General features: G+C 70.5%; 110 protein-coding genes, 1 tRNA gene and 1 riboswitch (2 of these 112 running past the window's edge). Of the genes, 55 read left to right on the top strand and 56 right to left on the bottom strand.

Annotated elements, in window-relative coordinates; translation table 11 throughout:
* Together ACQPXB_RS46205 and ACQPXB_RS46200 are read left to right on the top strand one after the other, a co-directional pair.
* A protein-coding gene (locus ACQPXB_RS46205) for an FAD-dependent monooxygenase (RefSeq protein ID WP_432848337.1) crosses the window boundary here: on the top strand, nucleotides 1–554 show its 3' portion. It extends 634 nt beyond the left edge of the window; only the last 554 of its 1,188 coding nucleotides appear in the window; its start codon lies off the left edge, out of view; the stop codon is at nucleotides 552–554.
* 28 nt (nucleotides 555–582) lie between these two features.
* Nucleotides 583–1,986, top strand: coding sequence for an AAA family ATPase (locus tag ACQPXB_RS46200; protein WP_432848335.1), 1,404 nt, complete (start codon nucleotides 583–585; stop codon nucleotides 1,984–1,986).
* On the opposite strand, the gene ACQPXB_RS46195 is transcribed toward ACQPXB_RS46200, so the two are convergent.
* On the bottom strand, nucleotides 1,962–3,380 hold the full coding sequence (locus ACQPXB_RS46195) for a M1 family metallopeptidase (protein ID WP_432848333.1): 1,419 nt from the start codon (nucleotides 3,378–3,380) through the stop codon (nucleotides 1,962–1,964). The genes ACQPXB_RS46200 and ACQPXB_RS46195 overlap by 25 nt on opposite strands.
* A gap of 70 nt (nucleotides 3,381–3,450) precedes the next feature.
* Between ACQPXB_RS46195 and ACQPXB_RS46190 the strand changes: the two genes are divergently transcribed.
* On the top strand, nucleotides 3,451–4,191 hold the full coding sequence (locus tag ACQPXB_RS46190) for an alpha/beta fold hydrolase (protein WP_432857119.1): 741 nt from the start codon (nucleotides 3,451–3,453) through the stop codon (nucleotides 4,189–4,191).
* 53 nt (nucleotides 4,192–4,244) lie between these two features.
* Here the strand turns inward: ACQPXB_RS46190 and ACQPXB_RS46185 are convergent, their stop codons facing one another.
* From ACQPXB_RS46185 to ACQPXB_RS46170, 4 genes are all read right to left on the bottom strand, one after another.
* Complete coding sequence (locus ACQPXB_RS46185; protein WP_432848331.1) at nucleotides 4,245–5,198, bottom strand: peptidoglycan recognition protein family protein; 954 nt, start codon at nucleotides 5,196–5,198, stop codon at nucleotides 4,245–4,247.
* Between the two features lie 115 nt (nucleotides 5,199–5,313).
* Nucleotides 5,314–6,189, bottom strand: a complete 876-nt coding sequence (locus ACQPXB_RS46180; protein WP_432848329.1) for an A/G-specific adenine glycosylase — start codon at nucleotides 6,187–6,189, stop codon at nucleotides 5,314–5,316.
* A 24-nt stretch (nucleotides 6,190–6,213) separates the two neighbouring features.
* Nucleotides 6,214–6,705 carry a beta-class carbonic anhydrase gene (locus ACQPXB_RS46175; protein ID WP_220244776.1) on the bottom strand — a complete coding sequence of 164 codons (492 nt, stop codon included), beginning with the start codon at nucleotides 6,703–6,705 and terminating at the stop codon, nucleotides 6,214–6,216.
* A 112-nt stretch (nucleotides 6,706–6,817) separates the two neighbouring features.
* Entirely contained in the window at nucleotides 6,818–7,918 is a 1,101-nt protein-coding gene (locus tag ACQPXB_RS46170; protein ID WP_364049900.1) for a LacI family DNA-binding transcriptional regulator, read from the bottom strand.
* 196 nt (nucleotides 7,919–8,114) lie between these two features.
* On the opposite strand from ACQPXB_RS46170, the gene ACQPXB_RS46165 reads away from it, so the two are divergent.
* Genes ACQPXB_RS46165 through ACQPXB_RS46155 form a run of 3 tightly spaced genes read left to right on the top strand, consistent with a single transcriptional unit; the run spans nucleotide 8,115 to nucleotide 10,765 of the window.
* Complete coding sequence (locus ACQPXB_RS46165; protein WP_366582538.1) at nucleotides 8,115–9,032, top strand: metal ABC transporter solute-binding protein, Zn/Mn family; 918 nt, start codon at nucleotides 8,115–8,117, stop codon at nucleotides 9,030–9,032.
* Nucleotides 9,032–9,868 carry a metal ABC transporter ATP-binding protein gene (locus tag ACQPXB_RS46160; protein WP_220244774.1) on the top strand — a complete coding sequence of 279 codons (837 nt, stop codon included), beginning with the start codon at nucleotides 9,032–9,034 and terminating at the stop codon, nucleotides 9,866–9,868. The genes ACQPXB_RS46165 and ACQPXB_RS46160 overlap by 1 nt, the downstream gene beginning before the upstream one ends.
* A 3-nt stretch (nucleotides 9,869–9,871) precedes the next feature.
* Nucleotides 9,872–10,765, top strand: a complete 894-nt coding sequence (locus ACQPXB_RS46155) for a metal ABC transporter permease (RefSeq protein ID WP_366582358.1) — start codon at nucleotides 9,872–9,874, stop codon at nucleotides 10,763–10,765.
* A gap of 1 nt (nucleotide 10,766) precedes the next feature.
* On the opposite strand, the gene ACQPXB_RS46150 is transcribed toward ACQPXB_RS46155, so the two are convergent.
* From ACQPXB_RS46150 to ACQPXB_RS46135, 4 genes are read right to left on the bottom strand one after another with little or no spacing between them, the layout of a single operon-like run.
* Complete coding sequence (locus ACQPXB_RS46150; protein ID WP_432848326.1) at nucleotides 10,767–11,141, bottom strand: hypothetical protein; 375 nt, start codon at nucleotides 11,139–11,141, stop codon at nucleotides 10,767–10,769.
* 58 nt (nucleotides 11,142–11,199) lie between these two features.
* Nucleotides 11,200–12,519: an alginate O-acetyltransferase AlgX-related protein gene (locus ACQPXB_RS46145; RefSeq protein ID WP_432848324.1), complete on the bottom strand. Its 1,320-nt coding sequence runs from the start codon at nucleotides 12,517–12,519 to the stop codon at nucleotides 11,200–11,202.
* A gap of 52 nt (nucleotides 12,520–12,571) precedes the next feature.
* Nucleotides 12,572–13,795, bottom strand: coding sequence for a DUF445 domain-containing protein (locus tag ACQPXB_RS46140; RefSeq protein WP_366582361.1), 1,224 nt, complete (start codon nucleotides 13,793–13,795; stop codon nucleotides 12,572–12,574).
* 42 nt (nucleotides 13,796–13,837) lie between these two features.
* Nucleotides 13,838–15,013, bottom strand: coding sequence for a DUF445 domain-containing protein (locus ACQPXB_RS46135; RefSeq protein WP_432857115.1), 1,176 nt, complete (start codon nucleotides 15,011–15,013; stop codon nucleotides 13,838–13,840).
* 384 nt (nucleotides 15,014–15,397) lie between these two features.
* Between ACQPXB_RS46135 and ACQPXB_RS46130 the strand changes: the two genes are divergently transcribed.
* From ACQPXB_RS46130 to ACQPXB_RS46120, 3 genes are all read left to right on the top strand, one after another.
* A complete protein-coding gene (locus ACQPXB_RS46130) occupies nucleotides 15,398–16,576 on the top strand; it encodes a hypothetical protein (RefSeq protein ID WP_432848322.1) in 1,179 nt (392 codons plus the stop codon).
* A gap of 121 nt (nucleotides 16,577–16,697) precedes the next feature.
* The gene (locus ACQPXB_RS46125) at nucleotides 16,698–17,348 is read left to right on the top strand and encodes a class II aldolase/adducin family protein (protein WP_366582363.1); all 651 of its coding nucleotides are present in this window, start codon (nucleotides 16,698–16,700) and stop codon (nucleotides 17,346–17,348) included.
* A 44-nt stretch (nucleotides 17,349–17,392) separates the two neighbouring features.
* Entirely contained in the window at nucleotides 17,393–17,698 is a 306-nt protein-coding gene (locus ACQPXB_RS46120) for a DUF6966 domain-containing protein (RefSeq protein WP_432848320.1), read from the top strand.
* A gap of 19 nt (nucleotides 17,699–17,717) precedes the next feature.
* Here ACQPXB_RS46120 and ACQPXB_RS46115 read toward each other — a convergent pair whose 3' ends face one another.
* The 7 genes from ACQPXB_RS46115 to ACQPXB_RS46085 form a co-directional block, all read right to left on the bottom strand.
* Nucleotides 17,718–19,151: an MBOAT family O-acyltransferase gene (locus ACQPXB_RS46115; RefSeq protein ID WP_432848318.1), complete on the bottom strand. Its 1,434-nt coding sequence runs from the start codon at nucleotides 19,149–19,151 to the stop codon at nucleotides 17,718–17,720.
* Between the two features lie 183 nt (nucleotides 19,152–19,334).
* Nucleotides 19,335–20,294: a 23S rRNA (guanosine(2251)-2'-O)-methyltransferase RlmB gene (gene rlmB, locus ACQPXB_RS46110; RefSeq protein WP_432848316.1), complete on the bottom strand. Its 960-nt coding sequence runs from the start codon at nucleotides 20,292–20,294 to the stop codon at nucleotides 19,335–19,337.
* A gap of 37 nt (nucleotides 20,295–20,331) precedes the next feature.
* Complete coding sequence (cysS, locus tag ACQPXB_RS46105; RefSeq protein WP_366582366.1) at nucleotides 20,332–21,720, bottom strand: cysteine--tRNA ligase; 1,389 nt, start codon at nucleotides 21,718–21,720, stop codon at nucleotides 20,332–20,334.
* A gap of 42 nt (nucleotides 21,721–21,762) precedes the next feature.
* Entirely contained in the window at nucleotides 21,763–22,449 is a 687-nt protein-coding gene (locus ACQPXB_RS46100; RefSeq protein ID WP_432848314.1) for an HAD family hydrolase, read from the bottom strand.
* Nucleotides 22,450–22,929: 480 nt separating this feature from the next.
* A complete protein-coding gene (ispF, locus tag ACQPXB_RS46095; RefSeq protein ID WP_432857112.1) occupies nucleotides 22,930–23,394 on the bottom strand; it encodes a 2-C-methyl-D-erythritol 2,4-cyclodiphosphate synthase in 465 nt (154 codons plus the stop codon).
* Nucleotides 23,395–23,399: 5 nt separating this feature from the next.
* A complete protein-coding gene (locus ACQPXB_RS46090; protein ID WP_432848312.1) occupies nucleotides 23,400–24,071 on the bottom strand; it encodes an IspD/TarI family cytidylyltransferase in 672 nt (223 codons plus the stop codon).
* 63 nt (nucleotides 24,072–24,134) lie between these two features.
* Nucleotides 24,135–24,626, bottom strand: a complete 492-nt coding sequence (locus ACQPXB_RS46085) for a CarD family transcriptional regulator (protein ID WP_033294400.1) — start codon at nucleotides 24,624–24,626, stop codon at nucleotides 24,135–24,137.
* A gap of 286 nt (nucleotides 24,627–24,912) precedes the next feature.
* Between ACQPXB_RS46085 and ACQPXB_RS46080 the strand changes: the two genes are divergently transcribed.
* On the top strand, nucleotides 24,913–25,551 hold the full coding sequence (locus ACQPXB_RS46080; protein ID WP_366582369.1) for a hypothetical protein: 639 nt from the start codon (nucleotides 24,913–24,915) through the stop codon (nucleotides 25,549–25,551).
* Nucleotides 25,552–25,586: 35 nt separating this feature from the next.
* The gene (radA, locus tag ACQPXB_RS46075; RefSeq protein ID WP_366582370.1) at nucleotides 25,587–26,948 is read left to right on the top strand and encodes a DNA repair protein RadA; all 1,362 of its coding nucleotides are present in this window, start codon (nucleotides 25,587–25,589) and stop codon (nucleotides 26,946–26,948) included.
* Here the strand turns inward: radA and ACQPXB_RS46070 are convergent, their stop codons facing one another.
* The 6 genes from ACQPXB_RS46070 to ACQPXB_RS46045 all read right to left on the bottom strand — a co-directional run bounded on the left by ACQPXB_RS46070 (nucleotide 26,949) and on the right by ACQPXB_RS46045 (nucleotide 35,063).
* Nucleotides 26,949–28,097 (bottom strand): hypothetical protein, encoded by a 1,149-nt coding sequence (locus ACQPXB_RS46070; protein WP_432848309.1) that lies wholly within the window; start codon nucleotides 28,095–28,097, stop codon nucleotides 26,949–26,951.
* Complete coding sequence (locus ACQPXB_RS46065) at nucleotides 28,094–28,714, bottom strand: RNA polymerase sigma factor (protein ID WP_386950562.1); 621 nt, start codon at nucleotides 28,712–28,714, stop codon at nucleotides 28,094–28,096. The genes ACQPXB_RS46070 and ACQPXB_RS46065 overlap by 4 nt, the downstream gene beginning before the upstream one ends.
* A 60-nt stretch (nucleotides 28,715–28,774) precedes the next feature.
* Nucleotides 28,775–29,305 (bottom strand): hypothetical protein, encoded by a 531-nt coding sequence (locus ACQPXB_RS46060; RefSeq protein ID WP_432848307.1) that lies wholly within the window; start codon nucleotides 29,303–29,305, stop codon nucleotides 28,775–28,777.
* Nucleotides 29,306–29,457: 152 nt separating this feature from the next.
* Nucleotides 29,458–31,992: a trehalose-phosphatase gene (gene otsB / locus ACQPXB_RS46055; protein WP_432848305.1), complete on the bottom strand. Its 2,535-nt coding sequence runs from the start codon at nucleotides 31,990–31,992 to the stop codon at nucleotides 29,458–29,460.
* Between the two features lie 39 nt (nucleotides 31,993–32,031).
* The gene (locus tag ACQPXB_RS46050; protein ID WP_366582375.1) at nucleotides 32,032–33,474 is read right to left on the bottom strand and encodes an alpha,alpha-trehalose-phosphate synthase (UDP-forming); all 1,443 of its coding nucleotides are present in this window, start codon (nucleotides 33,472–33,474) and stop codon (nucleotides 32,032–32,034) included.
* Between the two features lie 83 nt (nucleotides 33,475–33,557).
* Nucleotides 33,558–35,063, bottom strand: a complete 1,506-nt coding sequence (locus ACQPXB_RS46045; RefSeq protein WP_366582541.1) for a threonine/serine ThrE exporter family protein — start codon at nucleotides 35,061–35,063, stop codon at nucleotides 33,558–33,560.
* 525 nt (nucleotides 35,064–35,588) lie between these two features.
* Between ACQPXB_RS46045 and ACQPXB_RS46040 the strand changes: the two genes are divergently transcribed.
* Together ACQPXB_RS46040 and ACQPXB_RS46035 are read left to right on the top strand one after the other, a co-directional pair.
* Nucleotides 35,589–36,116 (top strand): NlpC/P60 family protein, encoded by a 528-nt coding sequence (locus ACQPXB_RS46040; RefSeq protein ID WP_432848303.1) that lies wholly within the window; start codon nucleotides 35,589–35,591, stop codon nucleotides 36,114–36,116.
* A 121-nt stretch (nucleotides 36,117–36,237) separates the two neighbouring features.
* Nucleotides 36,238–36,310 (top strand) — tRNA-Thr (locus ACQPXB_RS46035).
* 665 nt (nucleotides 36,311–36,975) lie between these two features.
* Here the strand turns inward: ACQPXB_RS46035 and ACQPXB_RS46030 are convergent.
* A complete protein-coding gene (locus ACQPXB_RS46030) occupies nucleotides 36,976–37,227 on the bottom strand; it encodes a hypothetical protein (protein ID WP_366582377.1) in 252 nt (83 codons plus the stop codon).
* 128 nt (nucleotides 37,228–37,355) lie between these two features.
* On the opposite strand from ACQPXB_RS46030, the gene ACQPXB_RS46025 reads away from it, so the two are divergent.
* Nucleotides 37,356–37,907: a hypothetical protein gene (locus ACQPXB_RS46025; protein ID WP_432848301.1), complete on the top strand. Its 552-nt coding sequence runs from the start codon at nucleotides 37,356–37,358 to the stop codon at nucleotides 37,905–37,907.
* On the opposite strand, the gene ACQPXB_RS46020 is transcribed toward ACQPXB_RS46025, so the two are convergent.
* The gene (locus ACQPXB_RS46020) at nucleotides 37,876–38,697 is read right to left on the bottom strand and encodes an acyl-CoA thioesterase (protein WP_366582379.1); all 822 of its coding nucleotides are present in this window, start codon (nucleotides 38,695–38,697) and stop codon (nucleotides 37,876–37,878) included. The genes ACQPXB_RS46025 and ACQPXB_RS46020 overlap by 32 nt on opposite strands.
* Before the next feature lie 20 nt (nucleotides 38,698–38,717).
* The gene (locus tag ACQPXB_RS46015; protein WP_366582380.1) at nucleotides 38,718–39,455 is read right to left on the bottom strand and encodes an alpha/beta fold hydrolase; all 738 of its coding nucleotides are present in this window, start codon (nucleotides 39,453–39,455) and stop codon (nucleotides 38,718–38,720) included.
* A gap of 48 nt (nucleotides 39,456–39,503) precedes the next feature.
* Between ACQPXB_RS46015 and ACQPXB_RS46010 the strand changes: the two genes are divergently transcribed.
* Nucleotides 39,504–40,775, top strand: coding sequence for a cytochrome P450 (locus ACQPXB_RS46010; RefSeq protein ID WP_432848298.1), 1,272 nt, complete (start codon nucleotides 39,504–39,506; stop codon nucleotides 40,773–40,775).
* Nucleotides 40,776–40,787: 12 nt separating this feature from the next.
* Here the strand turns inward: ACQPXB_RS46010 and ACQPXB_RS46005 are convergent, their stop codons facing one another.
* Together ACQPXB_RS46005 and ACQPXB_RS46000 are read right to left on the bottom strand one after the other, a co-directional pair.
* Nucleotides 40,788–40,988 carry a hypothetical protein gene (locus ACQPXB_RS46005; RefSeq protein WP_366582382.1) on the bottom strand — a complete coding sequence of 67 codons (201 nt, stop codon included), beginning with the start codon at nucleotides 40,986–40,988 and terminating at the stop codon, nucleotides 40,788–40,790.
* Nucleotides 40,989–40,990: 2 nt separating this feature from the next.
* Nucleotides 40,991–42,670, bottom strand: coding sequence for an alpha/beta fold hydrolase (locus tag ACQPXB_RS46000; protein ID WP_432848296.1), 1,680 nt, complete (start codon nucleotides 42,668–42,670; stop codon nucleotides 40,991–40,993).
* A 156-nt stretch (nucleotides 42,671–42,826) separates the two neighbouring features.
* Between ACQPXB_RS46000 and ACQPXB_RS45995 the strand changes: the two genes are divergently transcribed.
* A complete protein-coding gene (locus ACQPXB_RS45995; RefSeq protein WP_366582384.1) occupies nucleotides 42,827–43,390 on the top strand; it encodes an RDD family protein in 564 nt (187 codons plus the stop codon).
* Here the strand turns inward: ACQPXB_RS45995 and ACQPXB_RS45990 are convergent.
* The 6 genes from ACQPXB_RS45990 to ACQPXB_RS45965 form a co-directional block, all read right to left on the bottom strand.
* On the bottom strand, nucleotides 43,271–43,921 hold the full coding sequence (locus tag ACQPXB_RS45990) for a response regulator (protein WP_432848294.1): 651 nt from the start codon (nucleotides 43,919–43,921) through the stop codon (nucleotides 43,271–43,273). The two genes, ACQPXB_RS45995 and ACQPXB_RS45990, sit on opposite strands and share 120 nt — an antisense overlap.
* A gap of 28 nt (nucleotides 43,922–43,949) precedes the next feature.
* Nucleotides 43,950–45,110, bottom strand: a complete 1,161-nt coding sequence (locus ACQPXB_RS45985) for a sensor histidine kinase (RefSeq protein WP_432848293.1) — start codon at nucleotides 45,108–45,110, stop codon at nucleotides 43,950–43,952.
* Between the two features lie 83 nt (nucleotides 45,111–45,193).
* On the bottom strand, nucleotides 45,194–45,952 hold the full coding sequence (locus ACQPXB_RS45980; RefSeq protein ID WP_432848291.1) for a maleylpyruvate isomerase family mycothiol-dependent enzyme: 759 nt from the start codon (nucleotides 45,950–45,952) through the stop codon (nucleotides 45,194–45,196).
* A 66-nt stretch (nucleotides 45,953–46,018) separates the two neighbouring features.
* Complete coding sequence (locus tag ACQPXB_RS45975) at nucleotides 46,019–46,870, bottom strand: SDR family NAD(P)-dependent oxidoreductase (RefSeq protein WP_432848289.1); 852 nt, start codon at nucleotides 46,868–46,870, stop codon at nucleotides 46,019–46,021.
* A gap of 191 nt (nucleotides 46,871–47,061) precedes the next feature.
* Nucleotides 47,062–47,634 carry a dihydrofolate reductase family protein gene (locus ACQPXB_RS45970; protein ID WP_366582389.1) on the bottom strand — a complete coding sequence of 191 codons (573 nt, stop codon included), beginning with the start codon at nucleotides 47,632–47,634 and terminating at the stop codon, nucleotides 47,062–47,064.
* 4 nt (nucleotides 47,635–47,638) lie between these two features.
* The gene (locus ACQPXB_RS45965) at nucleotides 47,639–48,679 is read right to left on the bottom strand and encodes a small ribosomal subunit Rsm22 family protein (protein WP_432848287.1); all 1,041 of its coding nucleotides are present in this window, start codon (nucleotides 48,677–48,679) and stop codon (nucleotides 47,639–47,641) included.
* 154 nt (nucleotides 48,680–48,833) lie between these two features.
* On the opposite strand from ACQPXB_RS45965, the gene ACQPXB_RS45960 reads away from it, so the two are divergent.
* The 3 genes from ACQPXB_RS45960 to ACQPXB_RS45950 are packed head-to-tail and all read left to right on the top strand — an operon-like array spanning nucleotide 48,834 to nucleotide 50,918.
* Nucleotides 48,834–49,262, top strand: a complete 429-nt coding sequence (locus tag ACQPXB_RS45960) for a YciI family protein (protein ID WP_366582391.1) — start codon at nucleotides 48,834–48,836, stop codon at nucleotides 49,260–49,262.
* Complete coding sequence (locus ACQPXB_RS45955) at nucleotides 49,262–49,612, top strand: YciI family protein (protein ID WP_366582392.1); 351 nt, start codon at nucleotides 49,262–49,264, stop codon at nucleotides 49,610–49,612. Before ACQPXB_RS45960 ends, ACQPXB_RS45955 begins: the two co-directional genes overlap by 1 nt.
* A 46-nt stretch (nucleotides 49,613–49,658) precedes the next feature.
* Complete coding sequence (locus ACQPXB_RS45950; protein ID WP_432848284.1) at nucleotides 49,659–50,918, top strand: RNA polymerase sigma factor; 1,260 nt, start codon at nucleotides 49,659–49,661, stop codon at nucleotides 50,916–50,918.
* A 7-nt stretch (nucleotides 50,919–50,925) separates the two neighbouring features.
* Here ACQPXB_RS45950 and ACQPXB_RS45945 read toward each other — a convergent pair whose 3' ends face one another.
* The 3 genes from ACQPXB_RS45945 to ACQPXB_RS45935 form a co-directional block, all read right to left on the bottom strand.
* On the bottom strand, nucleotides 50,926–51,795 hold the full coding sequence (locus ACQPXB_RS45945; RefSeq protein ID WP_386950599.1) for a thermonuclease family protein: 870 nt from the start codon (nucleotides 51,793–51,795) through the stop codon (nucleotides 50,926–50,928).
* 110 nt (nucleotides 51,796–51,905) lie between these two features.
* Entirely contained in the window at nucleotides 51,906–53,591 is a 1,686-nt protein-coding gene (locus tag ACQPXB_RS45940) for an L-lactate permease (protein WP_432848282.1), read from the bottom strand.
* 249 nt (nucleotides 53,592–53,840) lie between these two features.
* The gene (locus ACQPXB_RS45935) at nucleotides 53,841–54,614 is read right to left on the bottom strand and encodes an IclR family transcriptional regulator (protein WP_366582396.1); all 774 of its coding nucleotides are present in this window, start codon (nucleotides 54,612–54,614) and stop codon (nucleotides 53,841–53,843) included.
* Between the two features lie 313 nt (nucleotides 54,615–54,927).
* Between ACQPXB_RS45935 and ACQPXB_RS45930 the strand changes: the two genes are divergently transcribed.
* From ACQPXB_RS45930 to ACQPXB_RS45915, 4 genes are all read left to right on the top strand, one after another.
* Nucleotides 54,928–56,307 (top strand): ATP-binding protein, encoded by a 1,380-nt coding sequence (locus ACQPXB_RS45930; protein WP_432848280.1) that lies wholly within the window; start codon nucleotides 54,928–54,930, stop codon nucleotides 56,305–56,307.
* A 2-nt stretch (nucleotides 56,308–56,309) separates the two neighbouring features.
* A complete protein-coding gene (locus ACQPXB_RS45925; RefSeq protein WP_432848278.1) occupies nucleotides 56,310–56,978 on the top strand; it encodes a response regulator transcription factor in 669 nt (222 codons plus the stop codon).
* Between the two features lie 68 nt (nucleotides 56,979–57,046).
* Complete coding sequence (locus ACQPXB_RS45920) at nucleotides 57,047–58,189, top strand: NHL repeat-containing protein (RefSeq protein WP_386950609.1); 1,143 nt, start codon at nucleotides 57,047–57,049, stop codon at nucleotides 58,187–58,189.
* Nucleotides 58,186–59,592: a phosphocholine-specific phospholipase C gene (locus ACQPXB_RS45915; RefSeq protein WP_432848276.1), complete on the top strand. Its 1,407-nt coding sequence runs from the start codon at nucleotides 58,186–58,188 to the stop codon at nucleotides 59,590–59,592. Before ACQPXB_RS45920 ends, ACQPXB_RS45915 begins: the two co-directional genes overlap by 4 nt.
* An 8-nt stretch (nucleotides 59,593–59,600) precedes the next feature.
* Here the strand turns inward: ACQPXB_RS45915 and ACQPXB_RS45910 are convergent, their stop codons facing one another.
* From ACQPXB_RS45910 to ACQPXB_RS45900, 3 genes are all read right to left on the bottom strand, one after another.
* The gene (locus ACQPXB_RS45910; RefSeq protein WP_432848274.1) at nucleotides 59,601–60,158 is read right to left on the bottom strand and encodes an NUDIX domain-containing protein; all 558 of its coding nucleotides are present in this window, start codon (nucleotides 60,156–60,158) and stop codon (nucleotides 59,601–59,603) included.
* Nucleotides 60,159–60,233: 75 nt separating this feature from the next.
* The gene (locus tag ACQPXB_RS45905; protein WP_386950616.1) at nucleotides 60,234–60,635 is read right to left on the bottom strand and encodes a CoA-binding protein; all 402 of its coding nucleotides are present in this window, start codon (nucleotides 60,633–60,635) and stop codon (nucleotides 60,234–60,236) included.
* 37 nt (nucleotides 60,636–60,672) lie between these two features.
* The gene (locus ACQPXB_RS45900) at nucleotides 60,673–61,176 is read right to left on the bottom strand and encodes a VOC family protein (protein WP_366582401.1); all 504 of its coding nucleotides are present in this window, start codon (nucleotides 61,174–61,176) and stop codon (nucleotides 60,673–60,675) included.
* A gap of 182 nt (nucleotides 61,177–61,358) precedes the next feature.
* Between ACQPXB_RS45900 and ACQPXB_RS45895 the strand changes: the two genes are divergently transcribed.
* Complete coding sequence (locus ACQPXB_RS45895; RefSeq protein ID WP_432857109.1) at nucleotides 61,359–62,114, top strand: 2-keto-4-pentenoate hydratase; 756 nt, start codon at nucleotides 61,359–61,361, stop codon at nucleotides 62,112–62,114.
* Nucleotides 62,105–62,521: a hypothetical protein gene (locus ACQPXB_RS45890; RefSeq protein ID WP_432848271.1), complete on the top strand. Its 417-nt coding sequence runs from the start codon at nucleotides 62,105–62,107 to the stop codon at nucleotides 62,519–62,521. Before ACQPXB_RS45895 ends, ACQPXB_RS45890 begins: the two co-directional genes overlap by 10 nt.
* Here the strand turns inward: ACQPXB_RS45890 and ACQPXB_RS45885 are convergent.
* Complete coding sequence (locus ACQPXB_RS45885) at nucleotides 62,511–63,371, bottom strand: alpha/beta fold hydrolase (RefSeq protein WP_366582403.1); 861 nt, start codon at nucleotides 63,369–63,371, stop codon at nucleotides 62,511–62,513. The genes ACQPXB_RS45890 and ACQPXB_RS45885 overlap by 11 nt on opposite strands.
* Nucleotides 63,372–63,483: 112 nt before the next feature.
* Nucleotides 63,484–63,948 carry a DUF1579 family protein gene (locus tag ACQPXB_RS45880; RefSeq protein WP_432848269.1) on the bottom strand — a complete coding sequence of 155 codons (465 nt, stop codon included), beginning with the start codon at nucleotides 63,946–63,948 and terminating at the stop codon, nucleotides 63,484–63,486.
* Nucleotides 63,949–63,994: 46 nt separating this feature from the next.
* Here ACQPXB_RS45880 and ACQPXB_RS45875 point away from each other — a divergent pair, with 46 nt between their 5' ends.
* From ACQPXB_RS45875 to ACQPXB_RS45835, 9 genes are all read left to right on the top strand, one after another.
* Complete coding sequence (locus ACQPXB_RS45875) at nucleotides 63,995–64,432, top strand: MarR family winged helix-turn-helix transcriptional regulator (RefSeq protein WP_432848267.1); 438 nt, start codon at nucleotides 63,995–63,997, stop codon at nucleotides 64,430–64,432.
* Nucleotides 64,429–65,313 (top strand): aminoglycoside phosphotransferase family protein, encoded by an 885-nt coding sequence (locus ACQPXB_RS45870; RefSeq protein ID WP_432848265.1) that lies wholly within the window; start codon nucleotides 64,429–64,431, stop codon nucleotides 65,311–65,313. The genes ACQPXB_RS45875 and ACQPXB_RS45870 overlap by 4 nt, the downstream gene beginning before the upstream one ends.
* Nucleotides 65,314–65,477: 164 nt before the next feature.
* Nucleotides 65,478–66,380, top strand: a complete 903-nt coding sequence (locus ACQPXB_RS45865) for a GNAT family N-acetyltransferase (RefSeq protein WP_432848263.1) — start codon at nucleotides 65,478–65,480, stop codon at nucleotides 66,378–66,380.
* 65 nt (nucleotides 66,381–66,445) lie between these two features.
* Nucleotides 66,446–66,874, top strand: a complete 429-nt coding sequence (locus ACQPXB_RS45860) for a hypothetical protein (RefSeq protein WP_432848262.1) — start codon at nucleotides 66,446–66,448, stop codon at nucleotides 66,872–66,874.
* Nucleotides 66,875–66,905: 31 nt separating this feature from the next.
* Nucleotides 66,906–68,558, top strand: coding sequence for a 2,3-epoxybenzoyl-CoA dihydrolase (gene boxC, locus ACQPXB_RS45855; protein ID WP_432848260.1), 1,653 nt, complete (start codon nucleotides 66,906–66,908; stop codon nucleotides 68,556–68,558).
* Nucleotides 68,559–68,562: 4 nt separating this feature from the next.
* On the top strand, nucleotides 68,563–69,984 hold the full coding sequence (boxB, locus tag ACQPXB_RS45850; RefSeq protein WP_366582410.1) for a benzoyl-CoA 2,3-epoxidase subunit BoxB: 1,422 nt from the start codon (nucleotides 68,563–68,565) through the stop codon (nucleotides 69,982–69,984).
* A 10-nt stretch (nucleotides 69,985–69,994) separates the two neighbouring features.
* On the top strand, nucleotides 69,995–71,557 hold the full coding sequence (locus tag ACQPXB_RS45845; protein WP_432848258.1) for a benzoate-CoA ligase family protein: 1,563 nt from the start codon (nucleotides 69,995–69,997) through the stop codon (nucleotides 71,555–71,557).
* Between the two features lie 13 nt (nucleotides 71,558–71,570).
* On the top strand, nucleotides 71,571–72,425 hold the full coding sequence (locus ACQPXB_RS45840) for an amidohydrolase family protein (RefSeq protein WP_432848256.1): 855 nt from the start codon (nucleotides 71,571–71,573) through the stop codon (nucleotides 72,423–72,425).
* A gap of 124 nt (nucleotides 72,426–72,549) precedes the next feature.
* Nucleotides 72,550–73,050 (top strand): RNA polymerase sigma factor, encoded by a 501-nt coding sequence (locus ACQPXB_RS45835; protein ID WP_432848254.1) that lies wholly within the window; start codon nucleotides 72,550–72,552, stop codon nucleotides 73,048–73,050.
* 14 nt (nucleotides 73,051–73,064) lie between these two features.
* On the opposite strand, the gene ACQPXB_RS45830 is transcribed toward ACQPXB_RS45835, so the two are convergent.
* Together ACQPXB_RS45830 and ACQPXB_RS45825 are read right to left on the bottom strand one after the other, a co-directional pair.
* Nucleotides 73,065–73,445 (bottom strand): VOC family protein, encoded by a 381-nt coding sequence (locus tag ACQPXB_RS45830; RefSeq protein WP_366582414.1) that lies wholly within the window; start codon nucleotides 73,443–73,445, stop codon nucleotides 73,065–73,067.
* Between the two features lie 47 nt (nucleotides 73,446–73,492).
* The gene (locus ACQPXB_RS45825) at nucleotides 73,493–73,945 is read right to left on the bottom strand and encodes a MarR family winged helix-turn-helix transcriptional regulator (RefSeq protein ID WP_366582415.1); all 453 of its coding nucleotides are present in this window, start codon (nucleotides 73,943–73,945) and stop codon (nucleotides 73,493–73,495) included.
* 94 nt (nucleotides 73,946–74,039) lie between these two features.
* Here ACQPXB_RS45825 and ACQPXB_RS45820 point away from each other — a divergent pair, with 94 nt between their 5' ends.
* The 4 genes from ACQPXB_RS45820 to ACQPXB_RS45805 all read left to right on the top strand — a co-directional run bounded on the left by ACQPXB_RS45820 (nucleotide 74,040) and on the right by ACQPXB_RS45805 (nucleotide 77,198).
* Nucleotides 74,040–75,005, top strand: a complete 966-nt coding sequence (locus ACQPXB_RS45820) for a ring-cleaving dioxygenase (RefSeq protein ID WP_366582416.1) — start codon at nucleotides 74,040–74,042, stop codon at nucleotides 75,003–75,005.
* Nucleotides 75,002–75,607 carry an alpha/beta hydrolase gene (locus ACQPXB_RS45815; protein WP_386950653.1) on the top strand — a complete coding sequence of 202 codons (606 nt, stop codon included), beginning with the start codon at nucleotides 75,002–75,004 and terminating at the stop codon, nucleotides 75,605–75,607. The genes ACQPXB_RS45820 and ACQPXB_RS45815 overlap by 4 nt, the downstream gene beginning before the upstream one ends.
* A gap of 10 nt (nucleotides 75,608–75,617) precedes the next feature.
* Entirely contained in the window at nucleotides 75,618–76,751 is a 1,134-nt protein-coding gene (locus ACQPXB_RS45810; protein ID WP_366582418.1) for a dipeptidase, read from the top strand.
* A gap of 81 nt (nucleotides 76,752–76,832) precedes the next feature.
* A complete protein-coding gene (locus tag ACQPXB_RS45805; protein ID WP_366582419.1) occupies nucleotides 76,833–77,198 on the top strand; it encodes a LapA family protein in 366 nt (121 codons plus the stop codon).
* Nucleotides 77,199–77,252: 54 nt separating this feature from the next.
* Here ACQPXB_RS45805 and ACQPXB_RS45800 read toward each other — a convergent pair whose 3' ends face one another.
* Entirely contained in the window at nucleotides 77,253–78,092 is an 840-nt protein-coding gene (locus tag ACQPXB_RS45800) for a maleylpyruvate isomerase family mycothiol-dependent enzyme (RefSeq protein ID WP_432848251.1), read from the bottom strand.
* Nucleotides 78,093–78,177: 85 nt separating this feature from the next.
* On the opposite strand from ACQPXB_RS45800, the gene ACQPXB_RS45795 reads away from it, so the two are divergent.
* The 8 genes from ACQPXB_RS45795 (at nucleotide 78,178) to ACQPXB_RS45760 (ending at nucleotide 90,629) form a co-directional block, all read left to right on the top strand.
* Nucleotides 78,178–78,969 carry an Abi-alpha family protein gene (locus ACQPXB_RS45795; RefSeq protein ID WP_432848249.1) on the top strand — a complete coding sequence of 264 codons (792 nt, stop codon included), beginning with the start codon at nucleotides 78,178–78,180 and terminating at the stop codon, nucleotides 78,967–78,969.
* A gap of 1 nt (nucleotide 78,970) precedes the next feature.
* Nucleotides 78,971–80,215 (top strand): DUF445 domain-containing protein, encoded by a 1,245-nt coding sequence (locus tag ACQPXB_RS45790; protein ID WP_432848248.1) that lies wholly within the window; start codon nucleotides 78,971–78,973, stop codon nucleotides 80,213–80,215.
* A 49-nt stretch (nucleotides 80,216–80,264) separates the two neighbouring features.
* Nucleotides 80,265–83,945: a DUF3376 domain-containing protein gene (locus ACQPXB_RS45785; protein WP_432848247.1), complete on the top strand. Its 3,681-nt coding sequence runs from the start codon at nucleotides 80,265–80,267 to the stop codon at nucleotides 83,943–83,945.
* A gap of 256 nt (nucleotides 83,946–84,201) precedes the next feature.
* The gene (gene ectA / locus ACQPXB_RS45780) at nucleotides 84,202–84,705 is read left to right on the top strand and encodes a diaminobutyrate acetyltransferase (protein WP_366582424.1); all 504 of its coding nucleotides are present in this window, start codon (nucleotides 84,202–84,204) and stop codon (nucleotides 84,703–84,705) included.
* Nucleotides 84,706–84,743: 38 nt separating this feature from the next.
* Entirely contained in the window at nucleotides 84,744–85,997 is a 1,254-nt protein-coding gene (ectB, locus tag ACQPXB_RS45775) for a diaminobutyrate--2-oxoglutarate transaminase (protein ID WP_366582425.1), read from the top strand.
* 27 nt (nucleotides 85,998–86,024) lie between these two features.
* Nucleotides 86,025–86,420 (top strand): ectoine synthase, encoded by a 396-nt coding sequence (locus ACQPXB_RS45770; protein ID WP_364049755.1) that lies wholly within the window; start codon nucleotides 86,025–86,027, stop codon nucleotides 86,418–86,420.
* 66 nt (nucleotides 86,421–86,486) lie between these two features.
* The gene (gene thpD, locus ACQPXB_RS45765; protein WP_366582426.1) at nucleotides 86,487–87,389 is read left to right on the top strand and encodes an ectoine hydroxylase; all 903 of its coding nucleotides are present in this window, start codon (nucleotides 86,487–86,489) and stop codon (nucleotides 87,387–87,389) included.
* A gap of 477 nt (nucleotides 87,390–87,866) precedes the next feature.
* Entirely contained in the window at nucleotides 87,867–90,629 is a 2,763-nt protein-coding gene (locus ACQPXB_RS45760) for a BTAD domain-containing putative transcriptional regulator (protein ID WP_432848244.1), read from the top strand.
* 1,803 nt (nucleotides 90,630–92,432) lie between these two features.
* On the opposite strand, the gene ACQPXB_RS45755 is transcribed toward ACQPXB_RS45760, so the two are convergent.
* The 6 genes from ACQPXB_RS45755 to ACQPXB_RS45730 all read right to left on the bottom strand — a co-directional run bounded on the left by ACQPXB_RS45755 (nucleotide 92,433) and on the right by ACQPXB_RS45730 (nucleotide 97,261).
* Entirely contained in the window at nucleotides 92,433–93,083 is a 651-nt protein-coding gene (locus ACQPXB_RS45755) for a DUF4190 domain-containing protein (RefSeq protein WP_432848243.1), read from the bottom strand.
* Between the two features lie 627 nt (nucleotides 93,084–93,710).
* Nucleotides 93,711–94,595, bottom strand: a complete 885-nt coding sequence (locus tag ACQPXB_RS45750; protein ID WP_220244693.1) for a hypothetical protein — start codon at nucleotides 94,593–94,595, stop codon at nucleotides 93,711–93,713.
* A complete protein-coding gene (locus ACQPXB_RS45745) occupies nucleotides 94,592–95,068 on the bottom strand; it encodes a DUF6932 family protein (RefSeq protein ID WP_386950678.1) in 477 nt (158 codons plus the stop codon). The genes ACQPXB_RS45750 and ACQPXB_RS45745 overlap by 4 nt, the downstream gene beginning before the upstream one ends.
* Nucleotides 95,069–95,161: 93 nt before the next feature.
* Nucleotides 95,162–95,605: a LapA family protein gene (locus ACQPXB_RS45740; RefSeq protein WP_432848241.1), complete on the bottom strand. Its 444-nt coding sequence runs from the start codon at nucleotides 95,603–95,605 to the stop codon at nucleotides 95,162–95,164.
* A 6-nt stretch (nucleotides 95,606–95,611) separates the two neighbouring features.
* A complete protein-coding gene (locus ACQPXB_RS45735; RefSeq protein WP_386950684.1) occupies nucleotides 95,612–96,349 on the bottom strand; it encodes an OmpA family protein in 738 nt (245 codons plus the stop codon).
* Nucleotides 96,350–96,433: 84 nt separating this feature from the next.
* Nucleotides 96,434–97,261, bottom strand: a complete 828-nt coding sequence (locus ACQPXB_RS45730; RefSeq protein ID WP_432848238.1) for an SGNH/GDSL hydrolase family protein — start codon at nucleotides 97,259–97,261, stop codon at nucleotides 96,434–96,436.
* A gap of 276 nt (nucleotides 97,262–97,537) precedes the next feature.
* On the opposite strand from ACQPXB_RS45730, the gene ACQPXB_RS45725 reads away from it, so the two are divergent.
* Nucleotides 97,538–98,206, top strand: coding sequence for a DUF3159 domain-containing protein (locus tag ACQPXB_RS45725; protein WP_432848236.1), 669 nt, complete (start codon nucleotides 97,538–97,540; stop codon nucleotides 98,204–98,206).
* A gap of 107 nt (nucleotides 98,207–98,313) precedes the next feature.
* On the opposite strand, the gene ACQPXB_RS45720 is transcribed toward ACQPXB_RS45725, so the two are convergent.
* Together ACQPXB_RS45720 and ACQPXB_RS45715 are read right to left on the bottom strand one after the other, a co-directional pair.
* Nucleotides 98,314–99,315, bottom strand: a complete 1,002-nt coding sequence (locus ACQPXB_RS45720; protein WP_432848234.1) for an N-acetylglucosamine kinase — start codon at nucleotides 99,313–99,315, stop codon at nucleotides 98,314–98,316.
* A complete protein-coding gene (locus ACQPXB_RS45715; RefSeq protein ID WP_366582435.1) occupies nucleotides 99,312–100,355 on the bottom strand; it encodes an SIS domain-containing protein in 1,044 nt (347 codons plus the stop codon). Before ACQPXB_RS45715 ends, ACQPXB_RS45720 begins: the two co-directional genes overlap by 4 nt.
* 155 nt (nucleotides 100,356–100,510) lie before the next feature.
* On the opposite strand from ACQPXB_RS45715, the gene ACQPXB_RS45710 reads away from it, so the two are divergent.
* Both ACQPXB_RS45710 and ACQPXB_RS45705 read left to right on the top strand, forming a co-directional pair.
* A complete protein-coding gene (locus ACQPXB_RS45710; protein WP_364049734.1) occupies nucleotides 100,511–101,266 on the top strand; it encodes a GntR family transcriptional regulator in 756 nt (251 codons plus the stop codon).
* Between the two features lie 113 nt (nucleotides 101,267–101,379).
* Nucleotides 101,380–102,936: an MFS transporter gene (locus tag ACQPXB_RS45705; protein WP_432848231.1), complete on the top strand. Its 1,557-nt coding sequence runs from the start codon at nucleotides 101,380–101,382 to the stop codon at nucleotides 102,934–102,936.
* Nucleotides 102,937–102,939: 3 nt separating this feature from the next.
* On the opposite strand, the gene ACQPXB_RS45700 is transcribed toward ACQPXB_RS45705, so the two are convergent.
* Nucleotides 102,940–103,884, bottom strand: a complete 945-nt coding sequence (locus ACQPXB_RS45700) for a threonine ammonia-lyase (RefSeq protein WP_432848229.1) — start codon at nucleotides 103,882–103,884, stop codon at nucleotides 102,940–102,942.
* A gap of 154 nt (nucleotides 103,885–104,038) precedes the next feature.
* Here ACQPXB_RS45700 and ACQPXB_RS45695 point away from each other — a divergent pair, with 154 nt between their 5' ends.
* Entirely contained in the window at nucleotides 104,039–104,830 is a 792-nt protein-coding gene (locus ACQPXB_RS45695) for a hypothetical protein (protein ID WP_432848227.1), read from the top strand.
* Here the strand turns inward: ACQPXB_RS45695 and thiE are convergent.
* Nucleotides 104,827–105,492, bottom strand: a complete 666-nt coding sequence (thiE, locus tag ACQPXB_RS45690) for a thiamine phosphate synthase (RefSeq protein WP_432848225.1) — start codon at nucleotides 105,490–105,492, stop codon at nucleotides 104,827–104,829. The two genes, ACQPXB_RS45695 and thiE, sit on opposite strands and share 4 nt — an antisense overlap.
* A gap of 30 nt (nucleotides 105,493–105,522) precedes the next feature.
* A riboswitch (TPP riboswitch) is annotated at nucleotides 105,523–105,628 on the top strand.
* Here thiE and thiO point away from each other — a divergent pair.
* The 4 genes from thiO to ACQPXB_RS45670 all read left to right on the top strand — a co-directional run bounded on the left by thiO (nucleotide 105,623) and on the right by ACQPXB_RS45670 (nucleotide 108,280).
* A complete protein-coding gene (thiO, locus tag ACQPXB_RS45685) occupies nucleotides 105,623–106,708 on the top strand; it encodes a glycine oxidase ThiO (protein ID WP_432848223.1) in 1,086 nt (361 codons plus the stop codon). Its footprint overlaps the riboswitch before it by 6 nt.
* Nucleotides 106,708–106,908: a sulfur carrier protein ThiS gene (gene thiS / locus ACQPXB_RS45680; RefSeq protein ID WP_285972039.1), complete on the top strand. Its 201-nt coding sequence runs from the start codon at nucleotides 106,708–106,710 to the stop codon at nucleotides 106,906–106,908. The genes thiO and thiS overlap by 1 nt, the downstream gene beginning before the upstream one ends.
* Before the next feature lie 2 nt (nucleotides 106,909–106,910).
* The gene (locus ACQPXB_RS45675; protein WP_220244680.1) at nucleotides 106,911–107,666 is read left to right on the top strand and encodes a thiazole synthase; all 756 of its coding nucleotides are present in this window, start codon (nucleotides 106,911–106,913) and stop codon (nucleotides 107,664–107,666) included.
* Nucleotides 107,667–107,848: 182 nt separating this feature from the next.
* A complete protein-coding gene (locus tag ACQPXB_RS45670) occupies nucleotides 107,849–108,280 on the top strand; it encodes a MarR family winged helix-turn-helix transcriptional regulator (protein WP_285972041.1) in 432 nt (143 codons plus the stop codon).
* Nucleotides 108,281–108,342: 62 nt separating this feature from the next.
* Here ACQPXB_RS45670 and thiD read toward each other — a convergent pair whose 3' ends face one another.
* Nucleotides 108,343–109,176 (bottom strand): bifunctional hydroxymethylpyrimidine kinase/phosphomethylpyrimidine kinase, encoded by an 834-nt coding sequence (gene thiD, locus ACQPXB_RS45665; protein WP_366582443.1) that lies wholly within the window; start codon nucleotides 109,174–109,176, stop codon nucleotides 108,343–108,345.
* Between the two features lie 113 nt (nucleotides 109,177–109,289).
* Between thiD and ACQPXB_RS45660 the strand changes: the two genes are divergently transcribed.
* Nucleotides 109,290–110,309, top strand: a complete 1,020-nt coding sequence (locus ACQPXB_RS45660) for a phosphatidylinositol-specific phospholipase C domain-containing protein (protein ID WP_432848219.1) — start codon at nucleotides 109,290–109,292, stop codon at nucleotides 110,307–110,309.
* 60 nt (nucleotides 110,310–110,369) lie between these two features.
* Here ACQPXB_RS45660 and ACQPXB_RS45655 read toward each other — a convergent pair whose 3' ends face one another.
* Nucleotides 110,370–111,122: the 3' portion of an NADP-dependent oxidoreductase gene (locus tag ACQPXB_RS45655; protein WP_432848217.1), read on the bottom strand. Its footprint extends 171 nt past the window's final position; the window shows 753 of its 924 coding nt (coding positions 172–924); its start codon lies beyond the right edge, outside the window — the gene reads right to left on this strand; it ends in the stop codon at nucleotides 110,370–110,372.

The following is a 111,122-nucleotide window of genomic DNA, read 5'->3' as shown; positions in this document are numbered from 1 at the left end:
TGGCCTTCGCGTCGTTCCACGCCGACGACTTGCACCACGACCACCGCGACATCGGTTGGCAGAAATCCTTGGTGCGCTCGCGGCTGTCGGGTCTCGGCTGGGAGACCGCGGAACTGGTGTCGCAGATCGACGACGCTCCCGACTTCTACTTCGACTCCGTCAGCCAGGTCCACCTCCCGTCGTGGTCCCGCGGCCGCGTCGGTCTGCTCGGGGACGCCGCCTTCTGCGCCTCGCCGTCGTCCGGGCAGGGAACCAGCCTCGCCCTGGTCGGGGCTTACGTCCTGGCTGGGGAACTCGCGGCCGCGCCGGATGTGCCGGCCGGGTTGCCTGCGTACGAAAGCCGTCTCCGGCCGTGGGTGTTGGCCAACCAGAAGATGGGCCGGACCAACGCTCGTGCCAGTTCACCGTCGAGCGCTCTCGGCGTTCGCCTTCAGCAGCTCGGCATGCGGCTGCTGCCGCACCTGCCGCAACGCCTGCTGTTCGCCTCGATGCTGGCGGTGCTGAACGGCTTCGAGTTGCCGGACTATTCGCGGTACCTGACGTCAGTGGCCTGACTGGGCGTTTCATGCCACTCTGGGGCACATGGGGGAAGATCACGAAGCACTCGCACGCGACCTTCAGCGCATCATCAAAGCCACGGCCGACGCGGTCGGCTTGCGGCAGGCCAACGAGCTGGTCGAGCGCGTCACCGGGCATCTGGAGGTGCCGCTGACGCAGGCGTTGGTGGTGACGCGCAACTACGAGGACTGGGAGCACGCCAACATCCAGGCGGGCGTCGACGCGTACCTGGCCGAGCACGGCGTCGGCACGGACTGGTTCGGGATCGCGGGCGGGCAGCGCGGCCACGAGGACCTGGTGGGCATGCTGTTCGCCGCGCGGAATCACCAGTTGTACGAGCTGGGGGCGGTCGACTACACGACCGCGACGGTCGGGCCGGACGCGGCGGCGGAGGTCGTGCAGCTGGGGCTGGTGGGGACGGCCGCGCCCGATGGCACGCCGGTGATCGTCGGCGTGCGGGGGACGAACCAGCAGTACGGGCAGATGTACTGCCGCCTGGAGGTGATCGCCGGGGAGCGCGCCGCGGCGACGGCCACGCGCGACCGCATCGAGCAGCTGATCGCGGAGCGCGACGTGTTGCGCGGCCACGTGCTGGCGTTCGGCGTGAGCGAGCACCGCGGCAACGAGCTGCTCACCTTCCTGCCGCGGCCCGCGATCGAGCCGGAAGAGGTGGTGCTGCCCGACGGAGTGCTCGACGCGGTCGAACGCCACACGCTCGGCATCGCGGAACACGGCGAACGCCTGCTGGCGGCCGGCCAGCACCTCAAGCGCGGGGTGCTGCTGCACGGCCCGCCCGGCACCGGCAAGACGCACACCGTGCGCTACCTCATGGGCCGGCTGCCCGGCAGCACGGTCGTCATCCTCACCGGCTCGGCGATGCGGTTCGTCTCCAAGGCCGCCACGCTCGCGCGCCGCCTGCAGCCGAGCGTCGTCGTGCTGGAGGACGTCGACCTCATCGCCGAGGACCGCGACCACTCCCGCGGCGGCACACCCCTGCTGTTCAGCCTGCTCGACGCGATGGACGGCGTCGGCGGAGACGCCGACGTCACGTTCCTCCTCACCACCAACCGCGCCGGTGACCTGGAGAAAGCCCTGGCCGACCGGCCGGGCCGCGTGGACCTCGCGGTCGAGATCCCGCTGCCGGACGCCGCCGGCCGCGCCGCGCTGCTGGAGCTGTACTCCCGCGGCCTCAAGGTCACGGCCGACCTCGCCCCGATCGTCGACGCCACCGAAGGGGTCACGGCGTCCTTCGTGAAGGAACTCCTCCGCCGCGCGACCCTGCGCAGCCTCGCCGCCAACCCCGACGCCGAGGTCGTGGTCGGAGACACCGAACTGGGCGGCGCCTTGGCGGAGATGGCGGACGCGCGCAATGCGCTCACCAGGTCGCTGCTCGGCGCCTCGGCTCAGCGGCGGAGTGTGCCCGGGTAGAGGTCCGCGTCCGACGGGAGTTTCGCGGTGCGGAACCAGTCGTCCAGGAACGGGTCGAGGTTCTGGCCCGCCAGGCGGTTCACGAGTTTCGTGAAGTCGGCCCAGGTGGCGTTGGCGTGGCGGTGCTCGGTGGGCCAGTCGCGCAGCAGGGTGGAGAACGGGCCGTCGCCCATGCGGCGGCGGAGGGCGTGCAGGGCGAGGATGCCCTTGTCGTACACGGCTTCGAACTCGTGACCGGGGCCCGGGTCGACGAGTTTGCGGTTCCAGAAGTCGGTGCTGGCGTGGGTGATCTCGAGGGCCGCGCGGTAGCGGTCGTCGAGGTTCTGGCCTTCGCGTTCGGACCAGAGCCACTGCGCGTACGACGCGAAGCACTCGTTGAGGCAGACGTCTGACCACGAGTCGAGGGACACCGAGTCGCCGAACCACTGGTGGGCGTTCTCGTGCACCAGGGTGAGGATGTCGGCCCACTTCGCGTACGTCGGGCGCGTCTGCGTCTCCAGCGAGAAGTGGATGTCCTCCGCGAGGTAGATACCGCCGGCGGCGCTCTGCGGGTACGGGCCGAACTTGCTGCTCAGGAACGCCAGGATGTCCGGCAGCCGGTCGCCGCTGGCCTCGAGCGGCTCGGCGCCCGGCGCGTACGCCGACACCACGGGCGTGCCGTCGGGCAGCGAAGAGCGCTTCACGGTGAATTTGTCGATGGCGATCGTCGTGAGGTAGCTGGCGATGGGGTTCGGCTCGGTCCACGTGGTGGTGGTCTTGCCGCCGGCCGAGGAACTGCTCTGCTCACGACCGTTGGAAATCACGGTCCAGCCGTCCGGTACGTGCGCGGTCACGCTGAACGTCGCCTTGTCCCGCGGGGTTTCGTTCACCGGGTACCAGAACGCCGCCGAATGCGGCTCACCCACCATGAACGCGCCGCCGTCGGCCGAGCGGCTCCAGCCGGTCTCGCTGCCGCCGTCGTGCTCGGTCTTCGTCGGATCGCCGGAGTACCGCACGCGCGTGCGATAAGTCGAGCCCGCCCGCAACGGCTGCGGCGGCGTGATCACCAGCTCGGAATCCTTCTCCCGGCTGAACTTCGCGGGTTTCCCGTCGACCTCGACCGACGCGACGTCAAGCCCCCGCAGGTCCAGGTTGAACCGGCTGAGGTCCTGCGTGGCCTTCGCGGTGACGGTCGTGTCGCCGTCGAGGTGGCCGCTCGCGGGGTCGTAGCCGACGTCGACGTGGTAGTCGAGCGCGTCGTAACCGCCGTTGCCGTCTTCGGGGTAATAGGGATCGCCGGCGCCGGCCGCTCCCGCGGACGGATGCAGCGGTGCGGTGTCCGGATTGTCCGCACTGCACGCGGACAGCGCGAGCACACCGGCGAGGGCGAAGACGGCGGTCCGGTGGCGGCGCATCGTTTCACCCTAAGGGCTCGGGTGTGATTGGCTACCGGACGAAACAGCGGGAGGCGCGGTGCGACCTGGGCTGATCCACTTCGGCGGCGCCGACACCACGGGCGTGTCGGTGCTCCTGCTGCACGGGTTGATGGGCCGCGCCCGCACGTGGTGGCCGGTCGCCCAATGGCTCGAGCGCTACGGCTCCGTCCACGCCCTCGACGCTCGCGGGCACGGCCGCGCGCCGCACACCGGCCCGTGGACCACCGAACAGTTCGCCGAGGACATCGCCGGGGTGCTGGGTGAGATCGGCCCCTCCGTGCTGATCGGCCACTCCATGGGCGGCCTCCACGCCTGGGCCACGGCGGCCAAGTACCCGGAACTGGTCCGCGGGGTCGTCAGCGAGGACTTCGCGCCCGACCAGCGCGGCCGCACCGTCGAGACCTGGCGCGGCTACTTCGACAGCTGGCCGGTGCCGTTCGAATCCCTCGCCCACGTCCGCGAATTCTTCGGCACCGCGGGCGACTACTTCACCGAATGCGTCGAGGAACGCGAAGACGGCTACCACCTGATCGCCAACCTGGAGAACCTCTACGAGATCGCCGCCGAATGGGGCCGCCGCGACTACTGGTCCATTGTGGACTCGTTGAGCTGCCCCCTGCTCCTCGTCGAGGGCGAACACACGGCCATGCCGGCCGGCCAGCAAGCCCAAGTGGCCGAACGGGTGCCGGGCGCGAAACACGTCGTCGTCCCCGGCTCGGCGCACCTGCCCCACGCCGAGGCACCCGAGATCTACCGCGGCGCCGTCGAAGCGTTCCTCGCCGGTCTCTGAGAAACCGGCGGATCACGCGTACCGCCCTCGCCGGCACGCGTGACCCGCCGGGGTCAGTGGGCGAGCTCGACCCGCCACGCGGCGGCGGACCTGCCCGACGGCACGATCAGCGGCCACACGTCCGAGCCGAGGAACCCCGACTCGTCCGCGGCCCGCGCCGCCGTGCAGCTGTCGCGGGACAGCCCATGGGCAGACGCCAGTGCAGCCACCGCGTCCGTTGTGGACTGTCCGAACACGCCATCGGTCGGCACGCCGTAACCCGCGGCGCGCAAGAACCGTTGCGCCGTAAGCACCCTGGGCCCCACGTCGCCCGGCTTCAGCAACGGCCATTCGGGCACCTCTGCCCGCGAAGCCGCGACGCCGAGCACTCGCGAAACGGCTGTCCGCAGCTCCGGAAGCCGGTCGTACAGCACCTGACCGCAGCACTCCGTGGAATTGAAATCCCGGTGGCCCTTGATGAAACTCGGCGAAATCCCGTACTGGTCGGCGATGTAGGCGACCAGTGACACCAGCGAATTCCACAGCGCCACCGGCACGTCGACCGTGCTGTACAGGCCCTCGTTCTCGATCCCGAGGCATTCGCTGTTGTGGTTGCCGACGTTCGCGCCCTGCACGTGCTGCGTGCCGCCGCGCAGGATTTCCAGGCTGCGGTGCCGGCCTTCCGTCACGTAGCCGCCGCGGCTGTTCGTGAACTGCTGGCCCGTGTCGATCCAGCCGCGGGTGTCCATGTGGAAGTTCTGGATGTCGCGCGAGATCTGCAACGCGTGGGCCAGCGAATAGTCGGTGTTGTTGCCCGGGTCGACGGTGTGGTGCACCACGATGTACGTCGGCTTGTGGTTCTCCACCACGATCGCGCCCGTCGCGGGTCGCGCGTTCCACTCGGACGTCGGGTGGATCTTCGGCGCGGTGACCGCCGCAGCGGATCGCGCCGTGACCAGGCCGAACGCGCTCGCCGCGGTGACCGTGAGCCCGCCCTTGAGCACGGCACGGCGAGTGGCTTCCCCCATGCGAATCCCCCTCGCCGGAAACGGTGCCGGAACAGCGTCGGGGAAAAGCTAACCCGCCAGGGAGATCATGACAACTTTTTGCCGACTTTCGTCGTACCCCGTGAGAACCAGCCCGTCAGTGCTCACCCGGCAGCGCGAACAGCCCGCTGTCCGTCTGCTCCAGCAACCCGTCGACCAGCAGCGAGTCGAGGCACCGGTCGCGCTGCCCGGCCTCGTGCCACACGATGTCCAGCCGTGCCTTATCCACGGGCCCCTCGCTGCCGCGCAGCACATCGAGCAGCAGGCCGCGCACCTGCCGGTCGGTGCCCGCGAACTTCTGCACGGGCTTGGCCGGCCCCGCGTACTCCGGCCGGCCGTTGTGCTGCCACGTGCAGGTGTCGTACACCGGGCAGTCAGCACAACGCGGCGCCCGCGCGGTGCAGATCAGCGCACCGAGCTCCATCAACGCCGCGGACAGCTTGGCCGCCGGCGCGTCCTCGGCCGGCAGCAGTGCCTCGACGTCGGCCATGTCGCGCGTGTTCGACGCTGGACCCGCGTCGCCGGCGCCGTGCACGGCCCGCGCGACCACGCGCCGCACGTTCGTGTCGACGACCGGCGCCCGCTTGCCGTAGGCGAAGGCCGCCACGGCCCGCGCGGTGTACGCGCCGATGCCGGGCAGCGCGAGCAGGGTGTCCACATCGGACGGCACGACGTCGCCGTGCTCGGCCGCGATCACCGTCGCCGCCGCGTGCAGCCGCAGGGCGCGACGCGGATAACCGAGCTTGCCCCACGCCCGCACGACCTCGCCGGTCGTCTCCGCGGCCAGCGCCGACGGCACGGGCCAGCGCGCCATCCACTCGAGCCAGATCGGCTGCACACGCGCGACCGGCGTCTGCTGCAGCATGATCTCGCTCACCAGCACGCCCCACGCGGAGCACTCCGGCTCCCGCCACGGCAGGTCTCGCCCGTGCGTGTCGAACCAGTCGATCAGAACGTCCGCGTCCACAGCCACGCCGACCATTGAAACCGACGCGCGTCAGACCACCTCGGTCAGGCTCCCGGTCTTCACGTCGTAGACGAATCCGCGCACGTTGTCGGTGTGCGGCAGGAAGTCGCTGCGGCGCACGCGCTCCATCGACACACGCACGCTGTCCTCGACGTTGCGGAACGCCTCCACCGACCAGGTCGGCCGCAGGCCCGTGGCCTGTTCGAGCTCGTCCTTGAAGTCGTCTTCGGTCACCGTCGACAGGCCGCAGTTGGTGTGCTGCACGATCAGGACCTCGCGCGTGCCGAGCTTGCGCTGGCTGAGCGCGAGGGAGCGGATCATGTCGTCGGTGACCACGCCGCCCGCGTTGCGCAACACGTGGGACTCGCCTTGGATGAGGCCGAAGATCTCGAACACGCGCACGCGCGCGTCCATGCAGGTCAGGATGGCCACGTGCAACGAGGGCTTGGGCGACGAGCGGTCACCCGGTACGACGTTGCCGAGTTCCTCGTTGCGCTTGAGAAGAACGTCGATGGAGGTCATGGTCACCTTTCGGCCACGCTTCCCCGACTATGCGGGCGGTCCCTCCCATGGAACCCGCCCGGAGCGTCCGTTACAACGGGATAGGTCCGAAGTCACGGGAAAACAGGGGTGCTCAGCCCCCGAACCACGGCTCCTCGACGGTCCGCGGCGGCGCCGACGTGCGCCCGATCCGCAGCTCGGTGGGCAGCGTGATCACCTTCGGGCCCACGCGCTCGGCCGAGCCGAGCAGCAGCCGCCCCGCGACCTTGCCCTTCTCGAGCACGGGCTGGTGCACGGTGGTGAGCCCCAGGCGCTCGGCCTCGGCGATGCCGTCGAAGCCGGTCACGGTGAGGTCGAGCGGCACGCGCAGGCCGCGGCGTTCGGCTTCGGCCAGCGCGCCGAGCGCGAGGATGTCCGACGTGCAGATCACGGCCGTGACCTGCGGGTACGCGTCGAGCAACTGGCGCGCGCCCGAAGCACCGTCGTCGACGGTGTGGTCGAAACGCTCGACCACGGGCACGGTGGCCCAGTCGACACCGGCCGCGGAGAACGCCGTGGCCAGGGCTTCGAGGCGGATGCGCTGCACGTGGAAGTGGGCGCTGCTCTGGCGCTGCGCGGTCACGAAGTCGTCGTTGCGCTCGCGCGCCAGGCGCATGCACAGCACGCCGACCTGCCGGTGGCCGAGCGAGACGAGGTGCTCGGCCAGGCGCGTGACGGCCGCCGCGTCGTCCGGGCCGACGCGGTCCACGCCTTCGATGCGCGGCTGGTCGATGATCACCGTGGGGACGGGCCGCTCCAGCACCGCGGCCAGGTGCGGGTCGTCGTCGGGCACGGAGTAAACGACAAAACCGTCGACGCCGGCGCGGTGCACGGCGGCGACGTCTTCGCGGCCGGGGCTCGCGGGCACCAGATGCAATCCGACCCCGGCGTCCTCGCAGGCGAGGGCGAGGCCTTCGAGCACACCGACCGCGGCCGGGTCACGGAACGCGTACGACAGGTTCTCGGTGAGCAGCAGCCCGACGGCGCCCGCCTTGCGGGTGCGCAACGAGCGGGCGACCGGGTCCGGGCCGGGGTAACCGAGGCGGCGCGCGGTCTCGAGGATGCGCCGCCGCAGTTCGGGAGACAGCTGGTCGGGGCGGTTGTAAGCGTTGGACACGGTGGTCCTGGACACCCCGAGCTCCGCCGCCAGCGACGCCAGTGTCGCCTGCCTCCGGGTGCGAATAGGACGGCCCATCCGCAAACCGTAACGGTTCAGATCGTTTTCCAGAAGCGACACCCCTGTGGTGAGTGTCTCGATCCGCTGAGTGACGGACGGGCCTTCTGCCACCCGGTGGAGCGGGCCTTGTCATGCGGATGGGGTAAAGTGAATCTGACAACGATTTCCATTAGCTGATCGGTTCGACCCAGGAGAGTCTTCGATGAGTTCCCGCCTGAGTACCCGCCGCGCCCGCGGCGTGCTCGCCGCCGCTTCGGCTCTGACCGTGTTCGCACTCAGCGCGTGCTCCAGCACCGATTCGGGTGCGACCGGCGCCGGTTCCGGTTCCTCGACCTCGGGGCAGATCAACGTCGTCGCGGCCACGGACGTGTGGGGCAGCGTTGTCACGGCCGTCGGCGGTGACAAGGTGGCAGTCAAATCGATCATCCACGACCCGACGGCCGACCCGCACTCGTACGAGTCCACCGCCGACGACGCGCTGGCGGCGAAGAACGCGCAGCTCACGCTCGCCAACGGCGGCGGCTACGACGACTTCTTCGGCAAGCTGGCGGACCAGGCGTCGGGCGCGAAGAAGCTCGTGGCCTACGACATCGCCGCGACCGGCGACGAGAACGAGCACGTCTGGTTCGACCTGCCCGGTGTGGAGAAGGTGGCCGACCAGGTCGCCTCGGCGCTCAGCGCGATCCAGCCGTCGTCGAAGCAGACCTTCGACGACAACGCCGCGAAGTTCAAGGGCCAGGTCGACGCGCTGGTCAAGAAGACCGAAGCACTCGGCGCCGCGCACCCGGGCACCAAGGTCGTGGTGACCGAGCCCGTCGCCCACTACCTGCTCGAGACCGCGAAGATCACCGACGCGACCCCGAAGGCCTTCTCCGACGCGGTCGAGAACGAGACCGACGTGCCCGCCACGGCCGTCAACGACTTCACCCAGCTCATCAAGAACAAGCAGGTCAAGGCCCTGATCAACAACGTCCAGACGGTCACCCCGCTGACCCAGCAGGTGGTGTCGGACGCGAAGGCGTCGAACGTCGCCGTGGTCGACGTGGCCGAGACGCTGCCCGCCGACGTCACGGGTTACATTGACTGGATGACCAAGGAAGTGGACTCGCTGTCCGGGGCTCTGAACAGCTGATGTCCGCCGCGCTCTCGACGGTTCGCCCCGCGGTTCGCGTCCGCGGGGCGGGCCTGGCCTTCGGCAGCCGCACCCTCTGGTCCGGGCTCGACCTCGATGTCGAGCAGGGCGAGTTCCTCGCGATCCTCGGCCCCAACGGATCCGGCAAGAGCAGCCTGCTCAAGGCGTTGCTCGGCATGCAGAGCCTCTCGGCCGGCAGCGTCGAGATCGCCGGCGGCCGCCCGGGCGGTGCCAACCGCAAGGTCGGCTACATCCCGCAGCAGCGCGCGATCGACGACGGCCTGACCCTGCGCGGCGTCGACCTCGTGGGCCTCGGCCTCGACGGGCACCGCTGGGGGACCGGCGTGTTCGGCATGCGAGACCGACGGCGTCGCGTCGCCGAGGCGATCGAGGCGGTCGGTGGCACGGCGTACGCGAAGCAGCCGATCGGGCGGCTTTCCGGCGGCGAGCAGCAACGCCTTCGGGTGGCGCAGTCGCTGGTCGGTGACCCGTCCGTATTGCTGTGCGACGAACCGCTGCTGTCGCTCGACCTCGCGCACCAGCGCGCCGTGAGCGAGCTGATCGACCGGCGCCGGCGTACGGCGGACACGGCCGTGCTGTTCGTGACACACGAGATCAACCCGGTGCTGCAGTTCGTCGACCGCGTGTTGTACCTGGTCAACGGCTCGTTCCGCGTCGGCAAGCCCGACGAGGTGATGAATTCCGAGACGCTGTCCGAGCTGTACGGCACGCGCGTCGAGGTGCTGCGCGTCGGCGGGCAGATCCACATCGCGGGTTCGCAGAGCTCCCTGTGCGAAGACCAACCGCACCACCACGAGCAGGAAGCAGTGGGCTGAGCCTTGGACGGCATGTTCGACTTCGCCAAGACGTGGGAGCTGATCACCGAGCTGCCCGGCGTCCAGACGGCCCTCATCGCGGCCGCCGTGCTCGGGCTGCTCGCCGGCATCCTCGGCCCGCTGATCGTGATGCGCCGCATGTCCTTCGCGGTGCACGGCACGTCGGAGCTGGCCTTCACCGGCGCGGCGGGCGCGCTGCTGATCGGCGTCGGCGTCGAGTACGGCGCACTGCTCGGTGCCGTGGCCGCCGCGCTGCTGCTGGGCATCCTCGGCACCCGCGACGCCGACCGCGACTCCGTGATCGGCGTGATCCTTTCGTTCGGCCTCGGCATGGGCGTGCTGCTGCTGTCGTTCTACAAGGGACGGTCGGCCAACAAGTTCGGCATTCTCACGGGCCAGATCATCACCGTGGACTCGACGAACCTGACGTCACTGGTGGTCTCGGCCATCGCCGTGCTGGCCGTCCTGGCGTGCGTCTACCGGCCGCTGCTGTTCGCCAGCGTGGACCGCAACGTCGCCGTCGCGCGCGGCGTGCCGGTGAAGACGCTGACGGTGGTGTTCTCCCTGCTCGTCGGTGTCGCCACGGCGCTGAGCGTGCAGATCGTCGGCTCGCTGCTGGTGGTCGCCCTGATGGTGACTCCCGCCGCGGCCGCCGCCCGCGTCACGGCGAGCCCGTTGCGCGCCACCGTGCTTTCGGTGATCTTCGCCGAGGTCGCGGCCCTGGGCGGCATCATCCTGTCGCTGGCCCCGGGCAAACCGGTGAGCGCCTTCGTCACGGCCATCTCGTTCCTGATCTACCTGGTCTGCCGCGCCATCTCCTGGGCGCGCGACCGCCGCACCGGCGTCCGCACAACACCGGCGGCTCGGCAACCGGCGCCTCCGGTGGCGGTGGGCTGAGTCAGTAGCCCTGCACCCAGGCCGTGCAGACGACTCCCTGGTTGTACGTGATCGGGTTCTGGAACCACGCGCACGCCCGGTAGCGCAGGCCGCCGTTGGGCGGGCGGTACTCCGTGTAGCCCTGGCCGACGGCCAGGTGGTTCGCCTGGTTGCTGTCGATCCACACGTCAGCCGGCTGGCTCTTGGCGGCTTTGACGATCCCGGGGTACGCGGTGACGCTCACGAAACCGCCGTTCGCGTCGGTGCGGCAGTTGCGGTAACCGCCGTGGTCGCTGCAGCCCTGCAACGCGGAAGCACCGGGCGCGGCGAGAGCGGCGGCGCCGAGGAAGGCACCGGCGATGGCGAGCGTGGCTGCGATCGTGCTCGGCTTCTTCATGTAGTTGATCATGACATCGCGAAGGTGCCGGTGTGAGCGCTTTGCCTGGATCGGGTGATCAGCCCACCGGGTGCGCCGCCATCGCCGTCTTCACCGCCGCGATGAAGCCGTCGTTCGTGAACGGCACGAGGCCGCCGACGACGTTGCGTTCCACGGCCTGCAGCACGACCACCCGCGAGTTCACCAATTCGCTGACCGCGGCCGCCTGGGGCGTCTTGTCGGTGGAGTAGGCGAGGTAGGTCAGGTTCGTGAAGGCCGCGGAGAGGTAGCGCGAGGACGCGAGGCTGAACGAGTCTCCGTAGACCAGCGTGGGCTCGGCGATCGTGCCGGGCAGGGGCGCCGAGGTGCGATGCACCGGAGTGTCGATGTTGGAGATGAAGCCGGCCGCGCGGTCGGTGACGCCGTCGGGCTCGAGGGTGTACTGCGTGTTCGACTTGGTGCCTGTCTTGCCGATCAGCAGCGGCAGGTCGGCAACGCCGTCGTACACGCCGTCCGGAGTGGACTGCCAGCTCTGGGTGACCCCGGGCTGCGCAGCCTCGGCGAGGGCCCGGGCGAGGGCGACGCCGCCTTCGTCGCGCCAGTGCGTGTCGTTCGGGGCGTAGATCGGGTGGCCCACATGGGCGGCGGACGCGGCCAGAGCCGGGCGCAGATCCAAGGAGTGGCCGACGGTGGTCATCTTGTACCAGTCGTTCGGCGCGGCGGCCTGCGAGCACTCCTTGCCCGGGTAGCTGTCGGGCAGGAACTGGGGCACCATCGTCGTCTTGTCCGGCGTCACGACGAAGATGAACTTGCGCCCGGACGCCTCGACGGCGGTGCGTAGCTCGTTGACCTTCTTGAGCGTCGTGTCGATGTCCTGGGTGGGCGTGCACTTCGCCTCGGCGTCGTAGCCGTAGTACAGCCAGCCGTCGAGGCCCTGTACGACCTTGCGGTAGCCGGCCTGGTTGCTGCCCGGCAGGCTCGGCGTGGCCGGACCCTGGTTGGGCGCGCCCGGCTGTTGCAGCGGCGGCGCCGGGATGGGGCCCGAGTCCGACGACGAACCCTGGTCCAGCGGCGCGTCCTCACGGAAGACCCCGCGGCTGATGCCGTCGGCCGCGTTGATGGCGCTCGCGCGGAAGGACAGCTGGTCGACGGCCCACGTCGGCAGGCCGGTGAAGAAGCCGAAGCCGTCGGTGATGCTGGGGAACCCCGCGAGCTTGTGGTTCTCGATCTCGGTCGGGCGCACCCCGAACACCCACAGCAGCGTGGGCGTGGTGAAGAACAGCAGCGCGCAGATCAGCGCCGTGAGCTGCCGCTTGCCGTGCCGCGGACGATGCAGCGCGTGCTCGCGGGGCAGGTACGCCTCGTGGACGGCTGGCAGCTGAGGGGGTTGGGACGCCACTCGATCACGGTAGCCACTTCGGGTGAACGAGGTGTGGGCAACCACCGAAAACTCAGCCGAGCATGAGCAGGACCTGCAGCTCACCGACGATGAACCCGATCACGCCACCCACCGCGATCAGCTTCCACTCGTCCTGGCGGAAGGCCGGCCGCAGCAGCCCCTCGAACTCCACCGGCGTCATCGCGAGCATGCGCTGCTCGATGACCTTGGCGACGTCCATGGCCTGCGTGAGGTAGCCCTCGGCGTAGCGGACGGTCTGCGGCAGCTCCGCCAACGCCCGCCGCGCGGCTTCGTGCTTCATCTCCTGCAGCCGGCGCCCGCCGACGGCCAGGGTGAGCACGGGCTTCGCGAGGCTGGCCTGCTCGTCGACGGCGTGGCCCACCGCGCGTTCGACCATCGCCACGAGCCGGTCGGACTTCGGGCCGCGCAGCAGGGCTTCGAGCAGGTTCGCCGTGGTCAGGACTTCGTTGGCGATCAGCTCGCCGTACTGCCGGGCGACCTCGGCGCGGCGGCGCTGGAACTTGCCCTGCAGGATCACGCGGCCCACGCGCACGGGCTCGCGGGGCAGGAAGATCATCTTGATCGCGAGCCAGTCGGTGAACAGGCCGATGCAGCCGCCGAAGATCGGCAGCACGAGCGGCTGGCGCGTCAACGCCCACACGACCGCCTGCACGACACCCAGGCCGAAGCCGAAGAAGATGCCGGCGCGGGCGATGAACGCCATCTCCGGGCGCGAGGTCTCGCGGATCAGCCGCACGAGCAGGGCCTTGTCGCGGGTGAGGCTTTCGACGGTCATGTGCCGCACGTCGAGCACTTCGTCGAGGTTGTCGCGCACGTCCTCCAGGAACTCGCGCACGAGCCGCGGCGCGTTGGCCTGGACCTGCTTGATCAGCAGCTCCTGCGCGAGCGTCGGTAGCACTTCCCACAGCCTGGGGTGGTGCTCCTCCAGCACGTCGCGCGCGATCGCGTCGACGGCCCGCAGCAGCGGCTGCTCCAGCTCGCGCGTGACGATGACCGGGTCGATCTTCTCGAAGATCTCCTTGAGGTCGAGCAGGTTCGTGGTCAGCAGGTCGGTGGCGATGGCCGCCATCCGGCCGCCGTGCTTGGGCACCACGCCCTGCCACCCGAGGAACGGTTTGATCCCGACGAACTCCAGCGGGCGGAACATCATCTCGATCGCCACGCGCTTGGTGACGTAGCCGATGAGCGCGGCGATGAACGGCATCGTGGCGTAGACCGGCCAGTGCCGCGCGAGGTCGTCGAGGACTGCGTCCAAACCGGCCTCCCTCCGCTCGCCGGAGAAACCGTATCGCAGTTGTCAGTGCAGCAGGACCAGCGCCTGGAGCTCGCCGACCAGTCCGCCGATGACCGCGCCGACGGCGATCAGCTTCCATTCGTCCTGCCGGAACGCCGGGCGCAGCAGTTGTTCGAATTCCAGCGGGGTGAGCTTGCGCATCCGGTCGACGATCGTGTTGCGCACGTCGAGCGCGTTCACGGCGTAGTCCTCGGCGTGGCGGATCGTCTCGGGCACGCGGTGCGCGGCGATCGCGGCGGCCGTCTGCTTCATTTCCTGAAAGCGCTTCGTGCCGACGGCGATCGCGACGAACGGTTTCACCACGCTCGCCTGCGCGTCGATCGTCTTCTGCACTTCGCGTGTGATCATGGTGAACAGCCGGTCGGACTTCGGGCCGCGCAACACGGCTTCCAGCAGGTTGGGCACGGTGATGATCTCGCGGGCGATCATGTCGCCGTAGTCGGCGGCGACCTGGTCGCGGCGTTTCTGGAACACGCCCTGCCACGTGTAGAGGCCGAAGAACCGTTTCGGCTCGCGGGGGAGGAAGATCATCTTCAGCGCGAGCCAGTCGGTGAACCAGCCGATGCCGAGCCCGAACAGCGGCAGCACGATGGGCGATTTCGCGACCGTCCACACGAGCAGCTGAACGCAGCCGAGAATGAAGCCGAACACGATTCCGGAGCGTGCGATGAACTGCATTTCGGGTTTCGAGATGTCGCGGATCAGGCGGTTGAGGAGCGCCTTGTCGCGCACGAGGTTGGCGACGACCATGTGGTTGAGGTCGAGCACATCTTCGATGTTGGCCGCGATTTCGCGCATGATCTTCGTGATCGCGCGTGGCGCTTCGGCCTGCACCCGCTTGAGCAGCAACTGCTGCGCGGCCGTCGGCAGCACCTCCCACAGCCGCGGCTGGTAGGTCTCCATCACCTCGCGGGTGACGTCTTCGACGACTTCGAGCAGTGGTTCTTCGATTTCCTTGGCGACCTGCGCGGGGTCGAGCCGGGCGAAAATCTCCTTCGGGTCGACGAGGTTCGTGGTGAGCATTTCCGTCGCGGTCGTCGCCATGCGTTCGGCGTTCGCGGGCAGCACGCCCTGCCACCCGAGAAACGGTTTGATGCCGGCGAACTCGACGGGCCGGAACATCATCTCGATGGCCACGCGTTTGGTGACGTAGCCGATCAGCGCGGCGATGAACGGCATCGTCGCGTAGACCTGCCAGTGGTGCACCGCGCTTGCCTCCCCGTGTCGCGCTCACGCGCACGGTAGCGGGCGGCGGGCGGTGAATCGGGGAGCCGCGTCGGGCGTTCACCGGTTCGGGCTTGGCCGGCTTCCGGGCTGCCCGGCTGCGGATCGACGGTGGTGGCTCGGCGGGGCCGCGTATTGGCCGGGTTCGTGCCGGTCGGGCCCAAGACCGATCCGGTGCGTTGTTTCGGACCGTCCATTCCGGTCTCCTGTAGTTTCCTCGTTGTTCTCCCGGCTGTCCCTCCTTGTCTGCGATGCCATGCGTGACCGAGGGTTGTGCGTTTTGTAATGCAGCCGTTTGGCGGTACGTAAACACGGACCTGCCCTCACTAAGGTGGCCCGATGGTCGCGCCTGAGAAGTCCGAAGCCACCCCGAAGAGCGTCCCGTTCGCTGTCGCCGTCAGGGGTTATAACCAGCGCCAGGTCGACGAGCGGCTCACGGCGCTCTCGCGCGAGCTGCGGGAGACGTCCCACAGCCGCGACGAGGCCATTGCGACGGCCGGCGAGCTGTCGAAGGCCCTCACCACCACGCAGAACGAGCTGTCCGAGACGAAGGCCGCTCTCGTGCGGCTGAGCTCGAGCCCGTCCGGCGCCGGCGCCATGGCCGAGCGCGTGCGCATGATGATGCAGCTCGCGGAGGAGGAGATCGCCGACCTCCGCGCCGCCGCCGAAGCCGACGCCACCGCCACCCGCGCCGAGGCGGACAAGTACGCGCACGAGTCGCAGCGCACCGTCGAGCGCCTGGGCAAGGAAGCGGAAGCCGAGCGCGAGCGGCTGCTGACGGAGGCACAGGCGGACATCGCGTCGCGCATCGCTTCGGCCGAGGCCGACATCGACGAGCGCACGGCGGCTGCGGACGCGGACATCGAGCGCCGGACCCGGGCCGCGGACGAGGAGATCGCTTCACGCACGGCGGCGGCGAATGAGGACATCGCGACCCGTACGGCCGCGGCGGACGAGGACATCGCCACGCGCACGGCTGCGGCTGATGAAGACATTTCTTCGCGGACGGCTGCCGCCAACGAAGACATCGCCACGCGCACCGCCGCCGCGGACGAGGACATCGCGACCCGCACGGCCGCTGCGAACGAGGACATCGCGACCCGGACCGCCGCGGCCGACCGCGCTCGCACGGAAGCCGACGAAGCCGCCGCCCAAGCCCGCGCCGAAGCCGACGAGTCGGCCACCCGCGCCCGCGTCGAGGCCGACGCCGCCGCCGAAGCCGCCTCCGCGGCCGCCCGCGCCGAAGCGGACCGCGTCGCGTCCGAGGAGATCGCCAGCAAGCGCGCTCAGACGGACAGCGCCCTCGCCGACGCCCTCCAGAAGCAGACCGTGGCCACCGAAGCCCGCACCCTGGCGCTCGACCTGCGGGCGAAGGTGGCGGACCGGTTGGCTGCCACCAACGTCGCCGTTCAGGAAGCCCTGCGCCTGCTGAATCCGGCGGACCAGGCAGCCACGGAGCCGGAGTCCGTTGAGGACGCTGCCGATTCGTCGGAATCCGAGGACGTCACCGCTCGCTGATTCCCCGGTCGTTTGCGGGCCCACCACACCGGTGGGCCCGCTTTTTTTCGGCTTCGCCTCGCTCGCCACCGATGTCCGCGGTGAGAATGTCGCTATCGACCAGCGCCGGAGGCCCAGTCCTTTGATCCTCGAAGACGAACGCGCAGCCATCTGCTCCCACGCCCGCCGCCTGTCTCCGGACGGCCTGGCCGTCGCCACCTCCGGCAACCTCTCCATCCGCGACGGCGCCCTGGTCGCCGTCACCCCCACCGGTGTGGACTACTCGACTTTGGCGCCTTCGGACATCCCCGTCGTCGGCCTGGACGGCGAGGCGGTCGACGGCCGTCTCCGCCCCACCAGCGAACTCCCCATGCACCTGGCCATCTACAACCAGGCTCGGGACCCCGACGGCTCCCCGGTGAACGCGGTCGTCCACACGCACTCCCCCCACGCCACCGCCGTGTCCACCCTGGTCGACGAGCTACCGCCCATCCACTACCTCGTGGCCACCCTCGGCCCGTCCGTCCGCGTCGCCCCCTACGCGACCTACGGCACTGATGCTTTGGCCACCCACATGCTCACGGCGCTGGACACTCGCCGCGGCTGCCTGCTGGCCAACCACGGCACCATCACCTACGGCGCCACTTTGGCTGCGGCGTACGACCGGGCGCGCCAGCTCGAGTGGCTCTGCCAGGTGTGGCTCCTGGCCCGCTCGGCCGGCACGCCGGCTTTGTTGCCGGCCGATGAGATCGGGCGGGTGGTGGAAAAACTGCGTGGTTATGGGCAGGGTTAAAGCGTTGACCGCAGCCGCATGAATGCATGTGCCATGCTCGGTGAGTGCCCGATGCTTCCGTCGCAAAGCTCATCGCCGACGTCGATGTTCTTGTCGCGTGCTTGGACAGCGTCGGCGAACGCGGGTGGAGCCAGCACTTCCGGCGCGCCCGTGTCGATCTTGCCAATGGTGATTCCTACGGACTCGAGCGCATCCTGGCGGCCTACGGTGGCATAGGCAGCTTCAACGATCTGGTGATCTGCCCGCACAGTGGCCACACATTCGATTCCGACCAGATCAGTGCGGTGAACGAAAAGATTCACGCCCTTGGCGGTCGAATCCGGAGTCAGGCCACCGAACTACGTCGCTGATCGGTGGTCTTCCGAACGGCTAGAACTGGTAGTACAAAAACGGACTGAACGTCCCCGTAGCCACCAGAATCGCGGCGTACACCAGCCCCGCCGTCATCACGCCCACGCGCAGAGCCGTGGCCGGACGGGTCCGTGACGACTCCAGCAGCGGGCCCGTAACCGGGTGCGCCGGGAGTACGAACACGGCCAAGGCCAGGATCAGGATCACCAGCCGCTGGTTCGTCAGTGCGCTCGAAACCACGTCGCCCAGGCCGCCGAAGTCGGGCAGGAGCATGTGGCCGATCATGCTCAATGCGTGCGGCAGGTCGGCGGAGCGGAAGAACACCCAGCCGAACACGACGAGGACCAGGGTCAGCACCCGGCGGCCGATGCGGGCGGCGCGGCCGGCGGGGGTGTCGCCGAGGTTGAAGCGGCGTTCGATGACGAGCAGGGCGCCGTGGTAGCAGCCCCAGACCAGGAAGGTCCATTGGGCGCCGTGCCAGAAGCCGGTGAGGACGAAGACGATGCAGAGGTTGCGGTAGGTCTTGCCGGCGCCCGAGCGGTTGCCGCCGAGGGGGATGTAGACGTAGTCGCGGAACCAGCGGGACAGGGACATGTGCCAGCGGCGCCAGAATTCCGTGATGGTGACCGACGAGTACGGCCGCGCGAAGTTCTCCGGGAGGCGGAAGCCCAGCATGCGGCCGAGGCCGATGGCCATGTCCGAGTAGCCCGAGAAGTCGAAGAACAGCTGCAGCGTGTAGCCGATGGCGCCGAGCCACGCCGTCGCGAACGTCATCTGGTCGGGGGGCGTGGAGAAGCACGCTTCGACCATCGGGCTGAGCGAGTCGGCGACGATGGACTTCTTGCACAGCCCCAGTGCGAACCGCGGGAAGCCGGCGGCGATGTCGTCGAGGCGGTGGGACCGGTGCTGCGGCAGCTGGTCCGCGATCTCGCGGTAACGCACGATGGGACCGGCGATGAGCTGCGGGAACATCGCGATGTACGCCGCGAACGACACGGGGTTGCGAAGCGCACGACGTTCACCGCGGTAAATGTCCACGGTGTACGAAATGTGGTGGAACGTGTAGAACGAGATGCCGATCGGCACCACGATGCTCGCGACGCCGACGTCACCGCCGAACCAGTGCGCGACGGCCGCGATCTGCTGCGTCGCGAAGCCCGCGTACTTCCAGATGACGAGCACCAGCACGTCGAGCGTGACGACGCCGATGAGGATCCGCTTGCGCCGCGTGCCGCGGACGTCCCAGGGGCTGGGCTCGAGCGCCGGCCCGGCGAGGAAGTTGACGGCCATGCAGCCGAGCAGCAGGAACAGGTATGGCCCGGCGCCGATCGTGTAGAACAGCAGGCTCGCCACCGCGACGATGCCGTTGCGCCAGCTGCGCGGGCACACCAGCACGGCGACCAGCACCGCAGGCATGAAGTACCACAAGAACAGCGGCGAAACGAACGACATCGGTGACGGACCCCCTCGGTTCCGGAGCTGACCTTAGCCCGAGCGGGTGGCGCCGTGGAGCGAAGCCCGGCGGATCCGGACGCGAATCACTGAGGGTGGTGGCGAAAGGGGCAAATGGACCGGTTCAGACCACTGCCGGGCCACCCTGAAAACAGGTGGCCTGGCAGTGGTCGAACGGAAACGTCAGCTCAGCCGGCCCGCGGCACGCCGACGGCGGGCGACCTCGGCCAGCAGCACGCCGGCGGCCACCGAGGCGTTCAGGGACTCGACGCCCGCCGCCATGGGGATGGAGACGGTGGCGTCGCAGGTTTCGCGGACCACGCGCGACAGGCCGCGGCCCTCGGAGCCCAGGACGATGACCAGCGGGTCGGCTGCGAGCTCCAGGGCGTCGATGTCCACGGTGCCGTCCGCGTCGAGGCCCACGATCATCAGGCCCTCCGACGCCCACGCCTTCAGCTGCCGCGTGAGGTTCGTCGCGACGGCGATGGGGAGCTTGGCGGCCGTGCCGGCGCTGGTACGCCACGCGACGGCCGTCATGCCGGCGCTGCGGCGTTCGGGCAGGAGCACGCCCTGGGCACCGAACGCGGCGGCCGACCGGATCACCGCGCCGAGGTTGCGCGGGTCCGTGACGCCGTCCAGCGCGACGAACAGCGGGGTGCTGCCGGAGTCGCGCGCGGCTTCCATGAGGTCGTCCGGGTGGGCGTACTCGAACGGCGGCACCTGCAGGCCGAGGCCCTGGTGCATGGCGCGGTTGGTCTTGCGGTCGAGCTCCTCGCGCGGGATCTCCAGGATGGAGATGCCCTTGTCGGCCGCCAGCCGGACAGCCTCGTTCACGCGGTCGTCGATCTCGATGTTCACCGCGACGTACAGCGCGGTGCCCGGGACGTCGGCGCGCAGGGCCTCGACGACCGGGTTGCGGCCGGCGATGAGCTCCGGGCGGTCGGCCTTCTTCTGCCGCGCCTGCTCCCGCGTCTTCGCGGCGTTGGCGGCGCGGTACGCCTTGTGCCCGGGCCGGTCCTCGGCCTTCGGCGTGGGGCCCTTGCCCTCGAGCGCCTTGCGCCGCTGCCCGCCGGAGCCGACGACCTGGCCCTTCTTGGTGCCGGTCTTGCGGACGGCGCCCTGACGCCGTGAGTTCCCTGCCATGTGTAACCGAGTCCTTAATCCACCGCAGTGGAACGGATCAGGAGTTCCTGACCGTCCACTGCGGACCGTTCGGGGTGTCCTCAACCACGATGCCCGCCTCGGTGAGGCGGTCACGGGCGGCGTCCGCGCGCGCGAAGTCCTTCGCGGCGCGCGCCTCCTGGCGCTCGGCCAGCAAGCCTTGTACGAGCTCGTCGAGCGCTTCGCGGACGGGGGTCTCGCTGCCGCCGCCGTCGGCCCAGCGGTCCGACAGCGGGTCGATGCCGAGCACGTCCGTCATCGCGCGCACCGACGAAGCGAGTTCGAGAGCCTTGGGAGTATCGCCCGCGTCGAGCGCGGCATTACCGTCACGCACCGTGTTGTGCACCACGGCGAACGCGGCCGGCGTGGCCAGGTCGTCGTCCATCGCGGTGGCGAAGTCCGGCTGCACGGCGCCCGCGAGCACCTCGCCGGCGGCCGCCGCGCGCCGCAGGAACGCTTCGATGCGCCGGTAACCCTGCGCCGCCTCCGCGACCGCGCCGTCGGAGTACTCGACGGTGGAGCGGTAGTGCGGCTGCACGAGGTAGTAGCGCAGCTCGGGCGCGCGGTAGCGCTCCAGCATCGCCGGGATCGACACGGTATTGCCCAGCGACTTCGACATCTTCTCGCCGGACATCGTCACCCACGCGTTGTGCAGCCAGTACCGCGCGAACGGGTCGCCGACGGCGTTCGACTGCGCGCGCTCGTTCTCGTGGTGCGGGAAGACCAGGTCGACGCCGCCGCCGTGGATGTCGAACTCCGGGCCGAGGTAGTTGGTGGACATCGCCGAGCACTCCAGGTGCCAGCCCGGCCGCCCGTCGCCCCACGGCGTCGGCCACGACGGCTCGCCCGGCTTCGCGCTCTTCCACAGCGTGAAGTCGCGCGAGTCGCGCTTGCCGCGAGTCGGGGTCTCGCCCTGCTGCACCTCGTCGAGCTGCTGGCCCGACAGCTTGCCGTAGCCGTCGAACGACTTCACGGAGAAGTAGACGTCACCGTCGGCCGCGTAGGCGTGCCCGCTGTCGATCAAGCGCTGCATGAGCGTGATCATCTGCGTGATGTGCCCGGTCGCGCGCGGGTTGACCGACGGCGGGAGGCAACCCAGGTCGTCGTACGCCTTCTCGAACGCGCGCTCGTGCGTGGTCGCCCACTCCCACCACGGCCGGCCCGCTTCGGCGGCCTTGGTGAGGATCTTGTCGTCGATGTCGGTGACGTTGCGGACCAGGAGCACGTCGAGTCCACTGTGGAGCAGCCAGCGCCGCAGGACGTCGTAGTTCAGCACTCCCCGCACGTGCCCGATGTGGGGCACGCCCTGCACGGTGGCGCCACACAGGTAGATGGACGCCGTTCCGCTGCGGACGGGAACGAACTCCCGAGGGGCACGGGTCGCGGTGTCGAACAGGTGTAGGGCCACCCATAAAGGGTACGGGGTCGGTGTGGTCGATGTCGCAAGGCGTCAAAAGACGTCGTGCTTGCGCAGGGCGCCGAGAAGTGCATCCGGTCGTTCGGCGGTCGGCAGCGGGTCCACGAGCTCGAACGCGCAGCCCAGAGCGCGTGCGCCGCCGTCGGCTTCCTCGCTGTCGCCGATCATGAGGGTTTCTTCGGCGCGGACGCCCAGCTGGTCGAGGGCCGCCTTGAAGATCTCGGGTTGTGGTTTGACGGCTCCGACCTCGAACGACAGGACGAATCCCGCGACGTGCGCGTCCCAGCCGCGCTGGGTGAAGGCGGGGCGGATGTCGAAGGCGATGTTGCTGAGGACCCCGACCTTGCGGCCGGCTGAGGCGCCGAGTTTGAGGGCGGCCTCGGTGTCGGGGTAGGGCGTCCACTCGCTGGGGGTGATGAGGCGGTTGTAGAGCGCCTCGGCCTGCTCGCGGTGGGGGACGCCGGAGCGGGAGAGGACTTCGAGGTAGACCTTGCGGTGGAGGGCCGGGTCCAGGTCGCGGTCGTTCCAGGCTTGCTGGTATTCGGCGTCGAGTTCGACGACTTGGCCGACGGGGGCGGTCATGCGGCGCATGAGCTCGGTCTGGGCTTCGAGGTCGAGGGATTGGCCGTGGTCGTCGATGACGTCGGTGAGCCAGGTGGAGTCCTGCTCTAGGCGGAAGAGGGTGCCGGAGAAGTCGAAGAGGACTGAGTTGATGGCCACGGGGGTCAGAGTAGCTAGGTCTGGGGGTTGAGGGAGGTGGTCCGATGGGGTCGGGTTGTTGGGTCTTGGGGTTCTCGGGGGTCTTGGGGTTCTCGGGGGTCTTGGTCCTCGCAGGGGCGTGTTGCGTGGGTTGTGGGTTCTCGGTCCTGCGCGGGGGCGTGTTGCGTTGGGCGTGCACCCCGAAGCTGGATTGTGTTGACGGCCGGTGAGCCGTTGTCAAGGCGGGAAAGCGTGCCTTGACAACGGCTCGCCGGCCGCAAGGAGGCTTCGGATCGGGGTGCCGGGGCGGGGCTGGGTGCAGGTTTCGTCGCGTGGGTGGGCGACGGTTGGTGAGGGTGGATGCGGCCTGGGTGGGTCGTGACTTGGGTGGGCGGGTGGCGGTTGGGTGGAGCGAATGACGCATTGGGGCGCCGGGTGGGGCGAATGTGGCGGTGGGTGCGCCCGATGCCGCGTTGGGGGGCGGGGGGCGAAGAGGCGAGGTCAGTTGCGGGTCAGCAGGGCGGTGGCGATGGCGGCGATGCCTTCGCCGCGGCCGGTGAGGCCTAGGCCGTCGGTGGTGGTGCCGGCGACGCTGACGGGGGCGCCGAGGGCGGTGCCGAGGGCGGCTTGGGCTTCGGTGCGGCGTTTGCCGATGCGGGGGTGGTTGCCGATGACCTGGACGGTGGCGTTGGCGACGCGCCAGCCTTCGGCTTCGAGCAGGGTGCTCACTTCGGCGAGCATGTCGGTGCCGTGGGCGCCGTCCATGCGGGGATCGCCCGTGCCGAAGACGGCGCCGAGGTCGCCGAGGCCGGCGGCGGACAGCAAGGCGTCGCAGAGGGCGTGGGAGGCGACGTCGCCGTCGGAGTGGCCGGCGCAGCCGTCGACGCCGGGCCAGAGCAGGCCGGCCATCCAGCAGTCGCGGCCGGGTTCGATGGGGTGGACGTCAACGCCGTTGCCCACGCGCAGGTCGGTCACAGTGGGGCCTCCTGGTCGCCGCCGGCCACGAGGGCTTCGGCGAGGCTGAGTTCGAAGGCGCTCGCGACGCGCATGGCGTCGGGATCGCCGGGGACGGTGGTGGCGCCGGCCACGGAGTCGAGGCCCGGGTCGGGGCTCAAAGCCAGCGCCGCGCGGAACGCGTCGAGCGAGAAGCCGACGGGGGTCTGGGCGGTGCGCAGGCCGTCGCGGTCGACGGTGGCGGTGATGAGGCCGGCGTCGGTCGCCTTCACGGTGTCCGCCATCGGGAGCACCGGGACTACGACAGACGCACCTGCACGGACCGTGTTCAGTACATCACGGACAGTCCGTTGTGGAGTGAAGGCGCGCAGTGCGTCGTGGACGAGAACCACTGCATCAGGCGAAAGCGAAGGCTCGACGGCGGGGAAAACCTGCCGGAGCGACGCGCCGGGGACGAACCGGCAGCGATCGGACAGCTCGGAAACAATGTCCGCGAGAGCGTCCGAAAACGACTCAGCACACCGAGAAGGGGCTGACACGACCACCAGATCGAGCTCCGGTGTGCCGAGCAGCCCCTGCACGGTGTGCTTGAGAAGAACTTCACCGTTCACCGCCGTGAGAGCACGCTCTTCATCGGCGGTGTGGTGTGCGACAGTCACGAACGCGACGCTCTGCACCTGCTGGTTCATCGGGTCGTGATCGTAGAGAAGTGGCTGCCCGGTGCCTCCGCCGGGAGCCGGATGACCCGGGGGTCAGACCGTCGCGGTTTCCAGAACTTCGTCGAGGAGTGTTTCCGCCTTGTCCTCGTCGGTGCCTTCCGCGAGCGCGAGCTCGCTGACCAGAATTTGCCGCGCCTTCGCCAGCATGCGCTTCTCGCCGGCTGAAAGTCCGCGGTCCTTCTCTCGCCGCCAGAGGTCGCGCACCACTTCGGCCACCTTGTTCACATCGCCGGAGGCGAGCTTCTCCAGGTTGGCCTTGTACCGACGAGACCAGTTCGTGGGCTCTTCGGTGTGGGGAGCACGCAGTACGTCGAAAACCTTGTCCAGTCCTTCTTGCCCGACGACATCACGCACACCGACGATCTCGGCGTTGTCAGCAGGCACGCGAACCGTAAGATCCCCTTGCGCGACTTTGAGGACGAGGTACTTCTTCTCCTCGCCCTTGATCACGCGGGTCTCGATGGCTTCGATGAGTGCGGCACCGTGGTGCGGGTAGACGACGGTCTCTCCGACCTTGAAAACCATGTGTCCTCTGCCCCTTTCGCTGATTCCATCTTAGCACGGTCTTCAGATGGCCACCTAGCGGCCCGGGATCGTCGTCGCAGGTCAGCGGCTTGGCGGGGGTTGACAAACCTGAATCGCCCGTGCTCATGCAGGTGATGGGGAAGGCGTTGATCAGCAGGTCCGAAATCCTAATTGGACGGTTGATCTTGGGTCCCGGTACACCCGTTGGGGCCCACCGGTTCCGCGCGCGCGACGGCGCCCGGCTAGTCTTCGTCGTGACGAGGCCGTGAGATGGAAGGACTCCGACGTGAGGCTGCAGAAACGTCGTGTGCTCGGCGCAGGTGTGTCGGCGCTCGGTGCCGCGCTGGTGCTCGCCGGGTGCGGGGCCGGTCAGATCACCCAGACCGACACTCAGCAGCCGGCGGTCAACGGTACGTACGCGCAGGTGAAGACGCTGGTGCTGCGCGACGCCGCCGTCCAGTACCCCGCGCAGGGCGCCGCCTACTCGGCCGGCCAGCCCGCGCCGCTCACGCTCACGATCGTCAACCAGGGCCCCCAGGACGACCAGCTCGTCTCGGTCAGCTCGGAGGGCACGAAGTCGCCGGCGCAGATCAGCGGCGCCACCGACATCGTCGCCGGGCACACGCTGGTCATCGGCCCGGACGACGCCGTCGAGTCGACCAACGAGCAGGCCGCGCCCACCACGTCGAGCTCGGCTTCCACGCCGCCCAGCAGCACCTCCTCGGGCGCTCCGACCGCCACGAGCAGCGCGTCCCCGGGCGACGGCGGCGCGGCCACGAAGCTGGGCCAGGGCACGGTCGTGCTGCAGGACCTCACGCAGCCGCTGTGGCCGGGCATGACGATCAACGTCACGTTCACCTTCCGCAACGCGGGCCCGATCACCGTCGCGATGCCGGTCGCCGCGCCGGCACACGTCGAGCCCTGACGGTTTTTGTCGGTGCGCGCCGATAACCTCGGCGCGTGGTGAAGAAAACCAGCACCGTTTACCGGTGCGCGGAGTGCGGGTACGAAGCCGCGAAGTGGGTCGGCCGCTGCCCGGAATGCCAGGCCTGGGGCTCCCTCGAAGAGCGGGGCGGGGCCAATCCGGCGATCACGCGGGTGGCCGCGGGTGCGCCGAGTGCGCCCGCGCGGCCCATCGGTGAGGTCGACGTCGAGACGGCCCGAGCCAAGGCGACCGGCGTCTCCGAACTCGACCGCGTGCTCGGTGGCGGGCTCGTGCCCGGCGCCGTGGTGCTGCTGGCCGGCGAACCCGGTGTCGGCAAGTCGACCCTGCTGCTCGAAGTCGCGTTCCAGTGGGCCAAGACGGCCGGGCGCTCCCTGTACGTCACGGGTGAGGAGTCGGCTGGGCAGGTCCGGCTGCGCGCCGAGCGCACGGGCAACGTCCACGGCGAGATGTTCCTCGCGGCCGAGAGCGACCTGTCGGCGGTCCTGGGTCACGTCGACGCCGTGAAGCCGGGTGTGCTGATCGTCGACTCGGTGCAGACGATGGCATCACCGCTGGTGGAAGGCTCGCCGGGCGGGGTCACCCAGGTGCGCGCCGTCGCGGCGGGGCTCGTGGCGCTCGCCAAGGAGCGCGGGTTGCCCGTGGTGCTGGTGGGCCACGTGACGAAGGACGGCTCGGTCGCCGGCCCGCGCGTGCTGGAGCACCTCGTCGACGTCGTGCTGCAGTTCGAGGGCGACAAACACTCGACGCTGCGCATGGTGCGGGGCATCAAGAACCGCTTCGGCGCGGCCGACGAGATCGGCTGCTTCGAGCTCACCGAGGGCGGCATCGTCGGCGTGCCGGACCCGTCCGGGCTGTTCATGAGCCGCACCGCCGAACCGGTGCCGGGCACGGCCATCACGGTCGCCATGGAGGGCAAACGGCCGCTGCTGGGCGAGGTGCAGGCGCTGGTGTCGAGCACGAGCATGCCGCAGCCCAGGCGGGCGGTGAGCGGCCTCGACTCCTCGCGCGTGGCGATGGTCCTCGCGGTGCTGGAGAAACGCGGCCGGCTGAAGCTGGGCGACAAGGACGTCTACGTCGCCACGGTCGGTGGGATGAAGATCACCGAACCTTCGATCGACCTGGCACTGGTCCTGGCACTGACGTCGTCGATGCACGACGTGGCGTTGTCCCAGCGCCTGGTCGCCGTCGGCGAGGTCGGGCTGGCCGGCGAGGTGCGCCGGGTGCCCAACGTCGCACGCCGCCTCGCCGAGGCCGCGCGCCTCGGCTACACCCACGCCCTCGTGCCACCCGACTCCGGCAAGCTGCCCGACGGCATCCGCGCCCTCGAGGTCGGCGACGTCGCCAGTGCGCTCAACGCCGCCAACCACGCGAAGTGATCACGACCCGAACTGGCTGGTGACCTCGTAGCTGAAGCTTGCGGCGCTGAGCGTCTCGCCCGGTTGGATCCCGTAGAAGTTCTGGTTCGTGACGTTCTTCGCGCTGAGCAGCTCGGAAGTCGCGGTGTTGACGTGGACCACCAGCTGGTGGTTGCCGTAGCTGACCGCGTAGGTCTCGGTCTCGCCGTCCGCTTTCCACGTGGTGGCCTGGTCGCGCAGCACGTCGATGATCGCCGCGCGTACCGGGCGCGGCGCGAGCCCGGACGCGAGCACGGTCAGCAGGCGCATCTGCACTTCGCCGGGTCCCGCGTAGGCCGCGGCCGCGGACCCGGCGGTGGGCGGCAGTGGCACCTTCTCCGTGGTCGTCTCGCCGGTCGGCGCCTGGAAGAGGCCGGGGAAGGACTGCATCCCCGGGAGGATCTCCGTGTACTCGTCCGAGGCCCTCCGGGGCAGCGTGGGCGAGGCCGCGGACCCGGCCTGGGTCAGCAGCGCCGAGCGGTCCGTCGGCAGGTTCGCGACGAACTCGGGAGTCGGCCGGTACCAGCCGGGGGCCACGTCCGCGTTCCAGCCACCGGGGTGGGGGAACTGCTCTTTGAAGTCGCCGCCCGTGGCGATCTGCGTGACGGAGTCCGGGCCGGGCAGGCTCGACTGGTCGTACTTCTGGCCCGTGATGACCACCGGGTCGCCCTCGCGGGTCCACCTGCGCATCCACAGGTCCGACCGGTCCGCCGGGATCCAGAACTCGACCTTCTGCTGCACGGCGAACGCACTGCGGTCGGCCACCCACTCGATGTCCGTGTAGGCGTTGGTCACGTGGGTGTATTGACCGGGACCGGGCTGCACGTCGGCGGTCGCCGTGGCCGCCGGCGCCACCGTGGCGGGCCGCTCGACGATCTCGCGGGCCACGACCACCCCGCCCGTCACCACGGCCACCGCGGCGGCCACGGCGATCCAGCGCCAGGCCCCCGGCCGCCTTTTCCGTGGCGGCGCCGTCGGGGCGTGGCCGGTTTCGGCGGCCGCGGCCCGCAGCAGCGTCGCGCGGGCGCGGTCCAGCTCGGCGGGGTCGGTGCGGACGTGGGGGTGGAGGGCGTCGAGGGCTTCGTCGAGCTCGGCGTCGGACCACAGGTGGCGCACGTTGTCGTCGTTCACAGTTCCTTCGCCTCCTCGGCGGTCTCGATGGTGCTCCCGACGGTCGCCGCGTTGGCCCGGAGCCAGCGCCGGATGCGGTGCAGTCGCGAGCGGATCGTGCCAGGCGGCACGCCCAGCGCTTCGGCGACCTCGGTCGGCTCGAGCCCGGCCCACGACACCAGCAGCAGCGTGTCGCGGTCGGCGGCATTGAGCTTCGCCAGCGCGCCGGCGAGCTGGGCCGCGCGGGTCTGCGCGTCCACCTGCTCGGCGACGCGGCCGTCGTGTCCCGCCGTGGTGTGCTCGCCGGCCGCCGCGAGCCGCGCGGTGGCCCGCAGGGCCCGCGTCTCGCTGCGGATGTGGTGGCGCAGCAGGTTGGTCGCGATCCCGTACAGCCACGAGCGCGCCGTGCCCAGGTCCGGCCGGTACGACTCGCGCCGCCGCAGCGCGACGAGGAACGTCTCGGCCACGAGGTCGTGGGCGGCGTCGTCGCCGACGCGGCGCGCGAGGTAGCGGTGCAACTGGCGCGAGTGTGCGTCGAAGAGCCGCCCGAACACGGGCGCCGGATCGGGAACGCCCAGGTCGGGACGGTCGAACGAGTCCGGCAACGCCGCCTCCGGACCGTCGTGGATCACCTGCATGCCCCGTGTTGCCCGCAGCTCTCCGCAGCGTTCACGGCAGCGCTCACGGAGTGACCGGACTCACCAGATCGGGTGGTCGCTGAACTTCTCCAGCGTCGTGACGGACGGGCGGACGTAGAACAGGCCGGCCGCGTAGCCAAGCACACCGAGGGCGAAGTTGGCGAACGTGGCCAGCAGGTCCGTCGCGCCGAAGCGGTCGTGGTCGCTCCACAGGTCGACCAGCGCCGACGCCGTGAGGGCCAGCAGGCAGGTGACGACCGTGGCGGTGAAACAGGCGACCAGCGCCGTGCGCGCCGCTCGGGCGCGGGCGACCACGAGGTAATCGCCCCGCAGGCAGCTGCGGCAGGCGAAGACGACGAGGGCCGTCATCACCACCGCGAGCGTCGGCAGCAGCAGGCCGATGACGCCGACGGGCGCGTCGGGGAGGCTGTGCCCGTGCAGCGGGCGGTTCACGAACGCGGTGAGGCCGAACACGAATGCCGTGCCGACCAGCAGGGCGGTGCCGGTGACCACGGAGCCGCTGCGCACGCGGCGGGCGAAGAGCGGGGGCAGCGGGGCGTAGTCCGTGGCTTCGCCGTAGTACTGCTTCATCCCGTCACCTCCTGCACCGACCTGCGTCCGAGCGCCGAATGAACGTGCAAATGCTCGTGAAGGTCACCTTAAGGGACGGTAGGTCTCTCAAGGTGACCTTCACGGCACTTGTCACCGACCTGTGCTAACGCGGTTAGGCCGGTGACAGGTGTTCACAGCTTCTCGGCGAGCAGGTTCGCGCACCGGATGAGGCCGATGTGCGAGTACGCCTGGGGGTGGTTGCCCAGCGAACGCTCGGCGATCGGGTCGTACTGCTCCGGCAGCAGGCCCGTGGGGCCCGCCGAGGCGACGATCTGCGTGAACAGCTCCTCGGCCTCGTTGCGGCGGCCGGTGATGAGGTACGCCTCGATCAGCCACGCGGCGCAGATGTGGAACCCGCCTTCGCCGCCGGGCAGCCCGTCGTCGCGGCGGTAGCGGTACACGGTGGAACCGCTGCGCAGCTCGGCCTCGATCGCGGTCACCGTGCGCTGGAAGCGCTCGTCGGCCGGGTCGATGAGGCCGGTGAGGCCCACGAACAGCGACGCGGCGTCGAGGTCGGTGCCGTCGTAGGCCGTGGTGAACGCCTGGACCTCGTCGTTCCAGCCGTGCTCCAGCACGTCGGCCTTGATGCGCTCGCGCAGCTCCGGCCAGGCCCCCGGCACGTCGCGGCCGTACTCGTGGCCGAGCTTCACCGCTCGGTCGATCGTGACCCAGCACATCACCCGCGAGTACACCCGGTGGCGCGGCACGTGCCGCTCTTCCCAGATGCCGTGGTCCGGCTCGTTCCAGCGCCTCGTGACGGCCTCGGCCATCGCGCGCACCATCTGCCAGTCCTCGTCGCGCAGCTCGCCGCGCGCCTCAGCCAGGGTGACCACGAGCTCCACGACCGGGCCGAACACGTCGAGCTGCACCTGGTGGTTGGCCAGGTTGCCGACGCGCACGGGCCGCGAACCGGCGTACCCGGGCAGCGACTCGATCACGGCCTCGGCGCCGATCACGCTGCCGGCCAGCGTGTACAGCGGGTGCAGCCGCTCCGGACCGGCCAAAGTGGACAGCACGCCGTGGAGCCACTGCAGGTAGCCCTCGGCCTCCTCGTTGGACCCGAGGTGCACCAGCTCGCGCACGGTCATGGACGCGTCGCGGATCCAGCAGTAGCGGTAGTCCCAGTTGCGGACGCCGCCGATCTCCTCGGGCAGCGACGACGTCGCCGCCGCCAGCACGCCGCCGGTGTCGGTGTTGACCAGCCCGCGCAGCGTGAGCGCGGAGCGGCGCACCAGCTCGGCCTGCACCGTCGGCAGCTTGAGCTTGGCCGCCCAGTCGCTCCAGTAGCGGCCCGCGCGGTCGCGACGGTCTATTTCGGACAGTTCGTGGGCACCGAGATCCGTGGTGCCGCAACGGAGTTCGAGCACCACCGGGTTCTCCGGCGTCGGCTGCACGAGTGCGGTGGCGGTGTCGTGCAGGCCGTCGGACGTGATGGTCCACTCCACGCGGGGCGAGCGGAGCACGAACGGCTCCGACGTGCCCAGCACCCGCAGCCCGTCGCCCTCGGCGACCAGCTTCACGGGCACGCCGCCGAACTCCGGCCGCGGCGCGAACAGCACGTCCGCCGCCGCCTCGCCCGAGATGACGCGCACGATGTCCGTGCGGTGCGAAGGGCTTTCCGGCTCGAGGTAGTCGGTCACGAGCAGGCGCGACCAGCGCGTCTCGACCGTCATCGTGTTCGGCAGGTACCGCTGGCCCAGCGGCAGGCCGTTGCGGTGCGGCTTGATCGAGAAGGCGCCCGCGCCCGGCCCGCCGAGCAGGTCGGCGAACACGGCCGGCGCGTCGGGGCCCGGGTGGCACAGCCACGTGAGCTTCGCGTCCGGCGTCACGAGCGCGACGGAGCGCTCGTTGGCCAGCATCGACAGCCGCTCGATGGGCGGGGCCGACTCGCCGTAGAGCCAGTTCCGCCGTTCCTCCAGGAGGAACCCGAGAACCAGCGCGACGTCGACGGTGTCCGGCACGCGGAAGGTCGCGAGCGTCTCGCCCTCGCCGACCTTGATGCCCAGGTCCGGGCCCGACAGGCGGGCGAACGCCTTCTCGTCGGTCACGTCGTCGCCCAGGAAGATGGCGGCGGTGGCGCCCACCTGGTGGCGCAGGGTGTCGAGCGCGCGGCCCTTGTCCGTCTGGACGACCGCGAGCTCCACCACCTCCTTGCCGTCGGTGGTCGACACGCCTTCCCAGGTCGACGGGCCTTCGTGCACGTCGGCGAGCACGCGGCGACCGGCCTCGTGCTCGGCCCGGCGCACGTGCACCGCGATGCTCGCGGGCTTGACCTCGAGCGACACGCCCGGCACGTCGAGCACCAGGTTCTCCAGCTCCGCCTCGAGCCGGCGGTGCAGGGCACGCGCCTTGTCGTCGAGAGCGTGGATGAACCCGATGTCGAACTCGGAGCCATGGCTGCCCACCAGGTTCACCTCGGCGGGCAGGCGCGACAGCGTCGCCAGGTCACGCAGCGCGCGGCCCGAGATGACGGCTGTGGTGGTCTCGTGCAGGCCGGCCAGAGATCTGAGTGCGCCGACGGACTCCGGCAGCGGCCGGGCCTCGTCGGGGTTGGCGGTGATGGGGGCCAACGTGCCGTCGTAGTCGCAGGCGACCAGCAGGCGCGGGGTACGGGCGATCTGCACGATCGCGCGCCGTAGCTCCGCAGGCAACGCCTCGGCGGTCAACACTCCTCCTCAGGAGGTCCAGCGCGGTACGGGGGGAGGTCAGTCGACCGGCTCCGCACCCAGCGCCTGCAGGAACGAGCGCGCCCACCGGTCGACGTCGTGGGTGAGGACCTGTCGACGCATGGCGCGCATCCTGCGTCGGCCCTCGGCGGGGTCGAGCGTAATAGCAGCCACCAACGCGTTCTTCACCCCGTCCAGATCATGCGGGTTGACCAGGAATGCGCTGGTCAGTTCGGAGGCCGCGCCGGCGAACTCGCTGAGCACGAGCGCGCCACCGAGATCGTGGCGGCAAGCGACGTACTCCTTGCACACGAGGTTCATCCCGTCGCGCAGCGGTGTCACCACCATCACGTCGGCGGCGGAGAAGAAAGCGGCCAGCTCGGTGCGGTTCACGGACTGGTGCAGGTAGTGCACGACCGGGTGACCGACTCGCGCGAACTCGCCGTTGATGCGCCCGACCATCTGCTCGATCTCGCCGCGCATGCGCTGGTAGTGCTCCACGCGTTCGCGGCTCGGCGTGGCGAGCTGCACGAAGGCGACGTCCTCGGGCTGCATGCGCTCCTCGTGCAGCAGCTCGTGCAGCGCCTGCAGCCGCAGGTCGATGCCCTTGGTGTAGTCGAGGCGGTCGACGCCGAGCATCACCGCCTTCGGGTTGCCGAGGTCACGGCGGATCTGCTTGGCGCGCTCGATCACGCCCTTGCTGCGCGCGAGGGTGTCGAGGCCGGCGGCGTCGATCGAGATCGGGAACGCGCCGACGCGCACGGTGCGGTCGCCGACCTGCACCATGCCGGGCCGCGACCGCACGCCGACGGCGCCACGCGTCGGCTCGAGGCCGACGAGCTGGCGGGCCAGCCACAGGAAGTTCTGCGCGCCGCCGGGGCGGTGGAAGCCGATGAGGTCGGCGCCGATGAGCCCGCGCACGATCTCGGCCCGCCACGGCAGCTGCATGAACAGCTCGACCGGCGGGAACGGGATGTGCAGGAAGAAGCCGATGCGCAGGTCGGGGCGCAGCTCGCGCAGCATCGTGGGCACGAGCTGCAGCTGGTAGTCCTGGATCCACACCGTGGCGCCGTGGGCCGCGACCTGGGCGCTGGCCTCGGCGAAGCGGCGGTTGACCTTCACGTAGCTGTCCCACCACGCGCGGTCGAACACCGGCGGCGCGACGACGTCGTGGTAGAGCGGCCACAGCGTGGCGTTGGAGAAGCCCTCGTAGTAGTCGCGGACCTCGGCGGAGGTGAGGGTGACGGGGTGCAGGACCAGGCCGTCGTCGTCGAACTCCTCGACGTCGACGTCGGGGACGCCGGGCCAGCCGACCCAGGCCCCCTTGCGCGAGCGCAGGAACGGTTCGAGCGCCGAGACGAGCCCGCCGGGGCTCGCCGTCCAGCGCTGGCCGCCGTCCGAAGTGCGCTCCAGGTCGACGGGCAGCCGGTTGGCCACCACGACGAAATCGGCGGACGGTGCGGTCTTGTGCTCGTCAGTCACTACAGCTGCTCCCTCGTCATCCGCGGGTCGCGGCCCCAGTGAAACCCTAGCGCGCGCCAGGTGGCCAGCCGGTGATCAACCGCTTACTCCAGCCGGCGCTCCGGCGGCTCCAGCGGTCCCGCCATGCGCGGTCCGGCGAGCTTGCGTTCGAGCCGCCCGAGCCGCATCCGGACGGGTTGCGCGAGGTATTCACCCAGGACAACGCCCGCCGCGAGCGCGAGCCCGATGGCGACGGCTGTCATCAGCGTCCGGATGTCGCCGCCGGGCTCCACCGCTAATTGGTATAGACCACGATACGTGGAGAGACCGGGAAGCAGGGGAGTGATCCCGGACACGGCCACCACGAGCGGCGTGACGCGCAGCCGGCGGGCCAGCAGGCCGCCGCAGAAGCCGACGAGCGTGGCCGCGATGGCCGACGAGCTCACCGCGTCGAACTGCGTGAGCATCAGCGAGCCGTACACGAGCGCGCCGATGGCCCCCGCCGCCGCGGCGACGAGCAGCGCGCGCAGCGTCGAGTAGGAGGCCAGAGCGAAGCACGCGGCCGCGCCGGCGCCCGTGATGACCACGATGGGCAGCTGCTGCGGGGTGGAGTTGATGACGTCCGGCAACGGCCGGCTCGGCAGGCGGAGCATCAGGGCGACCTTCAGCGCCAGCACCACACCGGTGATCAGGCCGGCCGACATGAGCGCCGTCTCCATCGTCCGGCCGGCCGCGGTGACGTTGTAGCCGGTGATCGCGTCCTGCACCGCCGAGACGGTGGACAGCCCGGACAGCAGCACCGTGACGGCCGCGGCGACCACGAGCGTCGGCTGGTCGGTGGTGAGGATGTTGCTGTTCACGATCACGATCGCCGACAGCGTCGCGACGAGCCCGCCGACGACCTGCTGGAAGAAGAACGGCAGGTGGTAGCGGTTGAGCAGCCGGCCGAGCCGGTCGACCACCGAGGAGATCACGAACGCCACCACGGCCACGTCGGGACCGCCGTTGAGCAGCAGGGTGATGAACGCGGCCAGCCCGCCCCACGCGATGGTGGCGACCCAGCGCGGGTAGGGGTGCGGCGCCGCCGTGATGCGCTCCAGCTCCGTGTGCGCCTCCTCGGCCCCCATGTTGCCGCGGACGATCTTGCGCACGAGGATCTCGGCCTGCGTGAGCCGCGTGTAGTCGAGGCTGCGCGACCGGACCACTCGCAACGCGGTGACCGGCGCGAGGTCCGTGCCGCGGTGGCAGGTGACGGTGATCGACGTGAAGATCACGTCGACCTCGCAGTGGGGCAGCCCGAGCGCGGCGGTGAGCGCGAGGATCGTGGCGGTGACGTCGGACGCGCCGGCACCGCTGGCCATCTGCACCTCGCCGATGCGCAGCGTCAGGTCGAGGACGAAGTTGACGGTCGCGTCGTCGGGCGGCTGCGGGCCCAGCACCTCTTCGCTTTCGACGGCCGGCTGTTCCGCCGTCGGCGCCTCGAGGATGTGCCACGCGCGGCGCCGCAGGAGGTTCGGCCGGTGCCGCTGGTTCGAACGCGGCCGGGGAGGCTCCAGGATCGGCCACCGTCTGCGGTGAATCCCCTGGTCGGCGCGTTCGTTGATCTTCATGATCGATCCCACCTCCTCGTCCATCCGGCGTCGTTCTCCTCGACGTTCCCGGGGACCATCGGCCGACGCGTCCCGACCGTTGCACTGATCCGGAAGTGGTGTGCACCACGTCCGCGGTAGATCGTCTCGCAGTGTCGTGCGGGGCGCTCGGTTCGAGGGTTGAACCGGGGGTTCGAAGTGGTCTGGGCAGGGTGGGCCGGGTGGGTCCGGCGGTATCGGGTCGGTGCGTTCCCGGGTACGGAATTCCCTGGTGAAACCGGTTTCGAAAACTGTTTTCCGGAATTCCGCTGAGTGAATGTTCTGAGGTGGTTTCCGGAGACATCAGTGCAGGTGAGGACAGTTTTGACCGTCGGTAAATTGTGGTTGGTACCACTTGGTATTTGCGCTGACCAGGGGGCTTGGAATTGTTGATCTGTGCCGCTTATCACTCTTTAGTGCGTTCTCGTATTTCGTTTCGTAATGTGCCCGTGTTCTCGCGGTTACCCGCGATTCGCTCTCCTCCCCCCGAAGGAGCTCTACCCCGAAATGGCACTCCACCGATTCGAACCCCGATCCGATGCTGCGCCGTCACGCAAGCGGCGCTTCGTTCGCGCCGCCCTGACGGCGACCGCGCTGGCCGCCGCGATGTCGGCCACGGCCGGCCCGATCCTCGCGAGCACCGCGTCCGCCGCGACCGCGGCCCCCGCCGCCTCCGCGTCGGCCACCGCTCGCGTTGGCGCCTCGGCGCTCAGCCGCGCCCTCACCCAGCAGGGCAAGCCCTACGTCTGGGGCGCGGCCGGCCCGAACGCCTACGACTGCTCCGGCCTCGTCGTGTGGGCGTTCAAGCAGGTCGGCGTGGCCCTGCCGCACAGCTCGCGCCTGCAGTCCACGGCGGGCGTGGCCGTCTCCAAGGCCGCGCTTCAGCCCGGTGACCTGGTGTTCTTCTACACGCCCGTGAGTCACGTCGGCATCTACGCCGGTGGCGGCATGGTCCTGCACGCCAGCCGACCCGGAGTGCCGGTGAAGCTGTCGCCGCTGTCCTCGATGCCGTTCCACAACGCGCGCCGCATCTGACGCGTCCCCCGGCGCCGGCACCCGGTCGCGCGGCTGTTCCCCCGCAGCCACCTTCCGGGTGCCGCCGAGCGGCGGCAGGCCGATATACTTCTCTCGCCCTGGCCTGCTGCGCGGGGCGTCGGCCGGTATAGCTCAGCTGGTAGAGCATCTGTCTTGTAAACAGAAGGTCAGGGGTTCGAGCCCCCTTGCCGGCTCCGATCCTCTCGTCTCCGGGCCCGCCCCAGTCCTCAGTGGACTGACGGCGGGTGTCCCCGCGAGGAACGGTCCGGGTCCCAGCGGGGAACGGCTGCGGTCGCCGCGATGAAGTGGTGGTGCGGTTCGGCGTGGCCCCTGACCACCGCGACCACCGACGGCGAGCGAGTGCGGTCGGGCCGTCGGCATTCTCGACCGGCCTTCGCGAACGCGATGCTGGTCACGAAGGCCATCGCGGCGGTTGCCCGACGAACAAGACACCAGCCGGGCGCGTGCCCGGCATTCTGCGTGAGAGCGCCCGCGACCGGCAGCTGGTGCGAACCTCGGATCGCGAGTGAGCTGCCGCAAGGCCGGGCGCGTGGCTCACGTTGGGCCGCCTGCGTTCAGTGGCCGGGAGATCGTGCCCGGGAGAGGCCGGGCGGGAGCCGTCATGAGATCGGCGAGCACCTGCACATCAGTCCCGCACGCGGTGAAGCACCCGCGTCGCGCCGATGGTGCGACGGCGCGACGGGCACTGCCGCCCTGAGCTGGTGCGGCCGGCGTCGGGCTCGTACTTGCCCGGGTGACGGTGTGCCGCATCGCGGTGGGCCGGAGCGGGCTGGGCTTGATCGAACCGGCTGGTAGGAAAGGCTTTCGAGCCGGTTCGAACCCGTTCGATCCGCGAGCGTCAGGAAGCGGTGGCCAGGCGGACGCGGCGGTCGCGGGCGTAGGAGACCAGTTCGCGCACCTCGTCGGTCGTGATGATGCGCACGGCGTCGTCCAGGAGTTCGGCCGTGGCGACCTGCAGGGGCCAGCCCGTCAGGCCCGGGACGGGGACGTGCCAGAACCACTGGCCCTGCGTCAGATCTTCGGCGGCGACCTCGTCCACGGCGTTCCCCCAAGTGGCGGTTTCCAGAGCGGAGTTTTCCTCTGAACTCATAGGGGAACCCTAGCGACGACCACCGACAAAAAACCGTCCACCGTGGACGAGCGCCTGACCCGCGTTTTTGCGGCCGGGCGCGCGCTGGCCTAGGCTGCGCCGATCACCGGAAGAACAGGACTGGCGAGATGCCCCTGCTTGACTCCGGGTCGTACCGTGATGTCGACCTGCCGACGATCGTCCGCATGGAGCGGAGGCTGCCCTGGTTCGGGTGGCCGCACCTGCCGCTCGGCCTGCTGGTCTGCGTTGCCGCGATCCTGGCCGCGTATCGCGTGCCTGTGTCGTACCACACCACCACGGCCCTGGTCGCCGGCGGCGGCGTGCTCGGGGGCTTCTGCGGCTACGGCTGCGGCCTCGTGATGGTGAGCACGCCCGACCTCGTGAAGACCGGCCGGCTGCGCTGGCGCCGTACGCACGTGCTGCGCGGCCTGCTGTTCGCGCTGGGTGTGCTCTCCGCCGCGTCGCTGGTCGTGGTCGCGGTGTGTCACTTCGTGTTGCTGGCGGGCGCGTCGGGGTTGCACCCGTTCACGCTCTCGCTGCAGGCCGGCGTGTACCTCGTGCTGGCCGTGGCCAACACGGTGCTCGCCGGGCTCGAAGCGCGAAGCCTGACCAAGGTCCTCAATGGAGTGTCCACCAAGGACGGTGAGCTCACCGCCGCCGCAGCAGGACTTCCTGCGTGACGGAGGCCACCAGCCGGCCGTCGGTGGTGTAGAACTCGCCGTGGGTGAGGCCGCGCTCGTTGGTGAAGCTGCGGCTCTCCATGTCGAACAGCAGCCACTCGTCGGCGCGGAACGGGCGGTGGAACCACACGGCGTGGTCGAGTGAGGTCAGCTGCGCGCGGCCCGGCTCGTCGCGGTGGGGCAGCGCGGCCGTCCCGGCCAGGCGGATGTCGGAGATGTAGGTGAGCGCGCACACGTGCGCCAGCGGGTTGTCCGGCAGGCGGCCCTTCGCGCGCACCCAGATGCGCTGGCGCGGCCCGCTGCCGACGTCCGGCAGTCCCGCCGCCGGGTCGCTGATGAACCGCGCTTCGATCACCGAAAGCATGATCGGCAGCTCGTCCTCGTCGCGGACCTCGACGTCGTCCGGCGCCGGCACCTCGGGCATGCGCGCCTGGTGTTCGCTGCTGGTGGCGGGTTTCTGGAACGACGCCGAGAGGCTGAAGATCGTCTCGCCGTTCTGGATCGCCGCCACGCGCCGGGTGGTGAACGAGCCGCCGTCGCGCGTGCGCTCCACCTCGTAGACGATCGGCAGGTCCGTGCGCCCGCCGCGGATGAAGTAGCCGTGCAGCGAGTGCACGTGCCGGTCCTCGGGCACGGTCGCGCCCGCCGCCGTGAGCGCCTGTGCCGCCACCTGGCCGCCGAACGCCCGTTGCGGCGAACCCTCGTGGCTGGTGCCGCGGAAGAGGTTGCGCTCGAGCGGTTCCAGCTTGAGGAGCTGGTCGATGCCGGGGTGCACGGGGTCGGTGATCACCCCGTCATCCTAAGGACCGCTCACTCCTCACGCGGGGTGAGCTGCGTCAACAACGGCAGCAGCGCGGCCGGGTCCTCCACGTGGGCGTTGTGCCCGAGGCCCGCCAGCGTGACGGAGCCGGCCGCCAGCGCCCGCAGCTGCTCGGGCCGCGACATCGGGTCGTCGGCGCCGGCCGCGAGCACGACGGGGCACGTCGCTTCGGCCAGCAGCCGCGGCATGTCCGGCGCACCCACGCCGAACGCGGCGGAGTCCAGAGCCAGGCGCCAGCCGTCGGCGGTCGCCACCACACCACCGGGATCCGCGGGCGCCAAGCCGGTGAGCCCGGCGACCTTCAGGTACGCGACCGCGGCGTCTTCCCGCGAGGCGAACAACCGTGGCGGACGCGCGGCCATCGCGGCGGCGCGCTCCAGGTCCTCTGCACTCCACTCCACTTTGACGCCCAGCGCCAGCACCCCGGCGACCTCCAGGCCGTGCCGCCCGGAAGCCAGCTCCAGCGCCACCACCCCACCCAGGGAATGGCCCACGACGACCACCGGCCCGGCCTCGTCGAGGCCGGCGGCCACCTCAGCCGCCAGCGCGGGGAACGAGTAGGCCGGCAACGGCGCCGAACCACCGTGCCCGGGCAGGTCGGGCACGAGCACCCGCCGGTCCAGCAGCTCGGTCAGCCCGTCCCACACCGTGCCGGTCGCGCCCAGTCCGTGGAGCAGCAGCACGGCCGGCTCGCCGCACCCGTCGGTGCGCAGCTTCAGCGTTTCCACCACTCGGATCTTTCCCCAGGCCGGGGTTCCGGGGCTAGGGTCGGGACCGTGTCGAGTGCCCTGATCGCCGACCCGGACACCTACGTCGAAGGCGTGCCCTACGACGTCCTCGCGAAGCTGCGCCGCGAAACGCCGGTGACGCGCGTCGGCGACTTCTGGGCCGTGCTGCGCCACTCCGACGTACGCGACGTGCTGCGCAACCCCGCCACGTTCTCGTCGCAGCTCGGCGGCACGCAGATCCGCGACCCCGCGACGCCCGAGGACCTCGGCTACGTGCGGCGCATGATGCTGAACATGGATCCGCCCGAGCACGGCCGGCTGCGCGGGCTGCTGACCAAGGCGTTCACGCCGCGGGCGATCGGCCGGCTCACCGAGCGCATCGAGGGCTGGGCCCACGACCTGGTCGCGGCCGTCGCGGACCGGGGCGAGTGCGATTTCGCCAAGGACGTCGCCGCCGACCTGCCGCTGCTCACGCTCGCCGAGGTGTTCGGCGTGCCGGAGCAGGACCGGCGGCTGATGTTCGACTGGAGCAACCGCGTGATCGGCTTCCAGGACGCCGAATACGCGGTGAGCGCCACCGTCCGGCCGGACGACGTGACGGACCTCGCCCGCGCCGCGCTCGCCGTGCGGCCCGAGCCAGGGCCGGACGGCGCGATGCCCGACCCGCGTACACGCGCCGGGATGCCGGACCTTTACGCGTACGCCAACGCCCTGGGCGAATACAAGCGCAGCCACCCCGGCGACGACGTGATGAGCAACCTCATGCAGCACGTCGACGACGAGGGCGGGCGCGTCTCGATCGCGGAGTTCGAGAACCTGTTCTGGCTGTTTTCCGTGGCGGGCAACGAAACCCTGCGCAACGGCCTGCCCGGCGGGCTCGCCGCGCTGCTGCGGCACCCGGAGCAGTACCGCAAGCTCCTCGACGACCGGTCGCTGCTGCCCGGTGCCGTCGAGGAGATGCTGCGCTGGTGGACGCCGGTCATGCACTTCCGCCGCACGGCCACCGAGGACACCCGGCTGTCCGATGTGGACATCAAGGCCGGCGACAAGGTCGTGGTCTGGTTCTCCTCGGCCAACCGCGACGAGACCGTGTTCGCCGACCCCGACGCGTTCGACGTCACGCGCGCGCCGAGCGAGCACCTGACCTTCGGCCACGGCCCGCACTTCTGCCTCGGCTCGCACCTGGCGCGCGTGCAGATGCGGGCGCTCTTCGAGGCCGTCCTGGACCAGCTCGGCGAAGTCCGCCTCGCGGGCGAACCGCGGCGGCTGCGCTCGAGCTTCCAGAACGGCCTCAAGAGCCTGCCCATCCAGTGGGGCTGATCGTCAAGACTGCTAGTCCCGCGTCACGATGAGCTTGGCGACGCCGGTCGAGGTGAACCCGAGGAAGATGAACGCCAGGATTCCGTACTGCACCAGGGAATCCCCGGCGAATCCCGTGGACAGCTCCGCGATCAGCAGCCCCAGCATCAGCAAACCGATCACGAGGTACGCCCAAGCCGTGGCCCGTGTGCGGGGCAGCCACCGAAGTCCCATGTCTACCTCCCGGAGTTGAGGTTGCGGATCAGGTCCTGCACGGTCTGGCGCAGGTGTGACAGCGTGTCGCGCACCTCGGTCGCGACGCCGCCGGCGTGGTGGTCGACCGGCCCGGTCACCGGGTGCACCTCGTCCTCGCCGGGCAGCGGCACCCCGGGGCACGTGGTCGAGGCGGGCCGCGAGTTCTTGGTGAGGAAGGTGTTCACGAGCCCGTCGACGCACGGGTTGCCGTTGATCGCGTACTCGCCGTGGAAGGGCGCGTCGTCCACCGAGATCAGCGGCACGCCGGCCGCGCGAGCACCGGCGCGGCCCTGCTCGTAGCCGGTCTGCGGGTCGAACTCGCCCTGCACCACGAGAACGTGGCTCTTCACGGACGCCGGCAGGTTCGGCAGCTCGTGCTGCGGCGCTTCCGACCAGTGGCCGCACGGCTCGCTGAGCCCGTAGGACCAGCCGTAGAGCGGGTCGACGGGACCCTGCCGGTCGCTGAGGTTCTTGTACCAGGCCGCCGACCGCGTCGGCTGGTCACCGCAGGCCACGGCGTAGCGGGTGCCGGCCACCGGTGTGTAGTCGGGCGTCGCGGCGACGACTTTCGCCACGGTGAGGTCCGTGGCCGGCACGCCGAACGCGCTGCGCGACTCGGCGTCGAGGTCGGCCGCGAGGTTCTTCGGCGGCGCCGGTGCGGTGCCGTCCAGCGCGGCCGCACCCTGGGTGAAGACCAGCGCGCCCAGCAGCCACTGCAGTTTGCTGCCGTTGCCGACGAAGATGTGGTCGAAGTTGTCGGGGGACATGCCCTTCGACGCGTAGTACGCGCGCACTTGCTCGTACTCCTGCTTCACGGCCTCGGGCGTTTTCCCGAGCTGGTCAGGGAACTGGCGCGAAAGCCACGGCACGTACACGTCGTCGAACTGCCGCTGGTCGACCTCGGGGAACGCCTCGAAGTCGGCCTGCAGCCGGCCCTCGAAGTTCACACTGGAGTCGAGCACGATCTTGCCCGCGTGGCCGGGGAACATCGACGCGTACTTCGCGCCGAGCCAGGTGCCGTAGGAGTAACCGAGGTAGTTGAGCTGCTGGTCGCCCAGCAGCGTGCGGATCAGGTCCATGTCGTGCGTGGTCTGCCACGTCGTGATGTACGGCGTGAGCGCGTCGCTCTGGCAGGCCTCGGCGATGGCCCGCGGCGTCGCCTGGTGCGCCGCGATGCTGGCAGCGGAGCGGTCCCGGGCGTCGAGGGCCGTGGTGGGCAGCCGGCCGGTGGGCACCTCGCACTGCAAACCCTTGTCGCTGCTGCCTTCCTGGCCGGTGCCGCGCGGGTCCATGCCGATGAAGTCGTAGCTCGCGCTCACGGACGGCTCCAGTCCCGCGAGCGAGCCGGCCAGCGAGGTGCCCTGCCCGCCCGGGCCGCCGGGGTTCACGAGGATCGCGCCGGCGCGGTCGCCGGTCGCGGCGACGCGGCTGATCGACACCTTGAGGTCGACGCCGGCGGCCGGGTTCGCCCAGTCGCGCGGCACGGTGATTTCGGCGCATTGTGCTGGTTTCGCCCCGGTGGCCGGTTTGAACGCGCAGTCGCCCCACGTGATTTTCTGGCTCGTGTAAGGGTCTTCGGCCGCGCTCGCCGTCGCCGGGACCAAGGCCGCGGTGGCGGCCGCGACCACCGCCGAGACCAGTACTGCTCTGGGAGTTCGCACCGGGAGTCCTTTCGTCCGTGATCCGCTTGCCGTCGAGTCTCGTGCGCGCGCGGACGCCGGCGATCAGCCTTGCGGACGAACTTCCGGTGCCGCCTCGGCCGTGCGAACGAGGCGGGCCAACGCGCGCGAGGCTGCCACAGCGGGGAAACTGAGGACATGACCATTCCCGCGCCCGGCCCCGGCGTGGTGGGCCGACGGGTCGTGCAGCGCGTGCTCGACCAGCTGCTCGCCACCGTGCCCGTGGCGGTGGTCGCGGTGCTCGTCGTGCTCTACGTGCCCCCGCCCGGCTCGCTGCTCACGTTCATCGAGGTCGTGGCGTTCACGACGTTCGGGATCTGGGTGCTCGCGAGTCTGTACCTCGAGATCTGGTGGCCGCACCGCCACCGCGGCCAGACGCCGGCGATGCGCTGGCTGCGGATCCGCGTGGTGCTGCCCGACGGCGGCCGGCCTCCGTTGCGCGCCTACGTGATCCGCGCGGTGCTGATGGTGGTCGACGGGTTCTGCTGGGGCCTTGCGGGGGTGGTGATCATGCTGGTCAGCCCCCGCCGGCAACGCCTCGGTGACCTGGTCGCGGGGACCATGGTCGTGCGCGTCGCAGCTTCAGCGGACGAGCCCGGTCTCCCAGGCCCAGATGGCGATCTCGGTGCGGTTGCGAGCCCGCAGCTTGCGCTGGGCGGCCGCGAGGTGAGTCTTCACGGTGGAGAGCGACAGGACGAGTGACTCGCAGATCTCGGCGTTGGTCTGGCCGCCCGCCACGGCTTTCACCACGTCGAACTCGCGGTTGGTGAGCGGACTGTCCGGTTCGGACCGTTCCTTGCTCGCACTGCCGACGAAGTGGGCGAGCAAACGCGTGGTGATGGCCGGGGAGACGAGCGCCTCGCCGTGCGCGGCCGCGTGCACGGCCTCGATCAGCAGCGTCGCGCCCGCGTCCTTCAAGAGGAAACCGCACGCGCCGGCGCGCAGGGCCGCGTGGACGTTCTCGTCGAGCCCGAAGGTCGTGACCATGACGACGTGCAGCGGATCGGCGACGTCCGGGCCGGCCAGGAGTTTCGTGGCCTGCAGCCCGTCGATACCGGGCATGCGGATGTCCATCAGCGTGACGTCCGGGCGCAGCTGCCGCGCGAGGCGCACGGCGTCCTGACCGTCGGCGGCCTCGCCGATCACCTCGATGTCCGGCTCACCTTCGAGGATCAGCCGGAAGCCGGTCCGGACCATCGCCTGGTCGTCGGCGATCAACACGGTCACCGGCACGGGGATCCTCCTGCTCAGGCTGTTCTGCTCAGGCCGTTTCGAGCGGCAGCCGCGCGGCCACCAGCCAGCGGTGCCCGGCCGCCGGGCCCGCGGAAACCGTACCGCCGACGGCGGTGACGCGTTCGGTCATGCCGATCAAGCCGTAGCCGCCGGGCCGCGCGGGCTTGGCCGCACCGTCGTTGCCGACCTCCACCACGAGGTCGCGCTGGTCGCGGCGCACGCTCACCCGCACGTCGGTGGCGCGCGGCGCGTGGCGGCGGACATTGGTGAGGGCCTCGGTGATCAGCCGGTGGACAGTGGTCACGACCTCCGGCGTCGCGTTGAGACCGCCGAGGTCGCCGGGCACGTCGAGGGTGACGGTGCCGTCGTCGGGCACCGCGCGGTCCACGGCCGCAGCGAGCCCGGACGGTGGGCTGAACAAGTTCTCGCCGTCGGTGCGCAGCGTGCCGACGAGCCGGCGCATCGACGCCAGCGCCTCCGCGCCCGCCTGCTCGATCTCGGCGAACGCACTGGTGTCACCGCCTTGGCGTTCGGTCACGCGGTGCGCGGCCTGCACCCGCACGACGATGCCGGTGATCTGGTGTGCGACCAGGTCGTGCAGCTCGCGCGCGAGGTTCAGCCGCTCCGCCGCGCGAACCTCGACGGCTTCGGCCCGGGCCCGCGCGTCGGCGTCGCGCAACAGCAGGCCGATCGCGAGCGCCGCACCCCACGCGACGGCCGCGGCGGCCGAGAGCAGCGCCGCGGGCGAGCCGATGCCGTAGCGGAACACCGGCGCCGCCACGGCCGCGATCCCGCCGAGGACGGACAACGTCGCCGCGGGCGGCCGTTGCAGCCGGTGGCAGCACGCGCCGACGACCAGCGCGATCGCGAGTGACTCGGCACCGCTGGGCTGCACCGGAAGCCGCTGCCCGAGCGCCGCGACGCCCGCTGTGACGGCCGTGCCGAGCAGCGACAGGCACGACACCGCCGTCGCCACGAGCGCGACGTGGTCCGGGAACCGGCGGCGCAGCACGGCGAGCACGGCCACCACCGGCCCGAGCCCGGGCGCGAAGTCCACGGCGATCAGCGCGAGCGTGCCCTGCGCCGAGCCGGAGCGCGTGAACACCACGGCGTCGAGCACCACGAGCACCACGAGCGCCGCGATCTCGGCGACCAGGGCGATGCGCGGGCCCACGCGCTGGGTGGTCATGGTCCTGATCGTCTCGTGCCGGGGCGCGCTTCGCCTCCTGCGCGGGTGCGAAGTGCCTCGGCCGTGAGGCTGAGCCGCGGGATTCAGCCGAAACTCACCAGCGAGAGCCAGGTGTCGAGGAACGCCGTGTCGCCCGTGCGCTTCGCGGTGGTGGCCGGCACGCGGCCGTAGACGATCAGCAGCAGGTCGGTCAGCGACGCCTCGGCCGTCACGGCCGGGTTCTCGACGGCGCCGCGGTGCCACGCGGGCAGGTCGCCGGTGAGGTCGACGGTCCACGACGCCGCGTGGTCCGTCGGCGCGAGGTGGACGGTGTGGCCGGGTCCCTGCAGCGCGCGGCGCTCGGGGAAGTAGTCGAACATCACCGGCAGGGAGCCGAGTTCGAGCCACTCGTCGAGGGTGTCGTGGGCGAGGTCGCCGTCGAGCTCGAAGGGCTGCCCGAGGGCGAGCGTCACGTCGGCGCGGTGCATGGCCGTCTCGTGCAGGAAGCGGCGGGCGTAGAACGCGGCCCGCGGCGCTCCGGCGGGGACGGGGGTCCAGACCTCGGCGTCGGGCCCGGCTTCGCGCAAGGTCGTCGCCAGGGCCTCGGCGCCGTCGGTGAGCCAGCTGCCCGGCCGGACTTCGTGGCCCGGATTGCGCAGGTAGTCATCGGCGGGGGCCTCGGAGGCACGCGTGCGCACGATTCCCTCGGCGTACCGGTGCCCCGCCCCGACGTGGTTGAGCAGCTGGCCCAGGCTCCAGTCCGGGCACGCGGCGATCCGTGTTGCGAGGTCAGCGCCGGTTGCGGTGGTCCGCAGCAGCTCGGTCTGCGCCACGATCTCGGCGGCCCGGCGTTCGAAGTCCATGGTGGCGTCCTTCCGGTTCGGTTCACCATGGAGTCGGAGCCGGGGCCGCCGACCGGACACGGTGGGTCAGGCTTCTTCCGGGGCCGGATCGATCGCGACGGACCGCGCGAGCGACTCCAGTGGCGCGAGGGCGTCGAGGCGGCCTTGCAGCGTGGCGGTCAACGCGTCGAAGGCGTCGCTGCACAGCGGGACGCGCAGCGGCGGGTTCTCCTGGGTGGACAGGTCGTGGATCGCGCCGGCGACCTTGCCGGGGTCGCCCTGGTAGAGGTCCAGGCCCGCGGTGCGGAAGTAGCCGCGCACGGCCGCGACCGCGCCCTCCTGGTAGGCCGGGTTGCCCTCGGGGAAGCTCGCCGAGTGGTGGAAGTCGGTGCGGATGGCGCCCGGCTCGACGATGGTGACGCGGATGCCGAACTGGGCCACGTCCTGGGCGAGCGACTCGCTGAAGCCCTCCAGGCCCCACTTGACCGCGTTGTAGACGGTGTTGCCCGGGAAGGCCATCTGGCCGCCCATGCTGGAGATCTGGAAGATGTGCCCGCCGCCGTGCTCGCGCAGCGCGGGCAGCACGGCGCGCGTGATCGCGATCGGTGCGTGCAGCATTGTGGTGAGCTGGCTCTGTACGAGCTCGGGGCTCTGGTCCTCGAGTGCGCCGATCACGCCGAAGCCGGCGTTGTTCACGACCACGTCGAGCGGTCCGCGGGCCAGCACCCGGCCGACGACGTCGTCGATCGCCGCGAGGTTGCCGACGTCGAGCTGCTCGACCTCGATCTGCGAGCCGTACTTCTGCGCGAGGTCGGCCATGCTCTCGCGCCGCCGGACCGCGGCGACGACCCGGTCACCGCGATCCAGCACGACCTCGGTCAGCGCCCGGCCCAAGCCTCGGGAGGCGCCGGTGACGACCCAGCGACGGGCAGCACTCATCTGCCTCCAGTAACTCGCGCGGTGGGGGAAGTCGAGCGCGAGGCTAGGAGGAGCTGGTCCGCGGTGGCACCGGCGGTGTGGTGACCGAGGCTTTCGGGAACACGTTGTGTCCGTCGGGCCACCGCGTTTCCTTCGCGGGCCCCGGAAGTGCGCGACTGTGCTACTCACTTCGACAGCTACGCCGTGCGGTCTCAGGAAGTGACCCGGTAGGTCAGGTGCGTCATCGTCGGGGTGGTGACGACGTCGGTGCGCTCCAGCGTCACGCGGTGGTCGGCGAGGTCGTCGAACAGGCGCACGCCCTCGCCGAACAGCAGGGGCACGAGGTGCAGGCGCAGCTCGTCGACGAGTCCGAGGCGCAGGTACTGGTCGATCGCCGAGCCGCTCATGACCACGACGTCGCGGTCGCCCGCGGCCTCGCGCGCTTGGGCCAGCGCGGCTTCCGGGCCGTCGGTGACGAAGGTGAACGTGGTCTTCCCGCGCTCCAGCGGTTCGGCCGCGCGGTGGGTGAGGACGAACGCCGGTCGCTCGAAGGCGCCGTCCGGGCCCCAGACGTCGATGCCCATGTCGAACGTGGTGCGCCCGAGCACGAACGCGCCGGTGTCGGTGAAAAACTCGGCCATCACGTCGTGGTCGGTCTCGTTGCCGTGCGCCATCCACGTGTGCAGCAGCTCGCCGTCGCGGCCGAGGCGGTTGTCGGTGTCCGTGCCCGGGCCGGCGACGACCCCGTCGAGCGACATGCTGATCTCCGCGACGACCTTCCCCATCGGACTACTCCTTTGTGGTCCCGGTGTTCGTGGTTTCGGTGTTCGTGGCTGCGGTATTCGCAGCGGTAATCCAAGCGTCGCCCCATTCCGCATCGCGCGCGGCGCGGTAGCGGGGACCGTGGCGTTTGGACACGGTGACGCCGGAAGCGAGGCCATCCACCGTACACAGGTCGAGCTGCACGAAGCCCTTGTGCTTGCGCGGGTGCCGCAGGATCCGCGCGTCGGCGCGGTCGGCCGTGACGCCCGCCGGCGCCGCGACGACGTAGGAGAACTTCTCGTCCTCGAACCCCAGCGTGCCCGCTTTGATGCGCCGGTGCACGCCACTTCGCGGCAGGCGCGCGGCGAAGTGGCACCAGTCCTCGCCGGGTTTGATGGGGCACTCGCCGTCGTGCGGGCAGGGCGCGAGCACCGTGTGGCCGAGGCTGCGCAGCACGTCGCGAGCCGCGCGGATACGGGCGAACCCGGCGGGCGTGCCGGGTTCGACCAGCGCCACCGCGCCACCCGACGCGGCGAGCCAGCGCACCACCTCGTCGCGCGTGCGTTCCGGCAGCTCGCCCAGGACGTACGACAGAGTCACCAGGTCGGCCGCCGGCAGCGGTGACGCCGGGTCGATCAGCCCGCGCTGCCACGTCGCCCCGCGGACCGCCGCGTCTTCGGCGCTCGCCGCGAGCTTGCGGCCCAGGGTGAGCGCGCCGGCGACCTGCTCGACGACGGTGCACTTCTCCAGCGTCGGCCACGCGCGGGCCGCGGCCCAGATGGCCGCGCCCGTGCCGCCGCCGATGTCGAGCTGTGTGCGCGGCGCGAACCCGGGGGCGGCCGCGGCCACTTCGCCGAGCACGGAGCTGACGGCCGCGTACGTCGCCGGCATGCGGTAGCCCGCGTAGGCGGCGACGTCGAGCTCCGAGGTGAGGATCGGCGCCGTCGCGGCTTCGCCGGAGCGGTAGCGCGAGCTGAGCTTGTCGACCGCCTGGGCGAGCCGGGATTCGGGGAAGCGGCCGAGCTCGTCGTCGAGGGCGGTTCGCAGGTCTTCGGGGAGGTGCGCCACGACCGAGAATTCTCCCACGCCCGATTTGTCCCCCAAGCAGCTGCCTGACCTGCTAGTTTCGGCCGCGGGAAAAAAGTTCGGGCGCCTTGTCGATCCAGCGGCCGCCCGTTCGACGCAGGGGTGACGGCAAAACCGAAGAGAGAGGATCTCCCAAATGCGGTTCATGGTGATCATGAAGGCGAGCGAAGAGTCCGAGGCCAACCAGCTGCCGACCACCGAAATGCTCGCCGAGATGGGGAAGTTCAACGAGGAGCTCGTGCGGGCGGGCGTGATGCTCGCCGGTGAGGGCCTCACGTCGAGCGCCGAAGGGGCGCGCGTGCGCTTCGCGGGCAACGCCGAGCCGACCGTGATCGACGGCCCGTTCGCCGAGAGCAAGGAGCTCGTGGCGGGCTTCTGGATCCTGCAGGTGAAGTCGAAGGAAGAGGTCATCGAGTGGGTGAAGCGCGTGCCCAACACGGACGGCGCGCACCACGAGATCGAGATCCGGCGCATCGCCGAGGCCGAGGACTTCGGCGACAACCTGACGCCTGAGCTGCGTGAGGCGGAGGAGAAGCTGCGCGCGGAAGCGGCGAAGAACGCCTGATGCGCTTTCTCGTGATGGTCAAGGCCAACGCCGACTCCGAGGCCGGCGTCATGCCGAGCGCCGAACTGATGGCGCAGATGTCGAAGTTCAACGACGAGCTGGCGGCGTCGGGGCACCTCGTGCAGGCCGAGGGCCTCGCGCCGAGTTCGCAGGGCGCGCGGCTGGTCTACTTCGACGGCGAGCCGCAGCCGCGGGTGGTCGACGGGCCGTTCGCGGAGACGAAGGAGCTCGTGGCCGGGCTGTGGATCCTGCAGGGGGAGTCGGTGGCGGAGATCGTCGAGCTGCTCAAGCGCGCGCCGAACCCCGACCTGCAGGCGGGGGTCGTGGAGATCAGGCCGCTCGTTCCGTGACGCCGCGCCCGCCCGAGGCTTGCCCTCGGGCGGGCCAGCCTGTCTGATGGGCTCCGTGGAGACGCACGGTGCCGTGGAGGCGGTCTGGCGGATCGAGTCGGCGCGGGTGATCGCGGGACTCGCGCGGATGGTGCGCGACGTCGGGCTCGCGGAGGAGCTCGCGCAGGACGCGCTGGTCGCGGCGCTGGAGCAGTGGCCGGAGACCGGCGTGCCGCGCAACCCCGGCGCGTGGCTGATGACCACGGCCAAGCGCCGCGCGATCGACCAGTTCCGCCGCAACGAGACGTTCGGCCGCAAGCTCGACGAACTCGGCCGCGAGCAGCAGGCCTTCGAGCCGGACCTCGCCGACTTCGACGCGGTCCTCGACGAGGAACACATCGAGGACGACATCCTCCGGCTGGTCTTCACCGCCTGCCACCCGGTGCTGCCCACCCAGGCGCGCGTCGCCCTCACGCTGCGCATGCTCGGCGGGCTCACCACCGACGAGATCGCCCGCGCGTTCCTCGTCAAGGAATCCACTGTGGCGCAACGGATCGTGCGCGCGAAGAAGGCGCTGGCCGATGCGAAGGTGCCCTTCGAGGTCCCCGTCGGCGAAGAGCGCATGGCCCGCCTGTCGTCCGTGCTGGAGGTCATCTACCTGATCTTCAACGAGGGCTACTCCGCCACCCGCGGCGACGACTGGCTGCGCCCCGGCCTGTGCGAGGACGCCCTACGGCTGGCCCGCGTGCTCACGGGACTCATGCCGACGGAGCCCGAGGTCCACGGCTTGGCGGCGCTGCTGGAGATCCAGGCTTCGCGGTCGGCCGCGCGGACCGGTCCGTCCGGGGAGCCGGTGTTGCTGCTGGAACAGGACCGGGGCCGGTGGGACCAGTTGCTGATCCGGCGTGGGCTCGCGGCGCTGGCGCGTTCGGAGGAACTGGCCGAGGGCGCGTACGGGCCTTATTCGGCGCAGGCGGCGATCGCGGCGTGTCACGCGCGGGCGCGCGTGCCGGAGGAGACGGACTGGACGCGGATCGCCGCGCTGTACACCGGGCTCGCGCAGCTGACACCTTCGCCGGTGATCGAGCTGAACCGGGCGGTCGCGGTGTCGATGGCCGAGGGGCCGGAAGCCGGTCTTGAGCTCGTGGACAAGCTGAAGGACGAGCCGGCGTTGAAGAACTACCACCTCCTGCCGAGCGTTCGGGGGGATTTCCTGGTGAAGCTGGGCCGGCTGGCCGAAGCGAAGGCGGAGTTCGAGCGGGCGGCGGACATGACGGGGAATGCCCGCGAACGCACGCTGTTGTTGGACCGAGCGGCGGCTTGCTGAGCGTTCGTCAAGCCTCCACGAACACGATCCGCTCCGGCGGCACGAGAAGTTTCACCGTCTGCCGCTTCACCTCCACCAGCGTGGCGAGCTCCGTCGACTGTCCATCCGGGACGGTGAACAGCCGGTCGTCGCGCGTGTCGAGGAAGTGGGCGAAGCCGGCGAGCGAGACGCCGCCCGTCTCGTCCAGGGCGAGGTAATCCGCCAGCCGGCGGAACAGCTTGGGCAGCAGTACGAGCTCATCCTGCAACTGGGCCCGAGAACGGAGCCGGAAACCCGAAGTGGTCACGTCCGAAGCCCACACGCCGCTGCCCGACGCGCGGGCCGACACCGCAGCGTCCGCGAGGGTCTGGCGCAGATCCACGTACAACAGCGAATAGAACGTCGGATACGTGAGACCCTCGGAGACGAGCTGGAAGTTCACGGAGTTCTTCAACGTCTTCGTGTCGAGGAACACCTCGCTGCCGTCCACGGAACGGCCGGGCCGCTGGCCCGGGAAGGCGAACGCGACCGCGCGCCCGTACTTGTCGGCGAAGCGCGTGAGGATGTGGCCCGAGACCTTCTCCGGCTTCGCGGCCGTGACGATGCCGTCTTCGCCGCGCGTGACGGAGGTGAAGCCGAGCAGCGACACGAGCCGGTCGGCCGCGGCGGCGCCGAGGGAAGCCGGCTGGTGCAGCATCTCGCCGCCGCGCGGCCGGTAGTGGGTTTCGAGCGCGTCGATGGCGTCGAGGCGCAGCTGCATGCCGCCGCGGGAGTTGAGGCGGACGCGCAGGCCGGCCTTCTTCGTCGCGGCCGGGTCGTCGGGGTAGAACCGCACGGAGTCGCCGTCCGGTGCGGCACCGAGGAGCTGGAACGTGCCTTTGATCAGCGTCAGTGGCATGTGCACCACGGTAGGTCGCGCGGAGCCGGGTGTGTCCGGTTTTCATCCGGACAGCCCAGTCACCGCCCACAGTGGACGGTGACTGGTTGCCCCGAAAAGAGCAATTCCCGTCAGGGGATCATGAAACCGAGCACGGTCGCCTGCAGCAGTGAGATCACGCCGACCACGGCGGTGAGCGCGAGTGACCACAGGAACGTCTGGCGCAGCAGTGATCCTTCCTTGCCGCTCTGCCCGATCGCCGTCGCGCCGATCGACAGGTTCTGCGGCGAGATCATCTTGCCCATCACGCCGCCGGACGTGTTCGTCGCGCCGGCCAGCACGGGGTTGAGGTGCAGCTGCTGGGCGGAGATCACTTGCATGGGACCGAAAAGGCTGTTGGTCGACGCGTCGGAGCCGGTCAGGAACACGCCGAGCCAGCCGATGTAGGCGGAGAAGATCGGGAACAGCAAGCCGGTCGTGGCCAGCGCGAGGCCCAGCGTCTGCGTGGCGCCGGAGTAGTTCATCACGAACGCGATGGCGAGGATCATGAAGATCGTCGCGAGCGCCCAGCGCATCTGGTGCAACGTGGCGCGGTACGTCCGCACCAGTTGCTTCGGCCGTGCGCCCATCGCGAAGCCGGCGATCACCGCGGCGATGAGGGCGACCGTGCCGGGGGAGAAGAGGAAGTCGACGGTGAACGTCGCCGCGTACGGCATGTCCTTCGGCGTGATGGGCGCGTGCTGGATCACGTGGTTGTGCAGCCCCGGCCACGCGAACACCCAGTCGGCCTTGTGCAGCAGCTTCGTGAGGTCCAACCACACGGGCAGGTGCGCGAAGATCGTGCCGATGCGCGACAGGAAGATCGCGAGGATCAGGATCACGTACGGAGTCCACGCGTAGAGCGCGCCGCGTTCGGCCTTCGCCGCGCCCAGGCTCGCCGACGTTTTCACCGGTTCTTCGCCCTCGAAGCGCCACACGGTCTTCGGCTGCCAGAACCGCGTGAGCACGTAGAGCGCGGCCATCGCGGCGAGGGCGGCGAGCACGTCGACGAGGCTCGCGCTGATGTAGTTCGACGCCGCGAACTGCATGAGCGCGAACGCCAGCCCGGCCGTGACGACGGCGGGCCAGACCTCCAGCATCTTCTTCCAGCCGGCCAGCACGACGATCAGGAACGCCGGGATGATCACGGCCAGGAACGGCACCTGCCGCCCGACCATCGACGAGAACGCCGCCGTCGCGTCTTCCGGCTTGAGGTGCATGATCGGCCCGGTGAGGCGGCCGAGCACGATCAACGGGTTCCCGAGCCCGCCGAACGCCACCGGCGCCGTGTTCGCCAGCAGGGCCAGCACCACGGCCTTCACCGGCGGGAACCCGAGCGCCGCCATCATCGCCGCCGTGATCGCGATCGGCGACCCACCACCCGCGACGCCCTCCAGCAACGCCCCGAAGCTGAACGCGATCAGCAACGCCTGCAGCCGCCGGTCCTCACTGAACCCGGCGAGCACGCGCTTGATGCTGTCGAAGCGGCCCGTGGTCACCGTGACGTTGTGGAAGTACACGGCGTGGAACGCGATCCACGCCACCGACCACACCCCGAAGACCACGCCCATCACGGCGGAGTCGAGCGCGAGCCCCACCGGCATCCGGTAGAGCAGCAGCGCCACCCCGAGCGCCGTGACGAGCGCCAACGCCGCCGACAGGTGCGCCGACAGCTTCACGACACCCAACGCCACCAGCAACACGATGATCGGCAGCGCGGCGAGCAGCGCGGACACCCACAGCCCGCCCGCCGGTTGGTAATCCTGGATCCAGGTCACGCGTCAGCCCCTTCGCTGATCCGCCCGGCCCTCCCGACGGCGGCGGTTCCGGGAGACCCAGGGTCTTTCGTTTCCTTCCCGGCCACGGCGGACGCCGAGCCGGCCTACGGTGGCGGCGGGTGTCAGGTCGTTGCGGGCTGCGGTGCGGAGTCGACCGCGGCGCGTGCCAGCTGAGGGGTCGAGCCGGGTGCGGTGACAGCGGGCTCGATGCTTCGGGTTGTGCGCTTCGTCGGATGTCCGGCCGATGGCCTACCGGCTCCGGACGTACCCCAGCCGGAGCGACAGCGCCGCGGCAGTCCCCGCCACGGTCGCGCCCAGTTCCTCCACGCGGCGCAGCACGCGCGGGGCCGGGCCGGCCACGCTGATGGCCGCGATGGGGCGGCCCGAGTGGTCGCGGACGGCGGCGGCGACGCAGCCGACGTCGGGCTCGTTCTCGACGTCGTCGATGGCCCAGCCGCGGCGGCTGGTGCGGGCGAGGTCGTCGAGGAGGCGGCCGGGGTCGATGATGGTCTTGAGCGTGAGGCTGTCGAGCTTCATCCGGCGGACGCGCTCAACCCGGTCGATCTCGGGCAACGCCGCGAGCCAGGCCTTGCCCAGCGACGTCGCGTGCTGGGGGCGGCGCGTGCCGAGGCGGCAGGCGAGCGTGACGGCGCTGGCGCTGCGTTCGGTGGCGACGTAGACCATGGTGTCGTTGTCGGGCACGGCGAGGTACGTCGTCTCGCCCGAGCGTTCGGCCAGCGACGCCAGGTAGCGCGGCGCGCAGCGGTGCAGGTCGGTCGCGGCCATCGCGCGGGCGCCGAGCTCGACGAGGCGGGTGCCGAGGCGCACGCGACCGGTCACGGTGTCCGCTTCGAGGTATTCGAGCCGCTTGAGGGTGCCCACGATGCGGTACGCCGCGCTGCGCGAGAGCCCCAGTTGCCTCGCGATCGCGTTGGTGGAAATCTCCTGGTGCTGCCCCACGTGCTCCAGCACCGCGAGCCCGCGCTCCAGCGTGCCGCTCTGGTCCAGCCCTCGTTCCGTCACGTCGATCGCCCCTTCGCCCAAATTCCCGCTCACCGGCACGTGTTTCCGCTAAGCGGGGTTGGACGCTAACAGCTCCGATGTATGGACGGAAGATCTTGACCTACTTTCGTATTGTGGCAGGTCAAGGTTGCCCTGAATGGTTCAACCTCCGATCGTTAGGACGACTAACAAAGCATTCCACGCAACAACAATCGCCTTCTCAGCAAAACCACAGCGCCGCCCGGGTAAACAGTCCGAACAGGACAGACGATCCGGGGTGAGCGAAACGAGGAGCGAACACCGCACCCGAACCGGAAATCGTTACCCTGCGTACGTGAGGGTGCGAGCGGTGATCGGTGTCCGGATGCGGACCACGGCCGTCGCGGTGGTGGTGCTGGCGCTGGCCATCGCGGTGGCGTGTGTGGTCGTCGTCGTGCTGCTCGAAGAGTCGCTCGACCGCAGCGTGACGGAGAGTGCGCGCAGCACCGGCCGCCAGGTCGCCATCCAGCTCGTCCGCGAAGGCTCGCGCGACCTGTCCGCGAGCGACGTCGCCAGCACCGGCGACACCGAGGCCGTCACTCAGGTGCTCGACAGGACCGGCCGGCCCATCGCGGGCGACCCCGCCATCACCGGTCACCCGCCGCTGACCGGCGACCGGCCCGCCCCCGGCCAGGAAACCGTCGAGACCCTGCCACTGGACCTGAACGGCGACGGCGCCGACTACCGCGTCGTCTCCCAAGGCGTCCGGGGGGCGGGCGGGCCCTACACCGTCATCTCGGCGAGATCCCTCGAACCCGTCACCGAAGCGTCGACCCGGCTCACTCTCCTCCTGGCCCTGATTTCCCTGCCGCTGCTCGCCATCGCCGGGTTCGCCGTCTACCGCTCCGTCGGCGCGGCCCTGCGGCCGGTGGAACGCATGCGCCGCACCGTCGCCGAAGTGTCCACAAGAGACCTCACCGCGAGAGTTCCGTTGCCGCCCGGCAACGACGAGGTCCACCGCCTCGCCGTGACCCTCAACGAGATGCTCAACCGCCTGCACTCCGCCCAAGCCGCGCAACGCCGGTTCGTGGCCGACGCCAGCCACGAGCTGCGCAGTCCACTCTCGACGATCAGCACCGCTCTCGACGTCTCCGGCCGCCACCCCGAGACGACCGGCGAGCTCGTCCCCGTCATCACCCGGGAAACCGCGCGCCTGCGCGAACTCGTCGACGACCTCCTCATGCTCGCCCGCACCGACGACACCACCGAGCGCCCCGCGACGACCGAAGTGGACCTCGACGACATCGTCCGCGCCGAGGCCCACCGCATCCGCGCCGAAGGTCCCATCAAGATCGAGGTCCGCGCCGGGCCGGCCAAGGTCCGCGGCAGCGAAGCTCAGCTGAGACGGGCCGTGCGCAACCTCGTCGACAACGCGCGCGGTCATGCCCGCGAACGCGTCCGCATCGCCAGCTGGGTCCACGAAACCACCGCCGTGGTGGAGGTGAGTGACGACGGCCCCGGTGTCGCCCCGGAGGACCGCGAGCGCGTCTTCGAACGGTTCGTCCGGCTCGACGCTTCGCGCCAGCGCGGCCACGGTGGCACCGGGCTCGGCCTCCCGATCGTCGCGGGCATCGCCGCGCGCCACGGCGGCCAGGCGTCCTACGTGGACGTCACCGACCCCAGCTACCCGGGCGCCCACTTCCGGATCGAACTGCCCCGCCTCGAGGAGGACTGACCGTGCGGCTGCTGATCGTCGAGGACGAGCGCGAGCTCGCCGAAACCCTGCGGCGGGGACTCGTCGCGGAGGGCTTCACCGTCGACGTCGTCCACACCGGACCCGACGGCCTGTGGTCGGCCACCGAGCACGACTACGACACCGTCGTGCTCGACATCATGCTCCCCGAGCTCTCCGGCTACGAAGTGCTCAAACGCCTGCGCGCCAAGGAGAACTGGACCCCGGTTCTCATGCTGACCGCCAAGGACGGCGAGTACGACGAGGCCGACGCGTTCGACCTCGGCGCCGACGACTACCTGTCCAAGCCGTTCTCCTTCGTCGTCCTCGTCGCGCGGCTGCGGGCATTGCTCAGGAGAGGCGCCCCCGCCCGCCCCGCCGTGCTCGCGGCCGGCGACCTCAAACTCGACCCCGCCGCGCGCACCGTCCACAGGGGAGCGCAGCGCATCGACCTGACCGCGCGCGAGTTCGGCCTGCTCGAGTTCCTGCTCCGCCGCCAGGGCGCGGCGCTCACGAAGAACGAGATTCTCGGCCACGTCTGGGACGCGCACTACGAGGGCGACGAGAACGTCGTCGAGGTCTACGTGGGGTACCTCCGCCGCAAGATCGACGCGCCGTTCGGCACCCACACCATCGAGACCGTCCGAGGGGTCGGCTACCGGCTCGTCACCTGAGCGAACTCTTCCTGAACACCCACCACCCCGGCTTTCCTGGTACGGGCGTGCCAGTGGATGCTGTGCCCGTGGCTACCGGCACCCTGGTCAGCAGTGCGCCCTCTGTGGAGCAGGGCGAGCTGATCACCTTCACGTACACGACGCCCCAGTCGTCGGTGACCCCGAAGAACTGGGTCGGGCTCTACTCCGACCCGGGCGACGGCCCCGTCGACCAGTCCTACGTCGGCCCGTCGACGCTGTGGGAGTACACCCCGCCGGCGAGCGGCACCGTTTCGTTCTCCACCGGCTCGCTCGGCCCCGGGAACTACGTCGCGTTCTACCTCGCGAACGACGGCTACGCCTGGCTCGCCGAACCCGTGCGCTTCGTCGTGCGCCCGACGCCACAGACACCACCGCCCGTGTACCAGGGCGCGTTCGGCCGCAGCGGGCGCGGGCCGGCGCAGTTCAGCAGCCCGGCCGGCCTCACCGTCGACCCGCGGGGCCAGATCTGGGTCGCCGACACCGGCAACGACCGCGTGCAGGCCTTCACCCGCGACGGCCGCCTGGTGCGGGTCCTCGCCGGCCGGTTCAAGGCGCCGCAGGCCGTGGCCGTGGACCACGCCGGCAACGTCTACGTCGCCGACACCGGCAACAACCGCGTGGTCCAGTACTCCTGGTGGGGCGGCTTCGCGCGCGAGTACGGCGCCGGGCAGCTGGACAACCCGCGTGGCGTCGCCATCGACACCGCGGGCCGGCTGCTGGTCTCGGACACCGGCCACCAGCGCGTGGCCCGCTTCGACACCCTCACCGGCAAGGCGCTCACTGACATCACCGAGAAGGTCAGCTCGCCGCAGGGCATCGTCAGCGACGGCGCCGGCGGCGCGTGGATCGTGCAGAACGGCCGCGCCGCCAGCGGCAGCGTCGCCGTGGTGCACTACTCGGGCGACGGCAAGGCGATCGGCTCCATCGGCGGCGGCCAGAACAGCGAGTTCGGCGGTCTGTCCAACCCCGCGGGCGTCGCGCTCAACACCCAGGGCGACGCGTACGTGACCGTCCCCGACTACGGCTGGGTCGCGCAGTTCCGCACCACCGGCCCGTACCGCGCGGAGTTCGGCACCGACGGGCCCGGCGCCTTGAGCTTCCCGCTCGGCGTGGCCGTCGACGCGCAGGGCCGCATCTTCGTGGCGGACACCGGAAACGATCGTATCGTCCACTTTGGAGCGAGAGCGTGAGCGAGTTCACCCGGCGCCGGGTCCTCGGTGCCGCCGCGGCGGCCGCGGCCGCGGCCGGATCGCTCGCGCTGCCGGAGAACGTCCGCAAGGCGCTGGCCGAGCCCGCGCGCCGGAAGGGACGGCTCGAGGACATCGAGCACTTCGTGATCCTCATGCAGGAGAACCGCTCGTTCGACCACTACTTCGGCACCATGGACGGCGTCCGCGGCTTCGCCGACCCGCACGCGATGAAGCTGCCGAGCGGGAACTCCGTCTTCCAGCAGCCCTACAGCGGCCACCCCGACGGTTACCTGCTGCCGTTCCACTACAACACGCGCACGACGAGCGCGCAGGCCACGCCGGGTCTCCCGCACGACTGGACCGACCAGCACACCGCGTGGAACAACGGGAAGCTGGACCGCTGGATCGAGGCCAAGGGCGCGAAGACCATGGCCTACTACGACCGCGACGACATCCCGTTCCGCTTCGCGCTCGCCGAGGCGTTCACGGTCTGCGACCACTACCACTGCTCGGTGATCGGCCCGACGAACCCCAACCGGCTCTACCTGTGGACCGGGTGGATCGACCCGCACGGCACGGCCGGCGGACCCGCGAACACCAACTTCATGTCGTCGGACAACCCGGCGCTGTCCTGGAAGACCTACCCGGAGCGGCTCACCGAGGCCGGCGTCTCCTGGCGGATCTACCAGGAGGAGGACAACTACGACGACAACGCGCTGGCCTGGTTCCGCCAGTTCGCGGACGCGCCGAAGTCGTCGCCGCCGTACAAGAACGCGATGGTGAAGAAGTCGGCGGGCTGGTTCGAGCACGACGCCCGCAACGACAACCTGCCCGCCGTTTCGTGGCTGGTGGCGCCCTCGGCGCAGACCGAGCACCCGAACTGGATGCCCGCCGCCGGCGCGCAGTACATCGCGTCGAAGCTCGACGCGATCGCCGCCGACCCCGACGTGTGGGCCAAGACGGCGTTCATCCTCACCTACGACGAGAACGACGGGTACTTCGACCACGTCGCCCCGCCGACCCCGCCCGCCGGCACCCCGGACGAGTTCGTCGGCGGCGTGCCGATCGGCCTCGGTTTCCGCGTGCCGACCGTGGTGGTGTCGCCGTGGACGGCCGGTGGGTACGTGAGCTCGGAGACGTTCGACCACACGTCGTTGATCCGGCTGCTGGAGGCGCGGTTCGGGGTGCGGGAGCCGCACATCAGTGCCTGGCGCCGCCGGACCGTCGGTGACCTGACGTCGGCGTTCCGGTTCGATCGGCAGCCGGCGCGGTACCCGCGGGACAACCGCGCGTTGCACTACCCGGCGACGACGGCGGATCTGCTGCAGGCGCAGGTGCAGGTGCAGGTTCGGGACAACCCGGCGCCGTCGGTGCCGACCGGGCCGCAGTCGATGCCGAGCTGAGCCCGGCGCTACTGCGCTGAGCGGCCGAACTCGCCGTAGAAAGTCTCGCCCGCGAGCAGGGCTTGGTACGCGAGCGCCACGCGCCTGGCTTTGGACGGCCGAAGCCGTGGTTCCGCCGCGGCGAGGTCCAGGAACTCGAAGCCGCCGAGCTCGTCGTCGGCCGGTTCGATCGCGTGCACCTGCGCGGGGCTGAGGGTGCCGCCGTCGAAGATCAGCTGCAGGCTGTCGCGCCAGACGCCGTGGGTCGGCATCCAGTCGACGAGCAGCAGCCGCCCCAGCGCGAGGTCGAGGCCGAGCTCCTCGCGGACCTCGCGGTGGCAGGCCGCGAGCGGGGACTCGTCGTCCTCGACCATGCCGCCGGGGATCTCCAGGAACGGCTTGTACGTCGGGTCGACGAACAGCAGCCGACCCTCCCCGTCGCGCACGAGCGCGCCGGCGGCGACGTTCTTGCGGGGCAGCCGCCCGGCGATACCGGGGTTGAACTCGGCCTCCGGCTCGCCGTCGGCCTGCAGGTCGGCAGCGAAAACGGCGGGGTCGCCGCGGTGGTGGGGCTGTTCGTCGGTCACGGTGCCTCGCCGGCCAGGAGCGCGCCTCGGCCGGTGGACGCTGCTACGCGTCGATGATGCCCTAGCCCGCCGCGGTCAGTTCTTCGAGATCGCGGCGACCGCGCGGACCACCGCGGTGCAGCGGTTCTCCACGTACTCGAGCCCGCCCTCCTCCGCGATGCGCTTCGCCTCGGCGGAGACGATGCCCTGCTGCAGCCACAGCGCCTTCGCACCGATGGCGACGGCGTCGGCAGCGATGCCCGGGGCCTCGGCGGCCGGGCGGAAGACGTCGACGAGGTCCACCGGCTCCGGGATGTCCTTGAGGGCCCGGTAGACCTTCTCGCCGAGCAGCTCCGTGGCCGACGGGTGCACGGGGATGATGCGGAAACCGTGCGCCTGCAGCGTGGCGGGCACCCCGTGCGCGGCCTTCGCCGGGTCGCGGCTCAGGCCGACCACCGCGATCGTCGTGGCGTTCGCGAGGATTTCTTCAGGTTGCATGATGGGGGAACGTTGTTGGCGAACAAGGGATTCCGCGTCAGCCGATCTTCGAGCCGTACATCTCACCCAGGTCGTCGGCGATGAGCTCGATGCGCGCGCCGTCCGGGTCGGTGAGGTAGATGGACGTGCCGCTCTCTTCGAGGTACTTCACGCCGGCCTTGTCGAGACGGGTGCGCGCGGCGGCCCAGTTCTCCGGCGTCAGCGACAGCGCGAGGTGGTGCAGGCCGCCGAGGACCTCCGCGTACGGGCCGAGGTCGAGGCCCGGCAGGTCGAAGAACGCGACCGCGTTGCCGTTGCCGACGTCGAAGAAGAAGTGGCTGGAACCCGGGTAGTCCCGGTTCTCGATCAGTTCGGTGAGCGGGAAGCCGAGCACGTCCTGGTAGAACCTGATCGTCCGCTCGACGTCGCTGGAGAGCAGGGCGGTGTGGTGGATGCCGCGGCCCGCGGTCGTGGGCCGGACGGCGGCCGGGTGGAGGTGCTTGTCCCGCAGCTGGTCACGGGCTTCGGCGAGCTTCGCGACTTCGGTCTCGGTGGGTGCCATCTCCGGTCACGTCCTCTCAGGGGGTTGGTGCTTCAAAAGCTACTCCTCATATGTCTCGCGCGCAAGAAGTTTCTCCGCGAGAGATTGCGTCGTGCCGTCCAGCGGAACGAACGCCTTGGCCGGGGCCGGCTCGTCCGGGAGAGTCCGTCGGCGTGGAGCACCTGCACGAAGTCGTCGACAGCCTGGCCCGGGCCCACGAACGGCGGGAGCCCGTCGAGCCGTTCGCGGGTGGCACGGCCGAGGACGCCTACCAGGTCCAGCTCGAACTCGTGCGGCGCTGGGTCGAGGCCGGCGACGTCGTGCGCGGCCACAAGGTGGGGCTCGCGTCGGCCGCGATGCAGCGGCAGATGGGCGTGGACCAGCCCGACGACGGCCAGCTCACCGCGTCGATGTTCCACCTCGAACACCAGCCCATCCCGGCAGGCTTGTTCCTGCAGCCCCGGATCGAGCCGGAGATCGCGTTCGTGCTCGGCGCGCCCCTGCGCGGACCGGGCGTGACGGTGGCCGACGCCGTGCGCGCTGTCGACTTCGTGCTGCCGGCGCTGGAGATCGTCGACTCGCGCATCCGCGACTGGCGCATCTCGCTGTTCGACACGATCGCCGACAACGCGTCTTCCGGTGGTGTCCTGCTCGGCAGCCGCCCGACCGCCCTGGGTGACGTGGACCTGCGGCTCACCGGCTGCACCCTGCACCTGAACGGCACGCTCGCCGCGACCGGCGCCGGCGGGGCCGTGCTGGGCTCGCCGGTGAACGCGCTGGTGTGGCTGGCCAACACCGTCGGCCCCCTCGGCGTGACGCTGGAGCCGGGCCACGTGGTGCTGCCGGGGTCCATGACCCGCGCGTTTCCGGTGGCGCCGGGCGACACGGTCGTCGCGACGATGGCGGGGCTGGGCAGCGTGACCGCGGTGTTCGCGGCGGAGGAGGACCCGTGTTCGTGACGGACGAGATGCTCACGGCTCCCGTCGCCGCCGGGATGCGGGCGCGGCCGGTGCTGGTTTTCCGCCTGCGTCGGGGCTTGGCAGGGCCAGGCGTGGTTGCGCTTGAGGCTGTTTCGCGCGTGTACGGCGGTATCGCGCTGCTTGAGGACGATGTCCTGGTGGCCGTCCGGCTCGGTCCGGTGGGGGTTTCGCCCGAGGGGATCGACCTCACGATGGAAGCGGTGCTGCTCGAAGTCGACGGGCAGATCGTCGACACGGCCACGGGCGCGGCGGTGGGATATCAGGCGATCGAGGGCGTTGCCGCCGAGGAGGGCCTTCTCGTGGCGACGGAAGGCTTGACCGGGCCCGTCGCCGTGGGTTCCCGCGTGGCGGCGCACTTCACGCACCTCGGTGTCGTCACGCTTTAGCGGCCACCCGCGCGATGCCGTCGAGCACCCGGGACCAGATGGGTTCCGGCAGGTCGTGGCCCATGCCCGGGACGACGTCGAGGTCGGCGCGCAGGGCGCGGGCCGTGGCGCGGCCGCCGGAGACGTGGACGAGCGGGTCGCGCGCGCCGTGGACGACGAGCGACGGAAGCGTGAGGCGGCGCAGGGCGGCGGTGCGGTCGCGGGTCGAGAGGATCGCGGCGAGCTGGCGCGCGGCGCCGCCCGGGTTGACGCCGCGGTCGAAGGTGCGTTCGGCGCGTTCGCGCATGCGCTGCTCGTCGAAGGGGTAGCCGGGGGAGCCGATGAGACGGAAGGTCTTGACCAGCAGCTCGACGTACTCCGCCCGGCTGCGCGGCTGCGGCGCCAGCATCGACGCGGCCGCGCGCGGGCTCGGGTGGCCGATCAGGCGGCTGCCGGTGGTGGACATGATCGACGTCAGCGACCGGACGCGGCCCGGGTGCCGGATGGCGAGCGTCTGCGCGATCATGCCGCCCATCGACGCGCCGACGACGTGGGCGCGCTCGATGCCGAGGGCGTCGAGCAGGCCGGCCGTGTCGTCGGCCATGTCGGCCACCGAGTACGGCGCCGCGCGCAGCAGGTAGGCCCGCACGACGTCGGCGCGCCCGGACATGCGCTGCGAGCGCCCGGCGTCGCGGTTGTCGAAGCGCACCACGCGAAACCCGCGCGCGGCGAGCTGCTCGCAGAAATCGTCGTCCCACCAGGTCATCGGCGCGGCGAGGCCCATGATCAGCACCAGCGGCGGTGCCGTCGCGGCGCCGAACTCCTCGTGGCAGAGGGTGATGCCGTTGGCCTGGGTGGTCGACTCGGTCATGGTCTCTTCTTACCAATCCGACCGGAAGTAGGCGGGCACCCGACCGCACGTCGCCGCGCCTGGCAACCATTCCCGCCGTGACTGCGGTCGGGTTGGTAAGCAACGGCACCGTTCAGTGCGAGCGCGTGTACCGGGCGCGCAGGAACGGGCCGAAATCCGCGGCGTCGCCCATCTTCACGTCGATCTCGTGGGTGAGGACGTCGTTGTCCGGGGTCAGCCGGTGCCGCGCTACGCCACGCGGGGTGCGCTTTTCGAGGTGCAGGGTCCCCTCGCGCCACTCGCCGCGCCCGGGCTCGCCGGGCGGGAAGCCGTAGCTGTCGAAGCCGTACCAGAGCGTCTCCTGGGTGGCCGGGTCGACGGTGAAAACGTTGTGGCCCAGGAAGGTGCTGCCGTCCTCGCGCGTCTGGACGTACTCCTGCACCACCGCGAACCCGTCCAGCGCGCCTCGGTAGGTGGCGGTCGCCTTCGCGGTGGCCGCCGGCGCCCAGGCCGAGGCCGCGAGCTCCTCCACCCCGGCCCAGTCCCCGATCAGAGCCTTGAGCTCCTCGTGCGCTGGGGTGATTTCGGGCATCTCCATGACTTCTCCCTTCGACAGGTACCTGTCAATATGGCACGCTAGCACGATGACCCGCCGCGCCGAGCGCCTCACCCAGCTCGTCAACGACGTCTTCCTCACCAACGGCACCCTCCTTGCGACGGGCGACGCCCTCACCGCGCCGGCCGGCCTCACCGCCGCCCAGTGGCTGGTCCTGGGCTTCATCGAAGACGGCCCCACCACGGCCGCCGACCTGGCCCGCCGCCGCGGCCTACGTCGCCAGAGCGTCCAGGAGACGGTGAACCGCCTGCTGCGCAACGGAATGCTCACGCGCGCCCCGAACCCCGCCGATGCGCGTGCGCCGCTTCTGGAGTTGACGCCGGTGGCTCGGTCGGCCCTCCGCGACCTCGGCGCCCGCCAGGCCCGATGGGCGGACGATGTGGCTTCGGGGCTGTCACCCGAGGACGTGGAGGTGACGCTTCGGACGCTCGCGGCGTTGCGGGCCCGCCTCACCGAGCCGACGTGACCCGCCTGACCGTGCCACCGCCCTTCGCCACGGCAACGGCCGCCCGCGAGGGCGACGCGGGCAGGCGCTGGGTGAAGTCGCTGCCGGACTTGGCGGCGGAGTTCCTGGAGCGCTGGTCGTGCCCCGTGTCGGGGCCGGTGTTGCACGGCTTTGTCGGCCTGGTGGTCCCCGCCGTCCGCGCGGATGGCACCGAGGTCGCGCTCAAGCTGGGGTTCCCGTCACCGGTGAACACCGCCGAGCCAGTGGCACTGGCCGCGTGGCAGGGCAACGGCGCGGCTCGCCTCCTGGAACGCGACGACAGCCGATTCGCGATGCTGCTCGAACGGCTGCAGCCCCTGGCAAAGCCGGACCCGGCCCCGTTCACCACGGTCGGCCGCCTCGCCCGGCGGTTGGCCATCCCCGCGCCGCCCGGCCTGCCGTCGTTGGCGGACAAAGCGCTCGGCTGGAACTTGCCCGGGCACGCCAAGCGGCTCGGATCTCCGTTGCCGGCACGAATCATCGACGCCGCGGTGGCCGGCGTCCGCGACCTCGCGGCCGAGCGCCAGACGACGCTGCTCCACGGTGACCTGCACTTCGGCAACATCATGCGCAGCCACGACGAACCGCGGGTCATCGATCCCGACGGGCTGGCCGGCGACCCGGCGTTCGAGCTGCTCCCCGTATTACGCGGCGACTGGCCCGCGGTCACGGCGGAAGTCAGCTTGCGCCAGGCCGTAAACCGGCGGATCGCGGAGTTCGCCGCGGCAGCCGAGGTCGACCGTGAACGGGTGCGCCGTTGGACGCAGGCCCGCGCGGCCGAGTCGGCGCTGTGGTCAAGGCACCTGCGCGAACCGGCCGCCGTCACCGCCGTCGTCGACACCGTGGCCGCCCTGCTCGTCTAAACCAGTTGACCTCCCCCGCAGCAACCAGGTTGAGTACCGCCCAGCACCCTCACCACACAGGACAGGAGGTGGACGCCATGTTCGGCTACTCGATCGCGCGTTCCCACCTCCGGCTGAGGGTGCCGAGGGCCTGACGGGAGCGCGGAACTCCCGGAAGGAAACACATGACCGACCTGGTCGTGCGCCCGCTCGTCGCGGGTGAGGAGCGTCTGTTCACCGACCTGCCCGCCACCCAGGGCATCGGCAGTGCCCTGCTCGGGCGGGACTACGAAAAAATGGCGAAACGCCGCGAATACCGTCCCGAGTGGACCTGGGTCGCGACGCGAAACGGCGAGCCCGTGGCCCGCGCGGCCTGGTGGGCGAGCGAAAAAGACGAAGCACCCCTGGCCCTCGACTGGTTCGATTTCACCGACCTCGAAGCCGGCATCGAAGTCCTCCGCCGAGCGCCGTTCCGCACCGAGTACTCCCTCACCGTCCCGCCGGGCTGGCGCGAAGACCCGGCCGTAAAACCCGAGGTCGAAAACCGCGTCCAAGCCGCCACTGCCGCCGGGATGGAGGTGCTCGTCGAGCGGTACCGCTACACCTGGACCACCGCGAACGGGCTCCCCGGGAAACCCGGCCGCCTCGAGTTCCGCGCGGAACCCGACGACGACAAGCTCCTCGAGGTCTTCCGACGCGTCCACCAGGGCAGCCTCGACGCGCACGTCCGCCGCACCACCGCGCAGCACGGGCTCGACGCGGCGGCGCGAGAGGACCTCGACCTCCTTCGCTGGCTCCCCAGCCCGCGCGGCTGGTGGCGGCTCGCGTACACCCGAGAAGGCGACCTCGTCGGCCTCACCATCCCCGCGCGGAACCCGAGCGCGCCGATCGTCGCGTACGTCGGTGTGGTGCCGGAGCACCGTGGGCACGGATACGCCTACGACCTGCTCGTCGAGGCCACCCACGAGCTCGTCGGGTACGGCGCCGACAAGATCGTCGCCGCCACGGACGTCACGAACGGACCCATGGCGGCGGCTTTCGCGAAAGCCGGTTATCCCGTGAGCTACCACCGCATCGACCTGGTGTGAGTGCCGACCAGGCGTTACTCTCTCGCTAGAGCGATCTATCAAATCGCACAAGGGGGCGAACGACGATGCCGGAGAAAGGTCTTGCCGCACTCCGCGTGATCCTGGCGTTCACGCTGCTCACGACCACCTTCCACTACGCGCACAACGTCATCCGCGCGCAGGACTACCCGCAGATACCGGGGATCCCCGTGCTCGCGGCGCAGATCGTGGTCGCGTTCGGGTGGGTGTTGTTCACGGCGTTCGGGTTGGCCGGCTATCGGCTCTACGTGAAGGGCCGGTACTGGCGGGCGCTGGGATTCCTGCTGGTCTGCTCCTTGGGTGGCCTGGTCAGCGCGGGCCACTTCCTGGTGGGCGTGCCGCAGATCCCGGCGTTCTGGTTCGCGACGATCTTCACCGACACGGCGGCCGCGATAGCGTTGTGGCTCTTCGTGTCCTGGGCGGCGTCGCGGCTCAACCGGGTGAGTGTCGGAGATCAAGCGTCTACACAACATTGACGCTAGTCACTAATATGTAGACAATCAGGGAGTGACCACCACGACTGTGACGTTCGAGCGCCATCCGGACACCTACCGGCACTGGAAGCTCAGCGTCGACGGCGAGGTCGCCTGGCTCGAGATGGACGTCGACGAGCAAGGCGGCCTCGTACCCGGCTACGAGCTGAAGCTGAACTCCTACGACCTCGGCGTGGACATCGAGTTCTACGACGCCACGCAGCGCCTGCGGTTCGAGCACCCCGAGGTCAAGGCCGTGATCGTGACGAGCGCCAAGGACAAGGTGTTCTGCGCGGGCGCCAACATCCGGATGCTCGCGTCGTCGCCGCACGAGTGGAAGGTGAACTTCTGCAAGTTCACCAACGAAACCCGCAACGGCATCGAGGACGCCACCGAGTTCTCCGGTCAGCGGTACGTCGCGGCGGTCAACGGGAGCTGCGCGGGTGGCGGCTACGAGATCGCGCTCGCGTGCGAGAAGATCCTGCTCGTGGACGACAACTCGTCGACGGTCGCGCTGCCCGAGGTGCCGCTGCTCGGCGTGCTGCCCGGCACCGGCGGCCTCACGCGCGTGGTCGACAAGCGCCGGGTGCGCCGCGACCTCGCCGACGTGTTCGCCACGCGCTCGGACGGCGTGAAGGGCAAGACGGCCGTCGACTGGCGGCTGGTCGACGAGCTCGTGCCCCGCGTGGGGTTCCGCGAGTCCGTACTGGCGCGGGCGCAGGAGCTGGCCGCCGAGTCCGAGCGCCTGCCGGGCGAGAAGGGCGTGCCGCTCACGCCGTTGGATCCCGAGGTCACCGACGACGGCATCAAGTACCGCTTTGTCGACATCACCTACGACCGTCCCGCCTCGCTCGCGACGATCACCGTCCGCGGCCCCGAGGGCGAACCCGGTGACTTGCACGCCGAGGGCGCCGACGGCTGGCTGCTGCGCCTCACCCGCGAGCTCGACGACGCGATCCTCCGCTTGCGCGCCAACGAAACCGAGCTCGGCACGTGGGTCCTGCGCACCGAAGGCGACCCGGCGAAGGTCCTCGCCCACGAGCAGCAGGTGCTCGGTGCGAAAGACTGGCTGAGCAACGAAATCCTGCACTACTACAAGCGCACGCTGAAGCGCCTCGACGTCACCAGCCGCACGCTCGTCGCGCTCATCGAACCGGGCAGCTGCTTCGCCGGGGTGCTGCTGGAGCTCGCGCTCGCCGCCGACCGTCAGTACATCCTGGACGGTCCGCCGATCGACGACGAGGATTCCGAAGAACGCGCGTCGATCACCTTGTCGGAAGCCAACTTCGGCCCGTTCCCCATGGGCAACGGACTGACCCGCCTGCAGTCGCGCTTCTACGGCGACGACGACCACCTCTCCTGGCTGGTCCGCGAGCGCGACCACGCGCTGACGCCGGCCGAGACCGTGGAGCTGGGCCTGGTCACCGACGCGCCGGACGATCTCGACTGGGAGGACGAGATCCGCATCGCGCTGGAGGGCCGCGCCTCGCTGAGCCCCGACGCGCTCACCGGGATGGAGGCGAACCACCGGTTCGTCGGCCCGGAAACGATCGAAACGAAGATCTTCGGCCGCCTCACCGCGTGGCAGAACTGGATCTTCACCCGACCTAACGCTTCTGGTCCGGAAGGCGCGCTGCGCCGCTACGGTACGGGCCAGAAGGCGATCTTCGACAGGAAGCGGGTCTGAAGCGATGCCCGAGCGGATCGACTACGACGCCAAGATCCCCAACAACGTCAACCTCGCCGACGACCGGAGGCTGCAGCGCGCGCTGGAGGGCTGGCAGCCGAAGTTCATGAACTGGTGGGGCGAGATGGGCCCCACCCTGCAGACGCACGGCGTCTACCTGCGCACAGCCGTGAGCGTCGGGCGTGAGGGCTGGGCGCACTTCGACCACGTGAACGTGCCCGACTACCGCTGGGGCATCTTCCTCGCCGAGCGCGACCCCGACCGGCGCATCGCCTTCGGGGAGCACGCCGGAGAGCCGGTGTGGCAGCAGGTGCCCGGTGAGTACCGCGCCGACCTGCAGCGCCTGATCGTGATCCAGGGCGACACGGAGCCGGCGTCGGTCGAGCAGCAGCGGCTGCTGGGCCTGACCGCGCCGAGCCTGTACGACCTGCGCAACCTGTTCCAGGTCAACGTCGAAGAGGGCCGGCACCTGTGGGCGATGGTGTACCTGCTGCACGCGTACTTCGGCCGTGAAGGCCGGGACGAGGCGGAAGGCCTGCTGCTGCGCAACTCCGGCAGCCCCGACGCGCCGCGCATCCTCGGCGCGTTCAACGAGGAAACGGCCGACTGGCTGGCCTTCTTCATGTTCACCTACTTCACCGACCGCGACGGGAAGTACCAGCTCGGGACGTTGAAGGAGTCCTCCTTCGACCCGCTGTCGCGCACGTGCGAGTTCATGCTGAAGGAAGAGGCGCACCACATGTTCGTCGGCACCACGGGTGTCGACCGTGTGGTCCAGCGCTCGGCCGACCTCATCCGGGAGCACGACACGCTCGACATCGCCTCGCACGGCGGCATCCCGCTCGACATCATCCAGCGGTACCTGAACTTCCACTACACCGTCTCGCTCGACCTGTTCGGCAGCGAGACCTCCACGAACGCCGCGAACTACTACACCGCGGGCCTCAAGGGCCGCTGGCAGGAGACGCGGCGCAAGGACGACCACAAGCTCACCGACGACAGCCGCGACCTCGACCGCCCCAATGGCGACGGCACGTGGACCTCCGACGAGCTGCAGGCCATCCTGCTGCTCAACCTCGACCTGCGCGGCGAGTACACGGCCGACTGCCAGACCGGCGTCAACCGCTGGAACAAGATCCTCGCGGACGCGGACATCGACTTCCGCTTCAAGCTCCCGCACCCTGGTTTCAACCGCGAGGTCGGCATAAACTCCGGCCACCACATCACTCCCGACGGCAACATCGTCGACGAGGCCACGTGGGAGGCGAGCCGGCACCGCTGGCTGCCGACGGCCGAGGACCTGACGTTCGTCCGCTCGCTCATGCACCCGGTGTACGAGCGCGGGAAGATCGCCAGCTGGGTCGCACCGCCGAGGCAGGGCATCAACGGCAAACCGTTCGACTACGAGTACGTGCACCTCACCTAGAGGGGGCCCCATGGGCGGGTTCAACGCAGCCGAATACCTGTTGTCCCAGGGGCGTCCCGACGCACCCGCCGTGGTTTCCGCGCGGCGGACCCTGAGCTACGCCGAGCTGACCGACGAGGCCCACCGGGTCGCGTCGGGCCTGCGTTCCCTGGGCGTGCGTCCGGAAGAGCGCGTGATGTTCTGCATGGTCGACGACGTCGAGCTGCTCACGGGCATCCTCGGCACGATGCTGGCCGGCGCCGTCGCGGTGCCGGTGTCCACGATGGTCACGGGCCTCGAGCTGGGCAAGGTCCTGGCCGACTCGCGGGCGCGCGTGCTGTGCGTGTCCGGGGAGTTCGCGGCGCAGGCCGTCGGTGCGCTGGCGGCCGCGCCCGAGGTCACCGACGTGCTGCTCGACCGCGCGGAGGCGGCGGAGTTCCCCGCGGGCGTGGCCACGCACACGTGGGCCGAACTGACCACTGTGGACGATCTGGACCTGGAACCCGCTCACACGTGGGAGGATTCGCCCGCGTTGTGGCTGTACACGTCGGGCACGACGGGCCAGCCGAAGGGCGCGATGCACCGGCACGCGAGCATCCGCGCGGTGTGCGAGACCTACGCGCACTCCATCCTGGCGACGACGCCGGCCGACCGGTTCCTGTCCGCGCCGAAGCTGTTTTTCGCCTACGGCTTGGGGAATTCGGCGTTCTTCCCGCTGGCGGCCGGCGGCACGACGCTGCTGGAACCCGCGCGGCCGACGCCGGCGTTGTTCGCCGCCCGCGCTCGCGCCGACAAGCCGACGTTGTTCTTCGGCGTTCCGACGTTCTTCGCCGGCGTGCTGGCCAGCGACGTCCCGGACGACTCGTTCGCCTCCGTGCGCTACGCCGTGTCGGCCGGGGAACCGTTGCCCGCCGCCATTTTCACGCGGTTCCGCGACCGCTTCGGCGTCGAGATCCTCGACGGGATCGGCTCCACGGAAGCGTTGCACATCTTCCTGTCCAACCGGCCGGGCTCGATCCGGCCGGGCAGCACGGGGACCGCCGTGCCGGGCTACGCCGTGGAGATCCGCGACGAGGACGGCGGGCTCATCGAGGGCCCCGGTCAGCCGGGTGAGCTGTTCGTGTCGGGCCCGTCGACGGCAATGGGCTACTGGGCGCGGTACGAGACCACGAAACGCGTGTTCCAGGGCGAATGGCTGCGCACGGGTGACAGCTACGTCCGCAATGAGGACGGCACCCTGACTTGCCTGGGCCGTTTCGGCGACATGCTGAAGGCGGGCGGGATCTGGGTGTCACCGTCCGAAGTGGAGGACCGGCTGCTGCAGCACCCGTCCGTCGCCGAGGTGGCCGTGGTGGCCGCGCCGGACGCGGACGGCCTCGACAAGCCGGTGGCGTGCGTCGTCGCGGCGTCGGGCTTCGCCGTGGACCCGGATGAGCTGATCGAGTTCTGCCGCGCGGGGTTGGCGGCGTTCAAACGGCCCCGAGGTGTGGTGGAGCTGCCGGAGCTGCCGAAGACGGCGACGGGCAAGATCCGCCGCAATGTGATCCGCGACCGGGTGCGCGAGTCGCTGCTCGTGGTTCCCGCCAAACCGTGATCGACTGGCCGGCATGATCGACGGTCGCTTCGTGGTCGATGCCCACGTCCACACCCCCCGGCTGCCCACGCTCAAGCCGGCCTGGATGGAGTGGGCCCGCGACTTCGCCGGCGCCCACCCGTGGCGCACGGTCTACGACGACGCGGGTTCCGTGATCCCCGCCGAGATGGACGAGCTGATGGACGCCGAGGGCGTCGACCGCGTGCTGCTGTTCTGCGAGTACAGCCCGCGCGCCACCGGCATCCAGCCGATCGAGGACAACCTGCCGCTGGTGGCGCACAACCCTTCGCGGTTCCGGTTGGTGGCCAACGTGAATCCCCACCTGCACCACCCGCTGCGCGACGAGGTCGCCCGCCAGCTCGACCTGGGCGCGGTCGCGCTGAAGCTCCACCCCGTCCACGGCGGTTTCTCGCCCGCGGACAAGGAGCTCTACCCCGTGTATGAGCTGTGCGCGTCCCTCGGCGTGCCCGTCGTTCTGCACTCGGGCCTCTCCGTGTTTCCCGGCTCCCGCGCGACCTTCGGCGACCCCGCCCTGCTGTCCGACGTGGTCGAAGACTTCCCCACCGTGAACTTCGTCTTCGCCCACGGCGGCCGCGGCTGGTGGTACGACACGGCGGCCTTCATGGCCCAGTCGCGCCCCAACGTCTGGCTCGACCTCGCCGGCCTGCCACCCAAGAAACTGCCGGACTACTACGCCCGCTTCGACCTGCCCCGCCTGGCCCGCAAGTGGATCTTCGGTACGGACTGGCCGGGCGTCCCGGGCACCGCCGTGAACGTCCGGTCGATCGCCGGGCTGGGCCTGCCGGAGGAAACGCTGGCCGACGTGCTGGCGGGCAACGCGCTGAGGCTGATGCCGGGGTTGAAATAGTTGCCCTCGTGCACTGGGGTGACCTGCGGATACGCGGAGTCGCCCGATTCGGCGGTCGTTCCGGTGATCGGGAGCCGGCGGGGGTGGTCACGTCGTCTGCGTTTGCGGACGAAAGGACGTGGGCATGGCCGAGGACGGGGAGTTGCGCCGGATTTCGGAGCGGGTCGTACGCGTGGTCGCCGCCGACGTCGGCCTGCGCGGCGACGCGGAGGACGCCTGCCAGGCGGCATGGGCCGACTTCCTCGGCCGGCCGCACACCGTGCACGACCCCTCGCGCCCCGGCGCCTGGCTCACCACGGTCGCCCGGCGGCACGCCATCCGCGCCGTCGTCCGGCGGGCGCGGTCCGCGCAGGTCGAGGCAGCGGCCGCCCCGGCGGGCGTCCCGCAGTCACCCGAAGCGGCCGCGCTGGACCACGACGTGGCCACCGCGCTGTGGCGCACGGTCGACACCCTGCCGGACCGCCACCGGCGCCTGGTCTGGCTGCTCGCGCACCGGCCCGACCTGTCGGTTCGCGAGGTCGCAGCCGAGCTGGGGATCTCGCCGACCAGCGTGGGCAAGGTGCGCAGCCGCTGTCTCGCGGTGCTGAGGTACCGCCTCACCGCGCAGGGCTACACCTATCCGTGAGCACGAAACCGGCATCAATCCAGGAGCTCGTGCAGACACAAAACGTTGCCTTCCGAATCCGAGAACCACGCAGCCCGCTCGTGTCCCACCTGGGCCACGTGGTCGACGGTCTTCAGGCCCTCCACGTCGACGTCCTGGAACTGCACCCCCCGCCGTTCCAGCAGGGTCATCTCCGCCGGCAGGTCGACGACCTCGAAGCTCAACGCGGTGTTCGGGCTCTGCGTCCCCTCCGGCATGAGCCGCAGGCCGATGGTGCCGGCGCCGGCGGCGAAGTACTGGGTGCCGTCTTCGCCGGTGGTGACGGGGGCGAGGCCGAGGGAGTCGGCGTAGAAGTGGGCGGCGCGGGTGGCGTCGGACACCGGGAGCATGGTGGTGATGGTCGAGTCGGTAAGCATGTCAGCAGCATGCGCCGACCAGGCAAAACGTCGGTAGGGCGCGTTTTTCAGCCGTTGGCCGAACGCAGCGTGCGCATGGCGGAGGCGAGGGCGGACGCGTCGTCGCCGAGGGGGGTCAGGACGATGCGGCGCAGGATTTCGGCACAGGCCGAGCGGGCTTTCAGGGCGACGTCCAGGCCGTGCTCGGTCAGGGAGGCGAAGGTGACGCGGCGGTCGTCCGGGCTGGGGATGCGGCAGATGAGGTCCGCGGCGACGAGACGGTCCGCCACCTTGGTGAAACCGCCGCTGGACAGCGCCGCCTCGGTGGCCAGGCGGGTCATCGGCATGCGGTGGTCGGGCGAGCGCACGAGTCTCAGCAGGATGTCGAACGACGCGGGCGCCAGGCCGAACCGATCGGCGATCTCGCCCATCAGCTTGTCCTGCGTGGCGAGGTAGCCCTCGATCACGAGGCCCCACCAGGTCACGATCTCGTCGTCGTCCGTACGCGGATCAGGTGTCACGGCGCACACGCTACCGCACAGTCTCACCGGAATATATCTTGCGCGCGAGAGGTTTTCGGGGTTAGCTTGAGACACCAGCACCCGAGGAGACCTGATGTCCATCAAAACGAACGGGTTGCACCACGTCACCGCCATCGGCGGCAACCCCCAGCGCAACGTCGACTTCTACCTCCGGACCCTGGGGCTGCGGCTGGTGAAAACCACCGTCAACTTCGACGACCCGGGCACCTACCACCTCTACTACGGCGACCAGTCCGGCAAACCGGGCTCGCTGATCACCTTCTTCCCCTGGTCCGACGCGCCCGCCGGCCGGCTGGGCACCGGCCAGGCGACGACCACGGCGTTCTCCGTGCCGGAGACCTCGCTCGGGTGGTGGCAGCAGCACCTGAAGACGCAGGGCGTGGAGACGAGCCAGATCCGCAACGCCGACAACGAGGAAACCCTCACCTTCCGCGACCCCGACGGCCTGCAGCTCGCCCTCGTCGCGCACCCGCAGGGCGACCCGCGTGACCCGTGGGACACGAAGCTCGTCCCGGCGGAGAACGCCATCCGCGGCCTGCACTCCGTCACGCTGTCGGTGTCCAAAGAGGACGCGACGGCCGGCATGTTCACCGACGGCCTCGGCCTTTCCTTCCACAGCCAGGAAGGCAACCGCTTCCGCTTCGAGGCGGGCGCAGGCGGCCCGGGCGCGCTCGTCGACGTGCTCGTGACGCCGGAGACCCCGCGTGGCCTTGTCGCCACCGGCACCGTGCACCACGTGGCCTGGCGCGCGCCCGACGAGCCGACCCAGGCGGCCTGGCGCGAGGAGCTCGTGGACAAGGGCGTCAACGTCACGTCCATTTTGGACCGGCAGTACTTCCGCTCCATCTACTTCCGCGAGCCCGGCGGCACGCTGCTCGAAGTGGCCACGGACGCACCCGGCTTCACCTACGACGAGCCGCTGCTCGAGCTCGGCCGCGCGCTGAAGCTCCCGCCGTGGCTGGAACCGCGCCGCGACGAGATCGAGCACATGCTGCCCAAGCTGAACCTTCCCAGCGAGAACAACCCGGAGCAGAAGTGAGCGCGTTCGAGCACAAGTACACCGAGGGTGAGCAGGACAAGCCCGTGCTGCTCCTGCTGCACGGCACCGGCGGCGGCCCCGACGACCTGCTCGGCCTCGCCCGCGAGCTGAGCCCCGGCTCGGCCACGCTCGCCCCGGCCGGTCCGGTGTCGGAGTTCGGTGCCGCACGGTGGTTCCGCCGGCTCGCCGAGGGCGTCTTCGACCACGAGGACGTCGTCCGGCGCGCCAATGACCTCGCCGATTTCGTCGTGGCGGCCAAGAACGAGTACGGCCTCAACGACCGCCGCCTCGTCGCCGTCGGCTTCTCCAACGGCGCCAACATCGCCGCGGCCGTCACGCTCCTGCGTCCGGAAGTTCTCACCGAAGCCGCGCTGTTCTCCGGAATGTCCCCGGTCCCGCAACCGCCGGACCACGACCTTTCGGGGACTCGCGTCTTCCTCTCCAACGGCGAGCAGGACCCGATGGCCCCCTTGGCTTCCACCGAGGAGTACGTCCGCTTGCTCAAGGAGCGCGGCGCCGACGTGACCACGCACCGCCAGCCCGGCGGGCACCAGATCACGCTCGACGGCGTCCGCGCGGCCAAGGAGTGGCTCGCTCGCTAGGGTCGAGGTCATGACTTCCGGGGCACTCGAACGTGCGACGAACCTGCTGAGCACCACGATCCTGTCCGACGGTCACAACGACCTGCCCTGGGAGCTGCGCCACCAGGGCGGGCCGGACCCGGTTTCCGCGGCCGGGTCGCTCGACCTGACCGTGCGCCAGCCGTCGCTGCACACCGATTTCCCCAAGATCGCCGACGGCAAGCTCAGCATGCAGTTCTGGTCGGTCTACGTGCCGTGCCAGCTCGCGGGCGACAGCGCCGTCACCGCCGTGCTGGAGCAGATCGAGCTCGTGCACCAGCTCGCGCAGCGCTACCCCGACCGGCTCGAGCTCGTCACCACGGCCGACGAAGCCGAAGCCGCGTTCGCCGCCGGCAAGATCGCGTCGCTGCTCGGCGCCGAAGGCGGCCACAGCATCAACGAATCCCTCGGCGTGCTGCGGATCCTGCGCCGGCTCGGCGTGCGGTACATGACGCTCACGCACAACTTCAACACCCCGTGGGCCGATTCCGGCACCGACGAACCGGCCCACGGCGGCCTCACCGACTTCGGCCGCGAGGTCGTCCGGACCATGAACGAGATCGGCATGCTCGTCGACCTCTCGCACGTCGCGCCGAGCACCATGCGCGCCGCGCTGGAGGTCAGCACCGCGCCGGTGATCTTCAGCCACTCCTCGTGCATCGCCGTGAACGACCACCCGCGCAACATCCCCGACGACGTCCTCGCGCAGCTGCCCGGCAACGGCGGCGTCGCCATGATCACCTTCGTGCCCGCCTTCATCTCCCCGGCCGTCGCCGCCTGGGACGAGCAGCTCAAGGCCGCGATGGCCGCCGCCGGCGAGGAGTTCCTCAACCTCGGGCAGCGCAAGCGCTTCGCCGAGACGTGGGACGCGCCGCCGAAGCCGAAGGCGACCGTCGCCGACGTCGTGGCGCACGTCGAGCACGCCCGCGAGGTCGCGGGCATCGACCACATCGGTCTCGGCGGCGACTACGACGGCGTCGGCACGCTCCCGGAAGGGATGGAAGACGTCTCGAAGTACCCCGTGCTGTTCGCCGCGCTGATGGACCGCGGCTGGAGCGACGAGGACTGCGCGAAGCTCGCCGGCCGCAACTCGCTGCGGGTGCTGCGTGACGTGGACAAGCACTGACCTCAAGCGCTGAAAGACCGGTACTCACCCGTTAGGGTTTCAGAACCGGCGTTCCGGTGAACGCGGGCGGACAATCAGGGCATGTCCCACGCGCGAAGTGACAACCCCACCGGGGCCACGAGCCCCGGGACCCCTCAGGTGCCGGGTGTCGAGGTGCCCGGGACCGACCCGATCACACCTCCCACGACCACGAAACGCAGGCCCACCCGGGTCAGCGGGGCCTGGATCTCGGCGGTCGTGGCCATCGTGCTGCTGGCGTTCCTGCTGGTGTTCATCCTGCAGAACCTCGACAGTGTCACGGTGCACTTCCTCGGTATGGCCGGCAACCTGCCGCTGGGTATCGCGATGCTCCTGTCCGCGCTCGGCGGCATGGTGGTCATCGGCCTGGTCGGCGGTGCCCGGATCATGCAGCTGAGGAAGCAGACCAAGCGTCAGCGGCAGAACTGATCGGGGCGGTCGTAGTGGATGCCGCGCTTGCGACATCCATGGGGCCGACCTGCGTCAGGCGATGACCGAAACCATCTCGAGCACCGTCGCGCAAACGCTTTCGTCTCCTTTCACCGTCACGCGGTCCTCGACGTCGGCGGGTTTCACCGTGCGCGTGCACAGGCGCCAGAACGTGTCCGCGTCCGTGGTGACCGAAGCCAGCGGGCTGCGTGAGGTCGGCGCGCCGCGGTCGAGCGTCCAGCCCTTCGCCGACGCGCGAGCGGTCCACTGGCCGCCGCTCGGGCCCGTCACGGTGTAGCCGACCTGACGGCCGCTGCGGGCTTCGACGTCGCGCAGCGTGTGGGGCAACGCGCGCATGAAGGTGTCGACCACCGGCGCGCGGAAGGCGGGGTCGTCGAGCAGTGGTGCGCCCACGGCTTCGCGGATCTGCTGCTGGTGCACCCACAGCTCCGTGTACTCGCGCGCCACGTCGAGCCAGAGCGGCGCCGGCTCCGGGCCCGCCCACGTGACGGGGCCGCCCAGCTCGTCGAGGTCGTGGCGCTTCCACATGTCCGTGAGCTGCGCCGTGCTGTCCACGAGCAGCGCGAACAGCACCTCGGGCGAGAGCCGGCGGCACGCGCGCACCCACTCGTCGTTGATCCGGTGCAGGAACGACGGGAACGGCTCACCTTCGCGGGGCTCCTCGGCGTGGTAGCCGTCGCGGTCCCGGGAAAGCCGCCCGAGCTTGTCGCCCAGGATGTGGGCGGCCACGTCGTGCACGGTCCAGCCGGGGCACGCCGTGGGCGCGGCCCACTGACCGGCGTCGAGGTCCGTGAGCACGCTGACCAGGGCATGTTCCTCGCGGGCGAACAGCGGGAGGACGTCGATCGGGGGTCCCCAGGCGGTGGCGGTCATGCGCGTCATCCAACACCGGTGATCACGCCTGCCGCATCGCCTACTCGCAGGTAGCATCAGCGCGGAACACGAGGGGAGCACGCCTGTGGACAGTCAGCGACCGAACGGCCGAGGCTCGGCCGAGGACGTGGTCAACGTGGCCCGCCGCGCCGGGCAGCTGGCCGGCTGGGCTGCGCGCGCCGGCTTCGGGCTCACCCGCAAGCTGCCCGGGCTGGACCAGGCCGAGCGTGGCATCCGGCAGGTGGAGCGCAGCCTGCTCAGCGAGCTGCGCCGTCGCCTCGACGAGGTCGACGACCCGTACCATGCGGCGCTCACCGCGGCGTCGGCCATGAACCGCCCCGACCGAGGCGGCCGGGTGGTCGAGTCCACGGTGACCCTCGTACCCGCTCGCGAGCACGAAGAGCCGCTGCGCGCGGCGACGGCCGAGCTGCTCAACCACTCCGTCGGCTTTGGCCGCGAACGCGCGCGCGAGTACCTCTACGCGATCATCCTGCGCCAGCTCACGCCCGACGAGGCGCGCATCCTCGCCGCGTTGTCCGACGGTTCGCCGTTCCCCTCCGTCGACGTCGCCGAGCGCACGAACCTCGGCGGCGCGGGCCGGATCGTGCTGCGCAACGCCTCGACCGTCGGCAAGGCAGCCGGGGTGTCGCTGCCCGACCAGGTTCCCGGTTACCTCACGCGGCTGATCGGGCTGGGCCTCGTCGACCTCGACGAAGAGGTTCCGGCGCTGGAGACGCAGTACGAGATCCTCCTGACCGACGAGACCGTGCGCGAGGTGGAGAAGCAGGTGAAGCGGGTGAAGGTGATCCGCCGGACCGTGCACATCTCGCGGCTCGGGGCTCAGTTCTGGCAGGCCTGCGACCCGAGCCTCGGCTAGCGTGGGCGCGTTCCTGTCGGGCCTGCTCGACGACTTCGCCCGCCACTGGCCGCTCTACGTCTCGATCCCCGTCGTCGCCGCGCTCATCGGGTACGGCACGAAGCTCGTGGCGATCCGCATGATGTTCCAGCCCGTCGAGTTCCTCGGGATCAAACCGTTCCTCGGCTGGCAGGGCATCGTGCCGAAACGCGCGGCGCGCATGGCGAGCATCGCGTGCGACACGATGACCGAGCAGCTGATCAAGCCGGCCGAGATCGTCGCCCGTCTCGACGCCGACCGGATCGCGCAGGAGATCGCGAAACCGCTGGAAGCGGCCGTCGAGGACATCGTGCGCGAGGTCGCGGGCCACTACCAGCCGGGTCTGTGGGAATCGCTGCCGGTGGGCGTGCAGCGGCTGGTGATCCAGCGCGTGCAGACCGAGTCGCCGCACATGGTCAAGGCCGTGCTGGAGCTCATCAAGTCCGATGTGGACAGCGTGTTCGACCTCAAGGGCATGGTCGTCACCAGCCTGGTGAAGGACAAGCGCCTGCTCAACCGGATCTTCCAGGAGGCGGGTGAGCAGGAGTTCAAGTTCATCGCGCGCTCGGGCCTGTTCTTCGGCGGGCTGATCGGCGTGATCCAGATGGTGGCGTGGGTGCTGTTCAAGTTCCCGCCGATCATGCCGATCTTCGGCCTGTTCACGGGCTGGTTCACCGACTGGCTCGCGCTGCGCATGATCTTCTACCCGCTGGAGCCCAAGCGGTACTTCGGTGTCCAGTGGCAGGGCCTGTTCCTGAAGCGGCGCGCGGAGGTGGCCGAGGCGTACGGCGCGCTGATCGCCAAGGAGATCATCACCCCGCACAACGTGATCGAGGCGATCCTGCAGGGGCCGCTGTCCGACCGCGTGCTGGCGTTGATCCAGCGCCAGCTCGACGTGGAGATCGGCCGGGCGGCCAACGTCGCGAAGCCGCTGCTGGTGTTCGCCATCGGCAGCCGCCGCTACCAGGACGTGAAGTTCGCGATCTCCGAGCAGATCATGGCGCGGCTGCCCGACACCATGCGCTACATCGAGGACTACGCCACCGACGCGATGGACATCCGCAACGTGCTGGTCACCAAGATGAAGGAGCTCTCGCCGGAGGAGTTCGAGCAGCTGCTGCGCCCGGCGTTCCAGCAGGACGAGTGGATCCTCATCGCGACGGGCGCGGTACTCGGGTTTTGTGTAGGCGAGGGCCAAGTTCTGCTGCTGGAGCACCTCGCGTCCTGAGCGCGCCGCTAGGGTGCTGCCGTCGGGACGGCACGTCGAGGGGTGCGGCATGGGCGAGGGAGCGGCTCCGTGGCCGCAGGAGATCCGGCTTGCGATGACCATGGTCGGGGGCGCGAGCCTGGCCGTGTGGATGAGCGGCGTGGCGACCGAGACGTCGGCGCTGCTGCAGGCGTCGCGCTCTGCTGAGCCGGGCGGGTACCGGAAGCTGCTCGACCTGCTGCGGGCGACGGTGCGGCTCGACGTGCTCACCGGCACGAGCGCCGGCGGCGTCGGCGCGGCGGGGCTCGGGCTGGCGGAGGCGTTCCGGTCGTCGCCGGCACCGTTGCGGGACGCGTTGGTGGCCGACGCGTCGCTGGCGAACCTGATCCGCGATCCGAAGGAGGCGCAGCCGCGTTCGCTGCTCGACGGCGACCAGTTCCTGGGCTGTCTCGACGGCGCGTTCCGCGCGATCGTCTCGGGCGGCACCCCGCCGGCCGAGCCGCCGGACATGACGCTGCTGCTGCCGGGCACGATGATCGACGGCGAGACCGTGCGCTACGACGACGCGCTCGGCAACCTGGTGCGCGACACCGAGCACCGCATGCTGTTCCGCTTCGTGGGTCCACTGTGGAACAACCAGGTCACGGCGCCGCTCGCGCTCGCGACGCGCTCCACCGCGTCGTTCCCCGGCGCGTTCGAGCTGGCGCGGCTGCCGGTCGGGCCCCGGGTCGCGGACCGGCAGCACCCGGACATGACGGACTACACCGAGCTCACGCGGTCGCACTGGCTCGCCGACGGCGGTGTGCTCGTGAACAAGCCGCTGCGGCCGGCGTTGCGGGAGATCTTCGAGCTGCCGTCTTCGTCGGATGTGCGGCGGCTGCTGTTGTACGTCGTGCCCACCGTGGAGGCCGAGGCTGCCGCGGTGCCGGTCGATCCGGCGAACCCGCCGCTGCTGGGCGCGGCGCTGGCGAAGGTCGTCTCGACGGTGATCAACCAGACGATCAGCTCCGACCTGGAGGAGCTCAGCGCGCACAACGACGCCGTGGTCGCCACCCGCGACACCCGTGTTTCCCTTGCCGCACTGGGACTTCGCGGCGGCCGGCTGGTGGACCACCGCGTGATGGCGGCCTACCTCGACCGGCGCGTCGCCGAGGACGCGGCTGAGCTGGTGCGCACGGCCACGCGGTACTACGCACTGTCCACTATGGATGGCAAGGATGCGGGCTGGGCCAAGGGCCTGTCGACGGAACTGCGCTCGGTCGCCGCCGAAGGCCTGCGGCACGGCATGCCGGCGACGGCCCCCGGAGCCGTTTGCCAGGTTGAGGACCTCGCCGCCTTCCGCACCACAGCCCTCGACGACTCGGTCGCCACAGGCCTGCAACTCGTCAACGCCGCCTTCCACCTCTGCCCGGACGAACACCAGGCCGCCACCCTCAACGACGTCCGCGCCCGCCTGCACACCGCGCGCAGCAAGGCCGCGCGCGGCATCCGCATCTCCCCGTGGGTGGCGAAGCACGACCCACCCGCCGCGGGCACGACGGCCGCCGACTGGATCGCGCAGCTGGCCCGCGAATGGGCCCAGCTGGGCAAGTCGGACGCACTGCGCGCCGCGTGGCCCCTGGTCACCACCGCCCTGCGCGACGCCGCACCGGTGCTGCGCGAGCTGGCGAGCGCCCCGCCGGCCGCCGCCGCACTGCTGAAGATGAACGGCCAGACACCCACCCCCGCACCCGCCGCGGCCCCCGCCGTCACCACCGCGCTCGCCGACGCCGTCGACACCGTCACGACGCTGCTCGGCTGGTTCGGCCTGGCCGACAACCCGCCTCAGAACCCGGCGGGGCCTGCGGTTGCAGCGCATCCGGAGGCCTTGGCGGAGACTACGGTCGCAGCGCACCCGGAGGACACGGCGCTGCTCAAGGTTGCGGCCCAGTCCGCGGTCGCAGTGCAGCCGGGGGATCCGGCGCTGCCCGCGGTCACAGCGCAGCCCGCGGTCGCAACGCGGCCGGAGGACTTGGCGCCGTCGGAGGATTCGGCGCATCCTGCAGTTGTAGTGCGGGCGGAGGTCGCGGCGCTGCCCAAGAACCCGACCGAGCGTGTGGTTGCCGTGCAGCCGGGGGATCCGGCGCAGCCCGAGGCCTTGGCGCAGCCCGCGGTCACAGCGCATCCGGAGGCCTCGGCGCAGCCGGAGGACTTGGCGCCGTCGGAGGGGCTGGAGCAGCCTGCAGTCGCAATGCAGCCCGAGAACCCGACCCTGCCTGCGGATGCAGCGCAGCCTCAGAACCTTGCCCAGCTTGCAGTCGTGGCGCAGCCGGAGGACACGCCACTGCCCGCAACCCCGGCCCAGCCTGCGGTCGCGCCGCAGCCGGTGGACCCGGCGTCGCATGGGGGCTCGGCCCAGCCTGCGGTCGCAGCGCAGCCGGAAGACCCGCCGCAGCCCAAGACCCCAGCCCAGCCCGCCACCGGCGAGCGCACCCTCATGTCCCGCCTCATCCTCCTCCACGTCGCCACTCGCGGCTTGCTCGCGCAGCCGCCGTCGGTGGATCAGCGGGTGGACCTGGTGCAGGTCAGCGCGGATTCGCGGACGCTGCTGGACCTGGGCCGCCCGCGTGGCTGGGACAAGCTCACCGGCCTGCAGGCGGACTACTTCGGCGCGTTCTACAAGTCCTCCTGGCGCGCGAACGACTGGATGTGGGGCCGTGTCGACGCGGTCGGCTGGCTGGTGCAGTGCCTGCTGGATCCGCACCGGCTGCGGGTGCTGCGCAACGTCGTCGGGCCGGAGGACTTCCGCACCGAGGTGCGCGAGGCGTTCCAGGCCGTCGGCTGGCAGGTGCCGAGCGTCGCGGACAACGTGGCGGCCGCCGAGGTCGAGCCGCTGGTGGCGCAGCTCAGGGAGGAGCTCGCGTTCCTGGGGCTCGACGCGCAGCTGGCCGACGTGGCGTTCACCGACGACCTGCCGACGAGCCTGCCGGTGACGTCGATGGTGCTCGCGCGGGGCCGTCAGCTGGAGATCGCGCGGGAGGAGCTGCCGGTCGTCGCGAAGCAGGCGGCCGAAGACTCGGCCGAAGGCAACGGCAAGCCGTCCGCGGCATTCCGCGCGGTCATGGCCACGCCGCCGACGGACGCCGCCGCGACGCAACGCGCGTTCCAGGCCTGCCAGGTCTCCGCCGAACGCTTCGAGGGCGAGCGCGGCACGATGCTGCTCACCAAAACGCTCGTGAAGGCCGGCGCGACGGGCATCAACGCCGCCGCGGGCGCCACGCGCGTGCCGACGTCGCTGCAGCCCGCCGCGAAGGTGGCCCAGGCGACGGGACGCAGCGCGTGGTGGGTCACGCAGGGCGCGACGAAGCTCGGCCGCCCGTGGAACCTCGTCGCGGCCGCCGTGACGGCCGTGGCCGGCCTCGTGCTGGGTGGCAACGGCGGCCAGGTGCTGCAGTGGGTCGGCCCGCCCGTGGCCGCGGGCGCGCTCGTGTTCCTCGTGGTGAGCCTGCTGACGCTGAAACGCACGTGGCGCATGGTGCTCACGCTGCTGTGCGTGCTCGTGGTGGCGGCGTTGCTGTTCGCGGCTTTCCTGCCGCCGCTGGCGCAGCCGTTGTTCGGTTGGCTCGGTACGGTGGTCGCGGGCTGGCGACGCGGCGAGGCGCCCGTGTGGTGGCTGCTCGTGGTGCTGCTGCTCGTGCTGCCCGCAATCTGGACCCCGATCGCGGCCTTGCGCCGCCGGACCAGGCGAGGACCACGCAACGGAGCCGACTGACCACAGTCGAGACGCGCCGCCTGAGCAGGTGCTGAGTTCGTCCGTCTTGCGCTGAAACGCCTGAGGCGTCATGGTCGGGGGAGACGAGGCTGCTCACCGAGGTGGGTGGCCCAGGAGCACGGCATGCCCCAAAACTCGGTCGATCAAACGTGTTTGTGGGGCTCCTCACCGGGGTATTCACGTTGCCGCAGGTGAGCGGGGTGGACGTGGCGCGCGTCGCTGGCGGCGTGAAAATTCTCTGTTACGTTTCCTGAGTATGTCCGGAAAGCACTTGATCGAATCCCCGACCAAGGCCGATGGCGCCGCCCTCTGGCGAATCGCGCGCGATTCGCAGAAGCTTGATCTCAACTCTCCGTACGCATACCTGCTGTGGTGCCGCGATTTCGCGGAGAGTTCGGTGGTCGCCCGAGTCGACGGCGAGGCGGTGGGTTTCGTCATCGCCTACCGGAGGCCGTCCGAGCCCGACGTCGCGCTCGTGTGGCAGGTCGCGGTCGACTCTTCGCAGCGTGGGAAAGGCCTGGCCGGGCAGCTGCTCGACGCCTTGTATGCCCGCCTGGTCGACGACGGGGTGCGTTTCCTCGAAACCACGATCACCCCTGACAACGAGGCTTCGATCCGCCTGTTCGCGTCGTTCGCGAAGCGGTGGAACGCCGCGCTGGAGAGCAGCAGGCTGTTCGAAGCCGAAGATTTCCCGGAAGATGGGGAAGGTGGGCACCAGCCCGAGAACCTTTACCGTATCGGTCCGTTGATCCGTCAATAAGCCGTCAATTTCGGGGCGAGTAGGAGCAGAGAAACGTCATGAGCATCTTCGAAGAGCTCGAATCTGAAGTCCGCAGTTACAGCAGGGGGTGGCCGGTCGTCTTCGACCGTGCGCAGGGCAGCTGGCTGTACGACGAGGACGGCAAGGCCTACCTCGATTTCTTCGCGGGTGCCGGCGCGCTGAACTACGGCCACAACAACCCGAAGCTCAAGGCCGCGCTGATCGACTACATCCAGCGCGACGGCGTGACCCACGCGCTCGACATGTTCACCGTGGCCAAGCGCGATTTCCTGGAGACCTTCCAGGAGAAGATCCTCAAGCCGCGCGAGCTGGACTACAAGATCGTCTTCCCGGGCCCCGGTGGCGCCAACGCGGTGGAAGCCGCGCTGAAGCTCGCCCGCAAGGTGACCGGCAAGGAGTCGGTCATCAACTTCACCAACGCGTTCCACGGCATGACGCTGGGTGCGCTGTCGGTCACCGGCAACTCGATGAAGCGCGGCGGCGCGGGTGTCCCGCTCGTGCACGCGACGCCGATGCCGTACGACCGCTACTTCGACGGCACGATCCCCGACTTCCTCTACTTCGAGAAGCTGATCGAAGACTCCGGCAGCGGCCTGAACGAGCCCGCCGCCGTGATCGTGGAGGGCGTGCAGGGCGAGGGCGGTATCAACGCCGCGCGCCTCGCCTGGCTCAAGGGCCTCTCGGACCTGTGCGAAAGCCACGGCATCCTGCTGATCCTCGACGACGTGCAGATGGGCTGCGGCCGCACCGGCCCGTTTTTCAGCTTCGAGGACGCGGGCATCAAGCCCGACATCGTCTGCCTGTCGAAGTCCATCGGCGGCTACGGCATCCCGATGGCGCTCACGCTCATCAAGCCGGAGCTCGACGTGTGGGAGCCGGGTGAGCACAACGGCACCTTCCGCGGCATCAGCCCCGCGTTCGTGACCGCCACCGAGGCGATCAACCTCTACTGGAGCGACGACGAGCTCGAGAAGTCCACGAAGGCCAAGGGCGAGCGCATCGCCGCCGCCTTCAAGGACATCGTGGAGGCCTACCCGGACGCCAACCTGCTGGCGAAGGGCCGCGGTCTCGCGCGCGGCATCGAGTTCGCCAACGGCGACCTGGCCGGCGCCGTCTGCAAGGAAGCCTTCGAGCGCGGCCTGCTGATGGAGACCTCCGGTCCCGACGGCGAGGTCATGAAGCTGCTGCCGCCGCTGACGTTGACCGACGACGAGCTCACGCAGGGCCTGTCGATCATCAACGACTCCATCGCGGCAGTCCTCAACAAGTAGTCCCGAACAACAGGTAAGGAGCGACCCTTGCTGGTCCGTACTCTCGACGAAGTCACCGACACCGACGCCGACATCAAGACGCCCAACTGGCGCAGCAAGCGCATCATGCTGGCCAAGGACGGCCTGGGCTTCTCGGTGCACGAGACCACGCTCTACGCGGGCACGGTGAACGACTTCTGGTACGCCAACCACATCGAGGCCGTGTTCATCACCTCCGGCGAGGGCGAGGTGGAGAACAAGGCGACCGGCGAGGTCTTCCCGCTGGCGCCGGGCACCATCTACGTGCTCAACGATTCCGACAAGCACCAGGTCCGGCCCAAGACCGAGATCAAGTGCGTGTGCGTGTTCAACCCGCCGGTGACCGGCCGCGAGGTGCACGACGAGAACGGCGTGTACCCGCTCATCACCGAAGAATCCGCCTGAGCCTTCCCGGCTGCTGCCGCGCCACCACCACACCCCGACAGAGAGAGAATCAGGAGGCGAGCAACTGTGACGCTGATGGACACCCGGGTCGAGGACGGATACCCGACCCGGATCACCGGTACGCCGGAGCAACTTCCGCGCGTGCACCCCACGGTGTGGGGTACTGAGGCAGACGGCCCCATCGACGCCGCGACCCTGGCCAACCACGAGGCCAAGGGCTACACCGTCGACGAAGGCCTGCTCTCGCCCGGTGAGGTCCAGACGTACTGGCAGGAGCTCGTGCGGCTGTCCTCCGACCAGGAGCTGCGCGCCGACGAGCGGGTGATCACCGAGGCGAAGACCGGCGAGGTCCGGTCGATCTTCGACGTCCACGTGATCTCGGACCTCATCGCGGAGCTCGTGCGCGACCCGCGGGTCCTCGACCGGGCCCGGCAGATGCTGGGTTCGGACGTCTACATCCACCAGAGCCGCGTGAACTACATGCCGGGCTTCAAGGGCACGGGGTTCTACTGGCACTCGGACTTCGAGACGTGGCACGCCGAGGACGGCATGCCGGCGCCCCGGGCCGTGAGCTGTTCGATCGCGCTCACGGACAACTACCCGTACAACGGCGGGCTCATGGTCATGCCGGGCTCGCACCGCACGTTCGTGCAGTGCGCGGGTGAAACGCCGGACGACAACTACAAGAGCTCCCTCAAGGACCAGCGCGTCGGGGTTCCGGCCGAGGACGACATCACGAAGATGGCGGCCGAGTACGGCATCGACCAGTTCACCGGCACGGCGGGCACGGCGCTGTGGTTCGACTCCAACGTGATGCACGGGTCGTCGAACAACATCACCCCGTACCCGCGCTCGAACATCTTCCTGGTGTTCAACAGTGTCGAGAACGCGCTGCAGGAACCCTTCGCGGCCAGCAACCCGAGGCCGTCGTTCATCGCCGGCCGCGACGCCACCCCGGTGCGCCGGTGACGAGGGTTACCCCCGCGCGGCGGCGGGTCGCCCGTAGCCGTGAATGTGCGCCCTGTTACTTTGTCGCCACTCCGCACGGGCCTCGTGGGTCCGCCGCGGAGGAGCTGTCCGAGGCAGTCCGGGTTCTTCGCTCGGGGTGAGCCCACCCGTCCCGCCCGGGCAGCATTGAGGTCGGGTGGACCGCGCCCCCTGGCGGCCCGGCCGACGTCACCGAGTCCGGCCCCGCACCATCAGATCGGGACTGATGGTGCGGGGCCGGATTCGTTTTGCCCAGGGGTGCGTCTGTTACGACATTCGGGCCACGACCGCTGTTCGGGTGGGAAAACCGTGCGCACAGACGGTGAAACGGCGACTTACACGTAGGTGTCCGGCGTGTGGAGTTCACGAAAGAGTTGTGTCTGTCCGCTCATCACCACGGTAGGTTGTGCCTCCTGGCGGGGGAGACGCCGGAACCGACCCGGGGAGGTGCGCGCGAGCATGGCCGAAAATGCGGGCGCGCACGTGCAGCTGCTCGGCCCCGTCACCCTGCTCGACGGTGCACGTGCAGTTTCCATCGGCGGTCCCGGCGTGAAAGGACTGCTCGCGCTGCTGGCGTTGAAGGTCGGCAAGGTCGTGCCGCTCGAGGAGATCATCGACGCGTTGTGGGGCCACGACCCGCCCGCCACCGCGCGGACGATCGTGCACGGCAACGTCTCGCACTTGCGCCGCGTGCTGCGCGACCTGGGTGGTGACTCCGTCGCGGAGATCCTCACGAGCCCGCCCGGTTACCAGCTGGCGGTGGATCCGGCGCGCATCGACGTGCACCGCGCCCGGGCGCTGCTGGACCGCGCCGTGCTGGAGCCGCCGGAGCAGGCGTCGGCGTTGCTGGGCTCGGCCTTGGCTCTGTGGCAGGGACCCGCGCTGTCCGGCGTGCCCGATTCGGTGCGGGCGCCGGAATTGGAGGACCTGCGCCTCGCGATCCACGGCGCGCGGGTGGACGCCGACCTGGAGCTGGGCCGGCACAACGAGCTGATCGTGGAGCTCAGCCCCCTCGTGCGCGCCGACCCGCTGGCCGAGCGCACGGCCGGGCAGCTCATGCGCGCGCTCTACTACGCCGGGCGCCGGGGCGACGCGCTGGAGCTCTACCGCACCGTCTCGCGGGCCACGCTGCGCACGCTCGGCGTCGAACCGGGCGGCGACCTGCGGTGGCTGCACGAGCGCGTGCTCAACGACGACCTGGACGTCGCCGTCCCCGAGGTCGCGGCGCCGGTGAAAGCGCCTTCACAACTGCCCGCCGCGGTGCCTTCGCTCGCCGGCCGCGACGCCGAGCTGACGTGGCTGGACGGCCTCGCGGAGACCGGCGAGAGCACCGTCGCCGTGGTGTCGGGGACGGCCGGCGTGGGCAAGAGCGCGCTGGTCGTGTGGTGGGCCCACCGCGCGGCCGCACGCTTCCCGGACGGCGTGTTGTTCGCGTCGCTGCACGGTTTCGACCCGCGGCACGCGCCGCTGGAGCCCGCGGAGCTGCTCACGCAGTTCCTGCTCGGCCTGGGCGTCGCGACGGGCGACGTGCCGGAGCAGTTGCACGAACGCGTCGCGCTGTACCGGTCGCTCATCGCGGGCCGCCGCATGCTCGTGCTGCTCGACGACGCGCGCTCCGCCGAGCAGGTGCGGCCGTTGCTGCCGCCGGGTTCGCGGTCGATGACCGTGGTGACGAGCCGGTCGAAGCTCGAAGGCCTGGCCGTGTCCAATGCGGCACGGCTGCGTGTTTTGGGCACTTTGGCACCCGACGACGCGGTGCGCCTGATCGAAGAGCTGGCCGGTCCCGCGGACTTCGACCTGAACCACGCCCTGGCGCGGTTGTGCGGCTACCTGCCGCTGGCCCTGCGCATCGCCGGCGCGCGCCTGTCCGCCAGTCCACAGTGGACCACCCAGGACCTCGTCGACGAGCTGGGCAACGAACGCACCCGCCTCGCCGCCCTGGAGGTCGACGGCGCCGACGACGGTGTGCGCGCCGCGTTCGACGTCTCCTTCCGCGGTCTCCCCTCCGACCTCGCGCGGCTCCTGCTGCAGTTGGGCGTTCTGCCCGTCCGCCGCGTCGGTCCCCACTTGGCGGCCGCGGTGGCGGCCATGCCCGTCGACCGCGCGCGCCGTGCCCTGCGCACCCTGGCCGCGCACAACCTGCTCACCGAGACGGCCCGCGACGTCTTCACTCCCCACGACCTGGTGCGGCTGTACTTGCGGGAGCTCGCGGAGTCCGAACTGGACAGTGACGCGTTGTCCGCCGTCCTGGTGCGGGCCGTGCACTTCTACCAGGCCGCCTCCGACACGGCCCGCCGCCGCATGCTGCGCATCGTCGACCCCCTCGACCTGACCGGCTTGTTACCCGCCGACGCCCTCCCGGCCCTGCACACGTTCGACGAGGCCCAGGACTGGTTCGAGGCTGAGTGGCCCAACCTCCTCGTGATCCTCGACGCCGCGTATTCGGCCGGGTTGTACGGCAACGTCTGGCGCCTCGCGCGGGTTTCGCACACCTACCGCGTGGTCTGGCCCCTGCTCGACGAGTGGACCCGCCTGATCGACCTGGGCCTGGCCGCCGCCGAGGCGTCCGGCGAGATCCTCGGGCAGTGCTGGATGCTCATCTCGCGCTGCGCCATCGCCCTGACGTTCGAGCTGCCCCACACCCACCCCGCCGACGCCGAACGCGCCCTCGACCTCGCCGTCCAGCTCGGCGACAAACGCTCCATCACCGTCGCCAACATCCACCTCGGCAGCATGCTGTCCCTGCTCTCCCGCCACGACGAAGCCATCTCCCGCCTGCAGGAGGCCGTCGCCGAAACCGAACGCACCGGCGACCTCGAACTGCGCGGCCAGGCCCTCAACAACTGCGCCGAGACGGAGAAACGCGCCGGCCGCTTCGAGGAGGCGGTGGCCCACGAACTGTCCTCGCTGGCGATCGACCGCGAGCTCGGCAACGACAGCTACGCGGTGGTTTCGCTGAACAACCTCGCCGACCTGTCCCAACGACTCGGCGATTCGGCGACGGCTTCCCGTTATGCGTGGGAGGGGATCGATCTCGCGCACGCCCGGGGGTTCGACCTGCACGAGGCCATTCTTCGGGTGACCTTGGCGCGGATCCTGCGGTCGTCTCCCGCGACGGCTGGGCTGGCTGGGGAGCAGTACGCGCTGGCGGCGGTGCTGTATGGGCGGGTGAATCCGGCTCAGGTGCCGGAGGTACAGGCGGAGGCTGCTGAGCTGGGGTGAGGTTGGGTGGCCTTGGCTGGAGCTGCCTTGGCTGGAGGTGGCCTTGGCTTGGGGTGGTTCGACCGGTTGGAGTGGTTCGATCGGTTCGCCGGTTTTTGCCGAGTCTTGACGGTGCGGCTCTGAAGAGTGCAGTTCCAGCAGGTGGGTTGGTTTGGTTCGCCGGCCCGACGAGTCCGGCTTGACTGGCCCGTTCGCCCGTTCACTGGCCTTATCTGGTCTGGTCGATTGGACGTCGGCCTTGTCCTTGGCTTCGACCGCCGGTCAGAAGTGCCCGGCTTTGTCCGGTTTCGCTGCTAGGTGCCGGTTTCGCTTTGGCCGTCGGCTCGTTCTTGTCCCCGGTCGATCCTGCGCTTCTCACGGGGCACCTCATGTCTGATCGACAAATCACGCCGAGCCGTCGGTGAACGGTCCAGCCATACCGCACCCACCAAGCCAGACCCGGCAACTGGGTCGTACCTCTCAATCACCCACCTACCTACCGATGACCTGGGAATCCACCACCTCCACAGCGTGACTTCACCTCACCGCTCGCGCCTCTCTCCGAAGTTGTCCACACCCATTCCCGAGTTGTGGACAACTCGCCCCCTCAGTGGCTTGGCCAGCGTTTTTGTCGGCCGCCGCCGATAGAATGGACTCGGGGACGCCCCCCTCGGGAGGGCGGGGGCCTGTCTGCCGGGGCCGGAGGGGTGCCCTCTCAGGGGTGCGGCGGGGAGCCGGGCGCCTGTCGGGCGGTGGGGCTGGCGGTCGGGGGCGTGGAGATCGGTTGAAGATCGGTCCGCGGGGGGTGCGCAAGAGGTTTCTTGCACAGCGTTCACCCGGGTTTGCGCAGGTCGGGGATACCCTGGCTGGGCATACTTAGTGGTTTCTTAGCGTCCGGGGGTGTGGGCCGCGTAGGGTCGTAGGCGGTGTCGGCGGAGCCCTAGGGGAGGGGCAGGCTGTGAAGCCGGCGCCGCGGGTCCGCAGTCGCGTGCGGCGGGTCCGGAAGAGCCGCCAGGAGCGGCTCGGTGGCGGTTGGCCGGCCGACTTGGGGGTAGGCCGGCCGGCCGCCAGGCCCCGGGGTGACGAGCGCACCTTCGAGGAATCATCGGGCGGGCTGCTGTTGGCACAGACCAGCCGACGTGGCTGCCTCGACCAATCCCGGCCGGCATAGCGCCGCAACCCGCTGACGGTCGATCTGGGGCCCAGCAAAGGTTGCCCATGGTCTCGGGACCCGCGGTCTCGTCGTGTCGGCCTGGCAAACGGCGTTCGGCAAAGCTTGGCGCGGTGCCACCAGAGCCGGTTGCAGTGGGCTGCTGAGCGGCCTTTGCCCGGCAACCGCTCCAGCCGCCGGGTCGGCGGAGCATCGCTGCGCAGCCGGGCGATCGGGTCGGCGAAAGCCCACAGGGCTCTGACCGCCGGCCCCGGCCGCCAAGCCGGCTTAGCGTTGCTGGGCCGCGCGTCGGGCGGTCGGCAAAGCTCGCCCGGGCGGCCGAGCATCGCAACGCCGCCCAGCCAGCCGACCTCAGCCCGGCAAAGCCTCCCGACTCAGCAGGCCGGCGAAAGCCCACAGGGCTCTGACCGCCGGCCCCGGCCGCCAAGCCGGCTTAGCGTTGCTGGGCCGCCCGTCGGGCGGTCGGCAAAGCTCGCCCCGGTGGCCGAGCATCGCAATGCCACCCAGCCGCGCGACCTCACGCCGGCAAAGCTCGCCCCGGTGGCCGAGCATCGCAACGCCACCCAGCCAACCGACCTCAGCCCGGCAAAGCCCGCCAACTCACCAAGCCGACGAAAGCCTCACCACCGAAACCGCGAGCCACGCCCCCAACCTCACCCCACATTCGCCGTGCACAACGCGATCGTCGAGCCGCTGCTGTCGGCGACAGTCTTTCCGTCCACCAGGATCGTGCAGGAGATCTGGTTCACGACGCTCGCGTTGGCGGTGTCGGCGGTCAGGGTGAGGATCGGGGTGCCGCCGCTGAAGGAGCCGTGGCCGTGCCACTGGTCGGTGCTGGCGGGGGCCGACTCGGTGCGCTGGTCGTTGAGGGTGCCGTAGCGGACGGTGGCGCCGCCGGCGGAGGTGACGACGAAGTCGACGTTGTGTTCGTCGCCGGGGGTGGGCGGGATGTGGAGGTCGCCGGCGGTGCTGGTGCCGAGGACCGACGGGAACAGCACCACCGTGGCCGACAGCAGGGCCGCGATCACCGCCACGATCACCGCCGTCACCGCGAGGCCCCGGCCGCCCGTTTTGCCGCGCGTGGACTGGACCGTGCCGACGATCCCCAGCACCAGCCCGACGCCGGCGAGCGGCCATGCGACAAAGCCGTAGTCCGGTGCGAACGCCGCCGCGATGGCCGCCAGCCCGAGGACCAGGCCGACGATGCCGAGGACGTTCGGCTTCGGCTTGGGCGGGGTGCGGTTCGGCGGAGTGGGCAGGACGCCGCCGGGCGCCGCGGCGATCCGGGGGTCGGGCGGGATCACGCGCCACGAGCCGGAGTCCGAGGTGCCGCCGCGGTGGGCGGAGACGGCGGGTTCGGCTCGCCACGCGCCGGAGTCCGAAGATCCACGGCGGGGCGCACCCTCACCGGAGGCCCCGGGCCTGCCACCGCGAGAAGCAGCGCCGGAATCCGAAGGTCCACGACCCGCAGCGGCGTGAGAACCCCCGAGGATTCCGGAATCCGAAGATCCACGACGGCGCGCACCGTCCCCCGAACCGCCGTGAACGCCGGATCCGCCACCACGAGAAGCAGCAGCACCGAAATCCGCAACCCGCCGCGAAGAATCCGCGGAATCACGGCCCGGAGAGGCGCCTTCGGAACCGGTGCCAGGCGGCGCGGAAGAGCGGCCGTGGCGCGCGGGAGCGGGCGGGTGCCGCGGGTCGGGGGAGGTCATGCGTGGGGCCTTCCGGGTCGAAGTGCGACGACGTTAACCCACACCGACCAGTGGAAGGCGAAATCGTTACATAGCAGAAAACGTCATCTATTCACCGCACCGAACAGGCACCGGTCATTTACCATCCCGCACGTCAGCGCGTGAGCAGAGAAACCCAATTGCGCATGCGCCGCGTATACACATTATCGGCGCCGTGAATGAACGAAGCGCGCGAAATCAGTGGTCGAACAAGCTCACTTCGGGCGTGATCTCGAGCAGTTCGTGCACCGGGCGGCCGCGGCGGCCGTCGATGGTCGTCGTCCGGACCACGCGCAGGCGAGCGGTCACCGGGCGGTCGAGGTTCTCCTTGATCTGGTCGAGCAGGTCCTCGGCGACAGCGCCCTGGATCGTGCCGCCGGACTCGCGCTCGAGGTAGAAGATCCGCCGCCGCGTGCGGACGCCGTCGAGGCGGCCGGACACGGTCTCGTAGCCCACGGCCTCGCGCGATTCGCGCAGGCTGTCCCGCAGGATCCGCGCCTGCTCGGTCGTCACGCTGCGCGTCACGTGCTCGCCCGCAGTCGGCGTGAGCGCCATGCCGATGCCGGCGTGCTTGCTCACCGCGTTGACGATGTCGCTCACCGCGTTGCGCACGGTGTCGCGCTGCAGCAGCACCGCGTCGAGCGCGCCGTCGTCGGAACCGTTGGCGGGCAGGAAATCGCAGAGCTCCTTGACCGCGCGCTCGGACAACGTCTCGATTCCGTCGTGGATCAGCGCGTCGTCGAGTGCCGGCTCGGGGAAGCCGAAGAAGATCGCGTTGCCCGCCTGGCCCTTCTGGATCAGCGGCGCCTTGTCGCGGTCGGCCTGCTGGACGAAGGTGACCTCGTTGGACGGGTTGCGGATGATGTGCCCGATCTTCGCCGTCGCGTCCTGAAGCGCGCGGCTGATGTCGGAGAACGTGTACGCGTCGATGTGCGTTTCGCCGATCACCGACACGTGCAGCAGCGGCGAGCGAGACGTGCGCTCGAACTTCGCGTTGGCCGCCATCGCCGACGCGCGCGCGAGGTCGTCGAGCCACGTGCCGCCGGGGATCTCGTCGGCGATGCGCCGGAACTCGTTCCTCACCAGACCATCTCCGGGAACCCCTTGCCGCCTTCGGCCCACACGGTCTCCCACACGTCCTCGTCGCCGGGACGGCACAGGAACCCGTCGAGCATCCCGCCCACCGGCTGCACCTGCTCGAGGTACATCGCGGGCTGCCCGACGATCACCCCGCGCAGCGTGAGCAGGCCGTACAGCGCCGTTCGCCCCTCGTCGTCGAGCCGCTTGAGCGCGCCCCACTCGTCGGGCAGCAGCACCACGTCCAGGCCACGCGGCGGGTAGCCGGTGCGTGTGACGAACGCGCCGCCGATCCACGCGCGGCCCGAAGAGATCACCCGGCGGGCGACGCCGAGGTAGCTGTTGAGCGCACTGAACAGGATCTCGCGATCGTTCTGGTGCGGGGCGTCGAACACGAGCCGCTCGTAGACGTCGGCGAGATCGGCCTGGTGACGGCCCGGCGGCAGCAGGTTCTGCGGCGTCCAGTGCGGGAGCGGCATCGGACCTCCTGACCTCGCGAACCTCGACGAGAGGCTCACGGCTCCCGCGCACACCGCTGCTCACAGTGCGTAGCCGAACTTACCAGGTGGGTGTCAGCCACCTCGCCCAGGTCGGCGCGGCGCGGACTCGTGGGGCTCGTCGTCGTGCGGCCACGCGTCCACGGGCTCTTCGGCGGCCGGCCAGTTCAGGTCACCCGAGAGGTGCGGTTCGGGGTCCGGGAGTCGCCCGATGTGGTGACCGGGGGCCTCGTCCGGGGTGTACGGCTCGTCCGGGTCCACCTCGGGGTAGTCGTTGTAGACCCGTTCGGGTTGCTCGTCGTAGTCGTAGCTCGGCACCGGGATGTACTGCGTCCGCTCGGCGTCGCTCGGCTCCGGGACGTCGGGCAACGAGCCCGACGTCGAGCCCGCAGCCGGAATCGAATCGGCTTCACGAGGACGCTTCGGCCGCCCCGCCCGCATGATCAGCCACATCACCAGCGCCCCCAGCAGGAACGCGACGAGCAGCCACAGCCAGATCTGCCCGAAGAGCCAGAGCATCCGCCATCACCTCTCTTCGACCGTGATCTCGACGCGCCGGTCCCCACCTTCGCCCGGCGCGGCCGTTCCGGTGCCCCGCACCAGCAGCCGGTTGGCCGGCACTCCGCCGGCCGTCAGCAACCGCATCACCGCGCGCGCCCGGCTCTGCGAAAGCCGGACCGCCGACGCCCGACCGCCCGGACCTTCGCCGACGTGCCCGGTGATCCGGTAGCGCAGGTCGTCGGGCGCGTCCTTCAGCAGCTTCGCGACGGCACGCGCCGCCTGGGTACCCGCCGGCGTGAGCTGCGCGGAGTTCGGTTTGAACTCGATCGGCGTGTCCGCCAGCTGCGCGTCCAGCTCCTTCTGCACCCCGGCGCGGTCGGTCGGCGGCGCGGACGAAGTCGTGCTCGGCGGCGTACTGCTGCTCGGCGGCGCGCTCGTCGTGGCAGGCGGCGTGGACGTCACGGAAGGCGGATTCGGCGCCGCACCACCGGAAACCGCCGCGGACTCGACCCCTTCGACACCCTGCACGATCCCCAGCGCACGCCCGGCCTGGTCCGCCGGGAAACCCGACAACGTCGCCTGCCGGCCCGAGAACGACACGTCGCCGCCGCGGATCCCGGCCGCGACGAGCGCGGAGCGTGATCGTCCCGTGAGGTCGCCTTCGATCCCGTCGGCCCGCACCCACGTGACCACCCCGGCGAGCACAGCCGTGACCAGCACCGCGACGGGGATCAGGCGGAGCCAACCGCGAGCACCGGACATAAAGGGACCATAGGCCGGTCACGGCCCGTTGGCGACCTGGTCGGGCGCGCCATTCGGGTGGCGCTGACCCGAACCTGAGCCTGGTCAGGACGCGGTGGCGTTGTCCTGGAAGTCCCGCACGTCGAGCTCCAGTGCGGCGGCCTCGGCCTGCACCAGCGGCGAGAGCTGCGGCCGCTTCGGTGACAGCCCGTCACCCATCGACTCGCCCTTGAGCTGGCGGCGGATCCACGGCAGCAGGTGCGTCTTGGTCCAGTTGAGGTCCGAGCGGCGCGAGGTGATCCACGTGGCCGGCTCCGCGGTCGGCGCGTACGGCTCTCGCCAGTCCTCGGTCACGGGCACGCCGAGCACCTCGGCGGTCAGCAGCGCGATGCGGCGGTGCGCGTCGGGCGTGAAGTGCAGGCGGTCGTCGCTCCAGGCGCGCCGGTCGTGCAGCGGCTGCATGGTCCAGAGGTCGACCATCTTCGCGCCGTGGCGGGCCGCGATCGCCCACAGATAGGTGTTGTAGATGCCGATCTTGCCGCGCAGCACGCTCATCACCGAGAGCGCCTTGGTGTCGGGACCGTTGAAGATCACGACCGGGATGCCGGCCTCGCACAGCTTCACCACGCCGGCCTCGAACCGGGCCGCGATGGCGTCGACGTCCGCGCCGGGCACGATCACGTCGTTGCCGCCCGCGCACAGCGTGACCAGGTCGGGCTTGACCTCGAGCGCGATCGGCAGCTGCTCGTCCATGATCTCGTCGAGCATCTTGCCGCGCAGTGACAGGTTCGCGTACTGGAAGTCGGGCCGCCCCGCGGCGAGCATCTCGGCGAGCCGGTCGGCCCAGCCCCGGAAGGAGCCGTCGGGCAGCTCGTCGTTGAGGCCTTCGGTGAAGCTGTCACCGATCGCCACGTAACTGTCGATTCCGTACACGCTGGGATCCCCTTCCCGGTCTAGCCGCGCCTGCCCCGCGTTAAGTTGTACACCACAACTAACAATCGGACGTCCCCGTATCCTTCCCGGCCGCCACCCCTGGTTCAGCCGGAAGGCACAGTCTCTTATCTTGTCGGATCCTCGCGCGCCTGTATTACGGGATTTTCACCTCGATCCGGGGTGACGAACCGCTCAGTCGAGCACTGATCGGACACGCTGTGTGGCGAAGGTCTCCCGCTTCGGGCCTGCTACCCCGGTATCCGGCAGGCTGGGGATGTGACGGACGAGACGACGCCTTCGCGCGAGTCGCTCGCGCAGATCCTCGGCGGCCGCCGAGGGGCGATCGACGCCAGCATTCCGCCGGTCGCTTTCGTGGTGGGCTGGCTGGCCACCGGGCAGTCGATCTCGTGGGGTGCGATCGTCGCCATCGGGGTGGCCGTGGTGCTCGGCGCCTACCGGCTGATCCGCGGCGACAAGGCGCGTGCCGTCGTCGTGAGTCTCGCGGCCGTCGTGATCGCCGCGCTCATCGCGTTGCACACCGGCCGCGCGGAGGACTTCTTCCTGCTGCAGCTGCTCTCCAACGCGGCGAGCGCCCTGCTCTTCGCGGCCAGCATCGTCGTGCGGTGGCCGCTGCTGGGCGTGATCGTCGGGCTCCTGATCGGACAGAAGACGCGCTGGCGCCGTGACCCCGCGTTGCTGCGCGCGTACTCGTGGGCGAGCTGGGTGTGGGTGCTGCAGTACCTGATCCGCGTGGTGGTCTACGGCCTACTGTGGTGGGGCGAGCACGTGGTCGCCCTCGGCATCGCGCGCACCGCGCTCTCGTGGCCACTGGTCGCGGCGACCGTGGCGGTGAGCGGCTGGGTGCTGTACAAGGCGCTGCCGGCCGGGCATCCGGGCCTGCGGCTCGTGCCGGAACCGGGTTCGGAAGACGGACCCAGGACATAAGGCGGCCCCCGGCGAGGGGGGAGGGTCCGGGGGCCGATGCCTACGGTACCCGGCCCGGAGGGGTTGAGTCGACGGTTTGAACACTTCGAACCAGGTTTTGGTCGTATTCACCTTGCCGAAGGCCGCGCCGCCGTCTCTCCCCAGGCGTCCACGGCGGCCAGCCACGCGGCGCCGAGCACTCCGTCGGAGCTGGTCAGCACGTCGAGCCCGGCGAGCCCGGCCCGCACGAGCGGTCCCACCGGTCCCGTTCCCGTGAGGACGCTGCCCACGAGCACCACGGGAGTTTTCTCGCCCGGGTCGCGCGTGGCGAGGGCCGTGGCGACCAGAAGATCGGCTGCCCGGGCCACGATTTCCGTCGCGGAGGACTCGCCGGCGGCCGCCGCGGCACTCACGAGGGGCGCGAACCGGGCGAGCCGGATCGGCGCTTCGGCGTTGACCTTCGTGATGAGCGCACGCGCGGTGGCCAACCGATTCGCTTCCGTGACAAGCGAATTGGGGAAATCGGAATTGTCTGAAGTGGCCCCGTCGTCGCGGGAGTCCACAGGAGACGGTCCGAAGGCCTCCGCGAGCACGGCGGCCGGCAGCCCGGCGAGCGCCGGCCCGCGGCCGAGCGCCTCCAAAGTGGATCGCACCGCCTCGCGCCCGAGCCAGAACGCCGACCCCTCGTCGCCGAGCAGCCAGCCGTAGCCACCCGCGGTGGCGGTCATCCGCCGGTCGCGGATGCGCCCGGCGATCGAGCCGGTGCCCGCCACAAGCACGGTGCCGTCGGGGGCCGACGTCGCCGACGCGTACGCGACCTCGGCGTCGGCGACCGTCCGAACCGCACCGTCCAAACCGATCCGTTGCCACGCCTCGGCGAACACCGTCGCGACGGTGGGGTCGGACAGCTTGCTCACCCCGGCCAGCCCGACCACGGCGGCGCGCACGTCGGTGCGTCCACCCAGCGCCCGCTCGATCGCCGAGGCGATGCGCGCGGCCGCCTCCGCCGGTGGGTGCGAGTTGGGGTTGGCGCCGCCGGCCGTCGCCGAGCCGAGCACGGCGCCGGTGGCGTCGACCGCGATCGCTCGCGTCGACGTGCCACCGGCGTCCACGCCCACGACGAGACTCACCGGGTCTTGGTCACCTTCAGCAGCCCGCGCGGGCTGTCCGGGTCGCCGCCGCGCGCGAGCGAAAGCCCGAGCGCGATGCGCTGGATCGGCAGGATCTCCAGGATCGGCGCGAGCTCCTCGGCCGTCGGGGCCACGGGGATCCGCAGCGCCGCCGGCACGTCGGCCGACGCGGACCCGACCGCGAGCACGTCGGCGCCGCGCTTGCCGACGGCCTCGAGCACTTCGCCCATCGCCGCGCCACCGTGGCCCGCGCTGGTCACGGCGAGCACGGCGGTCTCGCCGTCGACCGCGGCGACCGGGCCGTGGAGCAGGTCCGCGCCGCTGTACGCGCGGGCGGCGAGGTAGCTCGTCTCCGCCAGCTTCAGCGAACCTTCGAGCGCCGTCGCGTAGGAGTAGCCGCGGCCGGTGGTGAGCACGCGGTCGACGAAGCGATAGCGGTCCACCGCGCGCTGCACGCCTTCGGTCGCGCCGTCGAGCGTCTGCTGGGCGAGGTCGCCGAGCTTCTGCGCGTCGGCCGCCTTGCCGCCGCGCACGGCGTCGACGAACAGGTACAGCGCGAGCAGCGTCGCGGAGTACGTCTTGGTCGCGGCCACCGCCTTCTCCAGGCCGGCGCCGATGTCCACGCCCAGCTCGGCCGCCGCGCGCAGCGGCGAGTCCGGCGTGTTCGTGACCGACACCGTGAGGGCGCCCTGGCGCCGGGCCGCTTCGGTGACCTCGATGAGGTCGGGCGAGCCGCCGCTCTGGCTCACGGTGACGAAGAGCACGTCCTTCAGGTCCGGCCGCGCGCCGTAGAGCGTCGCGGTGGACGGTGACACGAGACCCGCGGGAAGACCCAGGAGGACCTCGATCAGGTACTTGGCGTACAACGCGGCGTGGTCACTCGAACCGCGGGCGGCGAGCAAGGCGAAACGGGGCGGCTTTTGTGAAATCTTTTCAGCTACTTCGGCTATTTCCCCCTGCCGCTCGACGAGCCCGGCCAGTACGGCAGGCTGCTCCGAGATTTCCGCGGCCATGTGCTCGCCGGGATGTTGTTGGGTCATCACTTTCCTCTCCGCCGGGACCGCGGTCCCGGGTGTGCTGAGCGGCGTGCGGTCAGGTCTAGACCAATGCTAGCCGGGCGGAGCGTTTGTGGTGAAGGGTACGTTTCTTGACGGGGAAGTGGCGCGATAGTGAGGGAAAGCTGAGGGAGCCGGTCATGTTGGAGACATCCCCCGCGAGTGAGGCGGGGACCACGGCGGGTGTGCGCGGACAGCGCGAACCCAAGTACTGGGCGCTGAAACAGCACCTGCTGGATCTGCTCGACGCTCTGCCGCCGGGCTCGCCGATCCCGACGGAACGGGCGCTGGCGGGCGAGTTCACCGTGTCGCGCACCACCGTGCGGCAGGCGCTGGCGGACCTGACGGCCGAGGGCCGCTTGCACCGCGTTCAAGGCAAGGGCACGTTCGCGGCCGAGCCGAAGCTCGCGCAGCGGCTGCAGCTGTCCTCGTACACGGAGGACATGCGCAAGCAAGGCCTGAAGCCGTCGTCGAAACTGCTCGAACTCGAGGAATTGCCCGTGGAGGGCGAACTCGCGAAACTGCTCGCGATCCGCCAGGGTGCGAAAATTCTTCGCCTTCGCCGTCTGCGGCTGGCCGATTCCCAGCCCATGGCGCTGGAGACGACGCACCTGCCGCTCGGGCGCTTCCGCGGGCTGCGCAAGCACATTTCGGCCGGCGGGTCGCTCTACGCGGTGCTCCGTGAGCACTACGGCGTGGAGCTGGAGCGCGCCGAGGAGACGATCGAGACGTCGCTCGCCGGCCCGCAGGAAGCCGAGATGCTCGGCGCGGACGTCGGCATGCCCGTGATGATGCTGACGCGGCACTCGTTCGCCACCGACGGCAAGCCGGTGGAGTTCGCGCGCTCGGTGTATCGCGGCGACCGCTACAAGTTCGTCACGACGCTGCTGCCGTGAGCCGGGCCGGTGGGCCCACGAGCACTCGCCGGGCCGGGCGTGGGTGGTTGCGCCCGGACCGGCGTCGCGACACCGTGTGCGCATGACTTTCGAGCGTGCGCGGTGATCGCACCGTGACGACGACCGGCAGCGGGATCCGCTGGGGCACCCCGCTGGCGCGCGGGGTGCTGTGGACGACGATCCTCGGCTCGAGCATGGCCATGCTCGACGGGACGATCGTCAATGTCGCGCTGCCCCGGATCGGCGAGGAGCTCGGCGCCACCGTCGCCGGCCTGCAGTGGATCCTCGACGGCTACATGCTGGCGCTCGCCGCGCTGATCCTCGTGGCCGGCTCGCTCGGCGACCGCTACGGCCGGCGCCGCGTGTACCTGATCGGCGTGGTCTGGTTCGGCATCGCGTCGGGGCTGTGCTCGATCGCCACCTCGACCACGGAGCTGGTGGTCTTCCGGATCATCCAGGGCATCGGCGGCGCGCTGCTGACGCCGGGCTCGCTGGCGATCCTGCAGTCGTCGTTCGCGCACAACGACCGGGCGCGCGCGATCGGCGCGTGGTCCGGGCTGGGTGGTCTGGCCGCCGCGGTCGGACCACTGATCGGCGGCGTGCTGGTGCAGGTCTGGTCCTGGCGGCTGGCGTTCCTGATCAACCTGCCGCTGGCCATCGTCGTGGTGCTGATGGCGCTGAAGTTCGTACCCGAGTCGCGCGACGAGACGGCCACCGGCCACCCGGACTTCACAGCTGCCGCGACGGGCGCGATCGGGCTCGCGGGCATCACCGGGGCGCTGGTCGAAGCGCCCGGCCGCGGCATCGGCGACCCGATCGTGTTGATCGCCCTGGTCGCCGGTATCGCCGGGATGGGCGTGTTCCTCTGGTTGCAGCACCACTCCCGTGAACCGCTCGTGCCGCCCAGCCTGTTCCGCGACCGGACGTTCACGCTCTCCAACGCGCTCACGTTCGTGGTCTACGCCGCCCTCGGCGCCGTGATGATGCTGCTGGTCCTGCAGTTGCAGGTTTCCCTGAACTACCCGCCGACGCTCGCCGGCCTGGCCGGGTTGCCGATCACGATCATCATGCTGCTGCTCTCGGGCCGCTCGGGCGCGCTGGCCCAGCGCATCGGGCCGCGGCTGCAGCTGGTGGTCGGACCCATCGTGATCGGCATCGGCATGCTGCTGCTGATCCGCGTCGGACCGGGATCCTCCTACCTCGGTTCGGTCTTCCCCGCGGTGGTCGTTTTCGGCCTCGGACTCGCGTGCACGGTGGCGCCGGTGACCGCGACGGTGCTCGCCGCGGCCCCCGACCGCTTCGCCGGTGTCGCGTCCGGTGTGAACAACGCGATCGCCCGAACGGGTGGTCTTCTTGCGGTCGCGGTGCTCCCCGCGGCCGCCGGACTCACCGGTTCGGCCTACCGCGACCCCGTCGCGCTGACGGCCGGCTGGCGCATGGCACTGCTCATCTGCGCCGTCCTGGCGATCGCCGGAGGCCTCATCGCGTTGGGGATTCACAACGGCGTGCTCGGTTCTCCGGACGACTCCGGCGCCCCTTCCGGCGTTCCCGACGGCGCCGCGGCGCCCAAGCGAACCGTGGACGACGAGTCACCCCACCCCGGCGAGTGCTTCCACTGCGGGGTGGAGGGACCGCCGACCCACGTCCGCCCGGGCCCGCCGCGCGACTGACCCCTACGCGAGCAACTCGGCCAGCAGCGCCGGGTCGACGTTGCCGCCGGAGATCACCGACACCGTCTTGCCGCCCGGCAGCTCGCCGGCGTGGTGCAGGTACGCGGCGGTGGCCGTCGCGCCGCTGGGCTCGGCCACGATCCGCGCCCGGCGGGCCAGCACGCGCGTGGCGTCGCGGATCTCGTCCTCGGTCACGGTGACGATGCCGTCGAGCACGCTCTGCAAGTGCGCGAAGGTCAGGTCGGACGGCTGGGCGCGCAGGCCGTCGGCGATCGTGCGGGCGCGCCGGTCCATCGGCCACTCGACGCGGCGGCCGGCGCGCAGGCTCTCGGCGGTGTCGCCGGCCAGCTCGGGCTCGACGGCGATGACCTTCGCGCCGGGGCACAGCGCCTTGATCGCCGTGCCGACGCCGGAAGCAAGCCCGCCGCCGCTCACCGGCACGAGCACCGTGTCGACGTCCGGCAGGTCGGTGGCGATTTCCAGGCCCGCGGTGCCCTGGCCCGCGATCACGTCGGGGTGGTCGAACGGCGGGATGTAGGTGAGCCCGCGCTCCTTCGCCAGCGCGGCCGCGACCGGTTCCTGCTCGGCGATCGGCACCTCTATCACCTCCGCGCCCCAGCCGCGCGTAGCCTCGACCTTCAAGCGCGGTGCCACGTCCGGCACCACGATCACGGCGGGAATGCCGAAGGCGTTGGCGGAGTAGGCGACGGCCTGGGCGTGGTTCCCGCTGGAATACGCGACCACGCCACGTGCGCGCTCAGCGTCGTCGAGTGAGGCGATCGCGTTGTACGCGCCGCGGATCTTGAACGCCCCGATCTGTTGCAGGCTCTCGGGTTTGAGCCACAGTTCGCCTTCGGCCCAGTGCTGGCGCAGCAGCGGCGTGCGCACGGCGTGGTCGGCTACCCGCTTTGCCGCGGCCTCGATATCGGAGATCGTCACCAATCGCATGTGGTGAGTATGTCAGGAAAATGTGAGCCATAGTCCATCCATTGTGGACGGTCAACGTGTCCTCGCTCACGGATGGGCAACGCGGGGAGTTCCTCGCGCGCCTTACTCGTTGAACACCGCAGGGGAAGTGGCCGGGCACTAGTAGATCGGGATCATGAGTCAGCAGCAGGAAAAGACGTCGGAGCAGGGCGAGAAGAAGAGTTTCCGCCCAGCGCAGGTGGTGGCGACGGCACTGGCCGCCGTCACGGCCGCGTTGCTGGGCTCGACGCTGGGCGTGGCGGGCACCGTGGTGGGGGCCGGGGTGGCGAGCGTGATCACCACGGTCGGCGCCGAGCTGTACCTGCGTTCGCTGCAGCGCACGCGCGAGGCCGCGCTGAAGGCGCGCGCGGCGCTCGTGACCGCCGGGCAGCGCAAGGGGAGCAAGTCCGGGCTGTCGCCGGTGGACGATCCGGCGCAGATGCCCACCGTGCTGCTGCCGCTCGACCCGTCGGAGATGCCGACGGTGCGGATCTCGAAACTCACCGGGCCGCAGCAGCCGGAGCCGGAGGAATCCTTCGGTGACAAGCTCAGGAAGCTGCGCTGGCCGATCATCATCGGGACGAGTGTGGTCGCGACGGCTATCGCGATCGCCGTGGCCGTGGGGGCGGACCTGGCCTCGGGCGGGAACGTCGGGCCTGGACTCTTCAAACCGGGCACCCCAGACACGACCCAGCAGCAGCGGCAGGACGACAGCCCGCCCACGACGTCGCTCAACAGCCCGCCGCCCAGCGAGACCGAGTCGAACACCCCGCCACCGTCGTCGTCTTCGAGCACGTCGACCAGCGAAAGCCCGACGTCTTCGAGCAGCTCGGACAGCGCCGCGCCGCCGTCGAGCACGGGCGGGGCGCCGTCGACCACGCCGAGCGCGCCGCAGACGAAGGCGGGTTCGGCGACGCCGACCCCCTAACCGAGCCGGGACTTCAGCGCCTGCGCGGCCGCCTTCGGGTCTTCGGCGTCGGTGATCGCCCGGACCACGACGATCCGCGTCGCGCCGGCGGCCAGCACCTCCGGCAGCCGTTCGGTGTCGATGCCGCCGATCGCGAACCACGGCCGTTCGGTACCGGTTTCGGCCGTGGCCCGGACCAGGTCCAGGCCCGGCGCGTACCGGCCGGGTTTGGTCGGCGTGGGCCAGCACGGGCCGGTGCAGAAGTAGTCCACGCCGTCCTCGGCGGCCGCCGCCGTAGCCTGCTGAGGCGAGTGCGTGGAACGGCCGATCACCACGTCGTCGCCGAGGATGCGGCGCGCGAGCGGCACGGGGATGTCGTCCTGGCCCAGGTGCAGCACGTCGGCGCCCACGGCGAGGGCGACGTCGGCGCGGTCGTTCACCGACAGCAGCGCACCGTGGCGCGCGCACGCTTCGGCGATCACCTCGAGTGCCGCGATCTCCTGCGCGGCCTCGAGCGAGGCGCCGTTCGTCTTGTCGCGCAACTGCACGATGTCGACGCCGCCGGCCAGCGCCGCGTCGACGAACTCGGCGAGGTCGCCGCGCGACGAGCGGGCGTCGGTGCACAGGTACAGCCGCGAATCGGCCAGGCGGGTGCGGATCTGTGATCCGGTCAGGGCGGGCATGGCGGGGACGTTACCCGCGCACTAGAGTGGGGTGGTCCGCACGGGAGCCCGAGGCACGGGCTGAGAGGGAGCTGCCGCTCCGACCGTGGAACCTGATCCGGGTCATGCCGGCGCAGGGAGCGTGATTCCCATGAGCGAGAACCTCACCGTCGTCGGCGGCGGTGTCATCGGCCTGTCCGCGGCTTGGCGCGCGGCGGCTCGCGGCCACCGCGTCACGGTGGTCGATCCGGCACCCGCGCGCGGCGCGTCCTGGGTGGCCGGCGGCATGCTGGCGCCCGTCACGGAGGCGTGGCCGGGTGAGGAGCACGTGCTCAGCCTGGGCGAGGAGTCGCTGCGGCGCTGGCCGGCGTTCGCGCGTGACCTCGCCGCGGAGGGCACGGACCCGGGGCTGGCCGAACACGGGACGATCGTGGTCGCGTTCGACAGCGCCGACGCCGGGCACCTCGACATCCTCGCCGAGTACCTGACGTCGCTGGGTCGCGACGTCGAGCGGCTCACCGGGCGGGTGGCGCGGCGGCTCGCGCCGGGCCTGGGTGCGGTGCGCAGCGGGCTCCACGTGCCGGGTGACCTGGCCGTCGACAACCGGAAGCTGCTGACGGCGCTGCTGGCGGCGTGCTCGAAGCGCGGGGTCGAGTTCTCCGCGACACGGATTGCTTCGCTCGACGACGTGACCGGTCCGGACACTCGCACTGTGCTGGCCGCCGGCGCGTGGACGGGCGCGTTGCACCCGCTGCTGGCCGACGCCGTGCGGCCGCTCAAGGGCGAGATCCTGCGGCTGCGGCCGCGACGAGGCTGTCTGCCGCCTCCGCCGTACACGGTGCGCGCGATGGTCGAGGGCCGGCCGATCTACCTCGTGCCGCGCGCGGACGGCGAGCTGGTGCTGGGCGCGACGCAGTACGAAGCGGGCTTCGACGAGGCCGTGACCGCGCGTGGCGTGCGGGAGCTGCTGGAAGGCGCCGAACGGATCCTGCCGGGCATCACGGAGTACGAGCTCGTCGAGATCGCCGCCGGGCTGCGCGCGGGGAGCCGCGACGCGCTGCCGTACATCGGGGAGCTCGGCGAAGGCGTGTACGCGGCGACGGGCCACCACCGCAACGGCCTGCTGATGGCCCCCGTGACCGCCGACGCCGTGGTCGCCTGGCTGGCGGGCGAGGCGCCGCCGGACGAGATCGGGGCGGCCGCGCCCGCCCGTTTGCTGGAGAAGGAGCGAGTCTGATGGAGATCAAGGTCAACGGGAGCTGGCGCGAGTTCCCCGACGGCGCCACCGTGTCCGAGGTGCTCGACGCGCTCGACGTGACCCGCCAGGGCGTGGCCGTCGCGGTGAACGGCGAGGTCGTGCGCCGGGGCGAGTGGGAGGCGTCGGTGGTGCCGAAGGGCGCGAACATCGACGTGCTGACCGCGGTGCAGGGAGGCTGACGATGGACGACGCGCTGGTCATCGGCGAACACAAGCTGTCGTCGAGGCTGATCATCGGGACCGGTGGTGCCGGGAACCTGTCGGTGCTGGAACGCGCGCTGGTCGCGTCGGGCACCGAGCTGACGACCGTCGCCATGCGCAAGGCCGACGCCGACGGCGGCACCGGCGTGCTCGGTCTCGTGCGGCGCCTCGGGATCAAGCTGCTGCCCAACACCGCCGGCTGCCGCACCGCCGCGGAGGCCGTGCTCACCGCCCAGCTGGCCCGCGAAGCGCTCGACACGGACCTGATCAAGCTCGAGGTCCACGCCGACGACCGCACCCTGCTGCCCGACCCGTTCGAAACCCTGGACGCCGCGGAGCAACTGGCGGCCGACGGCTTCACCGTGCTCGCGTACACCAACGACGACCCCGTGCTCGCCCTGCGGCTCGAGGAAGCGGGTTGCGCCGCCGTGATGCCGCTGGGCGCCCCCATCGGCACGGGCCTCGGCATTCGCAACCCGCACAACATCGAGCTGATCGTCGCGCGCGCCATGGTCCCCGTCATCCTCGACGCGGGCATCGGCACCGCTTCCGACGCCTGCCTCGCCATGGAACTCGGCTGCGACGCGGTGCTGCTGTCCACCGCGGTCACCCGCGCGAAAGACCCGGAGCGCATGGCCGCGGCCATGCGCGCGGGCGTCGAGGCGGGCCGCCTGGCGCGCGACGCGGGCCGGGTGCCGCAGCGGTTCTGGGCTCACGCGTCGAGCCCGCCCCGCTGACCGCTGGTTTCGCCCTCCCGGGGTAAAGGCGGGTAAGCCGCCTGGTGCAAGTGGGCCGCATTGGGCGCGCCGGTCGGTGATTTCGTCCGCGCTTAACGCCGAACGTGCACCGGCAGGCCTTATGGTGGACGACACCCTTCCGGCGCAAAGGCGGCGGGCAACAGCGGCAGGAGGAGCCAGCCGTGACTCTATCCTCGGTCCAGGACGTCTCGGGCAGGTTGTACCTGGCCGTGGGACGGCTGTCGCGCTCGTTGCGGCAGGCGGGGGTCCCCGGGCCCGGCCACGGCGCGATCTCAGCTCTCGCCACGCTCGTCCACTTCGGTCAGCTGCGCCTCGGCGACCTCGCCGCGAAGGAGGGCGTCGCGGCGGCCACGATGTCGCGCATAATCGCCACCCTCGTCGAGGCGGGCTACGTCACGCGCGAGTCCGACCCCGTCGACCGCCGCGCCTGGCTCGCCCGCGCGACGGAAGAGGGCGAGCGCCTCGTGTCCGGCGTGCGGTCCACCCGCGTGCAGGAGCTCAACCGCCGCCTCGACAAGCTGAGCCCCGAATACCGCGAAGCCCTCACGGTCGCGCTGCCGGCCCTGGAGGCCCTGATCTCCGACGACAGCTAGCTGCCGTCGTCGGAGGCGCCCTTCCGGACACAGCTCGACCGGCCTGCCGCTGCGGGGGCCGGTCAGCGATCCTCCGGCGCCAGCCGCCAGAACGCCGACACCGGTCCCACCTTCGCGCCCATCGGGTACGAGTGCTCGACCGCGTGCGACACGAACCACTTGCCGTACCGGGCGGCCTCCACGACCGACATCCCCTTGGCCAGCCCGGCCGTCAGGGCCGAAGCCATGGTGTCGCCCGCGCCGTGGGTGTGCGGGGTGTTGAAGCGCGGGCCGGGCAGCTCGACGAACGTGGCGCCGTCGAAGAGAAGATCGACGCACTCCGGGTCGGACACGAGGTGGCCGCTCTTCACGAGCACGTACTTCGGGCCCAGGCGGTGCAGCGCGACCGCCGCGGTGTGCATGCCCTCGCGGTCGGTCACGGTCAACCCGGTCAGCAGGCGCACCTCGTCGAGGTTCGGCGTCAGCACGGTCGCGCGCGGCAGCAGTTCCTCGCGCAGCGCGGACAGGCCGTCGGCGTCGAAGAGCGGGTGGCCGGTCATCGAGGCGGCCACCGGGTCGACCACGAACGGCACGTCGTGGTCCCGTCCGATGCCCGCGTTGTCACAAGCGGTCGCCACCGCGTGGATGATCTGCGCCGACGCGAGCATGCCCGTTTTCGCCGCGCCCACACCCATGTCCGACGCGACGGCCTCGATCTGGCCGGCGACGACGTGCGGCGGGATGTCTGCGCGATCGTGGACTCCCAACGTGTTCTGCACCGTCACGGCCGTCACGGCGACGAGCCCGTGCACCCCGCAAGTGAGGAATGTCCGCAAATCGGCCTGGAGTCCGGCTGCGCCACCGGAGTCGGAACCGGCGATGGTCAAGGCCGACGGCGGGCTCGGGTTTTCAGTCATGGGCACTTTCCGACTTCTGGTCTAGTCCATTTGGTCAGCTGTCCTTCATCCACAGTCCATCACGGTGGCACAGTGTGAGTGCCATCGCACTATCGGTGGGTGAAGGGGTCAGGATGAAACTCGCTTCAGTGGTCGTGACGGTCGGCGCGCTCGTCGCCGCCTCGTTGTCCGGGGCAGCCGTGGCGAACGCGGACAGCCCGAAACTCTCGCACGTGACCACGGTCGGCGTGCACAACACCTACGACCCGGCCGCGTACCCGTTCCTCGCGCAGGCGCTGGACAACGGCTCGTCGCTGATCGAGCTCGACGTGTGGCCGGACTTCATCACGCACGAGTGGAAGGTCAGCCACTCGAACCCGTTGGGCAACAGCAACAACTGCGTCGCCGCGTCGACGACCGCCGACCTGTACAAGGGCGGCACGAACAAGAACCTCGAGTACTGCCTCGACGACATCCGCATCTGGCTCGCGGCCCACCCGGACCACACGCCGCTCACACTGAAGCTCGAGATGAAGACCGGCTTCTCGGACAACACCGGCATGGGCCCGGACGAGCTCGACGGGGCCTTCCGCGCCCACCTCGGCGGCGCCGTCTTCAAGCCGGCCGACCTCCTCGGCAGCTACGCCACACTCGACGACGCGGCCAAGGCCGACAACTGGCCCACCGTGGACGCCTTGCACGGCAAGGTGATGACCGAGATCATCCCGGGCACGGTGGAGGAGCAGAACCCCACCGACACGCTGCACACCGACGTCGAGTACGCGAACTACCTGCTGGCGCAGAAGAACGCGGGCAAGCTCGGTGACGTCCAGATCTTCCCGACCGTCCACGGCGCCGTCGGCGGCGACCCGCGTGACAAGTACGCGGCCAACCTCAAGCCGTGGTTCGTGGTCTTCGACGGCGACGCCAACGCGTGGGTCACGCAGACCGGCCCGGGCTGGTACGACGACAACCACTACTACGTGGTGATGACCGACGGCCAGAACGTCGCCCCGGCCATCGACGACCACAACCCGACCGTCGACCAGGCCAACCAGCGCGTGGCCGAGCTGGCGGCGCAGCACGCGTCCGTGGTGACGTCCGACTGGACGGGCCTGACCACGGTGCTGCCGCAGGTCGACACCCGCGGCTGAGTTCCACCTGGACAGTCCACAATGGCCCCTCGCCAGGCGAGGGGCCATTGCGCGTCCACATCAGACGGTGAGCACGAGTTTCCCGGTGACCCGGCCGCCTTCGCCCACCTCGTGGGCCTTCGCCGCGTCTTCGAGCGGGAACGTCTGGTCCACGTGCACCTTCAGCTTCCCGGCCTCGACGAGCTCCACCAGCCCGAGCAGCCCGACGCGGTCCGGCTCCACGAGGATCGGCGCCGTCCGCACGCCCCGCTGGGCCGCCTTCTCCTGAGCCCTCTCGCCGACTCCGCTGGGGACGCTGATGAGCAGGCCGTTCTCCTTCAGCGCCGGCAGCCAGCGCAGATCGCTGTCCTCGCCGACGAGCCCGAGCACGACGTCGAGATCCGCCGGCGTCGCGTTCTGGTCCCGGTAGTCGATCGGCTCGTCCACGCCCAGCGACCGCAGGAAATCGTGCTTCGCCGCGCTGGCCGTCCCGAGCACGTACGCACCACGCGCCTTGGCGATCTGCACGGCGAGGTGGCCCACGCCGCCGGCCGCCGCGTCGACGAGCACCCGCTGTCCACTCCGGACTTCCGCCACGTCCACCAGCGCCTGCCACGCCGTGAGCCCCGCCAGGGGCAACCCGGCCGCCTCCGCGTGCGACAGCCCGGCCGGCTTGCGCACGAATTGGCGCGACGGCGCCGTTACGTACTCCGCGTAGGCCGCGGCCTCGCGCGGGAACCACGGCATGCCGAGGACCTCGTCGCCCTGCTTCACGCCGGTGGCCCCGAAACCCACCTCTTCGACGACGCCGGACACGTCCCAGCCCAGCGTGTA

This window comes from Amycolatopsis sp. CA-161197 (genome assembly GCF_050942255.1).
GTDB lineage: Bacteria > Actinomycetota > Actinomycetes > Mycobacteriales > Pseudonocardiaceae > Amycolatopsis.
The sequence above is the reverse complement of the archived record's forward strand: the minus strand, read 5'-3'. Positions and strand labels throughout refer to the sequence as shown.

Excerpts from the sequence above, each read along its gene's own strand:
- ACQPXB_RS45745 (WP_386950678.1), bottom strand. The coding sequence starts at position 95,068 with ATGCCGCTCCCGCACTGGACGCCGCAGAACCTGCTGCCGCCGGGCCGT.
- ACQPXB_RS45830 (WP_366582414.1), bottom strand. The coding sequence starts at position 73,445 with ATGCTTACCGACTCGACCATCACCACCATGCTCCCGGTGTCCGACGCC.
- ACQPXB_RS45805 (WP_366582419.1), top strand. The coding sequence starts at position 76,833 with ATGTCCCACGCGCGAAGTGACAACCCCACCGGGGCCACGAGCCCCGGG.
- ACQPXB_RS46160 (WP_220244774.1), top strand. The coding sequence starts at position 9,032 with ATGTCCGCCGCGCTCTCGACGGTTCGCCCCGCGGTTCGCGTCCGCGGG.
- ACQPXB_RS45845 (WP_432848258.1), top strand. The coding sequence starts at position 69,995 with ATGGGCGGGTTCAACGCAGCCGAATACCTGTTGTCCCAGGGGCGTCCC.
- thiD (WP_366582443.1), bottom strand. The coding sequence starts at position 109,176 with ATGACTGAAAACCCGAGCCCGCCGTCGGCCTTGACCATCGCCGGTTCC.
- thiO (WP_432848223.1), top strand. The coding sequence starts at position 105,623 with ATGAGCGAGAACCTCACCGTCGTCGGCGGCGGTGTCATCGGCCTGTCC.
- thiE (WP_432848225.1), bottom strand. The coding sequence starts at position 105,492 with ATGCCCGCCCTGACCGGATCACAGATCCGCACCCGCCTGGCCGATTCG.
- ACQPXB_RS45840 (WP_432848256.1), top strand. The coding sequence starts at position 71,571 with ATGATCGACGGTCGCTTCGTGGTCGATGCCCACGTCCACACCCCCCGG.
- ACQPXB_RS45715 (WP_366582435.1), bottom strand. The coding sequence starts at position 100,355 with ATGACCCAACAACATCCCGGCGAGCACATGGCCGCGGAAATCTCGGAG.
- ACQPXB_RS45740 (WP_432848241.1), bottom strand. The coding sequence starts at position 95,605 with ATGCTCTGGCTCTTCGGGCAGATCTGGCTGTGGCTGCTCGTCGCGTTC.
- ACQPXB_RS46135 (WP_432857115.1), bottom strand. The coding sequence starts at position 15,013 with ATGCCGTTCATCGCCGCGCTGATCGGCTACGTCACCAAACGCGTGGCC.
- ACQPXB_RS46195 (WP_432848333.1), bottom strand. The coding sequence starts at position 3,380 with ATGCGCCGCCACCGGACCGCCGTCTTCGCCCTCGCCGGTGTGCTCGCG.
- ACQPXB_RS45995 (WP_366582384.1), top strand. The coding sequence starts at position 42,827 with ATGACCATTCCCGCGCCCGGCCCCGGCGTGGTGGGCCGACGGGTCGTG.
- ACQPXB_RS45950 (WP_432848284.1), top strand. The coding sequence starts at position 49,659 with ATGGGCTCCGTGGAGACGCACGGTGCCGTGGAGGCGGTCTGGCGGATC.
- ACQPXB_RS45955 (WP_366582392.1), top strand. The coding sequence starts at position 49,262 with ATGCGCTTTCTCGTGATGGTCAAGGCCAACGCCGACTCCGAGGCCGGC.
- ACQPXB_RS46185 (WP_432848331.1), bottom strand. The coding sequence starts at position 5,198 with ATGGGGGAAGCCACTCGCCGTGCCGTGCTCAAGGGCGGGCTCACGGTC.
- ACQPXB_RS45760 (WP_432848244.1), top strand. The coding sequence starts at position 87,867 with ATGGCCGAAAATGCGGGCGCGCACGTGCAGCTGCTCGGCCCCGTCACC.
- ACQPXB_RS45810 (WP_366582418.1), top strand. The coding sequence starts at position 75,618 with ATGACTTCCGGGGCACTCGAACGTGCGACGAACCTGCTGAGCACCACG.
- ACQPXB_RS46030 (WP_366582377.1), bottom strand. The coding sequence starts at position 37,227 with ATGAGTTCAGAGGAAAACTCCGCTCTGGAAACCGCCACTTGGGGGAAC.
- ACQPXB_RS45945 (WP_386950599.1), bottom strand. The coding sequence starts at position 51,795 with ATGCCACTGACGCTGATCAAAGGCACGTTCCAGCTCCTCGGTGCCGCA.
- ACQPXB_RS45660 (WP_432848219.1), top strand. The coding sequence starts at position 109,290 with ATGAAACTCGCTTCAGTGGTCGTGACGGTCGGCGCGCTCGTCGCCGCC.
- ACQPXB_RS46090 (WP_432848312.1), bottom strand. The coding sequence starts at position 24,071 with ATGAACCAGCAGGTGCAGAGCGTCGCGTTCGTGACTGTCGCACACCAC.
- ACQPXB_RS45985 (WP_432848293.1), bottom strand. The coding sequence starts at position 45,110 with ATGACCACCCAGCGCGTGGGCCCGCGCATCGCCCTGGTCGCCGAGATC.
- ACQPXB_RS45800 (WP_432848251.1), bottom strand. The coding sequence starts at position 78,092 with ATGACCGCCACCGCCTGGGGACCCCCGATCGACGTCCTCCCGCTGTTC.
- ACQPXB_RS46085 (WP_033294400.1), bottom strand. The coding sequence starts at position 24,626 with ATGGTTTTCAAGGTCGGAGAGACCGTCGTCTACCCGCACCACGGTGCC.
- ACQPXB_RS46060 (WP_432848307.1), bottom strand. The coding sequence starts at position 29,305 with ATGAAGCAGTACTACGGCGAAGCCACGGACTACGCCCCGCTGCCCCCG.
- ACQPXB_RS46115 (WP_432848318.1), bottom strand. The coding sequence starts at position 19,151 with ATGTCGTTCGTTTCGCCGCTGTTCTTGTGGTACTTCATGCCTGCGGTG.
- ACQPXB_RS45710 (WP_364049734.1), top strand. The coding sequence starts at position 100,511 with ATGTTGGAGACATCCCCCGCGAGTGAGGCGGGGACCACGGCGGGTGTG.
- ACQPXB_RS46175 (WP_220244776.1), bottom strand. The coding sequence starts at position 6,705 with ATGACCTCCATCGACGTTCTTCTCAAGCGCAACGAGGAACTCGGCAAC.
- ACQPXB_RS45675 (WP_220244680.1), top strand. The coding sequence starts at position 106,911 with ATGGACGACGCGCTGGTCATCGGCGAACACAAGCTGTCGTCGAGGCTG.
- ACQPXB_RS45695 (WP_432848227.1), top strand. The coding sequence starts at position 104,039 with ATGAGTCAGCAGCAGGAAAAGACGTCGGAGCAGGGCGAGAAGAAGAGT.
- ACQPXB_RS46170 (WP_364049900.1), bottom strand. The coding sequence starts at position 7,918 with ATGGGCCGTCCTATTCGCACCCGGAGGCAGGCGACACTGGCGTCGCTG.
- ACQPXB_RS45905 (WP_386950616.1), bottom strand. The coding sequence starts at position 60,635 with ATGCAACCTGAAGAAATCCTCGCGAACGCCACGACGATCGCGGTGGTC.
- ectB (WP_366582425.1), top strand. The coding sequence starts at position 84,744 with ATGAGCATCTTCGAAGAGCTCGAATCTGAAGTCCGCAGTTACAGCAGG.
- ACQPXB_RS46200 (WP_432848335.1), top strand. The coding sequence starts at position 583 with ATGGGGGAAGATCACGAAGCACTCGCACGCGACCTTCAGCGCATCATC.
- ACQPXB_RS45785 (WP_432848247.1), top strand. The coding sequence starts at position 80,265 with ATGGGCGAGGGAGCGGCTCCGTGGCCGCAGGAGATCCGGCTTGCGATG.
- ACQPXB_RS45880 (WP_432848269.1), bottom strand. The coding sequence starts at position 63,948 with ATGGAGATGCCCGAAATCACCCCAGCGCACGAGGAGCTCAAGGCTCTG.
- ACQPXB_RS46065 (WP_386950562.1), bottom strand. The coding sequence starts at position 28,714 with ATGCAGGTGATCCACGACGGTCCGGAGGCGGCGTTGCCGGACTCGTTC.
- ACQPXB_RS45835 (WP_432848254.1), top strand. The coding sequence starts at position 72,550 with ATGGCCGAGGACGGGGAGTTGCGCCGGATTTCGGAGCGGGTCGTACGC.
- ACQPXB_RS45820 (WP_366582416.1), top strand. The coding sequence starts at position 74,040 with ATGTCCATCAAAACGAACGGGTTGCACCACGTCACCGCCATCGGCGGC.
- ACQPXB_RS45875 (WP_432848267.1), top strand. The coding sequence starts at position 63,995 with ATGACCCGCCGCGCCGAGCGCCTCACCCAGCTCGTCAACGACGTCTTC.
- ACQPXB_RS45975 (WP_432848289.1), bottom strand. The coding sequence starts at position 46,870 with ATGAGTGCTGCCCGTCGCTGGGTCGTCACCGGCGCCTCCCGAGGCTTG.
- ACQPXB_RS46130 (WP_432848322.1), top strand. The coding sequence starts at position 15,398 with ATGGTCGCGCCTGAGAAGTCCGAAGCCACCCCGAAGAGCGTCCCGTTC.
- ACQPXB_RS45885 (WP_366582403.1), bottom strand. The coding sequence starts at position 63,371 with ATGACCGAGTCGACCACCCAGGCCAACGGCATCACCCTCTGCCACGAG.
- ACQPXB_RS45865 (WP_432848263.1), top strand. The coding sequence starts at position 65,478 with ATGACCGACCTGGTCGTGCGCCCGCTCGTCGCGGGTGAGGAGCGTCTG.
- ACQPXB_RS46025 (WP_432848301.1), top strand. The coding sequence starts at position 37,356 with ATGCCCCTGCTTGACTCCGGGTCGTACCGTGATGTCGACCTGCCGACG.
- ACQPXB_RS45860 (WP_432848262.1), top strand. The coding sequence starts at position 66,446 with ATGCCGGAGAAAGGTCTTGCCGCACTCCGCGTGATCCTGGCGTTCACG.
- ACQPXB_RS45700 (WP_432848229.1), bottom strand. The coding sequence starts at position 103,884 with ATGCGATTGGTGACGATCTCCGATATCGAGGCCGCGGCAAAGCGGGTA.
- rlmB (WP_432848316.1), bottom strand. The coding sequence starts at position 20,294 with ATGGCAGGGAACTCACGGCGTCAGGGCGCCGTCCGCAAGACCGGCACC.
- boxB (WP_366582410.1), top strand. The coding sequence starts at position 68,563 with ATGCCCGAGCGGATCGACTACGACGCCAAGATCCCCAACAACGTCAAC.
- ACQPXB_RS45960 (WP_366582391.1), top strand. The coding sequence starts at position 48,834 with ATGCGGTTCATGGTGATCATGAAGGCGAGCGAAGAGTCCGAGGCCAAC.
- ACQPXB_RS45970 (WP_366582389.1), bottom strand. The coding sequence starts at position 47,634 with ATGGGGAAGGTCGTCGCGGAGATCAGCATGTCGCTCGACGGGGTCGTC.
- ACQPXB_RS46005 (WP_366582382.1), bottom strand. The coding sequence starts at position 40,988 with ATGGGACTTCGGTGGCTGCCCCGCACACGGGCCACGGCTTGGGCGTAC.
- ACQPXB_RS45900 (WP_366582401.1), bottom strand. The coding sequence starts at position 61,176 with ATGGCACCCACCGAGACCGAAGTCGCGAAGCTCGCCGAAGCCCGTGAC.
- ACQPXB_RS45980 (WP_432848291.1), bottom strand. The coding sequence starts at position 45,952 with ATGGACTTCGAACGCCGGGCCGCCGAGATCGTGGCGCAGACCGAGCTG.
- ACQPXB_RS46150 (WP_432848326.1), bottom strand. The coding sequence starts at position 11,141 with ATGAAGAAGCCGAGCACGATCGCAGCCACGCTCGCCATCGCCGGTGCC.
- thiS (WP_285972039.1), top strand. The coding sequence starts at position 106,708 with ATGGAGATCAAGGTCAACGGGAGCTGGCGCGAGTTCCCCGACGGCGCC.
- ACQPXB_RS46040 (WP_432848303.1), top strand. The coding sequence starts at position 35,589 with ATGGCACTCCACCGATTCGAACCCCGATCCGATGCTGCGCCGTCACGC.
- ectA (WP_366582424.1), top strand. The coding sequence starts at position 84,202 with ATGTCCGGAAAGCACTTGATCGAATCCCCGACCAAGGCCGATGGCGCC.
- ACQPXB_RS45735 (WP_386950684.1), bottom strand. The coding sequence starts at position 96,349 with ATGTCCGGTGCTCGCGGTTGGCTCCGCCTGATCCCCGTCGCGGTGCTG.
- ACQPXB_RS46045 (WP_366582541.1), bottom strand. The coding sequence starts at position 35,063 with ATGAAGATCAACGAACGCGCCGACCAGGGGATTCACCGCAGACGGTGG.